Origin of the sequence: Bradyrhizobium huanghuaihaiense (assembly GCF_025200885.1) — a bacterium.
GTDB lineage: Bacteria > Pseudomonadota > Alphaproteobacteria > Rhizobiales > Xanthobacteraceae > Bradyrhizobium > Bradyrhizobium huanghuaihaiense.
Genome location: NZ_CP104172.1, coordinates 6122531 through 6236116, shown reverse-complemented (window position 1 = coordinate 6236116; position 113586 = coordinate 6122531). Strand labels below are relative to the sequence as shown.

Genomic DNA, 113586 nt, shown 5'->3' with positions numbered 1-113586 from the left:
ACCCTGTCCGCGACGCGGCGCGACACGCGCACCTGCTCGCGGCCCTGCGCATCGAGCTCGGCAATTTCCGCGATCGCGGGCGAGAGGCGCAGCAGGCGGATGGCGTTCAGGCGATCGTCTTCGTTGGTCGACAGCTCCGGAGGCAGGCGTGAGAGCCATCTGATCTGGTTTTCGATCTGACCGACGAACTGGCCGATCTGGATGGCCGCGGATGCCGCCTGCTCGCGCTGGATCGCCGCGAGGAGCTGCTTCTGCTCGCGATAGGAGAACCAGACGTCGAAGCCGGTGGTGATGGCGAGCGCGGCAAAGGCGAGGGCGACGATCGAGTAGAGATATTTCCGGAACAGCCGGCCGGGAGGCGTTCGCAAATGTCCCTGGTCGGCCTGCTCGTTCACTCGCGGATCTCGTCGGCGCGCGCGAGCAGCGTGAACGGGATCGTCAGTCCGAGCGATCGTGCGACGGTGCGGTTGATCAAAAGCTCGTATTTGCGCGGCGATTGCACCGGCAGATCGCCGGCCTTGGTGCCGCGCAGGATCAGGTCGACATAGTCGGCCGAGCGAACCTCCAGCGTCGGCCCGTAGCTCATCAGCCCGCCCGCATCCATGAAGTAATGAAACGGATAGATCATCGGGACGCGGTACTTCGCCGTTGCCGCGACGATCGCCTGGCGGTTCACCACCAGGAAGCTGTCGACGAGCGAGATCATCGCAGCCTTGGGCGGCTCGCAAAAGCGGCTGATCGCCCCGTCGATCTCCGCTGCCTTGCCGATGGGGGCGAGGACCACGTCAACCCCTGTTGTCGCGGCCTCCTGCTCGAGGGAGTCGAGAAAGAAGCGTCCGGCGCGAGGCGTGCTCGCCGGATTGAACAGGACGCCGACACGCGCCATGTCCGGCACAGCCTCCTTGATGAGCTGAAACCATTTGCTACCCATCTCGGCGGTGCTGCTGGTGAAGCCCGTGACGTTGCCGCCGGGACGGGCGAGGCTCTCGACGAAGCCGTTGCCGACGGGGTCGTTGGAGGTCGCGAAAACGATCGGGATCGCCTTGGTGGCCGCCAGCACGGCCGCGGTTTCAACCGTCGAGCCGGTCAGGATGACATCCGGCCTGAGATCGATGAGCTCCTGCACGGCGGTCTTCAACCTGTCCGGTCCGCCGAAGCTCGACCGGATCTCGAAACGGAAATTGACCCCTTCGACCCAGCCTCGTTGCCTCAGGCCCGCGATGAGCCCGCCAAGCCGTGTGGTCGCAGCTTCGGTCATGCTCCTCTTGGTCAGCTCGTCGTCGAGCGGCAATGCCGTCAGCGTCGCGACGATCCGCATGCGATCCGGCGTTGCGCCGAGCACAAGCCATCCCGCGGCAGTAGCGCCCGCCAGGCGAAGGAGATCGCGGCGGGCGACCGCCGGCACAACGCGGGCAGGAGCGGGCCGCTCAGTCATGATGTTTCGCAAAAGTTGTCCCTGACCCCGTGCATATCCCGAAAGGCTAGCAACCACAATTGATGAAAAAGTGCTTGTGAATGTTCATTCGCAGCCATGCGCAGCCCGATACCGTATTCCGACGCGCCGAAAGAGTCGCTGTTTCGATTGGCGGCCCGACCACATCCGCGGTTATCCCTCCAATTCGGCGTCCGGCGAGTGCCTCTCTCGGCCGTCATTGCGAGGAGCCCTTGCGACGAAGCTACCGCCTTCGCCAAGGCTTCGGCGGACAAGTCGCTACGCTCGCAATGACCGAGGATGGTGCGGCGTTCTACCGCCGCAGCGTAAATTCGTTCGCGCCGCGCCGGTGCTCCCATTTCGCCTGCTCCAGCTCGGGCTGGTCGCATTCGACCTCCGGATAGCCGATGCAGAGATAGGCGATGAATTTCCAGGTATCTGGCACGTCGAGAATGGCGTGGATGCGATCCGGATTGAGGATCGACACCCAGCCAAGGCCAATGCCTTCCGCGCGCGCGGCGAGCCACATCGCGGTGATCGCGGCGACGACGGAATATTCCGTCGTTTCCGGCATGGTGGCGCGGCCAAGGCCGTGGCCGATGTCGCTGGCCTTGTCCGCGAACACGGCGAGGTGGCCCGGCGCCTGTTCGAGACCCGACAGTTTTAGCGTGGCATAGCGCGCCGCGCGGTCGCCCGAGTAGCAGTTGAGTGCATCCGCGTTGCATGCCTTGAAATCGTCGATCACGTTGCGGCGCCGTGCGGCATCGTCGACGATGACGAAGCGCCAGGGCTGGCTCAGGCCGACCGAGGGCGAAAGGCAAGCGGTCTCGATCAGGCGATCGATGGTGCCCTCGGGCAGCGGATCACCGCGAAAGCGGCGCACGTCGCGCCGCCACACGAACAGCTCGTGCAGGTGCCGGCGGAAGGTGTCGTCGAACTCGACCATGAGATCAGCGTCCCATCTGGAAGGCCGCGGCGACCAGCAGGATCAGGATCTCGCCCGTCTGCTCGAAGGCGCCGAGAACGTCGCCGGTCTGCCCGCCGATCTGGCGGATGGCGAGCCGCGCCAGAAGCAGTCCGGCGAGCGAGAGCAGGATCAGGCCGACCAGCGCCTTGGCCGGCCCCAACGCCAGGGCGAGCACGAGCGTTCCAACCGCGAAGGCGATGGCGACGCTGCGGCCCGGCGGCGCTCCGGCGCTGGCCGACAGTCCGTCAGGCCGCGCCGGCGGGACAAGCGACATGAAGGCCGGTACGCCGGCGCGGGCAGCGGTGTGCGCAGCGCACAGCGCCAGCGCAACCGCCGAGGGACTGGCGATGGCCGCGAGCGCGCTCCAGCGCAGGCCGAACGACAGGATCAGCGCGCAGACGCCGTAAGTCCCGATCCGGCTATCGCGCATGATCTCCAGCTTGCGCTCGCGCGTCCGGCCGCCGCCGAGCCCGTCGGCTGTGTCGGCAAGCCCGTCCTCGTGCAGCGCGCCGGTGATGAGGGCGGTCGTGGCCAGCGCGAGCAGGGCGGCAAGGTTCGGTGTCAGCCCGAACCGAATGGCGATCTTGTAGGCCAACGCTCCGATAAGGCCGACCAGCAGTCCGGCCACGGGCAGCGCCCAGGTCGCGCGCGCAACAGTGCCGTCAGCTGCAGGCTTCGACGGCGCCACGGGAAGGATCGTGACGAACGATGCCGCCATCCTGAGATCGGCGATGATATCCTGCAAAAATTCGGCGCGCTGTGTCATTTCAATTTCATCGGCAAGCCGGCAGCAACGAACTCGACCTCGTCGGCGAATTCGGCGATGATCTGGTTCATGATCCCAGCGGCGTCGCGAAAGCTGCGCGCTAGCGCGTTGTCGGGTACGATGCCGAGGCCGACCTCATTGGTAACGAGCACGACCGGGCTCTTGAGGTTGAGCAGGGTGGCGGCAAGCGCGTTTACCTCGTCCTCCCAATTGAGCTCCGCATGCATCAGATTGGAGAGCCACAGGGTCAGGCAGTCCACCAGCCTTGCGCCGCCGCCATCACTTGCGACCAGCGCGGACGCGAGATTGAGCGTCACCTCGCGCTCGATCCAGTCGGTTCCGCGGCGCGCGCGATGCTTCGCGATGCGCGCCTCCATTTCGGTATCGAGCGCCTCGGCCGTTGCGATGTAGATGGGCTGGCCCGGAAAGCTGCGCGTGCGCATTTCCGCACGCTTGCTCTTGCCCGATCGCGCGCCGCCCGTGATCAAGATGATGGCCATAAAGGTCTCCCGTGGGCCTGACTAACCACCAATCGCGGCCAAAGACAAAGCCGAAATCAGCTGCCGGGGGCTTGCGCTCCGCCTTGGCTTTGCGCAACAGGGGCGGGATAGGAGACGAATGTGGGCTTTGCGGGCGCGATGGTGGTGGCGATGGCAGTGGATGCCCTTTTGGGCTGGCCGTCATGGGTGTTCGCCCGGATCGGTCACCCCGTGACGTGGCTGGGCAAATTGATCGGCGCGATCGATACCGGCTGGAATCGCTCCTCCGATCCGCCGGCACTTCGGCGCGCTGCGGGTATTGCGGGAGCACCTTTGGTGATTGTGCTCTCCGTCGCGCTCGGCTGGATGCTTCAGTCTTTGCTTGCTTCGGGCTGGATCCAGATCGTGCTGGTGGGCGTGCTCGCCTGGCCGCTGATCGCGCTGCGCTCGCTCCATGATCACGTTGCCGCCGTTGCCGTGCCTTTGCAGGCAGGCGACATCGCCGCAGCACGCGAGGCGGTCTCGCGCATCGTCGGCCGCGATCCCGCGGCGCTCGATGAAGCCGGCATCGCGCGCGCAGCGATCGAGAGCCTTGCCGAGAACGCCTCCGATGGCATCGTAGCGCCGGTGTTCTGGGGCGCGCTGTTCGGCCTGCCCGGTATTCTCGGCTACAAGGCCATCAACACGCTGGATTCCATGATCGGCCATCGCAGCGAGCGGCACGAAGCTTTCGGCTGGGCCGCGGCGCGCATCGACGATGTCGCCAATTTCATTCCGGCGCGGCTGACAGGGTTTCTGTTCGTGCTGCTCGCGCCAAGGCGACCCGAGGCGTTGTCGTGCATGACGCGCGATGCGCGTCGCCATCGCTCGCCCAACGCCGGCTGGCCGGAAGCGGCGATGGCGGGCGCGCTTGGCGTGCGGCTCAGCGGCCCCCGCATCTATCATGGCAGCGTCACGAAGGAGCCCTGGCTCAACGACGGCGCGCGCGATCCGCATCCCGCCGACATCGGCGAGGGGCTGAACGTCTACCGCCGCGCCATGCTGCTGCTCGCAGGCCTGCTTGCGATCCTGGCCTTCGCGTGAAAGAACGGAGCATGCGCGAGCACGGTGGAAATCTCGATCTGGCCCAGCAGCGTTTCGGCGGCCGCGCCGAGGACTGGATCGACCTGTCGACGGGGATCAACCGGGTGCCTTATCCGGTGGGCGAGGTGAGCATGCGCGCCTGGAGCGCGCTGCCGTCGCGTGCCGAGATCGATGCGTTGCATCAGGCCGCGCGGCACGCCTACCGCACGAGCGCACCGGTCGTCGCAATGGGCGGCGCGCAAGCCGCCATTCAACTATTGCCGCAAGTCGCGCCGTGTGGCCGCGCCCGCATTCTCGCGCCGACCTACAATGAATACGCCGGAGTCCTCTCGGCTGCGGGCTGGGATGTCCAGGAGGTCAGAGACCTTCAGGCATTGGCAGGCGCGGACCTCGCCATCATCGTCAATCCCAACAATCCGGACGGCCGGTGCTACGCGCCGAATGATTTGCTTGCACTGCTGCCGCGCGTCGGCCGTCTCGTCGTTGACGAGAGTTTTGCCGATGCCGTTCCTAATCTGTCGCTTGCGTCGGTCGCGGATCGGCCGGGACTGCTGATCCTGCGCTCGTTCGGAAAGTTTTATGGCCTTGCTGGTCTGCGGCTTGGGTTCGCGATCGGCAATGGAGCCGACGTCGGCAAGCTCGCGGCGGCCTCGGGCCCATGGCCGATCTCTGGAGCTGCGATTGCGATCGGCTGCCGCGCCTTGCGCGACGATGCCTGGGCTGAGGCCACCTCGGCGCGTCTCGCACGCGACTGCTTACGGCTCGACGCGATGGTGCAGTCGCAAGGCTGGGCGCTGATGGGCGGCACGCCGCTGTTTCGTCTCTACGAGACGCCCGACGCGCTGGCCGCGCAGGAGAAGCTGGCGCGCGGCCAGATCTGGTCGCGGGTGTTCGCGAAAGAGCCGACATGGCTGCGGCTCGGGCTCCCCGGCAGCGAACCCGAATGGTCGCGCCTTGCCGAGGTTCTAGCGCGCTAGCGCCAGCAGGCCTTCGACGTCGAGATGCTTTTCAATGTGGTCGGCGAGGGCCTCGAGTGCGCTCTCGACCCTGATGTGATAGGGCTCGTCGCCCGCGGGAATATCGAGCTTCGCCAGATACGCCTTGCGGAAATCATCCGACGTGAACAGGCCGTGCAGATAGCTGCCCTGCACGCGGCCATCCCTGGAGATCGCGCCTTCCGGCTCGCCGTTCAGTTTCGCGAACGGACGGGCGCGATCGGGCCCGTCGGTGCGACCGATATGGATTTCGTAGGCCTCGATCGGCTGATCGGTCGCGGCGTGTACGGCCGCGACACGCGTCAGCGTCTTCTGCGGGCTCATCACTGTCTCGATGTCCAGAAGTCCAAGCCCCGGTGTGTCGCCTGCTGAACCTTCGATGCCTTCAGGGTCGGCGACGCTGTGCCCGAGCATCTGATAGCCGCCGCAGAGGCCAAGCACATAGCCGCCGCGGCGGTGATGCGCGAGCAGATCGATGTCCCAACCCTGCGCGCGCAGGAAGGCGAGATCGCCGCGGGTGGATTTTGAGCCGGGAATGATCACGAGCCTGACGTCGCCGGGGATCGCTTCGCCCGGACGGACCATGACGAGATCGACGTTCGCCTCGAGCTTGAGCGGATCGAGATCGTCGAAATTGGCAATCCGCGACAGCGCGAGGCACGCGATCTTGCACTGGCCGGGCTTGCGCGCGTCGCTGAGGCCCAGCGCGTCCTCGGCCGGCAACTCGCCGGCGCGCGCGAACCAGGGCAGCACGCCGAGGCCGCGCCACGACGTTTTCTGCTCGATCAGCCTGTAGCCGTCGTCGAACAGCGTGGGATCGCCGCGGAACTTGTTGATGACAAAGCCCTGGATCATCGCGGCATCATCAGGGTCGATCACCGTCTTGATGCCGACGAGCTGGGCGATGACGCCGCCGCGGTCGATGTCGCCGACCAGCACGACCGGAACGTCGGCCTTGCGTGCAAACCCCATATTGGCGATGTCGGCCTTGCGCAGGTTCACCTCGGCCGGACTGCCGGCGCCTTCGACCAGCACCAGATCAGAGCGCGCCTTGAGCCGCTCGAAACTCTCGAGCACCGCGCCCATCAGCGACGGCTTCATCGCCGCATATTCGCGCGCGCGCGCGGTGGCGATGCGCTTTCCCTGCACGACGACCTGCGCGCCGACATCGGTCTCGGGCTTGAGCAGCACCGGGTTCATGTCGGTGTGCGGCTCGACGCCGGCGGCGAGCGCCTGCAGCGCCTGGGCGCGGCCGATCTCGCCGCCATCGACGGTGACGGCCGCGTTGTTCGACATGTTCTGCGGCTTGAACGGGAGCACACGCAGGCCGCGCCGCGTGAAGGCGCGCGCAAGACCGGCGACGATGAGCGACTTGCCCACGTCCGAGCCGGCCCCCTGGATCATCAATGCGCGCGCCATCGAATTCAGAACTCGACGCCGGCCTGCGCCTTGATGCCGGAACGGAACGGATGTTTCACCAGCGTCATCTCGGTGACGAGGTCGGCGATCTCGATCAGCTCGTCCTTGGCGTTGCGTCCGGTGAGCACGACATGCGTCATCTCAGGCTTCTGCGTCGTCAGGAACTCGACCACCTCGGCGATGTCGAGATAGTCGTAGCGCAGCGCGATGTTGATCTCGTCGAGCACGACCATGCGCAAATTCGGATCGAGGATCAGCTCCTTGGCCTTCTCCCAGCCGGCGCGCGCGGCGGCGATGTCGCGGGCGCGGTCCTGCGTCTCCCAGGTGAAACCTTCGCCCATGGCGTGGAACTGGCAGAGCTCGCCGAAATGGCCGGTGAGCAGGCGGCGTTCGCCGGTATCCCAGGCGCCCTTGATGAACTGCACCACCGCGCAAGGGAAGCCATGGGCGACGCAGCGGACGATCATGCCGAAGGCGGAGGAGGATTTGCCCTTGCCCGCGCCGGTATGGACGATGATCAGGCCCTTTTCGCCGCTCTTGGTCGCCATGATCTTGTCGCGGGCGGCCTTCTTCTTCGCCATTTTCTGGGCGTGCCGGGCGTCGGTTTCATCGGCCGTCTGGCTATCCGGTTCAGGCGTCATCTGACGGGGTCCTTCGGCTTGACAAGAGGCGGCCGGGGGCAAATGGTGGCCCGGCGTTGGTTCCTGTCCTATGACAGGCGAAGAGGGAATGCGATAGGGTCCGAATCGGCAAGATTTGGGTCCAAAATGCAGCCGCCCCCGCGACCGTGACCGGAGAGATGCCCGAAGCCACTGATTCCCACCGGAATCGGGAAGGCGGGGATCGAAGGGCAAAACCCTGCTCCGCAAGCCGGGAGACCTGCCAGCGCGGACGAGTTTTGGACCGGCGGACGGGGTGTTCCGCGACGGGGAAGCGGGCCTTCAGGAGAATGGTCCGTGCGCCTCTTCGCTTCCCGCTGTTTATCTGGAAGAGGCGATGACCGTCACACTTCACGTCTGCATCACCTGCCGCGCCGGCCAGACGCTTGGCGAGGGCGAGACGACACCCGGCAAGCGCCTGCATGGCGCGATCCTCGAAGCGGGCGTGCCCGAGGGCGTCAATGTGGTTCCCGTCGAATGCCTGTCGGCCTGCAGCCAGGGCTGCTCGGTCGCGCTCAGCGCTCCCGGCCGCTGGTCCTATGTCTATGGGCGCCTGTCGGATGCGAATGCGCAGGACGTCGTCGCGGGCGCCGCGGCCTATGCGGCCGCGCCCGACGGCCTCGTGCCCTGGCGCAGCCGCCCCGAGATCTTCCGCAAGCAGTCGCTTGCCCGCATTCCCCCCATTGCCGTGTTGCCGGAGGCCGCCGAATGAACTCGCTCGCAAAAGTCCCTGTCACGGTGGTCACGGGCTTCCTCGGCTCCGGCAAGACAACGCTGATCCAGCATCTGCTCAGCAATGCCAACGGCAAGAAGCTCGCGGTGCTCGTCAACGAGTTCGGCAGCGAGGGTGTCGACGGCGAGATCCTGAAATCCTGCGCCGACGCCAATTGCCCCGAGGAGAACATCGTCGAGCTCGCCAATGGCTGCATCTGCTGCACCGTCGCCGACGATTTCATCCCGACCATGGAGCAATTGCTGGCGCGTCCCGTACGGCCCGATCACATCCTGATCGAGACGTCGGGCCTGGCGCTGCCCAAGCCGCTGCTGAAGGCGTTCGACTGGCCTGAAATCCGCTCGCGCATCACGGTCGATGGCGTGATTGCGCTGGCTGATGCCGAAGCCGTTGCCGCCGGCCGCTTCGCGCCCGATCCGGATGCGGTCGAGGCGCAGCGCGCAGCAGACGAGAATCTCGATCACGAGACGCCGCTGTCGGAAGTGTTCGAGGACCAGATCGCCTGCGCCGACATCGTGCTGCTGACCAAGGCCGATCTGGCCGGCAGCGCCGGAATTGAAGCCGCCAAGGCCGCGATCACTGCCGAGATGCCGCGCCGCGTGCCGATGTTGCCCGTCACGGACGGTGCGATCGATGCGCGCGTCATCCTCGGTCTGGGCGCTGCCGCCGAGAACGATCTCGCCGCGCGTCCATCGCATCATGATGGCGAGGAGGAGCACGAGCATGATGATTTCGCATCCGTCGTGATCGATCTTCCTGAGGTTGCCGATATCGAAGCGCTGGTCGCATCGGTGCAGCGCTTGGCGCGCGAGCAGAATGTGCTGCGCGCCAAAGGCTACATCGCCGTCGCCGGCAAGCCGATGCGCCTGCTGCTGCAGGCGGTGGGCGAGCGCGTGCGCCACCAGTTCGACAAGCCCTGGGGCGCGGGTCTCAGGCAGTCCAAGCTCGTCGTGATCGGCGAGCATGGCGACATCGACGAGGCCGCGATCAGGTCAGGACTCGGCATCTGATGCACGTCGTCTTCCGCGAGAGCCGCGGTCTGGAGGAGACCGCGACGCCAAGAGACATCGGCCAGGACCCGGCCGATCTCGTGGTGCTCTCGTACTCGGATTCCGATCTTGCCGCGTTCGCGGCCGGCTGGCGGCGTGGCCGCGACAGCCTGCCGTCGCTGCGGCTCGCCAATCTCGCGGAACTACGACATCCACTCTCGGTCGACACCTATATCGAGCGCACGCTGTCGCAGGCGCGCGGAATCCTGGTGCGCCTGATCGGCGGCGAGTCCTACTGGCAGTACGGGCTCGCAGCGCTGCAGCAACTTGCGAAGGATCGCAACATCGTGCTGGCCGTGCTGCCGGCCGACGGTCGCGACGACACGCGGCTCGATGCGTATTCGACCTTGCCGGTGTCCACGCTGCGCCGGCTCAAGGTGCTCTGCGACACCGGCGGCCCGGTCGCGGCGCAAGCGGCGATCGCGCAGCTCGCGCTCGCGTCGGGGCTTTATGCGGGCCCGGTCGTCGGCGAGATGACGGTGCCCGAGATGGGCTTCTACGATCCTGCGCGCGGTGTCATCCCGGCGCCGGTCGCGGCGGAGGGAAAGCCGCGCGCGCTGGTGACGTTCTATCGCTCCTATCTCACCGCTGCCGATACCGGCCCTGTCGATGCGCTCATCGCGGCGTTGCGCGACAAGGGTATTGACGCGCATGGCGTGTTCGTCACCTCGCTGAAGGCCGCGGGCGTTGCCGATTGGCTGCGCGCGCATCTCGCGCAAAATCCGGCGGCCGCGATCGTCAATGCGACGGCGTTTTCCGCGGTTGGCGACGACGGCACCACGCCATTCGAGGCCGCATCCTGCCCGGTGTTCCAGGTCGCGCTCTCCACGGCGCGGCGCGAGGACTGGGCGGAATCGCTGCGCGGCCTTTCGCCCGGCGATCTCGCGATGCATGTGGTGCTGCCCGAGGTCGATGGCCGCGTTTTCGCGGGCGTGGTGAGCTTCAAGTCGGCTGCGGAGCGCGATCCCGATTTGCAGTTCTCGCATCTGGCGCACAGGCCCGACCAGGAGCGCGCAACGGCCGTCGCCGCGCGTGTCGCGGCCTGGTGGCAGCTGGCGGTGAAACCGGCCGGCCAGAAGCGCGTGGCGATCGTCCTCTCGAACTATCCGGGCCGTCCGCACCAGATCGCACATGCGGTTGGTCTCGATGCACTGGCGTCAGTTGAGGCATTGGTGTCAGATCTCGCGGAGGCCGGATTCAATGTCGCGCCGGTTCATGCACTCGGCGAGACGCTGCTCAAGCAGCAATTGACCTGGAGCGTTGCGGAGTACCGCGCAGCGTTATCGCGCCTGCCGCAATCGCTGCAGGACGATCTCGCGCAAGCCTGGGGCGCGCCGGAGACTGATCCAAGCTGCCGCGAAGGCGCGTTTCATTTCGCGGCCATCACTTGCGGCAACTCGATCATCGCGGTCCAGCCGGAGCGCGGCGATGCGGCAACGCGCGATGCCGACTATCACGATCTCGCCCGCACGCCGCGCCATGCCTATGTCGCGTTCTATCTGTGGCTTCGGCAACAGAGCTGCGATGCCGTCGTGCACATGGGGGCGCATGGTACGCTGGAATGGCTGCCCGGAAAATCCGTCGCGCTGTCATCGGGCTGCTGGCCGGAAGCCTTGATCGGCGATCTCCCCGTCATCTATCCCTTCATCGTCAACGATCCCGGCGAGGCCGCACAGGCCAAGCGGCGCCTGGGGGCCGTCACGATCGGTCACCTGCCGCCGCCGCTCGCAGCATCCGCGGTGCCGGAAGGCCTGCGCCGCCTCGAGCGCCTCCTCGACGAATATTCGACCGCCGATGGTCTCGATCCCGCCCGTCGCCAGCGATTGATCGCGGCAATCCGCGACGAGGCGCGCGCGGCGGGCCTCGAGGACGATCTCGGCCTCGATGCCTCTGCCGCACCGGCCGAAGCGATCCCGCGCATCGACCGCTTCGTCTGCGATCTCAAGGAGAGTCAGTTCGGCGACGGCCTGCACGTGTTCGGCCGCGGCGCCTGTGCTGATGCGGAGCGCGACGCCCTGCGTGCTGCGCTTGCAGGACAACGCGTCGCGCCGGGGCCATCGGGCTCGCCCTATCGCGGCCGGCAGGACGTCTTGCCGACCGGGCGCAATCTCTTCGCCGTCGATCCGCGCGCGGTGCCGACACCGTCGGCGCATGCGCAGGGGATAAAACTCGCCGAAGAGCTGCTGCGGCGTCATCTGCAGGATCACGGCGACTGGCCGAAGGGCCTCGTCGTCGATCTCTGGGGCTCGGCGACCATGCGCACCGCCGGCGAGGAATTTGCCATGGCGCTGCATCTGGCCGGCCTCGCGCCGCGCTGGGATCATGCCTCCGGCCGTGTCACGGGTTATGACATCATCGCGCCGGGCGAGCTCGGCCGCCCCCGGATTGATGTCACGCTGCGCGTGTCAGGTCTGTTCCGTGACGTCTTCTCCGGTCTTGCGCAATTGTTCGAGGCCGCATCCGAGGCGCTCGCGTCGCGCGACGACGAGGGCGAGGAGAATCCGTATCGCCAGCGCACCTCCCGCGTGTTCGCGCCGCGTCCCGGACAATACGGCGTCGGCCTGTCGGCGATCCCGGATGCCTTCACGCTGGAGACGCGCGAAGCGGCCGGCGAGGCCTGGCTGTCGGCGTCATCCTGGGCGTTCTCCGCCGATGGCGAGATCAGGGCCGATCGTGCCGGCATCGAACAGCGGCTCGCCTCTGCCGACGCCTTCGTCCACGTCCAGGACTTGCCTGAAACCGATCTGCTGCTCGCCGCGGATTATGCCGCGCATGAAGCCGGCGTCGCGGCAGCGGCCGCGCATCTCGGCGGAACCACGCCCTCGCTCTATCACCTCGACGCAACGCGCCCCGACCAGCCGCACGCGCGCACGTTGACGGAGGAAATCTCGCGCGTGGTCCGCGCGCGCGCGGCCAATCCGGCCTGGATCGCCGGCATGATGCGCCATGGTTTTCGCGGCGCCGCCGAGATCACCGCGACGCTCGAGCACATGGCGGCCTTCGCCCATCTGGCGGGCGCCGTGCCGCCGCATCTGTTCGATCTGTACTACGACGCGACGCTGGGCAACGAGGACGTCAGCGCCTTCATGGCCCGCGAAAATCCGGCGGCGCTTGCCGCGATGGAGACCTGCTTCACCCGTCTGCATGAAGCCTCGCTCTGGCGGACCCGCCGCAACTCGATCGCGGCCGCGCTGAGGGAGGCCTCATGAGCGCGGTTATGGTCAAGGGCTGGTGCCCCGGTGCGCTGCGACCGATGCAATCAGGCGACGGCCTCGTCGTCCGCGTGCGGCCGTTCGGAGGGCGGCTCGATGCGGCGCAGGTGTCTGGACTTGCGCATCTGGCCGAACGCCATGGCAACGGCCTGATCGACGTCACCAGCCGCGCCAATCTCCAGATCAGGGGCGTCAGCGACAGCAGCCACCGGCTGCTGCTCGACGGGCTCGCGCAGCTGGCGCTGCTCGACCCGGACGCCGACACCGAATCCCGGCGCAACATCCTGGTGACGCCGTTCTGGCGCGCCGGTGACGAGACCCAGGCGCTCGCCGCCGAGCTCGAGGAGGCGCTCGAGAACAGCACACTCGCGCTCCCGAGCAAATTCGGCTTCGCCGTCGATGACGGCAGCTCGCGTATGCTCGCCGGCGATTCCGCTGATGTGCGGATCGAGCGCGATCGCGCCGGTGGACTGCTGGTGCGGGCCGATGGCGCCAAGCTCGGCCGTTCCGTGGCGCGCGGTGAGGCCGTGACCACCGCGCTCGCGCTCGCAAGCTGGTTCGTGACATCAGGCGGTGCCAGGGGCGGGCGAGGGCGCATGGCCGCGCATCTCGCAGCCGGTGCGGAATTGTCTGACGCGTTGCGCGGCGAGGCTGAACCTGCGCCGGTGATGGCCGCGGCGCGTCCCGGCCTCTATCCGCAGGGCGCGCTGGTCGGCATCGCCTTCGGGCAGATGCCGCATGCGACGCTCAACCAGTTCGCCGGTTGCGGACATGCGCTGCGCATGACGCCATGGCGGATGGTCCTGAGCGAAGACAAGCGAACGATGCCGTCCGCGGCCGGACTCATCACTGAGGCCTACGATCCGGCGCTGCGCGTCATTGCCTGCAGCGGTGCGCCGCGCTGTCGCGAGGCCCACGCCGACACCCGCGCGCTGGCAGCCGCGCTCGCGCCCAACATCGGCGCGGCGGCGCGGCTTCACGTCTCCGGCTGTGCCAAGGGCTGCGCGCATTCCGGCGCGGCCGCGATCACGCTGGTCGCGACCGGCGCCGGCTTCGATCTCGTGCGCGGCGGATCGACACGCGATGAACCCATCCTGCGCGGGCTGAGCCGCGACGACATCGTCGGCAATCCCACCATCCTGCTGGGAGGGCATTGATGCCGCACGTTTACGAGACCGATGGCGCGGCGATCTACCGGCAGTCCTTTGCGACCATTCGCGCGGAAGCTGATCTTGCCCGCTTCACAGCCGATGAGGAGCAGGTCGTGGTGCGGATGATCCATGCCGCTGGCATGGTGGGCCTCGAGGCGCACATCCGCTTTACGTCAGGCATGGCGAGTGCTGCGCGCGCAGCGCTGCAGAAGGGCGCCCCGGTCCTGTGCGATGCGCGCATGGTCTCCGAGGGGATCACGCGCGCGAGACTGCCGGCCGACAATGCCGTGATCTGCACCCTCGGTGACGCCGCTGTTCCCGCGTTGGCGCAGTCCATGCGCAACACACGCTCGGCTGCCGCCCTTGAGCTGTGGCGGCCGCACCTCGACGGCGCGATCGTTGCGATCGGCAACGCGCCGACCGCGCTGTTTCATCTCCTCAACATGCTGGAGGACCGCGACTGCCCGCGGCCGGCAGTGATCATCGGCTGTCCGGTCGGCTTCGTCGGCGCGGCCGAATCCAAGGCCGCGCTGATGGCCGATCCACCCGTGCCGGCGCTGACGGTCGAGGGCCGCCTCGGGGGCTCGGCGATCACGGTCGCTGCCGTGAACGCGCTGGCGAGCCGGAGCGAATAGTCATGGGACGCATCATCTGCTGCGGTCTCGGCCCCGGCGATCCCGATCTGATGAGCGTGCGCGCCGATCGCACGGTGCGCGCCGCGCAGCACGTCGCCTATTTCCGCAAGAAGGGTCGGCCCGGCCAGGCGCGCCGCATCGTCGAGGGTATGCTCGCAAGCGACGTCACCGAATATCCCATGGAATATCCTGTGACGACGGAGATCGCGTTCGACAGCCCCGAATACGTGCAACTGCTCGCCGGATTCTACGATGAGTGGGCCGAGCGCCTGGCGCGGCTGGCGCGTGCGGTCGACGTCATCGTGCTCTGTGAGGGCGATCCCTACTTCTACGGCTCCTTCATGCATCTGCACACGCGTCTGCAAGGCCGCGTCGAGATCGAGGTGATCGCAGGCATCCCCGGCATGGTCGGCTGCTGGAATGGCGTGGGACAACCAATCGCGCTCGGCGATGACGTGACGACGGTGCTGATGGGGACGCTTCCCGAAAGCGAGCTCGAACGCCGCATGCGCGATTCCGACGCGCTGGTCGTCATGAAAACCGGCCGCAATCTCGCAAAAGTGCGTCGGGCGCTCGCGTCCGCCGGGCGGCTGGACGATGCCTGGCTAGTCGAGCGCGGCACCATGCCGGGCGAGCGCGTGGTGCGGCTTGCCGAGATCGATGCGGCCGACTGTCCCTATTTTGCGATCGTGCTCGTGCACGGCAAGGGCCGCCATCTGGACGCGGCCGAATGACGGGCACGCTGACAATCGCGGGCCTCGGCCCCGGCAGTGAGGCGCTGGTGACGCCGGAGGTTTCCGCCGCGCTCGCGACCGCGACGGATATTGTGGGCTACAAGCCTTACGTCTCGCGCGTGCCGCCGCGACCGGGTCTCAAGCTGCATCCATCCGACAACCGCGAAGAGCTGCAACGCGCGAGCGAGGCGTTGCGTCTGGCCGCCGAAGGCGGGCAGGTCGTCGTCGTCTCCTCAGGCGATCCCGGCGTCTTCGCCATGGCGTCCGCCGTGTTCGAAGCGCTCGAACAGGCGCCGCAATATCGGGAACTGCCGATCCGCGTGCTGCCGGGCATCACCGCGATGCTGGCGGCGGCCGCGCGGGCCGGCGCGCCGCTCGGACACGACTTCTGCGCGATCAACCTCTCCGATAATCTCAAGCCATGGGCGGTGATCGAGAAGCGTCTGCGGCTCGCGGCGGAGGGCGATTTTGCGATCGCGATGTACAACCCCCGTTCGGCGAGCCGGCCTGAGGGATTTGGCCGCGCGCTGGCGGTGTTGAAAGAGTCCGGCTGCGGCGAGCGCCTCGTGATCTTTGCGCGTGCGATCAGTGCCGCAGACGAGAAGATCGAGACCGTCTCGCTGAACGAGGCTCGGCCCGAGATGGCCGACATGCGGACTCTCGTCATCGTCGGCAATTCGCAGACGCGCCGCGTCGGCCGCTGGGTCTATGCACCGAGGCGGGTAGAATGACCGAGCCACTGCATCACGTCGGCGACGCTCTCGACCCGCGGACGTTCGGGCAGTTTTGGTCGCGAGATCATGACCACGGGAAGGCCGATCACGCGCGCTGCGTCGATCTTGGCGCGCGCGCCGTCGCCGCCGGAATTGCGGGCGACGATCCAGGCGATGCCACGGCTCCGCATCATCTCCAGCTCGCCCTCAAGCGTGAACGGTCCGCGCGACACGATCACGTCGGCTGCGAAGGGCAGGGGCGCATCGGGCGGATCGACGAACCGCAGCGTGTAGGCGTGCTGAGGCTTGCTCGCGAATGGCGCGATGTGCTGGCGGCCAATGGCGAGAAAGACGCGCGCAGGCGTCTCGGGCAGCTCTGCGACGGCCGCGTTGACGTCGTCGACCTCGATCCAGTTGTCGCCTTGCGTCCTGTCCCATGGCAGACGTTCGAGCGCGATCAACGGCGTACCGGCTTCGGCGCACGCCGCAACCGCATTGCGGCTCATCTCGGCAGCGAACGGATGCGTCGCGTCGATCACGTGCGTGATGCCTTCGCGGCGAATGTAGTCGGCAAGCCCGCTCACGCCGCCGAAGCCGCCGATGCGGGTCGGCAGCGGCTGGTCGGCGGGCGCGCGGGTGCGGCCGCCATAGGAATAGACGGCATCGATGCGCGCGCGCGCGATCTCCGCTGCGAGCGAGCTCGCATCGGCCGTTCCGCCCAGAATGAGGGCGCGCGTCATGGCTAATTCCTTGGCTGATCCCTGGCTGACAATCATCGGTATCGGTGAAGATGGCCTTGCCGGGCTGTCGGACGCAAGCCGAAACGCACTTGCGCGGGCCGAAACCGTGTTCGGTGGTGAGCGCCACCTCGCGCTTGCAGATGTGGGGAGCCGCGGCCGTTCGTGGCCGGTGCCGTTCGATGCCGATGTCGTGCTGAGCTGCCGCGGCAGGCCGACGGTGGTGCTCGCCTCCGGCGATCCGTTCTGGCATGGCGCCGGCGCGAGCATCGCCGAGAAGCTGCAGGCTGGCGAATGGATCGCGCATTCCGCGCCGTCGACCTTCTCACTTGCGGCCGCGCGGCTGGGCTGGCGACTCGAATCCGCCGTCTGCCTCGGGCTTCACGCCGCGCCTTTCGAGCGCCTCGTGCCGCATCTGGCGCGAGGGGCGCGCATCATCTGCCTCGTGCGCGATGGGAAGGCGGCGGGTGATCTTGCAAAATGGTTGAGCGAGCGCGGTTGGGGAGTCTCGGCCTTCTGGATGCTCGCTGCGCTGGGCGGGCCGCGCGAGAGCATCAGGGAATATCGCGCCGACGGCTTTGCCGGCGATCTCACAGGAAACCTGGTTGTAGTCGCACTTGAAGCGAAGGGAGCTCAGGGCATCCCCCGCAGCACGGGACTGTCAGACGATCTCTTCATCCATGACGGCCAGATCACCAAGCGACCCGTGCGCGCGCTGGCGCTCTCGACGCTGGCGCCGCGTCCCGGCGAGCGGCTATGGGATATCGGCGCCGGATCGGGCTCGATCTCGGTGGAGTGGGCGCTGTGTGGTGGGACGGCGACTGCGGTGGAAGCGCGCGAGGATCGCGCGGCGAATATCCGCAAGAATGCGGCTGCGTTCGGACTGGCGCATCGCATCACCATTGTTGAGGGGAAAGCGCCCGGAGCTCTCGCTGCGCTGGACGCGCCGGACGCCGTCTTCATCGGCGGCGGTCTCGATAGCGCGATGTTCGACGTCATCTGGTCGCGGCTGGCACCGGGGGCACGCCTGGTTACGCATGCGGTGACGCTGGAGACGGAAGCGCTGCTCGGCGAGCTGCATCAGCGCCATGGCGGCGAGTTGATGCAGGTCGAGATCGCGCATGCTGCGCCGCTCGGCCGCTATCGCTCTTGGGAAGCGGCACGCCCGGTGGTGCAGTGGAGTGCGGTCCGATGAAGGTCGCTGGGCTCGGATTCAGAAAGGATGTCACACTGGCTTCGCTCGGCGAGGCGCTGCTGGCTGCCGGCGGCCCCGAAGGGCTCGCGGCGGTGGCAACTGTCAGCGACAAGGCCGACGCGGAGGCGCTGAAGCAACTCGCACGTGAGTGCGGTGTGCCGATCAGGGCCGTTCCAGCCGAGACACTGGCCGGCATCGACACGCTTACGCAATCGAAGCTCATCGCAGAGAAGTTCGGCACGGGATCGCTTGCCGAAGCTGCGGCGCTCGCGGCGGCGGGCCCTCGCGCGAGATTGATTGCGTCGCGCTCGGTCTCGCAGGACCACACAGCCACTGCCGCAATCGCGGAAGGAGACGGCCCATGACCGTGCATTTCATCGGCGCCGGGCCGGGCGCAGCCGATCTTCTCACCTTGCGCGGCCGCGACCTTATCGCGGCCTGTCCGGTCTGTCTCTATGCCGGCTCGCTGGTGCCCGAAGGCATCCTTGCGCATTGCCCACCCGGCGCGCGCATCGTCAACACCGCGCCGCTGTCGCTCGACGAAATCGTCGCGGAGATCGCTGCCGCGCATGCGGAGGGCAAGGACGTCGCGCGGCTGCATTCCGGCGACCTCTCGATCTGGTCGGCGATGAGCGAGCAGCTCCGCCGCCTGCGCGCACTCGGCATTCCCTATTCGGTGACGCCCGGCGTTCCCTCGTTCTCCGCTGCAGCGGCAGCGCTGGAAACGGAGCTGACGCTGCCCGGCCTCGCCCAGACCGTGGTGCTGACGCGCACGCCGGGCCGCGCCAGCGCGATGCCTGAAGGCGAGAAGCTCGCCGCGTTCGCCGCGACCGGCGCGGTGCTTGCGATCCATCTCTCGATCCATCTGCTCGACCAGGTCGTCACCGAGCTCACGCCGCATTACGGCGCGGATTGCCCGGTTGCGATCGTCTGGCGTGCGAGCTGGCCGGATCAGCGCATCGTGCGCGCAACGTTGGCAACACTCGATTCTGCCGTGGGTGTCGAGATGGAGCGCACCGCGCTGATCCTGGTCGGCAGGACGCTGGGTGCGGCGGATTTCGACGAGAGCCGCCTCTACGCCGCCGATTACGACCGCCGCTATCGCCCCGTGGGCGCCGAACCGCGCTTTCCGGAGGCCTCCTGATGCCGGCAGGGCTCGTCATCTCCGCACCTGCCTCCGGCGTCGGCAAGACCACGCTGACGCTGGCGCTCGCGCGCGCCTGGCGCAATCATGGTCTCAAGGTGCAGTGCTTCAAGAGCGGGCCGGATTATATCGATCCCGCGTTCCACGCGGCCGCCACGGGACGCGCCTCCGTCAATGTCGACAGCTGGGCGATGGACCGCGCGACGATCGCGCATCTCGTCAGCCGCGGCGCGGACGCCGACATTGTCCTCGCCGAAGGCTCGATGGGCCTGTTCGACGGCGTCGCCACGCGCGGCGTGTCCGGCACCGGTGCTTCGGCCGACATCGCGGAGATGCTGGGCTGGCCGGTGGTGCTGGTGATCGATCCCTCGGGGCAGGCGCAGACCGCGGCGGCGATCGCCGCGGGCCTTCGCGACTATCGCCCGGGCGTGCGCCTTGCCGGCGTCGTGCTCAATCGCGTTGCCAGCCCGCGCCACGAAGACCTCGTACGGCGCGCGCTGAACGATGCCGGCATCGCCGTGTTCGGCGCGTTGCCGCGTCACGCCGAGATCAGCCTGCCGAAGCGGCATCTCGGCCTGGTGCAGGCGGAGGAGCAGGCGGAGATCGGCAAGCTGATCGATGAGGCCGCGCGCTTCGTCGCCGAACATGTCGATCTCGATGCGGTGCTGCGCTTCGCTGCCAGCTGGTCGCCGCAACCTGCAACGAATGGGTTGAACGTGACGCCGCCCGGGCAGCGCATTGCGCTGGCACGCGACGCCGCGTTCTCCTTCGTCTATCCGCATATGCTGGAAGCCTGGCGTGCGGCCGGCGCCGAGATCACGACATTCTCGCCGCTTGCCGATGAAGTGCCCGACGCGAACGCCGACGTCTGCTGGCTTCCGGGCGGCTATCCCGAGCTTCATGCCGGAAAGATCGCAGCCAATACACGCTTCCGCAGCGGCTTGCGCGCGTTCGCCGAGACGCGGCCGGTGCACGGCGAGTGCGGAGGCTATATGGTGCTGGGCGCAGGCCTCACCGATGCCGACGGTGTCCGTCATGAGATGGCGGGCCTGCTCGGCCTGGAGACCAGCTTTGCCAAGCGCCGCATGCATCTGGGCTATCGTCTCGCCGCGCTGGCGGCGCCGATGCCGGGGCATCAGGCGGGCGCGCGCCTGCGCGGCCATGAGTTCCACTATTCGACCATCCTTGCCCAGCCCGATACGCCACTGGCGGTCGTGCATGATGCAACGGGCGCGGTCATCGCCGAGACCGGCTCGCAGCGCGGCCGTGCCACCGGCACATTCTTCCATCTGATCGCGGAGGACCGGTGAGCGGTTTTGTTTCCTTCGTCTCCGCCGGTCCCGGCGATCCCGAGCTCCTCACAGTGAAGGGCGCCACGCGGCTGCGCGAGGCCGACGTCGTGCTCTATGACGACCTTGCGTCCGGCGCGATCCTCGATCTCGCCCGGCCCGGGGCCAATCTCGTTGCGGTGGGGAAGCGGGCGGGGCGCCCCTCGACCAAGCAGCACCACGTCAATCGCCTCTTGGTCGACTACGCCGCAACCGGCGCACGCGTGGTGCGGCTGAAGTCCGGCGATGCCGGTATTTTCGGTCGACTCGAGGAGGAGATCGAGACGCTGCGCGAGGCCGGCATCGGCTACGAGATCGTTCCCGGCGTGACCTCGGCCTGCGTCGCCGCAGCGCAGGCAGGAATCCCGCTGACCCGACGCCACACCTCGCGCCGGGTGCAGTTCGTCACCGGGGCCGATGTCACCGGCGAGCTGCCGCCCAACCTGAACTGGGCGGCGCTGGCCGACCCTGAAGCGACCACCGTGGTCTATATGGGCCGGCGGACCTTTCCAGCGCTTGCCGCAAAATTGATCGCGCATGGCCTCGCCCCATCCACCCCGGCGCTGTTCGCCGAATCCCTCGGCCGACCTGACGAACGGCTGGTCCGCACCACGATTGCCGAGCTTGCCGAGCAGCTTGCACGGGGCGGGGCGGCTTCGACGGCCGCCGTGATCCTGTTCGGCGCGCTGGCAGGGGAATATCCGTCATGACCGCCACTGCCGCCGTTCGCCCCTTGACGCCCGCAATGCGAAAGGGGCACACAGGAGAGGCATGGTGCTCGACGCGGCGCAAAGCGCCGGAGCATAATCGGGAATGGGGATGGGCGGACCCAGTTGCGGCGCCCAAAACCCCAGCCGCCCCCGCGACTGTAAGCGGTGAGGGGCTCCGATCAGCCACTGGGCCGCGAGGTCCGGGAAGGCCGGAGAACCCAGTGAACCGCGAGCCAGGAGACCGGCCGTGCATGTTTTGAGGCCAAGGCCGTCGGGTGTGACGGCAGGAAGGAACTGAGCCATGCATATCGAACCCGGCGTCGTGACGGGCGCCAAGCTCGTGTTGAGTTACGCAACCGGCATCGCCGCAGGCGGCGTTGCCTTGAAGCTCGCGGCCGAGACCGTGCGCGAGCAGGGCATCACGTCGTTCGCGGCGCGAACGCTGGCGACCACCGGCCTCGTCTTCACTTTCTTCGAGATCCTGCCGCACTTCCCGGTCGGCGTGTCCGAGGTGCACTTCATTCTCGGCTCGACCCTGTTCCTGCTGTTTGGCGCTGCGCCCGCAGCTTTCGGCCTCGCATTGGGCCTGCTGCTTCAAGGCGTGCTCTTCGAGCCGGCAGACCTGCCGCAATACGGCATGAACGTCACCACGCTGCTGGTGCCGCTGTTCGCGATCCAGGCGATCGCCACGCGGATCATTTCGCGCAACACCGCCTATGTCGACCTCAGGTATCGCCAGGCGCTGGCGCTCTCGACCACCTATCAGGCCGGCGTGATCGCCTGGGTGGCGTTCTGGGCGCTCTACGGCTCCGGCTTCGCCATGAGCAACCTCGCCAACATCGCGACCTTCGCGGCCTCCTACGCGCTCGTCATCGTGATCGAGCCGCTGGCCGATCTCGCTGTGCTGGCGCTGGCGAAGTCGTTGCGCGGTGTCACCGCACCCGGCCTCGTCACTCCGCGCCTGCACAACGCGGCTTAAGAGACAAGGGGCGGCCGTCATGGCCGCCCCGTACGCCCGATGCTCACGCTCTCCCTGATAGGCATCGGTTGCGGCGATCCCGAGCAGCTCACGCGCGCCGCGACCCGCGCCATCAACGCGGCCGATCTCGTCCTGATTCCGCGCAAGGGAAGCGCCAAGTCCGATCTCGCCGATCTCAGGCGCACGATCTGCACGGACGTGCTGACCAACGACAAGACACGCATCGCCGAGTTCGACCTGCCGGTGCGCGACGCCACCGAGGCCGACTACCGCAGGGGTGTGGACGATTGGCACGATGCCGTCGCCGCCGCATGGTCGCAGACCATCGCGAGCCATCTTGGCGACGAAGGCAAGGTCGCGCTGCTGATCTGGGGCGATCCCTCGCTCTACGATTCTTCGCTGCGCATTGCACGGCGGCTCAATCCCTTGCCGATGATAGAAGTCGTGCCCGGCATCACCTCGATCCAGGCGCTGTGCGCGGCGCATGCGCTGCCGCTCAACGACATCGGCGAGCCTTTTCTCGTCACGACTGGCCGTCGCTTGCGCGAGGGCGGCTGGCCGCAGGGCGTCGACACGGTGGTCGTGATGCTCGACGGCGGCACCGCATTCCATTCGCTCGATCCGGCAGGCCTGCATATCTGGTGGGGCGCCTATCTCGGCATGCCCGACCAGATCATCATGTCCGGCGCGCTCACTGAGGTCGGCCCGCGCATCGTCGCCCTGCGGCAGGAGGCACGCGAGCGGCATGGCTGGATCATGGACAGCTACATTCTCAAGCGCAGGCCGTAAGCGAGGCAGCATGCTCCCCGACTGGGTCACCCAGGAATGCCCCGAGATCTCCGCCGCCCATCGCGACGCGGCGATCGCGCGTCAGGCGCAACTGACAAAACCGACCGGCGCACTCGGCCGGCTCGAGCAGCTCGCAATCGAGCTTGCCGGCCTGCAAGCGACGGAGCAACCGCGTGCCGGGCGGGTGCCCATCATCATCTTCGCCGGCGATCACGGCATCGTCGCGCAGGGCGTGTCGGCCTATCCGCAAGGAGTCACCATCGCGATGATGGCGAATTTTGCCTCCGGTGGCGCCGCGATCTCGGTGCTGGCGCGCGAGCTGGGCTCAAACCTGGAAGTCGTCGACGCCGGCACGCTGGCGCAGGAGGCGATGCCTGATATCATCACCGACAAGCCGCGCAATGGCACTCGCGATTTCAGCGTCGAGGCTGCGCTCACGCCCGCGGAATTGGCCTTCGCCTTCGAAGCCGGCCAGCGCGCGGTGGCGCGTGCCGAGGCCAGCCGGCCCGACCTCCTGATCTTCGGCGAGATGGGCATCGGCAACACCACGACCTCCGCGGCGATCGCCGCGAGCCTGCTCGGCATCAGCGCCGAGGAGATCGCGGGCAGCGGCACCGGCGTCGATGCGGCCGGTCGCGCGCACAAGGCGCGCGTGATCGATGCGGCGATCGCGCGTCATGGCGTTGCGGGCGCGCCGCCCGACAAGATCCTGTGTGCCGTCGGCGGTCTCGAGATCGCCGCGATCGCGGGCGCCATCATTGCGGCTGCGCAGCGCCGCATCCCCGTGTTGATCGACGGCTTCATCGTGTCGGTCGCGGCGCTGGCGGCCGTGCGGCTCAACCCGTCGTGCCAGCCCTTCCTGCTGCCCTCGCATCAATCGGCGGAGCAGGGACATCGGCTGGTGCTGCGTGCATTGAACGTGCAGCCGCTAATCAGCCTCGATCTCAGGCTCGGGGAGGGATCGGGCGCCGCCATTGCGCTGCCGCTGGTGCGCTTCGCCTGTGCGCTTCACAACGGCATGGCGACCTTTGCGCAGGCCAATGTGCCTGACAGGCCTAGCTGACCCGCTGATTGACGGAGATCACCCGCCAGCCGGTGGCGAGCCGGTCGATCCGGGTTAGCGACAGCGGATCGATCACGAAGCGCAGTGCCGCTTCCGGTGCGAGATCGAGCGCGATGCACAGCGCGGCGCGGATCGTGCCGGAATGGACGACGAGCGTTGCTGATCCGGCGCCGATCCGCGACAGTCCCAGCCGGACGCGCGCGACCTGATCCTCGAAGCTTTCGCCGCCCGGTGGTCTCAGGTGCGCCGGATCGCTCCAGAATTGCGCGTAGGCCTCGCCGCCGCTCGCTGCGAGCTCGTCATGTCGCCGGCCGGTCCAGTCGCCGAAATCCTGCTCGCCGAACTCGCGCACCGGATCCGGTTCGAGCCCCAGCGCGCGCGCTGTCTCGATCGTGCGTCGCGCAGGGCTCGCATAGCTCGCAGCTTCCCGCGGCAGGCGCGACCGCAGCGCTTCCAGCTGCGCACGGTCGGTCAGGTCCGCGGGTGCATCGGCGGCATGGATCGTCCCTTTGACGCCGTCGACGGGCGCATGTCGGATCAGCCAGAGGAAGGTCGCGCCTTCCATACTTATCTCCACGGAAGTTGGTCGCTGTGGCAATAACGCCGCAACTGGTACATTGACTCTGTCTTGCTGGTAATCCTAGATGCTCGCGACGGTTTCCCCGAGAGGGGATGAAAAGGGAATGCGGTGCGGGGACGTTGTCCCCAATGCCGTGGCTGCCCCCGCAACTGTGAGCGGATAATCCTTCGTCAGAAGCCACTGGGTCCTCGGTCCCGGGAAGGCGACGAAGCGGTCGTGACCCGCGAGCCAGGAGACCTGCCGTCAGCCGTGGTCACACGCGAAGATGTCGGTCGGGGAGTACAGACATTCGGCTTCATCGGAGGGCTGACAAGCCCAGGGTGAGACCTCGTTCGCTGTGACGTGCCACTGACGTCATACCGAGGTCCAAGACCGTGTTTTCCATCCGTATCGTACGACCGCGCAGCGTCCTGCTCGCCTCCGCCGCGTTCACATCCTTAGCCGCTCTCGATCCGCCCGCCGCGCTGGCGCAGCAGGCCCGCGACCCGCTTCCGCCCGTGGAGGTGTCGCCACCGCAATCCCGCAAGCCGGCCAAGCCGGCCGCCCGGGACGCCCAGAGCACGCGCCGCGCGGCAGCGCGCCGGCCGGCGACCGCATCCGCAGTGCCCAAGCCCGCCGTGCCGGCTGTGACGGCGCAGACGCCGCTTAACACCAATGTGGTCGCCGAAAGCGCCTCGCGGCTCGGACTGACCGTGCGCGAGATACCGGCGACCGTCGAAGTGATCTCGGCCGAGACCATGCGCGAGCAGGGCTACCGCACCGTCTCCGAGGTGGCGCAGGGCGCGGTCGGCGTCACCTCCGGCGACGCGCCGGGGGAGCCGGCGGGCTTCTCGATGCGCGGCTTCACCAACAGCCAGATCAACACGCTCTACAACGGCATCAAGATCGGCCCGCAGAACATGACCTCGCGGATCATGGACACGGCCAACCTGGAGGCCGTGGAATTCCTGAAGGGCCCGGCCTCGCTGATCTCGGGCGAGGGCGCCGCCGGCGGCGCGATCAACCTCGTCACCAAGCAGCCGCACACCGGCGCGATCCGCAACGAGGCGGACTTCTCGTACGACTCCCTGAACTCGTTCCGCGCGCATTACGGCTCGGGCGGCAGCACCAACGTTCAGGGCCTCGATTACCGCTTCGACATCAGCCGCTCCTCGCTGAACGGTTTTGTCGACGACACCAACACCAAGACGCTCGATGTCTCGGGCCAGCTGAACTACCGCATCTCCGACAGCCTCAAGGTCTGGGGCGCGGTCGAATATCGCGAGGACCGCGGAAAGGCCTATTGGGGCGCGCCGCTGGTGCCGGTCGCCTTCAGCGGTTCGCATGCGACGGCCGGGATTGTCTCGGGCACCTACTTCAACAGGACCGACCTCGGGGCCGTCACGATCGACGACCGCACCTTCAACACCAATTACAATGTCCTCGACAACCGAAACGTGGCGCAGGAGGTGTGGCTGCGCGGCGGCTTCGAGCTGAAGCTGGCGCCCGACCTGACGCTGAAGAGCCAGGCCTATGGTTACGGTGCTGAGCGCTCGTGGTTCAACAACGAGATCGAGGCGTTCGATTCCACGAACAACCAAGTGTATCGTGAGCGCTTCTATGTCGCGCACAGCCAGCGCCTGGTTGGCAATATCACCGACCTGATCTGGGACGCCAATATCGCGGGCTTCGACAATCGCCTGGTCACGACGCTGTCGTCGAGCTATCTCGATTTCGTCAGACCGGGCGCGGCGAATTTTCCGTCTGATTATGTCCCGCTGGTCGATCCGCCGCGCGGCTATTACGGCTCGCTCGAGATCCAGCGGCAGACCGCACGGATCGACAACGAGGCGCTGTCGTTTGAGGACCGGCTGAAGCTGACGCGGACCTTTGCGCTGGTCGGTGGCCTCCGCGTCGAGCATATCGGGCTCGATCGCAATTGGACCGACAAGACCGGGCTGGAGAAGGCGGGTTTTCCGTACACCACGGACTGGGCGCCGGTGACGGGACGCATCGGCTACACCTGGGAGGCCGTGCCCGGCCTGACCTTCTTCAGCCAGTACGCGACCGGTGCCGACGTGTCCGCCAACAACATCTTCCTGCTGTTGCCGACCCAGCCGCTCGACCTGACGACGTCGCGCACCTACGAGACCGGCGTCAAGCATCTGTTCTGGGACAACCGGGCGGAGTGGTCGTTCTCGGCCTATGACATCCAGCGCAAGAACGTCTATGCGGCGGCCGGCGGGCAGGCGCTCAATATCGCCGGGCGGCAGGAATCGAAGGGCGTCGAGCTCGCCGCCGCGGTGCGGCCGATCGAGCCTTTGCGGCTGTGGGGCAACATCGCCTATGTCGATGCGCGCTATGCCGACTACAATTTCGCCGGCGGCTCGTTCTCGGGCAACACGCCGCCGAACGTGCCGCGCATCGTCGCCAATGTCGGCGCGTCGTACCGGTTCTTCACGCCTTGGCCGGTGGAGCTCGGCATCGTCGGCCGGCACGTCGGCGATCGCTACACCACCGACGCCAACACAGTGACGATGAACGCCTATACTGTCGGCGACGTCTACGCCTTCGTCGACATCCCGAAGACTGTCTTCAATGCCGTCGACCAGGCCCGCCTGACCTTCCGCGTGCGCAACTTCACCGACAAGCGCTACGCGATCTGGGGCGATCCGTTCTATCCCGACCAGATCCTCCTGGGCGCGCCGCGCACCTACGAGATCTCGGCGGCGTTCAAATGGTAGGGCGCTGAACCCATGATGGGCGCGATCGTCCTGCTGCATCGCTGGCTCGGGATCGCGTTCTGCCTGCTGTTCGCGATGTGGTTCGCGAGCGGAATCGTGATGCATTTCGTTCCGTTTCCGTCGCTGGCGGAAGCGGAGCGGGTTGCCGGCCTCGCGCCGGTGGGGCGCGCGCAGGCGACCTTGACGGTTGCCGATGCGGTGACTGCGAGCGGGATCGCCGATGCTGCGCGTGTTCGCTTGATCCAAAGAACCGACGGGCCGGTCTACATCGTGTCGGGGCCCTCGCGCCTGCGCGCGGTTCGTGCTGCTGACGGGCAGGATGCCTCAGTGCGATCGCCCGATGTCGCGCTCGCCATCGCAATGGTTCATGCGCGTCAGCGCGGGCTCGATGCCGCGCATGCGGCGGTCGTGGCATACGCTGACTACGATCAATGGAGCGTACCGAACGGCTTTGATCGTCACCGACCCTTGTTTCGCGTGGCCCTCGGCGACGCGGCCGGAACGGAGGTCTACGTCTCGTCGCGCACCGGCGAGGTCGTGCTGGATACGACGCGACGCGAGCGCGGCTGGAATCTCGCCGGCAGTGTGCTGCACTGGATCTATCCGACGGTCCTCAGGAGCAACTGGGCGCTGTGGGATCGCGTGGTCTGGACGCTGTCGCTGCTGGCGCTGATTGCAGCCCTGCTGGGTGCGGTGCTCGGGATCGTGCGGGTCAAGATGCAGGGACGCCATCTCTCGTCGCCGTATCGCGGCTGGCACGCCCTGCATCATGTCATCGGCCTCGTGGCGACCGTCTTCGTGCTGACCTGGATCTTCAGCGGATGGCTCTCCATGGATCACGGCCGGCTGTTTTCGCGCGGGCAACTGACCTCGGCCGAAACGGGTGTGGTGCACGCCGCGCCGGATTGGGGAACGGCCCCGCCACTCGACAAGAATCCTATCTCGTCCCTGGCTCACGAAGTCGAATGGTTCGCTTTCGACGGCAAGCTCTATCGACGCGAACAGACAGGTCTCGACACGCAGGTTGTGGTGCGGCCGGACGGTGCGGAGTCGCCGGGCCTCAGCGCACAGGAGATCGCGAGCATGATGACGCGGCTTGCGACGGGCTGCGGTGCGCCCTCCATCCTCGCTGATAACGACGATTATCCCGCACAGTCCGCTGTTCCCGGTGCGCCCGTCTACCGCTCTCGCTGCGGTGGCCTCTGGTTCGACATCGACGGCGCCGACGGCCGTGTGCTGCAAAGGCTGGATGCGTCGCGGCGGGCCTATCGCTGGGCCTATGGCGCGCTCCACACGCTCGATTTCCCAATCCTCAACGCGCATCCGCGCTTTCGCGATGTGCTGATCGTCGGCCTTTGCGCGCTCGGGCTGATGTTCTCGATCACCGGAATTGTCATCGGCTGGCGGCGGTTGCGTCGGTCTTTCGCCAGTTAGGGAGCCCGATCAAACAAAAAAGTGCGAAAACAACCCCATGCACAGTAGCCGGGGATAATGGAATCAACGGCTTACGCAGGCATCGCCGCGATTTGACCCGTCGGGCAAAACAGGGATATATTGCTATTATTCCGAAATAGCCGCGTTGCCAAAGCTACGCTTGCAACCGCGCCTCGATCTGTCGCGCGGCGCGCAGCAGGGTCCGATCCTGGCCGCGACGGGCGATGATCTGGAGGCCGAAGGGAAGGCCGTTCGCGTCGGCCCCGCAGGGAAGCGAGATCGCCGGCAGGCGGGCATGATTGACGAACGGCGTGAACACGGCATGCGCGCGCGGGCTCGCCGCGCGGCCGCCGATCGTGCCGGGTCCCGCTTGCGTGAACGGCCAGGCGACACAGGGGACGGTCGGCGTGAGCAGCAGGTCGACCTCGGTGAAGAAGGCCGCGAAGGCATGGGCGATCGCGGCGCTCGCGATCAGCGCGCCTGCAACGTCGGTGCCCGACCACGACAGCCCTCGCTCGATCTGCCTGGCGATGTCAGGGTCGAAGACGGTCGGATCCTTGCGGAAAGCGTCGCCATAGAGCGCGGCAAGGCCGGCATGCTGGAGCGGCATGATGGCTTCTTCCGTTGCACCGGTCGGCCAGACGGGATCGCGTAGCATGATGCTGAGGCCGGCGGCGGAGAGACGCGCGATGACGGAAACGAGCCCGTTGGCGACGACGTCGTCGACCGCGACGTCGAGCCCGAGCCGCGGCGAGAAGGCGATGCGCAAGTCCACGATGTCCTCGGCTTCCTGCGCGATGACGGCTGCATCCGGATCGCGCGGATCGGTGCCGGCCATGATCTCGAAGGCCAGCGCGATGTCGGCGACATCGGCGGCGATCGGTGCGATCACGGAGAGGCCGAAGAACGGTTCGGCGAAGCCGGGCCCATAGGGGATCGCACCATAGGACGGCTTGAAGCCGGCGACGCCGACATGGGCCGGCGGCCTGCGGCTCGAGCCGCCCGCATCGGTGCCGATCGCGAGCGGCACGAGGCCGGCCGCAACCGCGGCGGCCGGGCCGCCGGATGAGCCACCGGGTGTCAGCGCGGGATCGAGTGGATGGCGTGTCGGTCCGAACAACTGAGAGGTGGTGACGCCCTTGCTGGCGAACTCGGACGTCGCGCCGATGCCGACGATAACAGCTCCGGCGTTGCGCAGGCGCTCGACCGCAATCGCGTCGCGCGGCGCGATGAAATCGGCAAACAGGCGCGAGCCCTGCGTCACGCGCCAGCCGCCGACCCAGATGTTGTCCTTGACGATGACGGGGACACCGGCGAGCGGCATGGTCTCGCCGGCGCGCAGGCGAGCATCGACCGCGGCGGCATCGGCGAGCGTGCGGGCGGGATCGGTCGTGACGACCGCGTTCAAGGCCCTGGCTGCCTCGATCCGCGCGAGCGCGGCCTTTGCGGTCTCGACGGCGCTGGTCCGTCCGGCCGCGGCATCGGCCGCGATCTCACGGGCGCTATTTGTCGGCTTTGTCATGGCCTCCCCAGATCAGCGCCACTGTGCCGCAGAGGGCGAGGCACGCCAAGGCGAAGAACGCCGCGCCAAGGCCGGCCACACCGTCCAGGATTGACACCACGGCCGGCGCGGCCAGCAGGCCGGCATAGGATGCGGTGAGCACTGCGCCGGTGGTCTCGCCGATCCGGTCCTGCGGGGCGAGGCGGGCGATCTCGGCGATGAAGACGCCGTTCCAGCCCGATGCCGTCAGGCCAAACAATGCAGCAACGATGAATTGCCCGTTGCGGCCGAGCGATGCGCCGTCGAGGCCCAGCAGCGCGGCGCAGAAGGCCATGCCAAGGCCGATGACGACGAGCACGGCGCGTGAGGCGTCGAGGCGCATGGCGACGTAGCCCCAGCCGAGCCGGCCGACGAGGCCGCCGGCTTGCGCGCAGGCGAGCGCCATGCCGGCCTCGATATGGCCAAGGCCGAGCTCGCGGGTGCCGAGCGTGACGAAGACCGTGTTGAGCGACACCTGCATCGCGCTGAACGGCATCGAGGCCAGCGCCAGCATCGCGATGCGCCGGTCCGCCGTCATCAGCGCCAGCCGCGCGCGGAGATCGAGTTTTGGGGACGGGACGAGCTTGCCGGCGTAGGCCGGCCGCAACCATTCGAACAGCGCAATCGCGAGCAGCGCGCAGAGGCCCACGGCCGCATAGCACCAAGCCGGCCCGAACGCGATGGCGATTGCGGGCAGGGCCAGCGAGCCGCAGACTGCGCCGATCTGGTTGCCGGTCTGGCGCACCGAGAAGACGAAGGCGCGCCGCTCGGCGGTGACGAGCCGCGACAGCAGCGCCGCGCTCGCGGGCGTCTCGGGCCCCATGGCGAGGCCGAGGCAAAGGCCCGCGGCCAGCAGGGCGGCGCTCGACCCGAGCGAGGCCAATGCCATGCCGACGACGATGGCCGCCGCACAGAGACTTGCGATCCGCAGCGAGCCGACCCGCGCGATGAAGCCGCCGCCCCAGAACGAGGCGGGGATGCCGATCGCGAACACCGCGCAGGAGAACATCGAGAGCTGCCAGACCTCGATATGGGCGCAAGGCGCAACCACGCCGGGCGCGAACAAGGCCAGCGCGACGAGGGCCTGAAGCGCGGTCATCGCCCCCAGGGCGGGCAACAACGCGGGTGCTGGCCGAATGGCGGTATTTCCGTCTACCATGGCGCTGCGCTCATGGGAGGAACATTGTGGCAGGCGGCATTTCCATTCACGCGGTCGATGTGGCGAGCGGGCGTCCGGCGCAGGGGCTGCGCGTCGAAATCTGGCGGATCGATCCGGACTCGCTGCGCATCGCCGACGGGCGGCTCGGTGCCAATGGCGTGCTCGATCATTCCGTTGCGCAAGGCGCAGGCGTGACGGCTGGCGAGTACGAGGTGCTGTTTCATCTCGGCGAGTTCTTTGGCGAGCGCGACGGCTTCCTGACCGTGACGCCGTTCCGCTTCCGCATCAAGAACGTTGACGAGCATTTTCATCTGCCGCTGAAATTCACGCGCTGGGGCTATTCGCTGTTTCGCGGGGCCTGATTAGTTGGTCAGCCGCCGCGACAGGCCGGTGACGCGCTCCATCACCGCGACCAGCGCGACGGTCGCGATGATCAGCACGCCCGACAGCGCGGCGATGGTGACATCGAGTTTGCCCTCCAGATCCTGCCACATCCGGATCGGCAGCATGTCGGTCGCGGCATCGCGCAGGAACAGCGACACCGGCACGTTGTCGAAGGACGACATGAAGGCGATGAAGGCGCCGGCGATGATGCCCGGCCGGATCAGCGGCAGCACGATGCGGCGGAACGTGTAGAGGCGGCTCGCGCCCAGAACGGCCGAGCTTTCGAGCAGGGTCGGCTCGAGCTGGGCCAGCGCGGCAACCGTGTTGCGCACGACATAGGGCACGCACACAACCGTGTGGCCGATCACCAGCGTCAACGGCGACACCGGCAGGCCGACCAGCGAGAACAGCATCAGGGCGGCAAGGCCAAAGGCGAGCGCGGGCAGCACCAGCGGCGACATGAAGAGGGAGTCGAGAAGCCGCGCCGACAGGGCCTGCGACCTGGAGATCGCGAGCGCCGCGGCGACGCCGAGGACGACGGACAGGCTAGTTGCCCACAACGCCACGATCAGGCTGTTCTTGGCCGCGAAATGCAGCTGCCAGGCATTCCACAGCTCGGCGTACCAGCGCAGCGAATAGCCGGGCGGCGGGAAGCGCAGCGAGAAGCCGCTGGTGAAGGAGACGATCAGAACCACGAGCGACGGCGCGATGATGATGGCAAGCGCGATCACCGCGATCACGGTCATGACGAGCTCGAAGCTGATCGCCTCAAGAGTGCGCTTGCGGCCGCTCATCATGCGCCTCCATAGCCGCGCGACATGCGGCCGAGCGTGGTGAAGACCGAGACGACTGCGAGCACGGCGAGCAGGAAGATGATCGAGATCGCGGCCGCGAACGGCCAGTTCTGCAGCGTCGAGGCCTGCTGGTAGAGATACATCGGCATGAACAGCATCTGCCCGCCGCCGATCAGCGACTGGGTGATGAAGGCGGTGATCGCGGCGGCGTAGGTCAGCGTGCAGCCGGCGATGACGCCGGGCAGCGACAGCGGCAGCACGATCCGGAAGAAGGTGCGCCAGCTGCCGGCGCCGAGCGAGCAGGAGGCATCGTCGAGATTGGGATCGATGCGGCCGAGCGCGGTGATCAGCGGCAGCGTCATCAGCGGCATCTGCACCTGCGCCAGCGCGATCACCACGCCGAACTGGGTGTAGAGCAGTTTTAGCGGCGTATCGATGATGCCGAGGGATTGCAGCGTGGCGTTGATGATGCCCTGGCGCCCCAGAATGACGATCCAGGCGAAGGTGCGGACCACGACGCTGGTCAGGAGCGGCAGCAGCACGATCAGGATGATGATGGTCTGGAGCTTCGGCCCGACCCGCTGATACAGCCAGGCGATGGGAAAGCCGAGCACGAGGCAGACGGCCGTCACCTCGGCCCCCAGCAGCAGCGTCGAGCCGAGCACGCCGAGGCTGAAGGGATCGGTCAGGAAGTGCAGGTACTGGCCGAGCCCCCAATGGAGCCCGGCCGTGTCGTTGTGCAGCGAGAGCCAGAGCAGTTGCAGCAGCGGCGCGACGAAGAAGAGCAGGAAGAACAGCGCCAGCGGCGCTGCCAGTCCCATTCCGTAGGACGTGACGTCCCGTGATGCCGGTGCTGCGCCCATGGCTTAAGCCTTCAAGGTCTTAGATCTTGATCTCCCGGTTGAAGCGCTCGATCCAGGCCGAGCGCTGCTCGTTGATCTTCTTCCAGTCCTGGAACACGAACTTCTGCTTCAGCTCGGCGGTGTCCTTAGCCAGCACGCGCGCGATCTCGCCGCCCATCGTCACCTTGGAATTGGTCGGCACGATCAGATAGGGCGGGTTCATCAGCGTGGTCTGCACCTCCGGCGTCAGCGCCGCCTCGATCAGCTTGAAGGCGAGTTCGCGGTTCGGCGAGTTCTTGACGATGTGGATCGTGGTCTTGAAGGCGATGGCGCCTTCCTTCGGCGCAACGAACTCGACCGGCACGCCGCGCGCCTTCAGGATCTGGATGGCGTTGAAATTGCCCGGCGAGATGTCGATCTGGCCCTGCTGGAACAGGGTCGCGAGCGCGCCGGGATTGGCGGCGACCGCCGCGAGATTGGGCTTGAGCTCCTCCAGCGCCTTGAAGCCGGGATCGACATTGGCCTCCGAGCCGCCGCGCATCTTGGCGATCTCGACCAGCCAGCCGGTGCCGAGCGTCGAGTTGAGGTTGGTGATGCCGACGCGGCCCTTGAACTCCGGCTTCCAGAGATCGGCCCATGAGGTCGGCGGCGTCTTGACGGCTTCCGGATTGTAGGTGAGGCCGACGACCTGGAAGAACGGGGCGGGGCCCATCGGCTCCTGTGCCTCGGCGATCAGATCTTTGTAGTATGCGCTCTTCTCGACCGGGTAGGGCTCGACCAGATCCTGGCCGATGGCGACGAGGGCTGGACCGGGATCGTGCAGCATGACGTCGATCGGCGGATTGGCCTTGGCGGCGTTGACCTTCGCGATCTGGTCGACCGAGAGCATGGGATCGAGCACCATCGCGGCATCCGCGTTGGCTTTACGGAACGCCGGCACCAGCACGGCCTTGTGCGCTTCCTCCCAGCTTCCGGTGAAGGTCGCAAACACCAGCGGGCGGGCCTGGGCGTAGCTCAGGCCGGGAAACGCCTTCATGGCCCCGAGTGTGAGCGCCGTAGTCAGCAGGCTTCTGCGGTTCATGATCATGTCGAACTCCCCTCTGGACAAAAACTGGATTCAAAGCGTTGCGGGAAAGGCGTTGGCGAGCGATGGGGCGAGCGGCGCGAGGCGCACCGCAGCGCCGTTCTCCAGCGCGCGGGTCTCGCCGATGCGCGCCTGCGAGACCTTGACGCCGGAGCCGTCGGCGGTGGTGACTTCGTGCACGACGGTGGCACCCAGCGGCAGCGACATGCCGACCACGCCGGCAAAGCCGGTCTCGTCGCCGACGAATTGCAGATGCTCGGGGCGGATGCAGACGGTGACGCGGCCGCCTTCGCTGAGCGCGCCACCCGCGGGCCGTGCGATGATCTCGGCGCCGGCATCGAGCCGCACCTTTGCCGCCGTGCGATCCGCCGAGACCACGACACCGGGCATGCGGTTGGTGGAGCCGACGAAGGTGTTGACGAACAGCGTCTGCGGGCGGTCGTAGACGTCGGACGGCGAGCCGAACTGCTCGAGCTTGCCATGGCTCAGCACGGCGACGCGGTCGGCCATCGAGAGGGCTTCTTCCTGGTCGTGGGTCACGATCAGCGTGGTGATGCCGGAGACGCGCTGCAGCCGCTTGACCTCGATCTGCATGTCCAGCCGCAAATTCTTGTCGAGCGCGGCGAAGGGCTCGTCGAGCAGCAGGATCGACGGCTTGATCGCGAGCGCGCGGGCGAGCGCAACACGTTGCTGCTGGCCGCCGGAGAGCTGCCGCGGCAGCCGCTCGGCCATAGCAGGCAGCTGCACCAGCTCCAGCAGGCGCTGCGCTTCGCGCTGGCGCGTGGCCTTGTCGATGCCGCGGGCGGCGAGGCCGTAGGCGACGTTCTCGCTGATGCTGAGATGGGGAAACAGCGCGTAGTTCTGGAACACGATGCCGACCGCGCGCTTGTTCGGCGGCAGCGCATCGACGATGTCGTCGCCGATGATGATCCGCCCCTGCGTCTGCGCGATGAAGCCGGCGATGATGCGCAAGAGCGTGGTCTTGCCGCAGCCGGACGGGCCGAGCAGGGCGATGATCTCGCCGCCCTTGATGTCGAGATTGATGTTCTCGACCGCGAGTGCGCCGCTCGGATAGCGGTGGGTGACCGCGTCGACGACGAGCGATCGGCCGCCTTGCGTTTCAGCCATGGTGTTGCCTCCCGTTGCCCCAGAGGAGAAAGCAAGTCTCGTGCCCTGGTCTGCCGCCGGCTGCTCGATCGGAAATGGATTGAACCTTTCGCATCGCCGGTCGCCTCTTTGATCAGCTGTCGCGATGCTCGAGCCGGGCGGCAAGCGCGTCGGCAAGACCGATGGTCGGTTTCGCAGCGGGCCGACGGAACGTGCCCGCCGTCGCCTTGCGCAGGCGCAGCGCATGAAGGGCTTCGGCCTGCTTCACCGACGCTATGACCTGATCGACCACGGGGACGGGGATCCGGTCCGCGACGCGCTCGGCAAGGCCGGAGAGCGGGGCGCCGGCAAAGATCAGCACATCGGCCTCGTCCTCGACGATGGCGCGCTGGGCGAGCTCGACCAGCACCTCCTCCTTCTCGGTGCCGACCTCCGAGATCGCCTGAAACGGCGTATCGAGCATGCGGATGCCGGCGCAGCGCTCCCACAACCCGTGGGCGCGGACGCATTCCTCGTACCAGGGCCCCAGCGCCTGGGCGAAGGTGACGATGGCAAAGCGGCGTCCGGCCATGCAGGCGGTCAGCATCGCCGCTTCCGCCATGCCGACCACGGGAATGTCGAAGGTCTCGCGCGCGGCGAACAGGCCGGGATCGCCGAACGCCGCGATGATCGCGGCGTCGACCTTGGTGTGCTGCTCGGCCAGCATCTCCAGCGCGATGGCGCCGCCGATCTGCGCCTCGGTGCGCGTCGCGATATAGGGCACGCCGCGGATCGCGGTGCGGGGAATCAGCTCGGTGCCTGATGCGGCCGCGCGCTGCGCGACACCCATCATGAGCTCGGTGACTGCGGCGCTGGTGTTGGGGTTGAGCAGCAGCAGCTTCATGACTATGCCGCCGTCCGCTTGGCTTCTGAGGCGGCGAGAACTTCGAGCAGCGCCGTGCCGGTGCGCGCGACATGGGCGCCGAGCAGGCGGCCGGCGGCTTCGCCGTTGCGCGCTTCAAGCGCGGCCAGGATATCGGCGTGCTCGTCGACCGAATTGCTCCAGCGCCTGTCGGCACCGAGTGCGAGATAGCGCGCGCGTTCGGCGCGGGAGATCAGCGTCTCGTGGGCTTCGCGCAGCGGCGTGTTGCGGGCCATGCGGACGATGGTGTTGTGGATCTCGCCGTTGATGGCGAAATAGTCGTCGAGCTTGCCGTTGCGGTGATGACCTTCCATCCGGGTCTGAAGCGTGCGGAGGCGGGCGAGGTCGCGCTCGGTGGCGCGCTCCGCGGCGAGCTCGGCGGCCAGCCGCTCGATGCCGGCGAGGGCCTCGAACAATTCCGAGATGCCCTCGACCGCGATATCGGCAATGCGCGGGCTGCGGTTGGGACGAAGCTCGATCAACCCTTCCGCGGCGAGCACCTTCATCGCCTCGCGCAAGGGGGTGCGCGACACGCCGAGTTCCTTCGACAGTTTTGTCTCCTGGGTCTGCGAGCCCGGCGGCAGCTCGCCGCGAATGATCATCGTCCGCATCCGCGCGGCGGCGCGCTCATGCAGGCCCATCCGCTTGAGTTTGGGCGACTTTCGTCCCGGGTTCGGTTCGGATTTCTGCGGCACGCGAGATTTCCTGCTTGCAACTCATCCTAGCCATTCCGAGCCGAAGGCGATGCCCAAATAGGCGACGTATGTGGCTTAAAACAAATGCATATCGAACAAATTGCATGCAGTATGCAAATTGCGGGTTGCGCGCAGCGCCGGGGATGCCGATGATCGTTTCGAGGGAGCGTTGATGCGCTCCGCGCCAACGGAGCGATCGTGATCGATGTAGTTTTGCGCAAGCGTCTCGGCATGATCACGCCGTCCTCCAACTCGGTGCTGGAGCCCGTCACCAGCGCCATGCTGGCGGGCGTCTCCGGCGTCACCGCACATTTCGCGCGCTTCCGCGTCACCGAGATCGCGCTCGACGCCGCTGCACTGAGCCAGTTCGACGCCTCGGTGATGCTGCCGGCCGCGGACCTGCTGGCCGATGCCAAGGCCGACGCGATCGCCTGGAACGGCACCTCCGCAAGCTGGCTCGGCATCGGCCGCGACCGAAGTCTTTGCGAGGCGATCACGGCACGCACGGGTGTGCCTGCGACGACGTCGACGCTCGCCTGCATCGATGCCGCACGGGCGCTCGGCGCCAAGCGCGTCGGCCTGGTCTCGCCCTACACCGACGACGTGCAGCGGCGGATCGGTGATGTCTGGGCCGAGGAGGGGATCGCCCCGCACGCAGAGCGGCACCTCGGTTTGCGCGACAACTTTTCCTTTGGCGAGGTGGCGCCGGCGACGATCGCGGACATGATCCGTGCCGTGGCGGCGGAAGGCGCGGACGTCATCGTCATCCTCTGCACCAATCTCGATGGTGCGGCGCTTGCGGCCACGCTGGAGCGGGAGCTGGATATCGCCGTGCTCGACTCGGTCGCGGTGACGCTGTGGCGATCCCTCGACCTCGCCGGCGGCGACATCACGGCCCTTGCGCCATGGGGCCGGATCTTCCAGACATCGGCTGTCATCAAGTGACGGAGACAACAGTGACCCAGCTCGATCTCGCCATTCGCGGCGGCACCATCGTGACGGCCAGCGACGAGTTTCGCGCCGATATCGGCATTCAGGGCGGCCGCATCGTCAGCATCGCCGAGCGTATCGAGGGCGCGGCGCGGGAGATCGATGCGACGGGGCTTCTGGCGCTGCCGGGCGGCATCGACAGCCACGTCCATATCTCGCAAGCCTCGGGCCCCGACGTGGTGATGGCCGACGATTTTGCCTCGGCGACGCGGTCGGCGGCGGCCGGCGGCAACACCATGGTGCTGCCCTTCGCGCTGCAGGAGAAGGGCACATCCCTGCGCACCTGTGTCGAGAACTACCGCAAGCTCGCCGAGGGCGAATGCTATATCGACACGGCGTTCCACCTCATCATCTCCGATCCGACCGCGGTCGTGCTCGGGCAGGAGCTGCCGGCCCTCGTCAAGGACGGCTACACCTCCTTCAAGGTGTTCATGACCTATGACGACCTCGTGCTCAGCGACAAGCAGCTGCTCGAGGTGTTCGAGGTCGCGCGCCGCGAGGAGGCGCTGGTCATGGTCCATTGCGAGGGCTACGACGCCATCCGCTTCCTCACCAGCAAGCTGGAGCGCGAAGGCCACATCGCGCCCTATTATCACGGCACCTCGCGGCCCCAGGCCGTCGAGCGCGAGGCGACGCATCGCGCCATCAGCCATGCCGAGGTGATCGGCGTTCCCATCATGATCGTGCACGTCTCGGGCCGCGAGGCGATGGAGCAGGTGCGCTGGGCCCAGCAGCGCGGATTGCCGGTGCACGCCGAGACCTGTCCGCAATACATCACGCTGACGGCCGACGACATGAAGGGCCTCAACATGGACATCACGGGCGCGAAGTATGTCTGCTCGCCGCCGCCGCGTGATGCCGAGAGCCAGCAGGCGATCTGGGAGGGCATCACGACAGGCGTGTTCCAGACCTTCTCGTCCGACCACTGCCCGTTCCGCTACGACGATCCCAAGGGCAAGCTGACCCCGAACGCCCGCACCTCGTTCCGCTGGGTGCCGAACGGCATTCCCGGTGTCGAGACCCGGCTGCCGATCCTGTTCTCCGAGGGCGTCTCGAAGGGACGCATTACGTTGCAGAAGTTCGTCGAGCTGACCGCGACCAACCACGCCCGCATCTACGGCCTCTATCCGCGCAAGGGCTCGATCGGTGTCGGCTTCGATGCCGATGTCGTGCTGTGGGACCCCAAGCTGAGGAAGAAGATCCAGCAGGCCGACCTGCACCACGGCGCGGACTACACGCCATGGGAAGGTTTTGATGTCACCGGCTGGCCCGTCACCACAATTGCCCGTGGCCGCGTCGTGTACGAGCAGGGCAGGATCGTCGGCGACAAGGGCGCCGGCGAGGTGCTGAGCCGCGGCAAGTCGAGCCTGGTGTGATCGCTCACATCGGCTCGATGTGACTGATCACATCGGCTCGATGCCGATCTTCTTGATGATCCCGGCCCATTTCGTGGTTTCCGTGGTCATGTAATCGGTCAGGCCTTTGGGGTCCATCACCAGCGGCTCGGCGCCCTGTTCGACGAAGAGGGCACGCACCTTCGGATCGTTCACGGCCTCGATCATCGCCTTGTAGAGCTTGTCGATCACGGCCTTGTCGGTATTCGCCGGCGCAAGCAGCGCAAGCCAGGCCGCGCTCTCGTAGTTTTTCAGGCCGGCCTCGGCCGCGGTCGGCACATCCGGCAGCGCCGTCATGCGCTTGTCGCTGGCCACCGCGAGCGGGCGCGCATCGCCACTCTTGATCAGGCCGAGGACGTTCGGCAACAGCTGGAAGCCGAGGGGCACTTGCCCTGCAATGAAGTCCGGCGTGTAGGCGGCGATGTTGCGGTAAGGAACGTGCGTGAGCTCGGTGCCCGTGAGCTGCTCGAAATAGGCCGCCGACAAATGCTGCGACGAGCCGACGCCGACCGTGCCGTAGTTCAGCTCGCGCGGATGCCCCTTGGCGTAGTCGATCAGCTCGGCCAGCGATTTCGGCGGCAGCTTGGAATTGATCACGATGACATTGGGCATCGTGGCGAACAGGCCGATCGGGGTGAGATCCTTCAGCGGATCGTAGGGAAGCTCCTTGTAGAGCGACTTGTTCGCGGCCAGCGGGCCGGACGTGCTCATCAGCAAGGTGTAGCCGTCAGGGGCCGCATGCGCCGCGGCCGCGGTGCCGATATTGCCGCCGGCGCCGGGACGATTGTCGACCACGAAGGCCTGTCCCAGTGACGTGGACATGCGGTTGAGCAGGATGCGCGTGATGACGTCGCTGGCGCTGCCGCCGGCAAAGGGCACGAGCACCTGGATTGGCCGGGCCGGATAGTCCTGCGCTTGTACAGGACGCAGCCCCGTGGCGGCGAGCAGGGCACCACCGCCGAGTGCGAGCAACGACCTCCTATCGGGATGAAAACCGTCAGCATGCCCAGCTGTGTTATCCGTGTTCTTGCTGCGACCGAACCGTGCCATCTCGGACTGGATCTCCCGACGGTCTCGTTGTGCGAGCCCTGGGATCGTCCGGGACGGGAGTCGGGATGAAGCCAGGTCGCGATTTTCTGCGCCTGGACCGTAGCGAGCAGGCTGCCGCGGTCGTCATGCCTGCTCGTCTCAAAACTTACCAACGCGTCTCATTCTGCGGTGGGCGCGACATCTTGTCCGAGCGAGATGAGGCTCAATCCAGTCCGGTCTTGCCGGGCGACCAATAGGCTTTGGCCTTGATCCGCGACGATGCGACGCCCGCGGCTTTCAGCGCACGGCTGATGCGCTGGATCGAGGATGCCTTGCCGGTCAGGATGAACTGCGCTCCGTTTGCAGCAAGACGCAGCATTTCCGCTTCAACGGTCGCGAGGTGATCCTCGCCGGTGCTGCGCGCGATCAATCTCGCCTGGCCGAGGCTGATGGCCTCCAGCACTTGCTGCGACGTTGCGACATCCGTGGCTTCGAACATGTGGAGTGCGCCACCTGCCTGCAAATTGTCGCGCAAGGCCGCCGCCAGGCCAAACGACGTCTCGTCGCCGAACAGCACAACAGGTGCCTCGAGGCCGGCGAGATCGAGCGAGCGGCGCGGCCCGAAGAACTGGCAGATATCGCCTTCGCGCAAGCCGCTCGCCCATCGGGCGCCGGGGCCGTCGCCATGCGTAAAGGCAAGGAGTCGTGTCCTGCCGCGCACGTCCCACGACATCGGCGTGTAGGTGCGCGCGCTCAGGCCCGCGCCGATCGCGACCTGGATTTTTTGCCCCGCGGTCCAGGCGACGTCCTTGAGGGCCTCGCCTTCGAGCTCGATCAGCCGAAAGTGCGGCGACAGCGTCTCGACGGCCACGACGCGTGCAGGGCGCATCAGCCATCGCAGCAACATGCGCGTGACGCGACCTTGCGGGACCTGCGATGGCTCGGAGAGTTGCGGCGTCTGGCTGGGCTCGATCAAGGTCTGGCTCCCGGACTATCTGGTCTTGACGGTGAGTTCGTTGCCGCGGCCGGGATCGAGTGGCAGCGACAGAGAGAGATAGCCGTTCCGGGGATCGCGGACGTAGTCGACGTAGCCCGAGGCTTCCTCGAGCGCATTCTCGCCGACGATGAGCGCGCTGGGCTTTAAATGGGGCTCCAGCAGCCTGAGAATGGGAAGATACAGGGTGAAGGCGCCGTCGAGCATCACCATGTCGATCTCGCCGAGGCCAGAGCTGAGCGTCTCGCGGGCATCACCGAGCCGGAACTCGACGAAGTCGGCAAGCCCCGCAGCCGCGACGTTTGCGCGAGCGCGCTCGATCTTGCCGGGTTCGAGATCGGTCCCAATCAGGCGGCCGCCGCCCATGTCGCGCAACGCTGCCGCCATGTAGATCGCGGAAATCCCCATCGAGGAGCCGAATTCGACGATGCGCTCGGCCTTGAAGGCGCGGACGCACATGTAGAGGAAGCGTCCGAACCGCGGCGAGACGCTGAGAAAATTGTTCGCAAACCGCTGGTAGACTTCAGTGAGATCGCGGCTCTCGGCCGCGATGGCCTGGCTGATCATCTCTTCGCGGCTCGTGCCTTCGTTCATGAAGGCCTGCATCAGCGGCGCGTCGGCGATCTCCGCTTCCTGATGAAGACGGTGAAGGACGTCTGCGACGAGACCACTGCTGATCGAATCCATGTATCCAGCTCCCTTGCAATGCGCCCACCGGCGCTTCGGAGCCTGGATACGAAATCGCAGCTGCGACCGCATTCCGCGAACGGGACAATCGATTGCGATTTCCGGTCAGTGCGCGCGGCGCTCGGCCAGATATCGCGCCGGCGGCTTGCCCAGCGCTTTGCGGAACATGGTGACGAAGGCGCTCGCGCCCTCATAGCCGAGATCGAGCGCGACTGTTTGCACCGAGGCGCCCTGGTCGAGGCGCTGAAGTGCGATGAGGATGTGGAGCTGCTGGCGCCAGCGGCCAAAGCTCATGCCGGTCTCACGTTGCAGGATGCGGGTGAGGGTGCGTGGGGCGACGGCGATGCGCCGGCCCCAATCGTCGATCGTCGCGCGGTCGGAGGGATCTTCCATCATCGCGCTGGCGATCCGGCGCAGCCTGGCGTCTACAGGCATCGGGAAGCGCAGCTCTTCGACCGGCGCCGCCGAGAGCTGGTCGAGCAGCACCGTGGCGATGCGGCCGTCGGCGCCGTCGACGTCGTACATGACGGGCATGTGGGCCGCGTGCTCCAGCAGATTTGCCAGCAAGGGCGAGATTGACAGCGCGCAGCATTGCCGCGGCAATGTCGGGGCCGCATCCGGCTCGACGAACAGGCAATACATCTCGACATCGCCGATCACGGTGACGCTGTGCGGGACATGGCCGGGAATCCACACCGCGCAGCGCGGCGGCACGATCCAGACGCCGTGCCCGGCCTCGAGCCTGACGATGCCCCGCAAGGTCAGGACAAGCTCGTCCTTGCGATGCTCGTGCATGGCCAGCTCCATGCCCTTGGTGGCCATGCGGCCGCCGAAGGCGGTGATGGCGCGCGGCACGGTCTCGGGGTCGAAGCCCTCGAGATCATCGGGGACAATATGGTCGTCGTTGAGCTGGAAGAAGGGCATGGCGGGAGGATGGCGGATCCAGACGCGATGGGTGGTATCGACAATATCGGCTTGCGATTGCGAGATTCAACGCAGACGGCGGCAATCTCGATTGGTTCTAACTGGCTCGCTTCCGCGGCTTTCGGCCCTCCTTGCGGGAAGCCGAGCTTTTGCCGCCGGAGGAGGGCTCCACAAACTCGCGCGCCACGGCCGCGGCCTGCGCAAGATCGTGGCTGATGACATCGAGCACGGCCTTGGCCGCCGCCGACACCGCGCGCCGCGGGTGATGCACCCAGGCGATCGAGCGTACGATCCTCTGCGCATCGAAGCGATGCGCCCGGATGGCGCCGCTCGCCAGCGATTGCCGGAGCGCGATGGTCGGCAGCACCGTCGCGAAATCGGTCGTCGCAATGACGTCGCAGAGCGCCGGCAGCGTATCGAGCTCGAGCCGAGGGCGCAGGTCGATGCCAATTGCGGCGGCGTGCTCGTCGAGGATCAGGCGCAGGCCATGGCGCTTGGACGGCAGCACGAGGTCGAAACTCGCGATGTGGTCGAAACGCAGTCTTGCAGGCGGCTTGATCGGGCCGTCCTTGCGGCAGGCAAACACCATCTCCTCGTCCATGACGTGATGCGCGGCGAGCGGCGTCTTGCGGCGCGGCACGTTGATCAGCGCGAAATCGAGCTGGCCGGTGTTGACCCAGTCGACCAGCGTCTCGGTGTAGCCCTCGCAGACCGACAGCGTGATCTCCGGATAGCGGCTGGCGACGGTCGCCGACGACCTCGCCATCGTGCTTTGCGCCACAGAGGTGATGAGGCCGACCGAGACGCGACCCGAGATGCGCCCGCCGAGCTGCGCCATCTCCTGCCGCGCATATTCGGCGTCGCGCACGATCGGCGCCGTCAGCCGCACCAGCGCTTCGCCGGCACTGGTCAGATTCATGCCCTGGACACTGCGGTCGAACAGTTTCTGGCCGAGCTCGGCCTCGAGCTTGGCGATCTGCATGCTCAGCGCCGGCTGCACGATGTTGAGCTGGCGTGCCGCCCGGGTGACGTTCCTCTCCTCGGCCAGGCACAGGAAATATTGCATTTGCCTGAGTTCCACGGTGCCTCTCCTCCGTAAGCAGTCTCGCTCCCGTTCATCATCTCAAATGATCGATTGTATAATCAATCATTATTTGTGGTGATGGATGCGGTTGCCTAGTCTTGGCGCGGATGAACGTGGACCTCAGAGGGCGCACGATCCACGGGAGCGAAGCCAAAGATATGCAGGACGCCAGCCCCAAGCGGATGATCGTCGGCATTTCCGGCGCCTCGGGCGTCACCTATGGCGTGCGCCTGCTGCAGCTCCTGCGCAATGCCGGCGTCGAGACGCATCTGGTGATGTCGAAGACCGCCGAGCAGACCTTCGCCTACGAGACGGACCTGAAGATTGCGGAGGTGAGGGCGCTCGCCAATGTCAACCACGCGATCGACGACATGGCCTCCGCAATCTCCAGCGGCTCGTTCCGCACCGCCGGGATGATCGTGGCGCCGTGCTCGATGCGCTCGATGTCCGAGATCGCGTCGGGCGTGACCACGACATTGCTGACCCGAGCTGCCGACGTCGTGCTCAAGGAGCGCCGGCGCCTGGTGCTGATGGTGCGCGAGACGCCGCTGCATACCGGGCACCTCCGAACGATGACGGCACTCTCGGAGATGGGCGCGATCATCGCGCCGCCCGTGCCGGCCTTCTACGCCAAGCCCGAAAGCCTCGAAGACATGATCGAGCACACCGTCGGCCGCGTACTCGACCTCTACGACATCGATATCGGCGTCGTGCGCCGCTGGGGTGAGGACGAGGCGCTCAAGCGCCGCTCGCCGTCGCTGCGCAAGATCGCGCCCTGACTAGAAGACCTTAAGGAAAGACCCGTATGCAAATGGAGAATGTTGCGAGGAACGCGCCCGCCGATCTGCGCGCCTGGCTCGCTTATCTCGCCGAGCGCGGCAAGCTCGCGATCGCGCGCGAGGGCGTTGCGCTGGCGGACGAACTCGCCGCCATCGCAAAACGGCTGGAGCGCGACAGCGCCGTGCTGTTTCCACGCCCCGACGGGCACGCGATCCCGGTCGTCGCGAACCTCTTTACCGGCCGCGACTGGGTTGCCGAGTCCATCGGCGTCACCGAGGACGAGTTGCTGCCGCGGTTCCTTGCTGCCGCGAGCCATCCGCTGCCGACGCAGGAGGTCGCGAGCGGGCCGGTGCAGGAGGTCGTCCATGACGACGTCGACCTGCTGCGCCAGCTTCCGGTGCCCAAGCACAATGAGCGCGACAGCGGCCCCTACATCACGGCGGGCCTGCTGATTGCCCGCAACCCGAAGACCGGCGTTCAGAACGTCTCGATCCACCGCTGCCAGATCTCCGCCAAGAACCGCATCGGCGTGCTGCTGCTGCCGCGGCATACCTTCTCCTACTATCGTCTCGCCGAGGAGCTGGGGCAGGCGCTGGAGATTGCGATCGTCATCGGCGCGCATCCCGCCTTGATGCTTGCCTCGCAGGCGATCGCAGCGCTCGACGAGGACGAGATGGCGATTGCCGGTGCGCTGCTCGGTGCGCCCGTTGACGTCGTGAAGTGCCGCACCAATTCGGTCCGCGTGCCCGCGCATGCGGAGATCGTGATCGAGGGGCGCATCCTGCAGGGCGTGCGCGAACCGGAAGGCCCGTTCGGCGAATTCCCCCAATATTATGGTCCGCGCGCCAATCGCGAGGTGATCGAGGTCGATGCGATCACGCATCGCAAGGCGCCGATCTTCCACACCATCGTCGGCGGCGGCTTCGAGCACCTGATCCTCGGCGGCGTGCCGCGCGAGGCGACGCTGCTGCAGCATCTGCGCCGCAGCTTTCCCGGCGTGCTCGACGTTCGCCTCACGCGCGGCGGCACCTGCCGCTATCATCTCGCGATCAAGATCGACAAGACCAATGACGGCGAGCCCAAGAACATCATGATGTGCGCGTTCGGCGCGCATTACGACATCAAGCAGGTGGTCGTGGTGGACAAGGACGTCGATATTTCCTCGTCCGAGGAGATCGAATGGGCGGTGGCGACGCGCTTCCAGGCCGACCGCGATCTCATGGTCGTGTCAGGCGCGCTCGGCTCGAAGCTCGATCCGACCACCGACAATGGCATCAGCGCGAAGATGGGCTTGGACGCGACCGCGCCGGTCAGCGCGCCCGAGCTCGCCTACAAGCGCATTCGCGTCAAGGGCGAGGAGGAGGTCGACCTCGCCACGGCCTTGCAGGCCGATCCCAGTGCCGCGGTCGCGCGCCTTCTCGGGGAGGCGCTGACATGACCGGCTTGCGTCGGTTTGCGCGGTTGGAATATGAAGCGGGTGCTGCTTATAGTGCCGCGCCAACAAGCCAATCATTTTGCAGCGCAACGCTGGGAGGAAGGAACTGATGTCGACGGCCCTGCGCATCGCTCATGGCGCTTTCGGCAGGGTCGCACTGCTCGACATGGACCGTTCGCTGGTCCGTCACGCCCATCATCACTGCCACGTCCTGCTCAAGGTCGAGGGCGCCGACACGCAATTTTTGGTCGGCGACCAGGTCACGCCGCTCACGGACACCGCCGCCGTGCTCGTCGACGGCTGGAAGCCGCACGCCTATGTGCACGACGTCAACCGGCCGCGCACGCTGATCATGGCACTCTATATCGAGCCGGAATGGCTGAAGGAGTTCCGCCCCGGTTGGGCCGCGAGCGGCGCGCCCGGCTTTTTCGAGCGGCCCTCGGGCGAGGTCTCGCCGCGCATCCGCCAGCTCACGCTGCATCTGGCGGCTGAAATGATGGCGAATCCGGATGCGGTGCGGACCCACGAGCAGACGCTGTCCGACCTGATGATCGCGGTGATCGAGCGCTTCACGCCGTGGCGCAGCTTCCCGACCTCGATCCGCGGCATGAGCGCAGTGAGCTGCGACTGGCGCATTCGCCGCGCCATGGATGCGATGCGCGCGCAGGATTCCTATGGGAGCGTCGATCAGTTCGTGAAGGGCGCAGGGCTGTCGCGCGCGCAGTTCTTCCGTCTGTTCGAGACCTCGCTCGGCGTCTCCCCAAAAATCTATCTCAACGTCGTCCGCATGGAGCGGGCCCTCGACGCTGTGATGCGCGAGGACACGCCGCTCGGCGAGCTCAGCGAGCGCTTTGGTTTTCCGGAGCCGGCGCATTTCACGCGCTTCTTCCGCGATCACGCGGGCGTCAGCCCGCGCGAGTTTCGCAACGTCTCGCGTCTTGCGGGTTGATATTGCGCCGCACGCGCTCGAATGAGACGATTTGGTAAGTCGTGAGAGCGGGCGGTATGGGCCCTGCACCCCTGTCCTGACAAGTGTCACCGTCGCGTCAAAGAACGCGTCGGGAGGTATGCCGGGACATGTTGCAGGCGGTCAAATCCGCAAATCCGGGACATGGCGATGTGCCGTGGGTCGGGCGCTCGATCGAGCGCGTCGAGGACGCCGCGCTGCTCTCCGGTCGCGGCCGCTTCATCGACGATCTCGGCGTTGCGCCCGGCACGCTGCACGCGACCATCCTGCGCTCGCCGCGCGCGCATGCCGATATTCTTTCCATCGATGCTGAAGCTGCAAAGCGTCTTCCGGGCGTTGCCGCGGTTCTGACCGGCGCCGACGTCAGGGCCGTCACGACAAGCCTCGTCGTCGGCGTGAAGGCGCCGGTGGAATGCTGGCCGATCGCGATGGGCCGCGTGCGCTATGTCGGCGAGCCCGTCGCCGTGATCGTCGCGACGGATCGTGCGCGCGCCGAGGATGCGGCGGAGCTGATCAACGTCGAATACCGTCCGCGCGGCGCGGTGGTCGATCCGCTTGGTGCGATCGCAGCTGGCGCGCCCGTGCTGCACGACGGCTTCCCCGGCAATCTCGCCAGCGACCGCTCGTTCCGCTACGGCGATCCCGAGAAGGCGTTCGCGGACGCGCCGCATCGCTTCTCCATCGACATCCGCTATCCCCGCAATTCCTGCACGCCGATCGAGACCTATGGCGTCGTCGCCTCGCATGACGCAGGCGAGGATGCCTACGAGGTGCTCGCCAACTTCCAGGGCCCGTTCAGCATCCACACGGTGATCGCGCGGGCGCTGAAGGTGCCGGGCAATCGCTTACGGCTGCGCACGCCGTCGGATTCCGGCGGCAGCTTCGGCGTCAAGCAGGGCGTGTTTCCCTATATCGTGCTGATCGCCGCCGCGGCGCGCGTCACGGGCCGGCCGGTGAAATGGATCGAGGACCGGCTCGAGCATCTCACCGCCTCGGTGTCCGCGACCAATCGCGCGACGACGCTGGCGGCGGCGGTTGCGGCCGACGGAAAGATCCTCGCGCTGGACTGGGATCAGGTCGAGGATTGCGGCGCTCATTTGCGCGCGCCCGAGCCGGCGACGCTCTACCGCATGCACGGCAATCTGACCGGTGCCTACGACATCAGCCACGTCAAGGTCCGCAACCGCGTCGTCGTCACCAACAAGACGCCGACCGGCCTCAACCGCGGCTTTGGCGGGCCGCAGGTCTATTTCGCGCTGGAACGGCTGGTACAGCGCATCGCGATCGGCCTCGGCCTCGATCCGCTCGACGTCATCAGGCGCAATCTGATCGGCGCGGATGCGTTTCCCTACCGCACCGCGACCGGTGCTCTCCTCGACTCCGGCAACTATCAGGAAGCCGTCGCGCGCGCGGTCGAGCAGGGCAGGCTTGCGGAGCTGAAAGCAAAGCGGGACGCGGCGCGGGCCGAGGGGCGTCTCTACGGCATCGGCTTCACCGCCGCGGTCGAGCCCAGCGTCTCCAACATGGGTTACATCACGACCGTGCTGACGGCGGCCGAGCGCCGCAAGGCAGGTCCCAAGAACGGTGCGCAGGCGACCGCGACCGTCGGGCTCGATCCCGTCGGCAGTGTTACCGTGCACGTGGCGTCCGTGCCGCAGGGGCAGGGCCATCGCACCGTGCTGTCGCAGGTCGTCGCCGACGTTTTTGGCCTGGAGCCCAGGGATATCCGCGTCAACACCGAGATCGACACCGCGAAGGACGCGTGGTCGATCGCCTCGGGCAATTACGCCAGCCGTTTTGCCGCGGCGGTGGCGGGCACGGCGAAGATCGCAGCCGAGCGCGTCGCCGGCAAGCTCGCGCGCATCGCCGCTAGCCAGTTGAACGTCGAGGCCGCCGACATCGTGTTTGCAAAGGGCTTCGTCGCCTCGAAGCACAATCCGGAGAACCGGATCGCGTTCTCGCGCGTCGCTGCGCTCAGCCATTGGTCGCCGGGCTCGCTGCCTGACGATGCCGGCCAGACCATCCGTGAGACCGCGTTCTGGACGCCGCCGGAGCTGACGCCGCCCGACGACGACGACCGCATCAACTCCTCGCTCTGCCACGGCTTCATCTTCGACTTCTGCGGCGTCGAGGTCGATCGCACCACGCTGGAGACGCGGATCGATCGCTACGTCACGATGCATGATTGCGGCACCATTTTGCATCCGGGCATGGTCAACGGTCAGATCCGCGGCGGCTTTGCCCAGGCGCTCGGTGCGGCGCTCCTCGAGGAATATGGCTATGCCGAGGACGGCAGTTTTCTGACGGGTACGCTCGCCGACTATCTGCTGCCGACCACGACCGAGGTGCCTGAGCCCGAGATCTTCCACATGGAGACGCCGTCGCCGTTCACGCCGCTCGGCGCCAAGGGTGTCGGCGAAGGCAATTGCATGTCGACGCCGGTGTGCCTTGCCAATGCGGTCGCGGATGCGCTGGGCGTTGCCGACATCACTCTGCCGCTGGTGCCGGCGAGGCTGGCTGAGCTCGTGCGCGGCGCCGAGCCGCCGCCTCCCGCAGGCGCGGCTGTTGCGCCCGTGCGCGAAGGCGATCGGCGGCTGCGCGGCGAAGGACAGGCCACGGTGAAGGGCGCGCCCCAGCAGGTCTGGGCGATGCTGCTCGATCCCGCGACGTTGCAGTCGGTCATTCCCGGTTGCCAGCGCGTCGACAAGGTCACCGACACGCTTTTCCGCGCCGACGTCACGCTCGGCATCGGCCCCGTCACCGGCCGCTATCGCGCCGACGTCGAGCTGTTCGATCTCGATCCGCCGCGCGCGGTCGCCTTGCGCGGCGGCGCCACTGGCGCACTCGGTTTCGGCAGCGCGGAGGGACGCATCACGCTCGCGTCCGACGGTAACGGCGGAACGAAACTGGCGTACAGCTACGACGCCGCCATCGGCGGCAAGGTCGCGAGCATCGGCGGCCGCCTGCTCGATGGCGCGACGCGCGTGATCATCGGGCAGTTCTTCACGGCGCTCGCGCGCAAGGCCGGTGGTGGTGGCGCGGAAGGCGGAGGTTTCTCGCTGTTCGCGTTGCTGGCGAAGATGGCCAGCCTGTTCGGGGGACGCCGATGAAGCCGCCCGCATTCGACTATCTCCGGGCCGGGAACGTGGGCGACGTGCTCGAAGGGCTCGCGCAGCAGGGCGGCGATGCCCGTGTGCTCGCCGGCGGGCAGTCGCTGATGGCGATGCTCAACATGCGCCTCGCCAAGCCGAAGCTGCTGATTGACATCATGCGGATTAAAGAACTCCGCCAGATCGAGCGGAAGAACGATGCCGTCGTCATCGGCGCCGGCGTGCGCCAGGCGGATCTGTTGGCCTGGCCCGATCTTGCCGAGGCGCTGCCGCTGGTGGCCCTGGCGCTGCCCTGGGTCGGGCACGTGCAGACCCGCAGCCGCGGCACCATCTGCGGCTCGCTCGCGCATGCCGATCCCAGTGCCGAGATGCCCCTGGCGCTGGTTGCGCTCGGCGGCGAGGTGTTGTTGCGTAACGCCAGGCGTCGGCGGCGCGTTGCTGCCAAGGACTTCTTCGCCGGCATGATGCTGACCGCGCGCGCCGACGACGAGCTGATCGAAGGCATCTCGCTGCCCGTCATCAAGGGATCGCGCGTCGCCTTCCGCGAGGTGGCGCGCCGGCACGGCGATTTTGCCATCGTTGCCTGCGCGGCGATGAAAACGCCGAACGGCGTGCGTCTCGCCGTCGGCGGTGTCGCCGACGTTCCGACAGCGCGCGACTGGCCGCGGCTGGAGGGCAGCGCCCTCGATGATGCCCTCAATGCTTTTGCCTACGATCTCGGTGCGCGCGACGACGTCCACGCCACGGCGCGCTATCGCCGCGACCTCGTGCGCATGATCGGCCGCGATCTGATCCGCGAGGTGCTGCAATGACCCGTCTCAAGGCCGATCGGCGGCATGCGGTCCGGTTCTCGCTCAACGGCAAGCCGGTCGAGGCTGAGGCCGAGCCGCGCATGCTGCTGTCGGATTTCCTGCGCCACCAGCTGGGTGCCACCGGCACCCATGTCGGCTGCGAGCACGGCGTCTGCGGCGCCTGCACCGTTGTCGTCGACGGCATGCTGACCCGGTCCTGCCTGACGCTTGCTGCGCAGGTCGATGGCTGTGAGCTCAAAACGGTCGAAGGCATTGCGCCCTCGGCCGACCGGCTTGGCGTGCTGCAGCAGGCGTTTCGCCGAAACCACGCGCTCCAGTGCGGCTTCTGTACCGCTGGCATCTTGATGTCGCTGGACCACTATCTCGGCAAGAACCCAAATCCGACCGAAGCGGAGATCCGCGATCTCCTCAGCGGGCATATCTGCCGCTGCACCGGTTACACCCCGATCATCCAGGCGGCGTTAGATGCCGCCGCCGAGCTCACTTCCAAAAAAGAGACGTCTGATGCTTGATCTCGCCAGCAGCTTCGTTGCCAGCGCCGCGCGCGATCCCAACGTTATCGCATTGATCGACGGCGATCTCCGCCTGACCTACCGGCAGTGGTACGACAAGATCTCCGCGCTGGTGGCCTCCTTCGACCGCCTAGGCCTCAAGCCCGGCGATCACGTCGTCACGCTGCTGCAAAATCGCTGGGAGGCGGCGACGCTGCACTGGGCCTGCCAGTTCGCAGGCCTCGTGATCACGCCGATCAACTGGCGCGCCAAGGCCGACGAGCTCGATTACTGCATCGAGAACGCCGAGGCCTGCGCGGTGTTCTATCAGGACATCTCTGCCGAGGCGGTGCAGGGGGCGGCGCTGGCAGGCAAGCTGCTGCGCGTGTCCGTCGATCCGGGAGCGGGTGAGGCGACGAGCTTCGCCGATCTGATCAAAAACGCTGCGCCGGACGCCGAGCCGCGCGTCGGCGCCGATGCCTGGTCGATCATGCTCTATACGTCAGGCACGACCTCGCGCCCGAAGGGCGTGCCGCGCCGGCATCGCGCCGAACGCGCCGCCGCGATTGCCCATGTCGCGCAAAACCTCTATGGCCGCGGCGAGCGCACGCTCGGCGTCATGCCGCTCTACCACACCATGGGCGTCCGCTCGCTGCTGGCGATGTCGCTGATCGGCGGCACGTTCATCTGCCTGCCGCGCTATGACAGCCGCCATGCGCTGGCGCTGATCGAGCGGGAAGCGATCACCAATCTCTATCTGGTGCCGACGCTCTATCACGACCTCGTCCATCACGAGGCCTTTGCCGGGACCAATGTCTCCAGCGTCCGCAAGCTCGGCTTTGCCGGCGCGTCGATGACCGACGGCCTGCTCAAGAAGCTGAACGTGGCGTTCAAGCCAAATCTGTTCGTCAACCATTACGGCAGCTCGGAGATCTACACCTTTACGATCGATCAGAACGCGGCGGCAAAGCCGGGCTCGGCCGGCAAGGCGGGGCTGAACCAGCACGTCAAGGTCGTTCGCATCGGCGCGCGGTCGGTCGCGGAGCTTGCCACCGTCGGTGAAGAAGGCGAGATCATCGCGACGCTTGCCGGCGACGAAGCCTTTGAGGGCTACTGGCGGCGCCCTGAGGCCGATGCAAAATCGCTGCGCGAGGGCTGGTACTTCACCGGCGACACCGGCTACGTCGATCCCGACGGCGACCTGTTCGTCACCGGCCGCGTCGACGACATGATCATCACCGGCGGCGAGAACGTCTCGCCGGTCGAGATCGAGAGCTGCCTGTCGCTGCACCCCGCCGTCGACGAGGTCGCGGTGGTCGGCGTCGCTGATGAGAAATGGGGCAAGGTCGTCGCCGCCTTCGTCAAGCGCAACCGCGCGGTCTCGGAAGTCGAGCTGGAGCAGTTCTGCCGCACCTCTGGACTTGCCAATTTCAAGCGGCCGCGCCGCTACGTCTTCGTCGACGCGATCCCGAAATCGCCGGTCGGCAAGCTGCTGCGGCGATTGCTCGTCGCCGGAGAATACGAGGCCGAGCGCCTGCCGCCGTCGGACGCGGCCTGATCATCACCCCATCAACAGAAGGAAGCCAACATGCCGTCACCCTATACATTCGCCGATCCGCGGCTCGCAAAACTCGACGGGTTCAAGGTCGAGATCGACGAGGCGCATGAGCGCGCCGACATCATCCTGGGGAGGCCGCCCTATAACGTCGTGGCGATGCCGCAGCGCGACCAGCTCCGGTTGACCTTCGAGACGCTGGACGAAGACCCGCGCGTCCGCGTCATCGTGGTGCGCGGCGAGGGCGAGCATTTCTCCAGCGGAGGCAATATCGGCGGCTTCATGGAGGCAAGCCCGGAGCATGTCTCCAAGCTCGCCTGGAACATCGCCGCGCCCGCGCGCTGCGCCAAGCCCGTCATCGTCGCCAATCGCGGCTATTGCTTCGGCGTCGGCTTCGAGCTGTCGCTCGCCTGCGACTTCCGCATCGCCTCCGAGACCACGCAATACGCGCTGCCGGAGCAGAAGCTCGGTCAGATCCCGGGCTCGGGCGGCTCGGCGCGCCTGCAGAAGATGGTCGGCATCACCCGCACCAAGGACATCGTGATGCGGTCCAAGCGCATTTCGGCCAAGCAGGCCTATGAGTGGGGCATCGCCACCGAATGTGTGCCGGATGCCGAGCTTGAGAAGGCGACCGACAGGCTGGTCGACGAGCTCCGCACCTTCTCGCCGCTGGCGCAGCGCACCGCCAAGAAGCTGCTCAACGACACCGAGGACTCGACGCTCGCCATCGCCATCGAGCTTGAAGGCCATTGCTACAGCCGCCTGCGCCAGTCCGAAGACTTCAAGGAGGGCGTCGAGGCCTTCAACGCCAAGCGTCCGCCGAAATTCGTCGGCCGCTGACGCGCGACGTAAACGAACTGCCGCGGTCCGCAATGGCGCGGACCGCGGCGCCATTCAAACGGGGGAGGTAAAACAAAATGGCTGAGATGGATATGCCGGTCGCGGGTGCAGAGGCATCGGCGGACAACAAGCAGATGGTCAATGCGATCATCGCGTCGGTGCTCGGGTGGGCACTCGATCTGTTCGATTTGTTCATTCTGCTCTACGTGGCGCCGGTCGTCGGCGCGCTGTTCTTTCCGTCGAGCAACGCGGCGCTGTCGCTGGCGGCGGTCTACGGCTCGTTCGCCGTGACGCTGCTGATGCGGCCGCTGGGATCGGCGGTGTTCGGACATTATGCCGACGTGCACGGCCGCAAGCAGGCCATGCTGATCGCCATTGTGGGCGTCGGCCTCAGCACGGCGGCGTTTGGCCTCTTGCCGACCATCGCGCAGGTCGGCGTGATCGCGCCGATCATCTTCTTGATCCTGCGCCTGGTGCAGGGCGTGTTCGTCGGCGGTGTCGTGGCCTCGACCCACACCATCGGCACCGAATCCGTGCCGCCGCAATGGCGCGGCGCGATGTCGGGCCTGGTCGGCGGCGGCGGCGCCGGCATCGGTGCGCTGCTGGCGTCCTTCATCTTCCTGGTCACATCCTCGGTATTCCCCGGCGATGCCTTTGCTGTCTGGGGCTGGCGCTTCATGTTCTTCTCGGGACTGCTGAGCTCGCTGCTTGGCTGGTTCATCTTCCGCAACCTCGAGGAATCGCCCTATTTCAAGGAGCTCAAGCGCCAGCAGGGCAACAAGCAGGCGAAGGTCTCGAAGGCGCCGGTCAAGGACGTGTTCTCCGGCGAGTATCGCGGCGTTCTGCTGGTCAATCTGCTCATCACCTTCGGTGGCGGCGCCGGCTATTACCTCACCTCCGGCTATCTGCCGAGCTTCCTGAAGGTCATCAACGCGGTCCCGAACCAGACCTCGTCGCTGATCCTGATGGGCGCGAGCGTCTCGGCGTTCTTCTCGGCCGTGCTGATCGGCGCGCTGAGCGACTGGATCGGCCGCAAGAAGACCTTCCTGCTGATCGGCGTGCTGGCGGCGGTGCTGCTGCCGCTGTGCTATCTCAATCTCGCGGCGACCAAAGACACGACGCAGATCACGCTTCTTGCACTCGCCATCGCCTTCATCGGCAATGCCGGCTATGCGCCGGTGCTGATCTTCCTCAACGAGCGTTTCCCGACCGCGCTGCGCGCCAGCGGCACCGGCCTGTCCTGGAACATCGGCTTTGCGCTGGGCGGCATGATGCCGACCTTCGTCTCGCTGGTGAGCGCCAGCCCGGCGCAGATCCCGATGTCGCTGGCTTATTTCGCGGTCGGCGTGTTCGTGATCTATCTGATCGGGGCGGTCGTGATCCCCGAGACCAAGGGCAACTTCCGCTGAGCCTCGCGCCGGCGCGGCCGCCTTGCCGTCGCGCCGGCGCGCTCGATGCATCCCGTGGGCACCGGATGGGCGACCCCGTCGACCGGAAGATCAGCGATGCCTTGCGGCGGCATCATTGATCCCTTTTCGCCGTGCCCCTTTCGGTGTAGCTCTGCGCCCGCTTGAAACGGGGGGGCGCTGGGCCCGCCGATGACCGAAATCATGGAGGCACCAAGGATGTATCCGAAAGTACAAATGTTCATCGCCGGCGAGTGGACCGACGGCACGTCCGGCAAGTCGGAGGACATCCTCAATCCCGCGACCGGCCAGCCGATCGGCAAGACCCCGCACGCCTCGAAGGCCGATCTCGACCGCGCGCTGGAAGCCGCTAAGGCCGGTTTCGAAGTCTGGCGCAAGACCTCGCCGTTCGACCGCTACAAGCTGATGCGCAAGGCCGCGGACATCATCCGCTCCCGCGCCGCCGAGATCGCGCCCGTCATGACCATGGAGCAGGGCAAGCCGGTGGTGGAAGCGCAGGGCGAGACCATGCTCGCCGGCGACCTCATCGACTGGTTCTCCGAGGAAGCCCGCCGTGCCTATGGCCGCATCGTGCCGCCGCGGATGGGCAACGTCTCCCAGCTCGTGACCAAGGAGCCGGTCGGCCCGGTCGCCGCGTTCACGCCCTGGAATTTCCCGATCAACCAGGCGGTGCGCAAGATTTCGGCCGCGCTCGCCGCCGGCTGCTCGATCATCGTCAAGGGGCCGGAAGAGACCCCCGCGAGCTGCATGGAGCTGGTGCGCGCCTATGCCGATGCCGGCATTCCTCCCGGCGTCGTCCAGCTGGTGTTCGGCGTGCCGTCGGAAGTGTCGGAATATCTCATTCCGCATCCGATCATCCGCAAGATCAGCTTTACGGGCTCGACCGCGGTCGGCAAGCATCTGGCCGCGCTCGCCGGCCTGCACATGAAGCGCGTCACCATGGAGCTCGGCGGTCATGCGCCGGCGATCGTGTTCGCGGATGCGGACCTCGACAATGCCGCGAAAATCCTGTCGGCCAACAAGTTCCGCAATGCCGGTCAGGTCTGCGTCTCGCCGACGCGCTTTCTGGTGCATGAGAGCGTCTATCAGCCGTTCGTCGACAAGTTCGTCGCAGCCGCCAAGAGCCTCAAGGTCGGCAACGGCCTCGACAAGGACACCCGCATGGGTCCGCTGGCCAACCCACGCCGCGTCGACGCCATGGAAGGTCTTGTCTCCGACGCGGTCCAGCGCGGCGCCAAGGTCCAGGCCGGCGGCAAGCGCATCGGCAATGAGGGCTTCTTCTTCGAGCCGACCGTGATCACCGACGTGCCGCGCGAGGCCCGCATCATGAACGAGGAGCCGTTCGGGCCGCTGGCGCCGATCACATCGTTCCGCAGCTATGACGAGGTGGTGGCCGAGGCCAACCGTCTGCCGTATGGCCTTGCGGCGTATGCCTACACCACCTCGACCAAGACGATGCAGGCGATCGGCGCTGACGTCGAGAGTGGCATGGTCTCGATCAACCACCACGGCCTCGCGCTGCCGGAAGTGCCGTTCGGCGGCATCAAGGATTCCGGCTACGGCTCGGAAGGCGGCCTCGAGGCGATCGAGGGGTACCTCAATACGAAGTTCGTGACCCAGGCGAGCGCGTAAGGAAACTTACGGCTCTCGTGCCCCGGACGCAGCGCAGCGCTTCTTCAGCGGTGCGCTGCAGAGCCGGGGCCCATCTTGTCGCGCGTCGTGCCCCATCTCTGGGTCCCGGCTCTGCGCAGCAACGCTTGTGCGTTGCAGCGCGTCCGGGACACGAGATCGGAGGCCGCGATCAATTCGTCGGCCCATCCCCGCGAATGGCAAACGTCGTTGCCTTCAGCTTGGTCATGCCGAACTTGTCGAACAGCTTGTCATAGGTGCCGTCAGTGCGGATCGCGGTGAGGGCATCGGCGACGGCCTGGGCGAGCAGCTTGTCACGGAAGGCAAAAGTGATGTCCGTGCCGGCGATGTCGCGGACCCAGATCTTTGCGATGCCCTTCTGCTCGAGCGAGTTGGCGGTCTCGTTGATGTTGAGCGCCGCCTCGAGCTGCCCGGCGCGCAGCGCCGCCGAGGTAGCGGTGACGGTGGTGAAGGTGCGCAGCTCGATCGGCTTCAGGCCCTTGGCCTCCATCGCCGTGCTGAACTCGCGCGCCTTGCGCTCGGTGTAGGTCGCCGATTCCACGCCCACCACGCGGCCGGCGAGATCCTCGAATTTCTCCAGCTTCAGGCTGGAGGAGGGATCGGTGTAGATGCTGATCGCCTGCTGGGCGTAAGGCACGAGGTAGAGCATCTTGGAACGCTCCTCGGTCCAGAACAGGCCGGTGTTGATGGCGTCGAACCGTCCCGAGCGCAGCGCCGGGATCATCGGCGGGAAGTCCATGCGCAGGAACACCGCCTCGACGCAGATGCGCTTGGCGATCTCGCGGGCGAGCTCGACATTGAGGCCCTGCAGCTCGCCCTTGTCGTCGACGAATTGCTGCGGCGGCAGCGTCGGGTTGATCGACATCTGCCATTTCGGCGCCTCGATCAGGCTCGACGCCGGCACCTTCGGCGTGCAGGTCTGGGCACCCGCGGCCTGCGTCAGGCCGACCAGCAGGGCGAGGGCGGAGAAGGTTTTTGGAAATCGCATCTGAATACTCCGATCAAATCGTGGGTGGCAGAGGAGCCGTTCTCCGGTCCGCGTCTTCTTCATTGTCTCGTCACGTGGCCGCCGCAGCGTCGGCTTGCCGGGTCAGGATCAGCGAGATGTGGCGGGCCGCGGTCACGACCTCGTCGCGCTGGTTGAGCAGGTCGAGCGTCTCGACGACAATGCCGCGCTCGGGGTTTTTGGTCGGCCGCTTCTCGACGAAGCGGAAGCGCACGCGCAAGGTATCGCCGGCGACGATGGGGCCCTTGAACTTGACCTCGTCCCAGCCGAGCGAGGCGACCGAGGTCTCCTCGTACAGCTTCAGCTCCGACTTCAGCCCTTCCATCAGCGACAGGCCGTACAGCCCGTGGCCGATCACCGCGGGGAAGCCGCGCGAGCGGGCGTAGATGCCGTCGACATGGAGCGGATGGTGATCGCGCGTGACGTCGGCGAAGGCCGCAATATCGGCTTCCGTCACGATGTGCGCGGCTGTCTCGAACTCGGCACCGAGCGCGATATCTTCGTAACGGAGATTGATCGGGGCGCTGGTGTCCATGCTGATCCCTCAGGCGACCTTGCGCGGCCGCGCCGGCATAGCCTTAAAACTCTGCGCGATTCCCATGGGGCCGGAGCGGAAGATGCGCGGATCCATGTCCTTCAATTGCGGGCTGATACGTGGGCGAAAGCCCATATGGGCGAGGATGTCCTCCTCCAGCCGCACGCCCGGCGCGATCTCGGTCAGCGTCACGCTGCCGTTCTCCAGCTCGAACACGGCGCGCTCGGTGACGTAGCTGACGTGCTGGCCACGCTGCGCGGCGAGCGAGGCGCTGAAGCTGATCTGGCCGACCTCAGGCACGAATTTGCGGAAGGCACCGTCGCGCCGGATCGCGAGGCGGCCGTTCTCGACACCGATGTCGAACTTGCCGCCGGTCATGGTGCCGCTGAAGATCAGCCGCTTGGCGTTCTGGGTGATGTCGATGAAGCCGCCGGAGCCGTCGCGGCGCTCGCCGAAGCGGGTGACGTTGACGTTGCCCGTTGCGTCCACCTCCGCGAAGGAGAGGAAGGCGCAGGAGAGGCCGCCGCCGTCGTAGAAATCGAACTGATAGGCCTGGTCGAGAATGACGCGCGGATTGATCGCGGTGCCGAACTCGCGGGCATGGCCGGGCACGCCGCCGACGACGCCGGACTCCACCGTCAGCGTGATCAGGTCGGAAATGCCTTCCTCGGCCGCGACATTGGGGATCATCGCGGAGATGCCGACGCCGAGATTGACGACGTCGCGTGGGCGCAGTTCGAACGCGGCGCGGCGGGCGATCACCCGGCGTTCCGTGAGCGGGTCGGGTGTGATCATTGCGACGGGGACGCGCGTCTCGCCGCAGCGCGCCGGATCGTAGGCGGTGCCGTAGGTCTGCATCTGCTCGGGCTCGAGCACGACGTGGTCGATCAGGAAGCCCGGGATTTTCACCATCTGCGGATGGATCGAGCCGCGCTTCACGATGCGCTTGACCTGGCAGATCACGGTGCCGCCGGCATTGTGCACGGCCTGTGCGATCGAGAGATCCTCGCGCGTCGTGCCCTCATGCTCCATGCTGATATAGCCGTCCTCGTCCGCGGAGGTGCCGCGGATGATGGCGACGTCGGGCGGGGCGGGCACGCGGTAGAGCAGCCAGGACTGGCCGTGCAGCTCGAGCAAATCGACCAGCGGCGCGGTGGTGCGCTTGTTCATGCGCCCGCCGTCCTGGCGCGGGTCCATGTAGGTGTTGAGGCCGACATGGGTGAGCACGCCGGGATGCTTCGCCGCCATGGCGCGGCAGAGCTGGCTCATCACGCCTTGCGGGAAATTGTAGGCGTCGATCAGCTCATCCCGGACGAGGCGCATGAACGGCACTTGCAAACCGAAATTGCCGCCGATCACGCGCGCGATCAAGCCCTCATGGGCGAGATGGCAGAGGCCCTTCTCGGTCACGGCGCCGACGCCGGTGATGTTGATCAGCGTCAGTTTGTGCGGACCCTGGCCGCCGAGGAACCGCTGCTCCAGCGCATCCAGAATGGCTTCGGCGGCGCCCGTGCCGCCATTGCCGCCGACGATCAGCGTGTCGGTGTCGCGGATCAGGCCCGCTGCCTCTTTCGCCGTGATGATGCTCAGCATGCCCTCACGCGGCCTCCTTCTCGACCTGGCGCGCGATGATCAGCCGCTGGATCTGGTTGGTGCCCTCGTAGATCTGGGCGAGGCGGACGTCGCGGAAGATGCGCTCGATACGGTACTCGCGCGAATAGCCGTTGCCGCCGTGGATCTGCAGCGCGTTGGAGACATGCTTCATCGCCATGTCGGTGGTGAACAGCTTTGCCTGCGCCGCCTCCTTGGCGATCGGCTCGCCGGCATCGTGCAGGCGCGCGGCGTGGTGGATCAAGAGGCGCGCAGCCGCAATGTCGGTCGACATGTCCGCGAGCATGAATTGCACCGCCTGGAAGCCGATGATGGCCTGGCCGAACTGCTTGCGGTCCTTGGCATAGGCGGTCGCGTCCTCGAACGCGGCCTGCGCCATGCCGAGCGCCATCGAGGCCATCATCAGCCGGCTGAAGTTGAAATTGCTCATCGCCATCTTGAAGGCCTGGTTCTCTGGCCCCATCACGCTGTCCAAGGGCAGGCGCACGTCGGAGAAGGTGATCTGGCAGTCGTCGAGGCCGTGCATGCCGAGCAGCTCCTCGTTCTTGCCGCGGGCGATGCCGGGCAGGGCGCCGTCCACGAGAAGACAGGAGATGGAGCGGTGGCCCGCTTCGCTGCCGGTGCGCGCGAATACCATGATGCGGTCAGCGACGCCGCCGAGCGTCACCCAGGCCTTGGTGCCGTTCAGCCGCCAGCCATTGCCCTCGCGCACCGCGTTGGTACGGATGCCCGCGACATCGGAGCCGTGATCGGGCTCGGAGACGGCGGTGGCGGGAATGATGTCGCCGCTCAGGATTTTTGGGATCAGCGCCTTGTGCGCGTCGGTGCCGTGATGGTCGAAGAACAGCACCGCTTCGACCGGGATCGCAAAGGCGTTGGCGACCGCGCCGGAGCAGCGTGCCAGCTCCTCCATCGCGATGCAGGCTGCGACCGCATCGAGACCGGCGCCGCCGGCGCCTTCGCGCAGGCAGATGCCGAACAGGCCGAGATCGGCCATGCCTTTGTAGAGGGTGCGGTCAAAACGGTCCTCGCGGTCGATCGTGGCGGCGCGCGGCAGGATCTCTGCCTCCGCGAAGCGGCGGGCGGTGGCGCGGAGAGCCTTTTGATCCTGGGTGTAAAAGCGGTCCATGGCGTGCTCCCGTCAATCGCTGGCGAGCTTGGAATCGTGGGACACTTCGCTGCGGTCGCGGTCGATGAAATAGACCGCGACATCGTCGCCCGGCACGCCATAGGCGCTGCATACGGCGCGGGTCAGTGCGATGGCGGCGGCGCGCCGCTCGGCCTCGCTGCGGCGGAAGGCGTGGACCTTGAGCAGGATGCGCTGACCGGTAGGCGGAGCGCCGAACGTGCCCGCGTGGGCGTAGTCATCGGTCGCAATGTTCAGGAAATAGAGCGTGACCGTATCCGCGGTGACGCCGAACGCCGACATCAGGCCGTCGGTCACCGAGCGCGCCAGCGCGGCCTTGCGCTGGGATGGGACTTGCGGGGCGAGCACTTCGACATAGGGCATCGATCAGACCTTCGCGGATTTGGCCGCAGATGATTTGGATGAAGACGATTTGGACTTCGCAGGTTTCGCAGGGGCGGGGGCGGCGATCTGGCGGCAGGAGTCGCGCTGGATCAGCTTGGCGCCGACGCGATATTCGCGGACGCCGTCATTGCCATTACTCTTTGCATCCATGCGATGCAGCAGCCGGTCGACGGCGAGATTGGCAAGATCACGCGCGCCGTTGTCGACGATGCTGATGGCCGGACGATGCCATTCGAACCACGGCATGTCCTCGTAGCAGAGCAGCGAGAGATCATCGGGAATGGCGATGTTCCGCTCCGCCGTGACGCGCAGCACGCCGAGCGTTGCCTCGTGATTGGCGACGAAGATCGCGCTCGGCGGGCGAGGGAGGTCGAGCAGCTTGCGGGCGCAGGTCGCGCCGGTCTCCGGCTCGAAATGGCCGGCATGGATCAATGTGTCGTCCCTGGCGATGCCGGCCTCGCGCAGCGCGCGGGCGTAGCCGGACAACCGTTCGCGGCCGGACGTGGTGTCCTGGCGGCCGACGATCAGCCCGATGCGCTTGTGCCCGAGCTCGATCAGATGGCGCGTGCCCAGATAAGCGCCTTGTGGATCGTCGGCGAGCACGGTCTCGAGATCGGTCGCGTCATCGCGCCGCACCAGGCAGACGATAGGCACGTCCTTGGAGAGCGTCTTGAGCTGCGGGCCGTTCTTGCCGGTCGGCACCACGATCAAGCCGTCGATGCGGTGGTCGACCAGCGTGGTGAGGGTGTCGCTCTCCTGCTGCTGATCGTCGCCGCCGATGCACAGAAGCATCTGATAACCCAGCGCCTTCAGGCGCGCCTGCACCACTTCGGCCATCACCTGGAACGAGGCGTTGGTGAGATTGTGGACGAGCAGGGCCACGAGCCGCGACTGCCCGGTCTTCAATCCGCGTGCGATCGGGTTCGGCCGATAGCCGAGCTCGCGCGCGATGCGCGCCAGGCGCTGCTGCGTGCGCTCGCTGGTCAGGCCGGTTCCCGTCAGCGCTCGGGAAGCAGTGCTGACTGAAACGCGGGCCGCCTGTGCCACATCTTTGAGCGTGACGCTCATCAAACCTGCCGATAGACTGCAAACGATTGCAGAAACGCTATGAGCTTATTCCACGCGGATCAAGCTCAAAAAATGGATGGTGTTGCCCAATGCAGAGCCATTTATGCAAACGATTGCATAAGGCGTGCGGATATTCCGCAGGCGGCATCCATCGCCTGAATCCACCCGAGCACCCGGCAGTACCCTGATGAAGACGTTCCGCGGCACCTACACCGTCATGATCACCCCGTTCACGGCTGGGGGCGAGGTCGATGTCGCGGCCTTGCGCGCCTTCGTCGACTGGCAGATCGCAGAGGGCATTCACGGATTGATCCCGCTCGGCTCGACCGGCGAGTTCCTGTCCATGGACGATGACGAGAAGGCGCTGGTTGCCGAGGTCGTCATTCGCCAGGCCGCGGGCCGCGTCCCCGTGTTGATCGGTACCGGCGCGGAGGATACGCGCGAAGTGGTACGCCTCAGCCGTCGTGCCGAAAAACTGGGCGCTGACGGCGTGATGATCATCCCGCCGTTCTATTCGACGCCGACCGACGACGAGCTCGTGCATCATTACAAGACGGTTGCCGACGCGATCGCGCTGCCGATCATGGTCTACAACAATCCGGCGACCGCCAATGTCGATCTCAAGCCACAGCTGGTGGCGCGCATCGCCGAGATCGACAACTGTCTCTATATCAAGGAGTCGACGCTGGAGGTGACGCGTGTGCGCGACATCATCCGCCTCTGCGGCGACAGGATGACCGTATTCGGCGGCATCCTCGGCTTCGAATCCTTCGTCGAGGGCGCGCAGGGCTGGGTGGCTGTGGCCTCCAACGTGGTCCCGGCGGAGATGGCCCGCATCTTCAGCCTCGTCGGCGACCACGGCGCGATCAAGGAAGCGCGCGAGCTCTATCTCAAATACCTGCCGGTGATCGAATTCGTCGGCGGCCAGGCCTATGTCGCCGGCAGCAAGGCGCTGCTCAGCCACATGGGTTTTGCGGCCGGCCATCCGCGCCCGCCACGCCTGCCGCTTCCGGCAGCGCAGGATGCGGCCGCGCGTGCGCTGGTCAAGACGTTCGGTCTCGCCTGGCGCGGCGCGCCGGTTGCAGCTGCCTAGATTGAGGTGAACGGATGAACCTGCTCGACGGCGTCAAGATCCTCAGCTTCAATCACTATCTCGCGGGGCCCCTGGCGGCGCAGACGCTCGCCGATCTCGGCGCCGACGTCATCGCCGTCGAGCCGATCGAGGGCGCGTTTCAGCGCAACTGGGCGGTCGCCAATCATTTCGTCGCGGGCGACAGCGTCAATCATCTGGCGACCGGGCGTAACAAGCGCAGCATCGCGGTCGATCTCAAGCATCCCGACGGCATCGCCGCGGTGAAGAAGCTGGTCGCGACCTCAGATGTCGTGATGGAGAATTTCCGGCCGGGCACCATGGCCAAGCTCGGCCTCGGCTACGACACGCTCAAAGCGATCAACGCCGGCCTGATCTATGCGGTGGCAACGGGCTTCGGATCGGACGGGCCGTACAAGGATCGTCCCGGCCAGGATCTCCTGCTCCAGGCGATGTCGGGTCTTGCGATGCGGACGGGGCGTGCCGATGGCGAGCCGACGGCGGTCGGTGCTGTCATCGTCGACCAGCATGCGGCCTCGCTCTATGCCATGAGCATCCTTGCGGCGCTGTTTGCGAGGACCAAAACCGGGAAGGGCAAGCTCGTCGAGGTCAACCTCTATCAGGCCGCGCTCGATCTCCAGGTCGAGCCGCTCACCGCTTGGCTCAACGGCGCGCCGTCGCCGACGTCGCGCGGCCCGGCCGGCATCGCGGCCTGGTTCAGCCCCGGTCCCTATGGCATTCACGCCACGGCAGATGGTCACATGGCGATCTCCATGGCCACGCCCAAGGCGCTCGGCGTCGTGCTCGACAGCGAGGAGCTAAGGCAATTCGGCGACACCGACAGTTTCTCGAAGCGCGAGGAGATCACGCGGATCGTTGCTATCAGGCTGAAGCAGAAGCCGACCGCGGAATGGCTGCCTGCGCTGGAGGCCGCGCGGGTCTGGCACGCGCCGGTGCAGGATTATCGCGATCTCGAGTCCGATCCTCAGCTTAGGCATCTCGGCGTGTTCAAGAGCGCCGAGAGTGCAGGGGGCGCGCCGATCCGCATGGTCGCTCATCCCGCGCGCTATGACGGCCGGACGCCGGAGGTGCGACTGGTGCCGCAGCGGCTCGGTGCGCAGACGCGCGAGGTGCTCGGCGAGATCGGCTACGGCGCCGCCGAGATCGACGCCATGGTCGCCGGCAAGGCTGTCGGAGTGGCGCGATGATCGATTTTTCGCTCCCCGAGGAGACGCGCCTCCTGGTCGACACCGTCCGCCGCTTCGTCGAGACGGAGGTGCAGCCGCTCGAAGACGTCGTGGAGCAGACGGCCAAGGTGCCGGCCGACGCGCTGGCGGTCACCAAGGCCAAGGCGCAGAAGCTCGGGCTCTACGCCATGAACATGCCGGCTGATGTCGGCGGCGGCGGGCTAACTTGCGTCGAGCATTGCCTGGTCGAAGAAGAATTCGGCAAGACCTCCGATGCGCTGATCCGCCGCGTGTTCGGCCAGGTCTATCCGATGCTGATGGCCTGCAAGGGCGATCAGGTCGAGCGCTACCTGCTGCCGACGGTGGAGGGTGACAAGATCTGCGCCATGGCGATCACCGAGCCGGGCGCCGGCTCCGACGCGGCGTCGATCAGCACGACCGCCCATCTCGATGGCGACCAGTGGGTGCTCAATGGCACCAAGCATTTCATCAGCGACGGCGACATCGCCGACTACGTGATCCTGATGGCGCTGACCGACAAGGACAAGCGTGCCCGCGGCGGCATCACCCTGTTCCTGGTCGATCGCGGCACACCCGGCTTCAAGGTCGCGCGCACCCAGCCGATGATGGGTCATCGCGGCTACGGCCATGCCGAGCTGAGCTTTGAGGACTGCCGCATTCCAAAGGCGGCCGTGCTCGGCGAGGTCGGCGGCGGCTTCAAGCTGATCATGCAGAGCGTGCTGCAGATCCGGCTCGCCCATATCGGCGCCCGCGCCGTCGGCATGGCGCAGCGCGCGCTGGAGATGATGCGCAAGCACGCCGGCGAACGGCGCCAGTTCGGCCAACTGATCGGCGACTTCCAGATGGTGCAGAAGCTGATCGCCGATTCCGCCACCGAGATTTTCGGCGTCAAGATGATGGTGATGAACGCCGCGTGGGACATCGATCAGGGCAAGGATGCGCGCGACAAGGTCTCGATGATCAAGGTCGCTGCGTCCGAGATGCAGGGCCGCGTCGTCGACCGCGCCATCCAGGTGTTCGGCGGCATGGGGTTCAGCAAGGACCTGCCGCTGGAGCGGATGTATCGCGATGCGCGTGTCACGCGCATCTATGACGGCACCTCCGAAATCCACCGCATGCTGGTTGCGCGCAGCACCATCAAGAACGGCCTGCAGCTCTAGGAAGAGATCATGTCTCACGCACCTCTCAAGCCCGGCGCTGCCTTCGCCTTCCGCAAGACCATGACGGTCGCCGAGCAGGCGATGTTCACCGGCATCAGCGGCAATCTCGGCGGTCTCTATGTCGATGCCGTCCGTGCGAAGAAAGCGGGCGCCTCCAACATGGTGGCCTTCGAGCTCGCGGTCGGCGGTCTCGCCACGACGTGCCTGAGCCAGCTCGGTGGTCCGACGCGACGGATCGGCAGTATCGCGCTGACGTTCGCGGCGCCCGTGATTGTCGGCGACTCGGTCGAAGCCAGGGCCGAGATCGTCTCGGTTGCGGGCGATGACGCAGTCTGCCGCATCACCTGCACGCTGTCGCCCTCAGGCGCGACCGTGGTCGACGGCACCGCGACCCTGGTTCCCTTCGCGAAGGGCTGAGCCATGTACGAGCCAAAGTCCTTCGACGATCTCAAGGTCAATGACAGGGTCAGCCTGAGCAAGACCATCACCGAAGCCGATGGCGCGCTCTATATCGCCGCGACCGGCGATTTCGGCCCTGTTCATGTCGACGAGGTCTATGCCGGCGCGACGCGCTTCGGCCGCAGGCTGGCGCCGGGGATCATGGTTGCGGGCCTCTGCACCAGCATCCTCACCTCAGAGCTGGTCGGCACCATCGGCGTGTCGGTGGAGGACCGCTTCTGGTTCACCGGTCCCGTTTTCTACGGCGACACGCTCACCTTCGACGTCTGGATCGCCGAGCAGCACGACGAAACCCGTACCATCATCTGGGAGGCCAGCGCGCGCAACGAGGGCGGCCTCGAAGTGCTGAAGGCACGTGCGAGCCTGAAATTCCCGCGGCGCAAACCGTCATGAGCAAGCCGATGAAGAAACCCGATTTGCGCGGCGTCACGGTCGCGACCGTGCTGCCCTTCAGGGACGACAGCGCGATCGACTGGGACGACTACGCCCGCGTCCTCGACTATTGCGCGTGCCCGGATGGCATCGCGGCGGTGTTCGTCAATGGACATGCCGGCGAGGGCGGGTCGCTCTCGGACGACGAACGTCAGGCCGTGATCGAGCGGACACGCCGGCAGATCGGCAGCAAGCCGCTATTGGCCGGCATCATTGCCCACTCCACCGCGGAAGCGATCCATCAGGCGCAACTCGCGGAGGCGGCCGGCGCCGATTGCGCGGTGCTGTTCCCGCCCGCGCCGCTCGGCGGCGGCGCCTCGGCGACCTCGCGCGCGCCGCTGGCCTTCGTGCAGGCGGTCAGCTCCGCGATCGGAATTCCCGTGTCGATCTTCCAGTATCCGCTGACGTCCGGCTTCGGCTATTCGCCGGAGACGCTGGCGAAGATCGCTGCGCTCGACGGCGTCATCGCCATCAAGGAAGGCAGCGACACCATGCTGGCCTATGACGAGAACCGGCGGGCGGTGAAGCAGGCCGATCCATCCGTCGCGATCCTGCCGTCGAACTTCAACTGGTTCCTGCCGCAGCTCGCCGTCGGCGGCGACGGCATTCTCTCCGGCCTCGTCAGCCTCGCGCCGCATCTGTTCGCAGAGCTGTGGCAGGCCTCGCTCGCCGACGATCTCAACGCGATGCGCGCCGTCAACGAGCGGCTCTATCCGATCGTGCGATCGATCTACGGACCTGCGCCGATCATGGACATGCACACGCGTATGAAGGTCGGGCTGAAGGCGCTCGGCCTGATCCGCAACGCCGATCCGCGGCCGCCGCTGCTGCCGGTTCTGCCTGCGCTGTGCGATGCCATTGCAACGACGGTCGGCGCGGCGCGCGCGGCCGGCGACATCCGCAACGTAGTATGAGGGGCGGGCCGATGGCGGACGAAGCCTTCATCCATATCGTGCGGGTCGACATCGATCCCGAGCACGAGGCTGCGTTCAACGCCTGGTACGAGCAAAAGCATTTTCCTGATCTGCTCGCTTGTCCCGGCTGGCTCTCGGCCAAGCGCTTCGTCTCGATCGGCGACGGGCCGAAATACGCCGCGATGTACGAAGTCGCGGGCCGCTGGGCATTCGAGACGCCGGAGTTTTTGAAGGTGAAGGGATTCGGCCCGTTCGAAGCCCTGGTGAAGAATTTCATGCGCATCCAGCTCAGGCCGATGTCGGGACCGGCTTGAGCAGATCAAGGAATATGCTGCCTGCCGTGTCGAAAGATCCGACAGGCCGCATCCAAGAAACGTTGGGGGGAATCCCGGGCGAGGAACTGCATCGGTCATTGGCGTCTTACTGGAGGTATTCATGGTCTCGACACTGCTTCGCTTGGGTGCGGCCGCCGCACTCGTTCTCGCATCTGCGTCCGCGCATGCCGCCTGTACGCCCGCAATCACCGACGACAATCTGATTGCGCCCGGCAAGTTGCAGCTCTCCATCAACCCGACCAATCCGCCGCAGCAATTCGTCGACAAGGACGGTCAGCTGCAGGGCCTCAATGTCGAGCTCGCCGCCGAGCTCGGCAAGCGGTTGTGTCTTCCGGTCGAACTCGTCCGGATGGATTTTCCGGCGATGATCCCCGCGCTCAACGCGGCTCGCATCGACGGCATCGACACCGGCATGTTCTGGACCGAGGAGCGGTCCAAGCTGATGTACATGGTGCCTTACGCGATCCAGGCGATTTCGGTCGTGGTCGCGCCCGACAGCGGCACAAAAATTGCTACCGAAAACGATCTGATCGGAAAATCATCTGCCGTCGAGGTCAGCAGCTACCAGATGAACTGGCTCAAGAAGCTCAGCGATGCCAGCGTTGCGAAAGGTGGAGCCGCCGTCGAAATGCGGACATTCCCCACCGCGACCAATGTCGTCAGCGCGCTACTTGCGGGACAGGTCGACAACGCGCTGCTCGTTGACAGTGTGGCACGCGATCTCACCAGCCGCGGCCGCGTCAAGGAAGTGCTGAGTGGTCTCGGCACCGCGCGCACCACGCTCGGCTTCCGCAACAAGTCGGTGGTCGATGCCGTCGTCAAGGCGCTCAACGCGATGCGCGCCGATGGCAGCTACCAGGCGCTGTTCGACAAGTTCGGCCTGACCAGCATGCCGGCCGACCAGCCGCTTGCGATCGCCGGCCCCGGTCCAGCCTGATACCTACGGAGACGAGCCGATGAGCCATTTCAGTCCGACGGCCGCCGTCAGCTACTTCTTCAACTACTTCCTGATGAAGGGAGTGCTCGTCACCATCGGCTTGACGGTGGCGGCGGTTGTCGGCGGATTGATCCTCGGCATGGGCATCGCATTGCTGCGCATGTCGTCCAATCCGGTGCTCGCGGGCGCCGCGCGCTTCTACATCTGGTTCTTCCGCGGCACGCCGCTGCTGATCCAGCTCGTCGTGATCTACAGCGGCTTGCCGCAGCTGGGCATCAAGTTCAGCGTGATCACCTGCGCGCTCGTTGGCCTCATCCTCAACGAAGCCGCCTATCTCGCCGAGATCGTGCGCAGCGGCTTCATGGCGGTGTCGACGGGGCAGCGCGAGGCCGCTTGGGCGCTCAGCCTGTCGCCCTGGGTGACGTTCCGCCGCGTGACCCTGCCGCAGGCGTTCAGGCTGATGATCCCGCCGCTCGGCAACTCCATCAACTCGCTGTTGAAGGCGACCTCGCTCGCTTCCGTGATCTCGGTCGAGGAGCTCATGCGCCGCAGCGACATGCTGATGCAGGAGCATTTCCAGATCCTCGAAGTCTATGCGGCTGCAACGGCGTATTACCTGATCCTCACATCGGTCTGGGATGCGGTGCAACGCCGGCTGGAGAAACATTTCGGACGGTCGAGCGCTGCGAAGACCAGGCGGGTCGCAGCGAGCGCACCGGTCGCACCGGCGAGCGTGGAGGCTCGGGCATGAGCGAGATGTCGATGAGTATAGAAGCCGCGACGATGCAGCCGCAGTTGCGCGATGTTCCCGCGGTTCGCATGGAGGCGGTCTACAAGCACTATGGCGACTTCACCGCGTTGAACCAGGTCGACCTCAAGGTCGCCAGGGGCGAGAAGATCGTGGTCTGCGGCCCCTCCGGCTCGGGCAAATCGACGCTCATCCGCTGCATCAACCACATCGAGAAGCACGATGAAGGTCTGATCTACGTCAACGGCGTCGAGCTCGACCATCAGCGCAAGAACATCGACGCGGTCAGGCGCGACACCGGCATGGTGTTCCAGAGCTTTAATCTGTTTCCGCACATGACGGTGCTGGAGAACTGTACCCTGGCGCCGATGACCGCGAACGGCATGAGCGAGGCGGAGGCCAAGGACCTTGCCATGCATTTCCTGACAAAAGTCCGGATTCCGGACCAGGCCGAAAAATTCCCCGGGCAACTCTCCGGCGGCCAGCAGCAGCGCGTCGCCATCGCGCGGGCGCTGTGCATGCGGCCCAAGATCATGCTGTTCGACGAGCCGACCTCGGCGCTCGACCCGGAAATGGTCAAGGAGGTGCTGGAGACCATGAAGAAGCTGGCGGAAGAGGGCATGACCATGCTGTGCGTGACGCACGAGATGGGCTTTGCCCGCGAGGTCGCCGACCGCATCGTGTTCATGAATGAGGGCAAGGTGGTCGAGCAGGCCGCGCCGGAGGAATTCTTCAAGCATCCGAAGTCCGAGCGGGCGCGGACGTTCCTCGACCAGATCATTCACTAGCCGATGTCGGCGGCGATGCGGACATTCAGCGACCGCCTGCGCGGCATTCACGCCGCCACCATCGTGCCGATGACGGCCGATTTCGAGATCGACGAGGCGCAGCTCGCAAGCCATCTCACCTCGGTTTCGTCCGCACCCGGCATCAATGGGCTCCTCGTCAACGGTCACGCCGGCGAGAATTTTGTGCTGTCCCTTGCCGAGAAGCAGCGCGTGGTGGAGCTGGCACGTCGGCACGCGCCGAAGGACTGCCTGATCGTCTCCGGCGTCAATCATGAATCGAGCCTGGAGGCCGCGCGCGAGGCGACCGCGCTGGAACAGACCGGCGCGGACGGGCTGCTCGTGTTTCCGCCCAACAGCTGGGCGCTCGGCCACGCCGATGACTGCGTGATCGAGCATCACCGCCGCATCCGCGACGCGACGGCCGTGCCACTGATGCTCTATGCCGCGCCCGTCGGCGCGGGAGCCATGGCTTATGCGCCACCGCTGCTGACGCGGCTCATTGCCGATCCTCGCTTCGTTGCGATCAAGGAAGGTAGCTGGGAGGTTGCGACGTACGAGCAGAACCTGCGGCTGATCCGCAAGCTGCGGCCGGAGTTCGCCGTGCTCGGCTCCGGCGACGAGCATCTGCTGACGAGCTATCTCGTCGGCTCGGCCGGCAGCCAGGTCAGCCTCGCCTGCGTCGTTCCGGAGCTCGTGGTCAGCCTCTGGACTGCCGCCGAAGCTGGTGATTGGGAGCGGGCGCGCGCCGCGCATGAGAAGCTCTATCCGCTGGCAGTCGCGATCTATCGCGATGCGCCGGGAGGGCGCGCGACCGTGCGGCTCAAGGCCTGCCTGAAACTGCTCGGGCGCCTCTCATGCGACGCGGCGCGGCCGCCGCAGCCGCCAGCGACACGCGATGAGTTGCAGGCGCTCGAGCAGGCACTGCGCATCGCCGGACAGCGTTAACGTCGCCGGCTCCCGCCGAGGCTGGACCCGAATCCGTATCTGGCCCATCCTGAGGGAACGCCGGCGGCGATCGCCGGCCGTTGCAACAGCCGCCTCCACGTGATGGACAGGGATCGTCACCCGAGCAAGCGCGTCTCCCTTGCGGGAATGCATATCGACCGGACGTCGGCCGTACCGCTGCATTTGCAGATCGCGGCTCACATCCGGGATTGCATTCTGCGCGGCGTCTTTTCGGCGGGAACGCAATTCCTGGGCTCGCGCGAGATCGCGCGGGAATTGGGCTGCTCGCGCACGGTGGTGCTGACGGCGTGGGATCTGCTTTACGCGGAGGGCTATCTGGAATCGACGCCACGCGGCAGGGTCATGGTGGCGTCCGTCGCAACGTCGCATGCCGATGCGCCGTCGGTTGCGCCGCCCGGGGCTGCGCCTGCCCACACGTCGAAGCGCTGGCAATCACTGCTTGGCCTGGATTACGAGACCAATTGGCCGTCCGTGTTCGCACCCGGCGCGCCCGACATCTCGACGTTTCCCTTCAAGGAATGGTCGCGCCTGCTGCGCCAGACCTGGCAGAATCCGAGGGAGCAGGAGTGCCTCGATCTTCCGCCCGAAGGCCATCCGCGGCTGCGGAGCGAGATCGCGAACTTCCTCGGCTCGGTGCGCGGGCTCGTCTGCTCGCCGGAAGAAGTCGTGATCACGTCGGGCACGTCGGGCGCGCTGGATTTTTGCAGCCGGATGATCCTCGATCCCGGCGATGAAGTCTGGGTCGAGGAGCCCGGCTTCGTCGAGGCCCGCTGGGCGCTGACGGCGGCCGGGGCCAAGCTCGTTCCCATTCCCGTCGATGACAAGGGCCTCGTCGTCTCGGAAGGAATCCGGCGCGCGCCGGGCGCGCGACTGATCGTGGTCACGCCGTCGCATCAATATCCGCTCGGCGTCAGCATGGGCCTGGAGCGGCGCCTCGAGCTGCTCGACTGGGCCAACAGGAACGACGTCTGGGTGATCGAGGACGACTACAATTCGGAGTTCAGGCACCAGGACAGCATGATCGCCTCCTTGCGTTCGCTCGATCGCGAGGGACGGGTGATCTATTTCGGCACCTTCTCGAAGATCATGATGCCGAACCTGCGGCTCGGCTACATCGTCGCCAACAGGCATTTCATCGCAGGATTTTCGAAAGGGCGTGCGCGGATCGACGTGCACACCTCCGGCATCGGACAGCTCGCGCTCGCCGAGTTCATGCGGGAGGGGCATTTGCTGCGGCATCTGCGTGGGATGCGGCGGGTCTATGCGAGCAGGCGAAAGGCGCTGATCGAGGCGATTGCAGCGCGGATGCCGGATGACCTCGTCGTCTCCGCGGCGGTGACGGGATTGCATCTGGTGGCGGAGTTCACCGACGCGATGCGGGCGCGGATGAGCGACCGCGAGGCGGCCGCAAGCCTGAAGCAGGCCGGCATCCACGTGCAGCCTTTGTCGCAGAACTTTCTGGAGCAACCGACGCGACAGGGCCTGGTGTTCGGCTATGGGCGGCTGCGCGTCGAGGATGCCTCGCCGCTGCTTGCGAGAATCGCGGCTTGCATCGGCAGCGGCTCCCGCAATGCACCATCCGAGGCGGCGATATCCTCTCGTACTGTTCGTACAATAAAGAGAGGCTGAGCCGACCGCCATGCATAGCTCATAGGCAACCGGACATCCGGCGGTGCCGATCGGTCGCCTGCAAATTAGACAGGCGATTTGGCTTGGGCGGATTGCAGTGCAACGAACATCGCGATTTGCGCGGAGAAATCCGTGGTGCGCTGCACTTTTTCCGCGAGGGATGGTCCGCGCTCGCGTGCCGTCAGCGCGGGCAGCGCTGCACCAAAACGTGCAGCAGGTGGCGCGGCGCGCGGCCCACGTCGCGCACTGGTCTAGCGGTTTGCGGCAACTCTGGCCCTAGCCTGCACCCATCGCTCTGTCGCACGCTCGCTCATGGTGGCATGACAGGGGATGCATGATGAGCGCTCTCGGTTTGGCATTGGACGTTGGGATGAACGGGAAGGACCTGGCGTCCGGTCCGGGCGTCATCCGTAGCTGACTGTGCAGATGAGCTCCTCCGACAATCACTGGGAGGTCGGCACCGATATCGGTGGCACCTTCACCGACATCATCGCGATCCGGCGCGACTCTGCCGAGGCGCGGATCGCGAAGGTACCCTCGCGCCCCGACGCTCCGGTCCAGGCGATGCTGGAGGCGATCGAGGCGGTGGGCCTGCGCAAGAGCGAGGTCAAGCGCTTCGTCCACGGCACCACGCGCGTCACCAACGCCATCGTCGAGGGCCGGTTGCCGAAGGTGGCGCTGGTGGCGACCGAGGGCTTTGCCGATGTGCTGGAGATCGCGCGCTATCGCCGCCGCGATCTCTATCGGCTCGATATTCCCCCGAAATCACCGCCTTTGGTGCCGCCTGAACGATGCTTTGGGCTCGCCGAGCGCCTCGATCACGAGGGCCGTGTGCTGAAGGCGCTGGATGAAGCGGAGATCGAGCGTCTGGTGGCGTGGCTGAAACAGACCGGCGTGCAGAGCGTCGCCGTCGCCTTGCTTCACGCCTACGCCAATCCCATTCACGAAAAGATGCTTGGCGAGCGGCTGAGGGATGTCGTGGCCCATGTGTCGCTCTCGCACGAGGTCAACCCCGAGGCGCGCGAATACGAGCGGACCTCGGCGACCGTGTTCAACGCGGCCGCGATGCCGATCGCGGTGGAATATCTCAGCGAGCTGGAGCAGCGGCTGCCGATCGGCCCCGGTCTGCAGGTGTTTCACTCCGCCGGCGCCATGATCCCGATTTCCGCGGTGAAGCGGCGGCCGCTGGTGATGGCGATGTCGGGGCCGGCCGCCGGCGTCTCGGCGTCCGTCAGCATCGCGCGCCAGCTCGGCACCTCGCGCATGCTGACCTTCGACATGGGCGGCACCACGACCGACGTGTGCCTGATCGTCGACGGCCAGGCCGAGATGACCGATGGCCGCATGCTCGGCGACAAGCCGCTGCGCCAGCCGATGCTCGCGGTTCATTCCATCGGCGCGGGCGGCGGATCGATCGTGCGCAACGGTCCGGGTGGCCTCACGGTCGGGCCGGAGAGCGCTGGCTCCGAACCGGGCCCGGCCTGCTACAGCCGCGGCGGCCTTGAGCCGACCATCACCGATGCCAATGCCGTGCTCGGCTATCTCAATCCCGAGACCAAGCTCGGTGACCGCATCGGGATCGATATCGAAGGCGCCAAGCGCGTCATCGAGCCGATCGCGCGCGCCCTCGGACTCAGCCTGACGGAAACAGCGCTCGGCATCATCAAGGTCGCCAACGCCACCATGGCCCGTGCGCTCCGCCGCGTCACGGTCGAACGTGGCATCGACGGACGCGACTGCACGCTGCTCGCCTTCGGTGGTGGCGGCCCGATGCATGCCGCGGGCCTTGCCGATCTCTACGGGATTGCACAGGTGGTTGTCCCGAGCGCGTCGAGTGCGTTCTCCGCGCTGGGCTGTCTCACCGCCGATTTAAGCTTCCTCCAGCAGCAGACGCTGCGCGCCGCCCTCGACGGCATCGATCTCGCGCGCGTGTCGGAGCGGATCGATACGCTGATTGTCGATGCTTCGGCGCCGCTGATCGCCAATGGCGTTGCGAAGGCGGAGATCCAGGTCGAGCTGGTGGCCTTGATGCGCTACGCCGCGCAGAACGACGCCATCCCGGTGCCGTTCACGCTGCCGCTCGACGTCGCCAAGCTGAAGACGGATTTTCTGACGCGGCATCAGGAGCTGTTCGGCTATGCGACCGGCGAGCCCTGCGTCATCGAATCCGTACGGGTGCAGGCCCGCCGCCCCTCGACGACCGTCGTCAGTCGGCCGGCGACAACGGCGAGGGCGGTGTCGTCAGGTAAGCGGACCTGCTCGTTCGATGGCTTCCACGACATCGCAACTGCAATCGTCGACCGCGCTGCGCTGACCGACATCGTCAGCGGCCCGGCCATCATCGAAGATGCGTGGTCCACGGTGGTCGTGCCCCCGGGCTGGCAGGCGAAGCCTGACGTCGCGGGCAATCTCTTCCTGACGCGGAGGGCGGCATGAAGCTCGATCCGTTCGTCGTCGAGGTCATCCGGCACGGGCTGTCCGCCGCGGCCGAGGAGATGAGCCTGGTGATGACGCGCTCGGCGCGCTCGCCGCTGCTGCGCGAGGCCGGTGACCTCTCGTCCGCGATCACGGACGGCCACGGCGGCCTGGTCGGGCAGGGCCGCGACATTCCGATCCATCTCGGCGCGATGGCCTACACCATCCCCGAATTGCTGAAGGTGATGCCGCGCGACGGCCTGAACGACGGCGATGTCGTGATCTACAATGTCGGCGCGCTCGGCGGCAACCATCTGAACGACGTCAAGGTCGTGCGTCCCGTCTTCGTCGAGGGCGAGATCGTCGCCTTCGCGGTCAGCCTCGCGCACTGGCCCGACATCGGCGGCACCTGGCCGGGCAGCTATTTCGCCAAGGCCATCGACACCTTCCAGGAGGCGATGCGGATTCCGCCGGTGCTGATTGCGACGGCGGCCGGCGTCAACACGCCGATCGTACAGCTGCTCAAGGCCAATGTCCGCGACCCTGAGTCCTGCGAGGGCGATCTTTCGGCGCAGATCGCTGCGACCAAGGCCGGCGAGAAGCGCATCGTCGAGCTCTGCCGCGAGCACGGCAAGGCCGTCTTCATGGCGACGCAGTCGCGCCTGCACGATCTCTCCGAAATCGAGATGCGGGAAGCGCTCCGCGCGCTGCCTGATGGTGTCTACGAGGGTGAGGACTATCTCGACGACGGCAGCGCGAACAACGCGCCCGCGCGCATCCACGTCAAGATCACCATCCGCGGCGACGAGGCGACCTTCGATCTCTCCGGAAGCTGCGACCGCGTCTCGAATTTCTGCAACACGACGCCGTTCATGGCGCGCTCGGCTGTGGCCTATGCCGCGCGCATCATGAGCGGGCGCGACATGAACCAGAACGCGGGCGCGCTGCGGCCTCTGACCATCATCACGCGCCCGGGCTCGATCCTGGAGCCCGGCTGGACCGCATCCGTTGCCGCCGGCAACCACGAGACGTCGATGCGCATTGTGGACGCGATTTTTCGCGCGATGCAGGACACCATTCCCGAGCGGCTGTCCGCGGGCGGCGCGACCACTGCCGGGGTTCTGTTCTTTGCTGAGCCGCGGCCGAACGGTTCCTGGAAGATGCTCTACGAGGTTCATGGCGGCGGCGAAGGTGCGCGTCACGATCGCGCCGGCACCTCCGCGACACGCGTGCATCTCTCCAACACCTCGAACACGCCGGTCGAGGTGATCGAGGCCAACTATGCGATCCGGCTCGAGCAGCAGGCCATTCGGCGGCAATCCGGTGGCGCCGGGGCGCATCGCGGCGGTGACGGCTCCGTCCGCACCTATCGCATCCTCGCGCCCTCGATGCACCTGACCACCTGCATCGAACGCATGGTGATGGCGCCCTGGGGCATGCAGGGCGGCTATCCCGGCAAGGCCTGCCGCATCTCGCTGGTCAGGCAGGGCACGAACGTCGCCATCGACGGCAAGTCGAACCTGGTGTTGCAGCAAGACGATCTCGTCACGATCGAGATGTGCGGCGGCGGCGGCTACGGCGCCGCGGCTGCCAGTTGAGGGGACCTGCGATGAGCAGATTGTTGCGAACCGGACTGAATGCGGGCGAGGCCGCGCCGATGGCCGTGGTCGGCGGCGAGGGCGTCTACTTCCACCTGTCCGATGGCCGCAAGCTGATCGACGGCAGCAACACCGGCGGCGGCCTCGGGCATCGTCACCCTGCGATGGTGGAGGCGATCCGCCGTGCGGCCGATACGCCTGTCGTCAACGAGGGCTGGACCTGGGTCGGCCGCGAGCAGGCCGCCGACGACCTGATGGCCACGGCGTTCAAAGGCGAAGAGGATTGGGTCGGCGCGGTGCGCTTCTGCATCAGCGGCAGCGAGGCCAACGACATGGCGCTGTCGCTCTGCCAGGCGCTGACGCAGCGTTCCGCGCTGGCGACGCGCGAGCGCGCCTATCACGGCATCACCGGGCTGTCGCGCAGCATGACGGTGCAGCCGCAATGGCACGGCGGTCTCGCGGTCCACTCCGGCGGCTCGAAGCTGCCGGCGCCGATGGCGCCGGTGCGGATCCTGCCGGCGCCGGATGGCGCGATCTATGGCGGACCGGTCACCAATACGCCGCCCAGCGAATATCTTGCGGACGCCACGCGCCTGCTCTCGGACACGGCGGCGACCATCATCGACTACACGCAAGGCGGCATCTATTACGACGGCGCCTATCAGGACGAGGTCGCACGCTGCGCGCGGCAGGCCGGCTCGTACTGGATCGCCGACGAGGTCGTCACCGGCGCAGGCCGTGCGGGCCGGTGGTTCGCCTTCCAGGGCGCGCAGAGCCGGCCCGACATCGTGACTCTCGGCAAGTCGCTCGGCGGTGGCGCGGCGGCGGTGGCAGCGGTCGTGGTGTCCAGAGAGATCGTCGAGCGGCTCAGGGGCACGAGCTGGCAGAACTACGGCACGCTGCGCGGTCATCCCATCAGCATGGCCGCCGTCAGCGCCTATCTGAAGGTCGTCACTGACGAGAAGATTCTGGAGCACGTGCAGAATCTGGAGAAGCTGTTCACCCGCCGTCTGCTTGCGATCGCGCAGAAGCATCCGAGCGTGCAGCGCGTGGCGGGGCAGGGGCTGCACTGGACGGTGGAACTGCACGGTCCGGATTGGCGCACCTGGCATGCCGACACGACCGAGGTGCCGATCGCCTCGCGCGTCGCGGAGCGCGCGCTGGAGGCCGGCGCGGTGATCGGGACCAGCGGCGAGCAGACTTCGCTGTTCCTGGCGCCGCCGCTCGTGATCTCCGAGCGCGAGGCTGCGCTCCTTCTCGACGCACTCGACCACGGCCTCGATATTGCCGACAAGGAGCACGGGTGACCGCGGGCCACGCAGCACGTCGTGGCTCGCCGGCCTGGCCGGCGGATGAGCCCTGGCATCTCGCGATGCCGGAGGGAACGTTGTACGACGCGCTGGTGCGGGCCGCGAATGATCGGCCGCCGCATCCGGCCACGGTGTTTTACGGCGCGAGCCTGGGCTACGCCGAGCTGCGCGGACGGGTCGATGCGATGGCCGGCTTCCTGCAGGGCGTCTGCGGCATCAAGCGCGGCGACCGCGTGATGATCGCGCTGCAGAACTCGCCGCAATATGTCATCGCCTACTACGCGGTGATGCGGGCGGACGCCGTGATCGTGCCCGTCAATCCCATGAACAAGACCGCCGAGATCGCGTATCTCGCCGCCGACAGCGGCGCCAGGGTTGCGATCATCGGCAGCGAGCTCAGCGATGTGTTTGCGCCGCTGGTGGGCGAGGCCATCGCTCACGCGATCGTCGCGCAATATCGCGACGAGGTGCCTGGCGCGACGCCTTACACGCTGCCATCCTGCGTGACCGAAGCGCCGTCGGAGGTGCCATCGTCGCCGGGCTGGCATTCCTGGTCGCCGGCAATCGCGCAAGGCTTGCAGCCGGGTGCGATGGAGGCCGGGCCGGACGATCTCATGATCCTGCCCTATACGTCCGGGACCACGGGGAAGCCCAAGGCCTGCATGCACACCCATCGCAGCGCGCTGTTCACCTCCGTGTTGCAGGCGCGCTGGTACGGGCTCGACGGCAGCGACGTGATGACCGGCTTCATGCCGCTGTTCCATGTCGCGGGCATGCAGGGCTCGATGAATGCCGCCATCGTCAGCGGCGCAACGCTGCTGCTGATGGCGCGCTGGGACAAGGACCTGCTGCCCGATCTGTTCGAGACCTATGGCGTGACGTTCTGGAACGCGGCGCCGACCATGATCGTGGATGTGCTCGCCAGCGCCCGGTTCCGCGATCGGTGCCTTGCAAAACTCAAGGTGCTGACCGGCGGCGGTGCGGCGATGCCGACCGCAATTGCTGAGCGGCTCAAGGGGCGCTTCGGCCTCGATTTCGTCGAGGGCTACGGCATGACCGAGACGATGTCGCCGACACATCTCAATCCGATGGCTGCGCCGAAGCGGCAGTGCCTCGGCATCGCCGTGCAGGAGACCGATGCGCGGGTGGTCGATCCCGAGAGCCTGATCGAGCTTGACGACAATGTCGTCGGCGAGATCGTCGTGCATGGGCCGCAGGTGCTGCAGGGCTACTGGAACAGACCGCAGGCGGATGCCGAAGCCTTCATCGAACGCGACGGCAAGCGGTTCCTGCGCACGGGCGATCTCGGTTATCGCGATGCCGAAGGCTATTTCTTTGCCGTCGACCGTCTGAAGCGGATGATCAATGTCAGCGGCTTCAAGGTGTGGCCGGCCGAGGTCGAGGCGGCGATGTACCAGAACCGGGCGATCCGAGAATGCTGCATCATTTCAGCGCCGGATGATTACCGCGGCGAGACCGTCAAGGCGCTTGTCGTGCTCGATGACGCCGCGCGCGCGACGATTTCGGCGGACGACATCGTCGGTTGGGCGCGCGGCGCGATGGCGAGCTACAAGGCGCCGCGCGCCGTGGTCTTCGTCGACGCCTTGCCGCGTACCGCGAGCAACAAGATCAACTGGCGGCTCTTGCAGGACGCCGAATGGGGGCGGACGGCATGAAAACTGCTAGGCTGGAAAAACGGCGCGAGGCTGCGATATGCTGCGTGCGCCGACACGCCCCTGAAGCTGCGATCGCCAGCCTCGCCAAGAAATTTGCCAAGAAACTCAAGAAATCAGGAACTCGCTGATGCGCATCGTCAATGTCGCCGCCGCCCAGATGGGCCCGATCCAGAAAGCCGACAGCCGCGAGGCCGTGGTCAAGCGCATGATCGCGCTGATGGACGAGGCCAAGAGCAAGGGCGCCGATCTGATCGTCTATCCCGAGCTGGCGCTGACGACGTTCTTCCCGCGCTGGTACGTCGAGGACCGCGCCGAGTTCGACATCTGGTTCGAGCGCGAGATGCCGAACGCGGCGACCAGGCCGCTGTTCGAGCGCGCGGCGCAGCACGGGATGGCGATGAATTTCGGCTATGCGGAGTTGACGCCTGACGGCCACCACTTCAACACCGCGATCCTGACCGACAAGTCCGGCAAGATCGTCGGCAAATACCGCAAGGTGCATCTGCCCGGCCATGTGGACTACGACACCAAGCGCTCGCACCAGCATCTCGAGAAGCGCTACTTCGAGCCGGGCGATCTCGGCTTCAACGTCTGGCGCGAGCTCGGCGGCATCATCGGCATGGCGATCTGCAACGATCGCCGCTGGCCCGAGACCTATCGCGTCATGGGCCTGCAGGGCGTCGAGATGGTTCTGATCGGCTATAACACGCCGTCCGTGAATGCCGAGAAGAGCGAGGAGGGCGTCGAGAAGCGCCTGTTCCATAACCGCCTCTCGGTGCAGGCCGGCGCCTATCAGAACGCGACCTGGGTGGTCGCGGTCGCCAAGGCCGGCAATGAGGACGGCCACCCGCTGTTCGGCGGCAGCCTGATCGTCGATCCCAATGGCGAGATCGTCGCGGAAGCCAAGACTGATGACGACGAGGTTCTGGTTCACGCCTGCGACCTCGATGCCACGACCTTCGGCAAGACCACGATTTTCGATTTCGCCCGGCATCGTCGCATCGAGCATTACGGCCTGATCACCAGCCAGACCGGCGCGGTGCCGCCGCCGGAGAAGTGACGCCGATGGGGGACAAAGGCATATCACTGCGTGAACTCGATCCGCGCGATCGCTACAAGCTGCTCTGCGGCGTGGTGGTGCCGCGGCCGATCGCGCTGGTGACGACGCTGGACGAGAACGGCGCGGTGAATGCCGCGCCGTTCAGCTTCTTCAACGTGTTCTCCGAAAACCCCGCGCTGATCGTGCTCGGGCTTCAGCACAAGCCGGATCACTCGCCGAAGGACACCACCCGCAACATCCACCGCGACGGCGAGTTCGTGGTGCACATGGTGGACGAGGCGCTGTCGGTGGCGATGAACGACTGCGCTGTCGATTTCCCCTCCGGGGACAGCGAGGTCGCCGCGACGGGCCTGGCGACGCTTCCCTCGGTCGACGTGAAAGTGCCGCGCCTCGCCGCTGCGCCCTTCGCACTGGAATGCCGGCGCCATGTCGTGCTGAACTTCTCGCCGGACCGCGAGCTCCTGGTCGGCGAAGTGCTCAGGGTGCATGCCCGCGAGGGCCTCGTCGACGCCGCCAACATGTACGTCGATCTCGACGCTTACAAGCCGATCGGCCGCATGTTCGGCAATCTCTACACCACGCAGCGGGATACGTTCGCTTTGACGCGCGAGAGCCATGCGCAATGGCTCGCGCGTCAGGAAACCAAAGAGCTGAAGGACGCCTAGTGAGCCGAGAACTGCACCGTACCCAGCGCCATGGTGACGGCCGCCTGTGTCGGGTCGATCACGGGAATGCACAGCGCGTCCTCCAGCGGGCGGCGGTGGCGCGCCATGCCGGCGCAGCCCATCACGATGGCGCGGGCGCCGTCCTCGTCGCGCAGCGCGCGGCCGATCTCGATCATTTTGGCGAGCGTGCCTTCGCCCGAGGCGGTTTCGGCGACGCTCATGTTCAGCGGCCGCTCGCCGGCGAGGCGATCGGTCAATCCCATCTGCCTGAGATAGCGCATGTGACGCGGGATCGAGCGTTGGGCAATCGCGATCACGCCGAAGGTCTCCGCACGGGACAGCGCCGTCAGCACGCCGCACTCGGCAATGCCGAACACCGGCCGGTCGGTGCCTTCACGGCAGACCTGCAGCCCGGGATCGCTGTAGCAGGCGATCACGAAGGCGGCCGAGCTGCTGTCGCTTTCGACGAGCTTTCGCAGCGGCATCGCAACGCTGTCGACGTCGGCCTGGCTTTCGATGCCGAACGGACCCTCGGCCAGCGTCCGGCAGACCACTTCCGGCCCGCCCTCGAAATCGAGCGGCTTCAGCGCGTCCTCCAGCCCTTGCGTGACCTTGCTGTTGGAGTTCGGGTTGATGACGAGAATGCGCGGCCGGGACATCATGCTCTTCCTGCGAAATTACGAGTACGTGCCTTGAGCCTATCACGGAGTGCCTCATGACTGAACCCGCTTACGACCTGATCATCCGCGGTGGCCGCGTCGCCACCACCACCGACGTCTTCGAGGCCGACGTCGCCATAACAGGCGAGACCATCGCGGCCATCGGCCGCGGGCTTCCCGTGGCGAAGCGCGAGATCGATGCGCGCGGCAAGCTGGTGCTGCCCGGCGGCGTCGACAGCCACGCCCATATCGAGCAGCTGTCGGCTGCCGGCATCATGAACGCCGATACTTTCGAGAGCGCGACGGTCTCCGCCGCGTTCGGCGGCACCACCACGGTGATCCCGTTCGCCGCCCAGCATGTCGGCATGAAGCTGCCGCAGGTGGTGGAAGACTACCACGCGCTCGCCAAGAAGGGCGCGGTGATCGACTACGCCTTTCACATGATCATTGCTGACGCGACCAAGGAGACGGTCGAGGAGCACATCCCGGCGCTGGTGAAGCAGGGCCATGCGTCGATCAAGATCTTCATGACCTATGACCGCCTCAAGGTCGACGACGAGCCGCTGCTCGACATCCTGCTTGCCGCGCGCCAGTCCGGCGCGATGCTGTGCGCCCATGCCGAGAACCACGGCATCATCGCCTGGATGGTGAAGCGGCTGCTCGCGCGCGGCTACACGATGCCGAAATACCATGCCGTCAGCCACGCCCGTGTCTCGGAGGCGGAGGCCTTCACCCGGTTGATCGGCATGGCGGCGCTGATCGACCAGCCGATCATGATCTTCCATGTCTCGACCGCCGAAGGCGCCAAGGTGATCCGCGACTCGCGCGGGCAGGGGCTCAAGGTCTTCGCCGAGACCTGTCCGCAATATCTGTTCCTCACGGCCAGCGATCTCGACAAGCCTGGCGCCGAAGGCGCCAAGTGGATGTGCAGCCCGCCGCCGCGCACGCATGCCGACCAGGAGGCGCTGTGGCAGGCGCTGTCGCTCGGCGATCTCCAGACCATCTCGTCGGATCACGCCCCGTATCGCTATGACGAGACCGGCAAGCTGCGCGCCGGCCCGAACCCGAACTTCAAGCAGGTCGCCAACGGCCTGCCGGGGCTGGAGCTGCGGCTGCCGCTGCTGTTCGACGCGATGGTGTCGAAGGGGCGGCTTGGCCTCGAAAAATTCGTCGAGCTCACCGCGACGGCGCCCGCAAAGATCTACAATCTGCATCCGCGCAAGGGCTCGATCGCGGTCGGGGCCGATGCCGACATCGCGATCTGGGATCCCAACCGCGAGACCGTGATCGCCGACGAGATGATGCACGATCTCGCCGGCTACACGCCGTTCGCGGGCCGCAAGCTCAAGGGCTGGCCGGTGTCGGTGCTCTCGCGCGGCCGCGTGGTTATCGAAGGCAACAAGTGTCTCGCCAGCGCCGGCAGCGGAAAATTCCTGGCGCGCAGCGGCGGCGAGGCGGCAAGGCCCACCGGCCGGCTCGTGGCCGACATGGATCCGGAGCGGAATTTCGGGGCAAAACTGCTGTGATGGTGGATCGCGCGCGATGAGGATCGTCGTCTTCGGCGGCACCGGCTTTGTCGGCCTCAATCTCGCCGAGGTGCTGCTCGCGCGCGGGCACGAGGTGACGCTGCATGATCGTGCGCCGCTGCCTCCGGCTGCGCAGCGATCCCTGGCCGGCTATCGCGAGCGGCTCAAGGTCGTTCAGGGCGACATCACCGACGCAGACACCATCGACGCCCTTATCGCGAAAGGCTGCGATGCGATCGTGCTCGGCGCCGCGGTCACGGCCGGCGATGAGCTCGAGCGGGCATCGCCCGCGCGCGTTCTCGAGATCAACGTGATGGCGCAGATCCCGATCCTGCAAGCCGCGATCCGCCATGGTGTTCGCCGCGTCGTCAATCTCTCCTCGGCATCGGCTTACGGCGCATCGGGCGCGCGGTTCGAGGTCCTGGACGAGGACACGCCCTGCGATCCCGTCTCGTTCTACGCCATCAGCAAGTTCGCCTCGGAACGGTCGTTGGCACGGCACGCCGAACTTTTTGGCGGTGATTTCCTGAGCGTGCGCTTAAGTGCCGTGTTCGGTCCGTGGGAGCGGCCCGGCTCGGTGCGCGACACGCCGAGCCTCCAGTTCCAGATCCTTGCAGCGTTTGCCCGCGGCGAGCCGGCCGTTCTCCCTGCGCCGGGCATCAAGGACTGGACCTACGCGCCCGACGCTGCCGAAGCGGTGGCGGTGTTGATCGAGGCCGAGCGGCCGCGCCATCGGCTCTACAACATCTCCAGCGGTGTGGCCTGGTCGGCGCTGCAATGGGGCGAGGCGTTTGCGGCCCTGCATCCCGGGCTGGAGTGCCGGCTCGCGTCTCCCGGAGAGAAGACTGTCATCAAGCTCCACGGCGGGGACCGTGCGCCGATGTCGGTCGCGCGGATGGCCGACGAGTTCGGCTGGCGCGCCCGGTTCGGCTGTGCGGAGTCGGCCGCGGCGATGAGCGCCTGGTGGATGCAGCACAAGGAAGGGGTCTGACATGCGGCTGCAGGGGCGCACGGCCATCATCACCGGAGCCGGCTCGGGCATCGGCCGGGCCAGTGCAAAGCTGTTCGCGGAGCAGGGCGCGCGCCTCGCTCTGGTCGATCGCGATGCCGCGGGGCTTCAGGACACGCTGAGCCTCGTGAGCGAGGCAACGACGCATGTCGGCGACGTCGGTGATGTCGCCTTCGCCGAGACCGTCGTCGGCGAGGTCATCGCACAATACGGCCGACTTGATATCCTCATGACCGCGGCCGGCTTCTCCTGCGGCGGCACGGTGCTGACCACGAGCGTGGAGGACTGGGACGCGGTGTTTCGCGCCAATGTCGGCGGCACCTGGCTGTGGGCACGGGCCGCCGTGCCGCACATGCAGCGGCAGAATAGCGGCTCGATCATTACGCTGGCATCGCAGCTCGCGATGGCCGGCGGCAAGGGCAACAGCGCCTATATCGCGGCCAAGGGCGCGATCGTCAGCCTGACGCGGACGATGGCGGTGGATTTCGCCACCGACGGCATTCGCGTCAACGCGATTGCGCCGGGCGCGATCGACACGCCGATGCTTCGCCGCAGCTTTGCCCGTCACGCCAATCCGGACGAGGTGCGCGAAGCCTCCCGCAACCGCCACGCCATGAAGCGGTTCGGCGCGGCGGAAGAGATCGCGCAGACCGCGCTGCATCTGGCCAGCGATGCGTCGTCATTCACGACCGGCACCGTGATGGTGGTCGACGGAGGCTGGCTCGCGGCATGAGTGACGCGCTGACAGACCTCGAAGCGGACGTCCGCGCCGATCTTGCGATGATCGCGCATCCCGGCGCCGCGTGGCTCGAAGCGAAAACGGGCCCCGACGGCAAGCCCGCGCTGGACGTGCTCATCATCGGCGCGGGCCAGTCCGGCATCGCCATCGGCTTCGGCCTGATGCGCTCCCGCGTCGGCAACATCCTGCTGCTCGACAAGGCCGAGGAGGGGAAGGAGGGCCCGTGGCTCACCTATGCCCGCATGCCGACGCTGCGCAGCCCGAAGGACTACACCGGTCCGGACCTCGATATCCCCAGCCTGACCTACCAGTCCTGGCACGAAGCCCGCTTCGGCAAGGACAGCTGGCAACAGCTCGGCCTGATCGAGCGCGAGCATTGGGCCGAGTACCTGCTCTGGCTGCGGCGCACAGTTGGATTGCCGGTGCGCAATGGCTGCGAGCTTGTTGAGATCACGCCGGCGGCCGATGGCCTGCTCGCCGCGCGCGTGAAACGTGCGGGCGCGTTCGAGATGCTCCATGCGCGGAAAATCGTGCTGGCGACGGGGCAGGAGGGCATGGGCGACTGGATGATCCCGGAGCAGCTGGCGCATCTGCCGGCGAGCTTGATCGCGACCGTCGCCGACGACATCGATTTCGAAAGCCTTCGCGGCAAGCGCGTGGCCGTGATCGGCGCCGGCGCATCTGCCTTCGACAATGCGGCGACCGCGCTGGAGGCGGGGGCCGCCGAGGTGCACCTGCTGTGCCGCCGCGCGCAGATCCAGGTGATCCAGCCGTACCGCTGGCTGACGTTTCGCGGCTTCCTGCGTCATCTCAGCGACCTCGATGATGCCTGGCGCTGGCGCTTCATGCGAAAAATCCTCGAGATGCGGGAGGGATTTCCGCAACCGACCTACGATCGCTGCGCGCGTCACGCCAATTTCACATTGCACGAGGGCGCGCCGGTCGAGGCGACGCGCGAGACCGGCACCGGCATCGAATTGCAGACGCCGCGCGGAACCATCACCGCCGATTTCGTCATCTGCGGCATCGGCATCGACATGAACTTTTCCGGCCGCGGCGAGCTCGCCAGATTTGCCGGCAATATCGCGACCTGGGCCGATCGCTACCATCCGCCCGAGAGCGAGCGCAACGAACGACTCGGCCGCTTTCCTTATCTTGCCGACGACTATGCCTTCACCGAGCGCGTGCCGGGCAAGACGCCCTGGATCTCCGACATCCATCTCTTCGCCATCGCCTCCACCATGAGCTTTGGTCCGTCGGGATCATCGATCAATGCGATGACGACCGCTGTTCCGAAGCTGGTCCACGGCCTCACGCGCGGCCTGTTCCGCGCTGATATCGCGCGTCACTGGGCTTCGCTCAGCGCTTATGACGTGCCGCAGGCCGTGGTCACGCGGCCGGCGCGAAAGACGGAGGAATCGTTGTGATCATCCATGCGCCGCCGCGACGATGCGTCCCCAAAAACGCCTCATGAGACTGGCGCGCAACTTGCTTCTTTCTTAACCTGCCTTGCTGGCGTTCTTGTTCGAAATTCAGGGAAAAACCAATGCGTTTTGTGTCTTTCAGGCCGGCGACCTCAGTCCTCGCGACCGCTGCGCTGTTGCTCATCGCCACCGCGCCGTCGCAAGCGCAAACCAGGGCAGAGACTTTGCGCTATGTGACGGGCGCATCCGTCAACACGCTCGATCCCAACATCCCCGGCTCGACCCGCGAGTCCTTCGCGCTGAGCATGAGCACCTATGACCGGCTGGTGGCGTTCGGCCGCAAGCAGCTCAACGGCAAATGGGTGTTCGATCTCGACACGATCACGGGCGAGCTCGCGGAATCCTACGAGGTCAGCCCCGACGGCTTGAAGCTCACCTTCCGCCTGCGCAAGGACGCCAAATTCCAGGACGGCTCGCCCGTCACCGCCGAAGACGTCAAATGGTCGCTCGATCGCTGCGTCACCGCGCCGATCCTCGGCAAGGCGCAGCTGCTCACCGGCTCGCTGACGTCGGCCGACCAGTTCAAGGTGATCGATCCCCTCACGATCGAAGTGACACTGCCAAAGCCTGACAAGCTTGCGCTGCCCAATCTTGCCACCGTCTACCCGATGATCATCAACTCGAAAGTGGCAAAAGTGCACGCAACTGCGGATGATCCCTGGGCGACCGCGTGGCTGAAGGAGCACACCGCCGGCAGCGGCGCCTACGTGGTGGAGACCTTCAAGCCCGGCGAGCAGGTCATCCTCAAGCGCGACGAGAGCTGGAACCGCGGCTCGGCCAACAAGCCGGCCTTCTTCAAGCGCGTGATCGTGCAATCGGTGCCGGAGCCCGCGACCCGCGCCAACCTCGTCGAGCGCGGCGATGCCGATCTCGTGCTCGATCTCCAGGCCAGCGACGTGCAGTCGCTGGAGGGCAAGGGCAAGCTCAAGGTGATCTCGACGCCGCAATACAATGCGATCACCTTCGTCTCGATGAACAACCAGATCCCGCCCTTCGACAACGTCAATGTCCGCCGCGCCATCGCTTACGCGCTGCCCTATGACGACATGTTCAAGGCCGCTCTGTTCGGCCGCGGCTCGCCGCTGTTCGGCGCAACCTGGGCGGACGGCAAGCCGGCGAACGGCATCTACCCGTTCCAGCAGCCGGTGAAGCTCGACCTCGACAAGGCCAGGGAATATCTGAAGGCCGCCGGCCTGCCTGAGGGCTTCTCGACCACCTTCAGCTTCAATGTCGGCCAGGCCTCGACCGCCGAGCCGATGGCGGCGCTGGTGAAGGAATCGCTCGGCAAGATCGGGATCAAGGTCGACATCCAGAAGCTGCCGGACGCGCAGATGTCGACGCAGATCAACGAGAAGAAGCTGCCCTTCTACACCGAAGGCATCGTCGCCTGGCTGCCGTCGACCGATTATTTCTACCGCAACTTCTACACCGGCAATCAGCGCTGGAACTACTCTTCGATCAACAACCCGGACCTCGCCGCGATCGCGCAGGAAGCCCGCTTCGAGCCTGATAAAGCCAAGTATGAGGAAGCGGGCCGCAAGCTCAACGCGATGCACTTTGATCTGATGCCGCAGGTCATGCTGTGGCAGCCGAACCAGGACGCCGTCATGGCGCCATCGGTCGAAGGCTATACCTACGAGTTCCATCGCCAGGTCGACTATCGCGACGTCAGCCGCAAGTGATATCGGGAAACGAGGGAGGCTCTGGAAGGTGACGACCGGTCTTGGCGCAACGATGGTGCGGGCGGGCAGGCGACTGCTGTCGTCGCTGCCGGCGCTGTTTGGCGTGCTGGTGTTCACCTTTCTGCTGATGCGCGTTCTGCCCGGCGACCCCGCGGTGTTCTTCGCCTCGGGGCCCAATGCGGGCAAGGAGGAGATCGAGCTGATCCGCAAGCAGATGGGGCTCGACAAATCGGTGCCGGAGCAGCTCGTGTTCTATCTCTCCGACATCGGCCACGGCAATCTCGGCCGCTCCATGATGACCGGGCAGCCGGTGCTGAAGGATCTGCGCGAGCGGCTGCCGGCCTCGCTCGAGCTCACCTTCACCGCGCTGCTGGTCGCGCTGATCGCGGCGGTGCCGCTCGGCGTCATCGCGGCGCTGCGGCCAGGGTCGGTCGTCGATCACGGCGTGCGGCTGTTCTGCGCGCTCGGCGTCTGCGTGCCGACCTTCGTCTCCGGCCTGCTCTTGATCTACGTCTTCTACTATCTGCTCGGGCTTGCGCCTGATCCCACCGGGCGGATCGACGTCTTCACCTCGCTGCCGCCGCAGCGCACCGGCTTTCTCTCCATCGATTTCCTGCTTGCCGGCGACTTCGAGGGATGGTGGGCGGCCTGCAAGCAGTTGATCCTGCCGGCGGTGAGCATGGCCCTGTTCGTGATCGCGCCGCTGGCGCGGATCACGCGCGCCTCGATGCTGGTGTCGCTGGGCAGCGATTTCGTGCGCACGGCGCGTTCGGTCGGCTTGTCCTGGCGCAAGGTCGTCGTCACCTATGCGCTACGAAATGCGATTCTGCCCGTCATCACCATCGCCGGGATCGTGTTCTCGACCATGCTGGGCGCCAATGTGCTGGTGGAGAAGGTGTTCTCCTGGCCGGGCGTTGCCTCCTACGCGCTCGATGCGCTGCTGTCGTCCGACTACGCGCCTGTGCAGGGCTTCGTGCTGCTGATGGCGAGCCTATTCGTGCTGGTCAATCTCGTGGTCGATATCTGCTATGGCATCGCCGATCCCAGGGTGTCGATCGAATGACCAGCGCAACCCTTCGCCATTCGGTCTGGATCCTGCGCGGCAATCCGCTTACGGCGGTGGCCGCGGCCGGGGTGACGCTGTTCGTCCTCGTCGCGATCTTCGGTCCCTGGATCGTGCCCTACGATCCCGTGGTCTCCAATGTCTCGGAGGCCCTGCAGCCGCCGAGCGCGGCCCATCTCGCCGGCACCGATCAGCTCGGGCGCGACGTGTTCAGCCGTCTCATCATTGCTGCGCGCCTCGATCTCGCGATTGCGGTGTCTGCGGTCGGCATCTCCTTCGTGATCGGCGCCGTGGTCGGCTCCTTTTGCGGCTATGCCGGCGGCCGGCTCGACCGCGCGGTCGGGCGCTTCGTCGACGTGATGATGGCCTTTCCGCTGTTCGTGCTGGCGATGGCGATGGTCGCGGCGCTCGGCAACCGGATCGAGAACATCGTGATCGCGACCGCGATCATCAATCTGCCCTTCTACATCCGCTTCGCGCGGGCCGAAGTGAACGTCCGGCGCAATGTCGGCTGGGTGGAGGCCGCGCGCGCCTGCGGCGAGAGCCATTTCTCGGTGGTGCTGCGTTTCCTGCTGCCGAACATCCTGCCGGCGATGGCGGTGCAGATCTCGCTCAACCTTGGCTGGGCCATATTGAATGCCGCCGGCCTGTCCTTCATCGGCCTCGGCGTCAAGCCGCCGACGCCGGAATGGGGCATCATGGTCGCGGAGGGCGCGCGCTTCATCTCGACCGGGCGGTGGTGGCTGGTGGCCTTTCCGGGCCTGGCCCTGATGATGGCCGTGCTGTGCTTCAATCTCCTCGGGGACGGGATGCGGGATATTCTCGATCCGCGCATGCGCACATGAGCGAAGAGCTGCTCAGGATCGAGGACCTGCACGTCTCGTTCTCGACGCGGCGTGGCATGGTCGAGGCCGTGCGCGGCGTTTCGCTGACGGTCGGGGCCGGCGAGATGCTCGGCCTCGTCGGCGAGAGCGGCTCGGGCAAGTCGGTGACCGGCTTTGCGACGACGCGGCTGCTCGATGCCGCCGGCCGCGTCACCGGCGGCAAGATCCTGTTTCGAGGGCAGGACGTGACGAAGCTCCGGGGCGACGATCTCCGTCATCTCCAGGGCGCCGCGATGTCGATGATCTTCCAGAATCCGCGCGCGGCGCTGAACCCCATTCGCGCGATCGGTCTGCAGATCGCGGATGCGATCCTCACCCACAAGCGGATCTCCAAGGACGCCGCGCGCGCCGAGGCGCTGGACCTGCTGCGCGCGGTGCAGATCCGCGACCCCGAGGCGCGGATGAATGCCTATCCGCACGAGCTCTCCGGCGGCATGTGCCAGCGCGTCATGATCGCGATCGCGATCTCCTGCAATCCCGCGCTCCTGATTGCGGATGAGCCGACCACCGGCCTCGACGTCACCACCCAGAAGGTGGTGATGGATCTGCTTGCGGACATCGCCGCCGCGCGCGGCATGGCGACGATCCTGATCACGCACGATCTCGGGCTCGCGGCACGCTATTGCCGCCGCATCGCCGTGATGGAGCGCGGCCGCATCGTCGAGGAGGCGAGCCCCAGGACGCTCTTCAGCACACCGCAGCACGCCTATACGAGGCGCCTCGTTGCGGCATCGCCGACTGCCACCTCCCGGATCGAGGATCTCGTGACGGAGGAGGAGCGGGAGCGTTACGCGACTGTCGTCAGCAAGCCCAGGCAGGAGCCCGCACACGGGACGCCGCCGCTGCTGGAAGTGCGCAAGCTCGCAAAACGTTTCGACCAGGGCTCTGCTGCGGTTGCCGACTTCTCGATGACGATGGCCGGCGGCGAGAGTGTCGGGCTCGTCGGCGAGTCCGGCTCCGGCAAGAGCACGACGTCGCGCATGATCTGCCGGCTGATCGACCCAAGCGAAGGCGACATCGTGTTCGACGGGCAGTCGATCGGTCATGTCGCCTCGCGCGATTTCCATCGCTCGCGCTTTCGTAAAGACATCCAGATGGTCTTTCAGGACCCGAACGAGAGCCTCAACCCGCGCTACACGGCCTTCGACTGTATCGCTCATCCCCTGATGCGACTCGACGGCATGCGCGTTGGCGATGCGCTGCGCAAGCGGGTCGAAGAATGCGCCGAACGGGTCGGGCTGCCGCTGGATCTGCTGCCGCGTTTCCCGCACCAGCTCTCCGGCGGCCAGAAGGCGCGCGTCGGCATTGCCCGCGCCATCGCCTGCCGGCCGCGGCTGCTCGTGCTGGACGAGCCGACCGCTGCGCTCGACGTCTCGGTGCAGGCGGTCGTGCTGCAGCTGCTCGATCGCCTTCGGCGCGAAAATGACATCGCGCTGCTGTTCGTCAGCCACGATCTCAACGTGGTGCGCATGCTGTGCGAGCGCACCATCGTGCTGCGCAACGGCGGCATCGTGGAGCAGGGGGAGAGCCGGGCGCTGTTCGATAATCCGAAGACCGACTACACCCGCAAGTTGGTCGAGGCGATCCCGCATATCGAGACCGGCGCGGCGCTGGCGGCTGCTCTTTAAGCCCCTGCAAGTCAACGTGGGCCAGCCAAAAAGTCGATGAGATCCCGCTGGCGGGGGCCCATTTACTGGCATACCATTTGCTTGCAAATGGGCTCGGTTTCACTTGCCCTTGGCCAATGAACAGCTGGCATCGCGGCATTACTGGGAGGACTTCATGGATCGCAGGACGGTATTGAAGGGACTGGCTGGCGCGGGCGGACTGGCATTGACGGGTGGCCTTTCGGCCCCGGCGATTGCCCAGGGCGCGGCGGCCCGCACCCTGCGATTCGTGCCGCAGGCCAATCTCGCCAATTTCGACCCGATCTGGGGCACGCAGTATGTGGTGCGCAACGCGGCCGCGATGGTCTGGGACACGCTCTACGGCATCGACTCCTCGTTCCAGCCGCAGCGGCAGATGGTCGAATCCGAGGAAGTGACGGACGACGGCACGACCTGGACGTTCAAGCTGCGCCCGGGCCTCAAATTCCACGACGGCGCGCCGGTGCTGAGCAAGGACGTCGTCGCAAGCCTCACCCGCTGGTCGGCGCGCGATCCGATGGGCCTGATGATCAAGGCGCTCCAGCAGGAGTTGACGGCCGTCGACGACCGCACCTTCAAATGGGTGCTGAAGCAGCCTTTCCCGAAAATGCTCTACGCGCTGGGCAAGAACAATTCGCCATGCGCCTTCATCATGCCCGAGCGCATCGCGCAGACCGATCCGTTCAAGCAGATTTCCGAATATGTCGGCTCCGGTCCGTTGAAGTTCGCCAAGAGCGAGTGGGTCCCCGGCGCCAAGGCCGTGTTCGAGAAATTCGCGGACTATTCACCGCGGCAGGAGAAGCCGTCATGGCTCGCCGGCGGCAAGCAGGTGATGGTCGATCGCGTCGAGTGGGTGATCATGCCGGATCCGGCCACCGCCGCGGCCGCGCTGCAGAACGGCGAGATCGACTGGTGGGAGAATCCGATCGCGGATCTCGTTCCGGTCCTGAAGAAGAACAAGAACATCAGCGTCGATATCGGCGATCCCCTCGGCAATGTCGGCTCGTTCCGCATGAACTTCCTCTATCCGCCGTTCAACGACGTCAAGGCGCGGCGCGCGGTGCTGATGGCTCTCAGCCAGGAAGACTACATGCGCGCGATCGTCGGCGACGACAATTCGCTGTGGAAGCCGCTGCCCGGCTACTTCACGCCGGATACGCCGCTCTACACCGAGGTGGGTGGCGAGATTCTGAAGGGCAAGCGCGATCTGGACGCCGCCAAGAAGTTGCTCGCCGAGAGCGGCTATTCCGGCCAGCCGGTGACGTGTCTCGTCGCGCAGGACCAGCCGATCACCAAGGCGATGGGCGACGTGACCGCCGACCTCCTCAAGAAGCTCGGCATGAATGTCGACTTTGTCGCGACCGATTGGGGCACGGTCGGCTCCCGCCGCGCGCAGAAGACACCGCCCGGACAGGGCGGCTGGAACATGTTCCATACCTGGCACGCGGGCGCGGATTGCGTCAATCCGGCTCCCTACACCGCCATCCGCGCCAATGGCGACAAGGCCTGGTTCGGCTGGCCGACCAGCGCAGGCACCGAAAAGGAGGTCGCGTCGTGGTTCGAGGCCAAGAACCTCGACGAGGAGAAGGCCGCCATCGGCCGTCTCAACAAGGCGGCGATCGATGACGTCGTCTACGCTCCGACCGGCTTCTTCCTGAGCTACACCGCGTGGCGCAAGAACGTCTCCGGCGTGACCAAGGGACCGTTGCCCTTGTTCTGGGGCGTGTCGAAGTCTGCATGATCGTGCGTTGAGGCCAGATGCTCTCTTACATCCTCCGTCGCATCGTCGCGACCTTGCCGGTCATGGCAATCGTCGCGCTGTTCGTGTTCAGCCTGCTTTACATCGCGCCCGGAGATCCGGCCGTGGTGATCGCGGGCGATCAGGCAAGCCCGGAGGATGTGGAGCGCATCCGCCAGAGCCTCGGGCTGGACCGGCCCTTCCTGGTCCAGTTCGGAAGCTGGGTCTGGCGCATCCTGCACGGCGATCTCGGCACCTCGATCTTCACCAACCTGCCGGTCTCGGCGATGATCGGGCAGCGTCTCGGACCGACGCTGTCGCTGATGATCGTCACGCTGCTGCTCACGATCGTGGTGGCGGTGCCGCTCGGCGTGGTGGCGGCCTGGAAGGCCGGCAGCCTGATCGACCGCGTCATCATGGGCTTTGCCGTGTTCGGCTTCTCACTGCCCGTCTTCGTGGTCGGCTACATGCTCGCCTACGTCTTCGCGCTCGAGCTCGAATGGCTCCCGGTGCAGGGCTATACGCCGCTCACACAAGGCTTCTGGCCGTGGCTGGAGAACCTGATCCTGCCGGCGATCGCGCTCGGCTGCGTCTACATCGCGCTGGTCGCGCGTATCACCCGCGCCGCCATGCTCGAAGTGTTGCAGCAGGACTATATCCGCACCGCCAAGGCCAAGGGCCTGGGGCAGGGCGGCATCCTGTTCATTCATGCGCTGAAGAACGCTGCGGTGCCGATCGTGACCGTGATCGGCATCGGCATTGCGCTGCTGATCGGCGGCGCGGTCGTCACCGAAAGCGTGTTCGCGATTCCCGGCCTCGGCCGGCTCACGATCGACGCGATCCTGCGCCGCGACTATCCGGTCATCCAGGGCATCGTGCTGCTGTTCAGCTTCGTCTACGTCCTCGTCAATCTGATGATCGACGTCACCTATACGCTCGTTGACCCGAGGATCCGCTATTGACCGACATCACCGTCAACCCGCAATCGCTTCCGGCCGGCCTCGTCCTTGCGCCGCAACTGCCGGAGATCCTCCGGCCGGTCAAGATCCGGCGCGGCTTCATCGGAATGCTGCGCGGCCATCCGACGGTCGCGATCGGCGGCGCGCTGCTGCTGACCCTCGTGCTGATCGCGATCTTCGCGCCCTACCTCGGCACGGTCGATCCGACCGCGCTGGCGCCCGCCAAGCGGACGCGGGCGCCGTCGGCCGATTTCTGGTTCGGCACCGACGTGCTCGGCCGCGACATCTATTCGCGCGTGCTCTTTGGCGCGAGGGTCTCGCTCACGGTCGGCCTGTCGGTCGCGATCTTCGCATCCGCAGCGGGACTTGCGATCGGCATGATCTCGGGTTTCATCCGCTGGGCCGACGGCATCCTGATGCGCTTCATGGATGGCCTGATGTCGATCCCGCCGATCCTGCTCGCCATCGCGCTGATGGCTCTTACGCGCGGCAGCGTCGGCAACGTCATCCTGGCGATCACCATCGCCGAGATCCCGCGCGTCTCGCGCCTCGTGCGCAGCGTCGTGCTGTCGCTGCGCGAGCAGCCCTATGTCGACGCGGCGGTGGCCTGCGGCACGCGCACGCCGATGATCATCCTGCGCCACATCCTGCCCAACACGGTTGCGCCGATGCTGGTGCAGGCGACCTATATCTGCGCCAGCGCCATGATCACCGAGGCGATCCTGTCCTTCATCGGCGCCGGCACGCCGCCCACCATTCCGTCCTGGGGTAACATCATGGCCGAAGGCCGCGCGCTGTGGCAGGTCAAGCCCTACATCGTGTTCTTCCCGGCGGCGTTCCTGTCCGTCACCGTGCTCGCCGTGAACCTGCTCGGCGACGGCCTTCGCGATGCGCTCGATCCGCGCATGGCCAAGAGCCTGTGATAGTGCGGGGCTGATCACGATGGCGCTGCTCGAAGTCGAGAACCTCCAGACCCATTTCCGCACCCCCGGCGGCATCAACCGCGCGGTGGACGGCGTGTCCTTCCACGTCAACGAGGGCGAGACGCTCGCCATCGTCGGCGAGTCCGGCTGCGGCAAGTCGGTGACATCGATGTCGCTGATGCGGCTGGTCCCGGAGCCGCCGGGCCGGATCGCAGGCAGCATCCGCTTTGCCGGCAAGGATCTCCTGAAGCTGTCGGACCGCGAGATGCGTGCCATCCGTGGCAACGACATCTCGATGATCTTCCAGGAGCCGATGACCAGCCTCAATCCGGTGCTGACTGTCGGCCGTCAGATCCGCGAGACCCTGATGATCCACCAGGGCCTCGACAAGCAGGCTGCCGAGGCGCACGCGATCGAGATGCTGACGCTGGTCGGCATTCCCGAGCCGAAGCGGCGCGTGCGCGAATATCCGCACCAGCTCTCCGGTGGCATGCGCCAGCGCGTGATGATCGCGGTGGCGCTCGCCTGCAATCCAAAACTCCTGATCGCGGACGAGCCGACCACGGCGCTCGACGTGACCATCCAGGCGCAGATCCTCAAGCTGATGCTGGATCTCAAGCGCCGGGTGGGCGCCGCCATCATCCTGATCACCCACGATCTCGGCGTCGTCGCCGAGATCGCCGAGCGCGTCATGGTGATGTATGCCGGCCGCAAGGTCGAGGAGGCGCCGGTCGCCGAGCTGTTCCGTTCGCCGCGCCATCCCTATACGCAAGGTCTTCTGGGCGCGGTGCCCAAGCTCGGCTCCTCGCTCGCCGGCACTGCGACGCGGCTCGCCGAGATTCCGGGGCAGGTGCCGGATCTGCGCAAGCCGATCACCGGCTGCGTCTTTGCCGGGCGCTGCGCGCTCGCGACCGATCTCTGCCGCCAATATGCGCCGGGGCTGGAAGAGAAGGGTCCGCGCCACATCGCGGCCTGTCACTACGCTGCCAAGGGAGCGATCGCGGCATGAGTCCTCCGCTGCTCCAGGTCAACGACCTCAAGAAGCATTTTCCGATCAACAAGGGCCTCTTCGGACGGCAAGCCGAATTCGTCTATGCCGTCGACGGCGTGTCGTTCGAGATCGCGCGCGGCGAGACCTTGTCGCTGGTCGGCGAGTCCGGCTGCGGCAAGTCGACGGTCGGCCGCGCCATCCTGCGCCTGTTCGACATCACCTCGGGCCAGGTCATTCTCGACGGCCAGCGCATCGACGACGCGCATCCGAGCACGATGCGCCAGATGCGCCGGCGCGTGCAGGTCGTGTTCCAGGATCCGTTCTCGAGCCTCAACCCGCGCATGCGCGTGCGCGACATCCTCGCCGAGCCGATCCGCAATTTCGGCCTCGCCAAGTCGAAGGAAGATCTCGAGGTTCGCGTCACGGAGCTGATGGACACCGTGCGTCTGCCGCGCGAGGCCTTGAACCGCCGGCCGCACGAATTCTCAGGCGGCCAGCGCCAGCGCATCGGCATCGCGCGGGCGCTCGCGGCCGAGCCCGAACTGATCGTGTGCGACGAGGCGGTCTCGGCGCTCGACGTCTCGGTCAAGGCCCAGGTCGTCAATCTGCTGCAGGACCTTCAGCAGAAGTTCGGCTTGGCGCTGCTGTTCATCAGCCATGACCTCGCCATCGTCGAGCACATGACCCACCGCGTGGCGGTGATGTATCTCGGCAAGATCGTCGAGGTGGCGCCGCGCCGCGAGATCTTTGCCGCGCCGAGGCATCCCTACACCAAGGCGCTGCTCTCGGCGGTGCCGCTGCCCGAGCCCGGTGCCCAGCGCAATCCGATCATCCTCGGCGGCGACGTGCCGAGCCCGATCAATCCGCCGAAGGGATGCCGCTTCCACACTCGCTGCCCGTTCGTGTTCGACCGCTGCCGCACCGAGGAGCCGACGCTCCGCGCTGTCGGCGACGAGCAGTGGGTGGCGTGCCACCTCGATGCATTGCCGGTGAGTTGAGGCCCGGCGTCAGCCGATCGCGGTCAAGGCACGGCGGATGGCGGCAAAAATGTCGCCGATCTGTTCCTCGGTGATGATCAGCGGCGGCGAGATCAGCAGCGTGTCGCCGCTGCCGCGGATCAGGATGCCGTCCTCGTAGCAGCGATTGGCGCATTCGCTGCCGCGCGCGCCCGGCGCGCCCTCGCGCGGCTTCAGGTCGATCGCGGCCAGGAGCCCGATGTTGCGGATGTCGACGACATGGGGGAGCTCGCGCAAGCCATGCGCGTGGTTTTCCCAGACCGGGGCGAGGCGGCGCGCCCGCTCGAACAGGCCGAGATCCTGATACACGTCGAGCGCGGCGAGACCCGCCGCGCAGGCCAGCGGATGCGCCGAATAGGTGTAGCCGTGGAACAGCTCGATCGCGTTGTCCGGCCCCTGCATCAGCGCGTCATAAACCTTGCCGCTGACGATGACGCCGCCCATCGGCACGGCCGCATTGGTCATGCCCTTGGCACAGGTGATGAGATCGGGTGTCACGCCGAAGGCGTTGGCGCCGAACGCCGCGCCGAGGCGACCGAAGCCGGTGATGACCTCATCGAAGATCAGGAGGATGCCGTGCTGGTCGCAGATCTGGCGCAGCCGTTCGAGATAGCCGACCGGCGGCGGCAGCACGCCTCCGGAACCGGTGACGGGCTCGACGATGACGGCGGCGATGGTCGAGGGATCGTGCAGCTGCAGCAGCTTTGACAGCTCGTCGGCGAGATGCGCGCCCCATTGCGGCTGTCCGCGCGAGAACGCTGCATGCTCGGGATCATGCGTGTGCGGCAGATGGTCGACTTCCGGCAGCAGCGGACCAAAGTCCCTGCGGTGGCGGACGATGCCGCTGACCGACAGGCCGCCCCAGCCCATGCCGTGATAGGCCTTGGCGCGTGAGATGAAGCGGATGCGGCTGGCGTCACCGCGGGCGCGGTGATAGCCGCGCGCGATCTTCAGCGCGGTGTCGACCGATTCCGAGCCGGAATTGGTGAAGAAGACATGGTCGAGCCCGTCAGGCGCGATCTCGGTGATGCGGCGGGCGAGCTCGAAGGCGGCCGGATGGCTCATCTGGAACGAGGAGACGAAGTCGAGCTTCGCCGCCTGCGCCTGGATCGCCTCGACGATGCGCCTTTGCGCATGTCCCGCGTTCACGCACCACAACCCCGCCATGCCGTCGAGAATGCGCCTGTCGTCATCGGTGATGTAGTGCATGCCCTCGGCGCCGACGAAGATGCGCGGTTTCGACTTGAACTGCCGGTTCGGCGTCATCGGCAGCCAGAACGGCTCCATGGCCTCGCGGGTGAGGGGGCTGTTGGAGGAAGCGAAGGCATTCATGGTCATGACAACTCTTGCAAAGGTCAGGAGGCTTTGGATGGCGCGTTGGAATTGGCCGGGCCGCGCTTGAGCTTTGCTGCGCCTTCGAGATGCCGGCGCAGTAGCGCAGCCGCGGCCTCGTTCTGGCCGGCTTCGAGCTGGTCGAGGATGGCGAGATGCTCGCGGCAGTTCACGATCACGCGCTCGTGGCCGAAGGTCCAGTCGTAGTTGCCGAAGCGCCGCAGCCGGTTCTGCTGTTGAACCGCGACCAGCAGATAACGGTTGCCCGATGCGGCGGCGAGGCCCTCGTGGAAGGCGGCGTTCATCTCGTAGAGCGCGATGCTGGCGGTGTCGCTCCACGGCATCGCCAGCATCTCCTGATGACGGCGGCGCATCTCGGCGGCCCAGGCCGGATCGAGCTTGAAGCCCGGTTCGAGCAGGCCGGCCGGCTCGATCAGCAGGCGATAGCGGTAGCTCTCGTCGCGCGCCTGGGTATCGGCGAGCGTCGGCTGGAAGCGCCAGCCATGACCCGGCTTGCGCTGGACCGCGGCGACCTCGGCAAGCTTGCTGAGCACACGCTGCACGATCGGCCGTGTTGCATCATAGCGCTGCATCAGGTCGCGCTCGGAAACGTCCTCCGCGAGCCGGCCGGCGCGGCGGTCGCGCGCGATCGCGAGGAACAGCCGGTCGGTCTCGTCAGGGCTGGGCTTGGGCGCTGCCTTCTGCGTGGCGGGGGCGGCCTCAGCGACGAAATAGCCGCGGCTGGCGCCGGCATGCACGAGCTTGCGCCGCGCCAAGAGTTTCAGCGCAGCGCGCACCGGCGTGCGCGAGACCTGGAGGCGCTCGGCGAGCGCGACTTCGGCAAGGCGCGTGCCGGGCGCGAGCCCTTCGCTCCGGATCAGGTCCATGATCCCGGCCGACAGTTCCCGCTGCAGCCGGCTTGGCGATGCTTTTTCCACGGCAGATTTCGCGGTCGAAGATTTTTGTTTCATGTCATCACAAAATACATTAGGCTTCATGAGAAAGCAAAAGGAACTTTAAGAAGGAATTTGGCGTCCCATGGTCGAGCCCTTTCCCCTGATCGAAATCTCCGGCCCGCCGCGCGAGCGTGGCCGTCAGTACGGGCAGAAGGCGGCGGGCCGCATCAAGAAGGGGACGACGCACTACTTCGCGCAGCTGAAGGAGCTCTCGCTCGATGCGAAGGGCGTGTCCGAACTGGTGCGGGACTATCTGCCTGTTATCGAGGGCTTCGATCCGACCTATATCGAAGAGATGCGCGGCATTGCGGAGGGCGCGGACGTCCCGTTCGAGGATGTCGTGCTGCTCAACGCCCGCACAGAGATCCTCAAGCTTGCCAATCCAAAGATCCGCGCGCGCCTGAAGACGCCCGACGAGCCTGACGGCTGCACCGGCGTCGTCGTGATGCCGCAGGCGGCCGCGAGCGGCCGCCTGATCCACGCCCAGAACTGGGACTGGAAGCGCGAATGCGCCGAGACGGCAGTGGTGCTGAAGGTCCGGCGCGATGACGGTCCTGATCTCATGACCTTCACCGAGGCCGGCGCCCTCGGTCGCTGTGGCTTCAACGCGGTCGGCATCGCGATCACCGCGAACTATCTCCAAAGTGACCGTGACTATCGCCAGGTCGGCGTGCCCTTGGCGCTGATCCGCCGCAAGGTGCTGGAACAGGAGCATCTCGCGCTGGCGATGCGTGCCGTCTATTGCACCAGGAAGTCCGCGGCCAACAACATGATCGTCAGCCATCGCGAGGGCGTGGCGATCGATTTCGAATGTGCGCCGGATGAGACCTTTCAGGTGCATCCGCAGAACGGCCTGCTGGTGCACGCAAATCACTTCGTGAGCCCGGTTGCGCTCGGCAAGCTCAAGGACGCCGGCATCCAGGATACGCCCGATAGTCTCTATCGCGACATTCGCGTCCGCGATCTGCTCCAGCCGCACATCGGCAGCATCACCTTCGACACCGTCAAGAACGCCCTGTTCGACGAGTTCGCCTATCCCTGGTCGGTGTGCCGCCCGCCGCGCCGCAATCTCAGCAACAACCTCAGCGCCACCGTGGCGATGATCCTGATGGAGCCGGCGAGCGGATTGATGCAGGCGGCGCCGTTGCCGGCGCTCAATCGTGAGTTCACCACTTACCAGCTCGAGATCGAAGAAATCGGGCGGGCCGCGTACGAGCGGTCTGCCGCCGCGGGGGCCGCGTGATGCGGCGGCGTCGGCCATCGCCGGCATGGGCGGTCGGTTTGGCCGCGCTCGCCCTGTGGGCCATGCTGGGGAGGGCCGGCGCCGAAACATTGCTGCGGACGCGGCTCAATGCCGACATCCGTTCCACCGATCCCGGCACCAATCGCGACGCCAACACCGACGGCGTGATCGCGCATGTGGTGGAGGGCCTTGTCGCCTTCCGTGACGACACCTCGATCGGCCCGATGCTGGCCGACAGCTGGACCGTTTCGAACGAAGGCAAGACCTATACGTTCCGCCTGCGCCAGGGCGTCAAGTTCCACAACGGCGCGACCATGACCGCGGACGACGTGGTCTGGTCGCTGAAACGATGGCTCGACCCGGCAACGCAATGGCGTTGCCTGTCCGAGTTCAGCGCCACCGGCATCGCGCGGATCGAGAAGATCGAGGCGCCCGATCCGCAGACTGTTGCCATCACGCTCGATCAGCCGACGGCTCTGTTTCTGCCGACCCTGGCGCGTCCCGATTGCGGCCAGACCGCCATCATTCACCGCGACTCCGTCGGTCCTGACGGCAAATGGACCGCCCCTGTTGGCACCGGCCCGTTCAAGCTCGCCGAGTGGAAGCGGGGACAATATGTCGATGTCGTGCGGTTCGACGGCTACGTCTCGCGCAGCGAGCCGCGCACCGGTTACACCGGCGCCAAGGACGTCAAGGTCGATCGCGTTCGTTTCAACGTGATCCCGGACAGTTCTGCGGCGAAGGCGGGACTGCTCAGCGGCTCGCTCGACGTCATCATGAGCCTGTCGATCCCCGATCTCGAGGAGCTCAAATCGCGTTCCGAGGTGCAGCTCAGCATTACGCCCGCGCTCGGCCTCACCGGCATCCTGTTCCAGACCAAAGACCCGCTGCTGAAGGACGTACGCATCCGCCGCGCCATTGCGCTGTCGATCGACACCGCGCAGATCGTCGATGCCGTGATGATGGGTACCGCGCGCCCCAATAATTCCGCGCTGCCGCTCGGCGGCCCCTTCTACAGCGAGGCGCAGTCGCACGGCTACACGCAGAACATCGCGGAGGCCAAGAAGCTGCTGCTGGAAGCCGGCTATCGCGGCCAGCCGATCAAGATGATCACCAACAAGCGCTACAGCTACGTGTTCGATTCCTCCGTGCTGGTGCAGGCGATGGCGCAAACCGTCGGCATCAACGTCGAGCTCGAGGTCATGGACTGGGCGGCGCAGCTCGACCGCTACAACCGCGGCGACTACCAGGCGATGGCCTTTACCTATTCGGCGCGGCTCGATCCCTCCTTGAGCTTCGAGATGCTGACCGGTCCGAAGGCGACGCAACCGCGCAAGGTCTGGGATAATCCGGAGGCGCAGGAGATGCTGCGCCAGTCCATGATGATCGACGACGCCGCCAAACGGCAGGCGCAGTTCGACGAGATGCACAAGCGCTTCATCGCCGACGTGCCGATGATCGTGCTGTTCAACGGTGCCGAGCTGACGGCGCTGCGCAAGGGCATCAAGGGCTATGCCGGCTGGCTCTATCCGCAGCCGCGGTTCTGGGGCGTCATGGTCGAGTAGGGCGGCGCCATGTTGGGTTACCTCGCAAGACGGCTGGCCATGACAATCCCGACGCTGCTGCTGGTCGCGGTCGGGGTCTTTGCGCTGGTCCGGCTCATTCCCGGCGATCCCGTTCAGGTGATGCTCGGCGATGCTGCCGATCCCGCGCAGGCGGCGCAGCTCCGCGCCCAGCTCGGGCTCGACCAGCCGATCCCGGTCCAGTTCATGCACTGGATCGCCAAGCTTGCGACCGGGGATTTCGGGCACTCCATCACCAACAATCTCGAAGTGCTGCCGCTGATCCTCGATCGCTTCCAGGTCAGCGCCGTCATCGTGCTGGTGGCGGTTGCGGCGGCCGCATGCATCGCGGTTCCCGCCGGCCTCGTCGCGGCCTGGAAGCAGAACAGCCTGCTCGATCTCTCCGTCGTCGGCGGCGCCACGCTGCTGCTGTCGATCCCGAGCTTCTGGCTCGGTCTTCTGCTGCTATTGCTGTTCGGCCTCAAGCTGAAATGGCTGCCGGTGATCGGCTATGTGCCCTTCGCGGAGAATTTCTGGCAGGCGGCGACCTTCATTGTGCTGCCGATCGCGACGCTGACCATGGTCGAGATCGGCCTGCTCACGCGCATGGCGCGCGCCGCCTCGATCGAGATACTCAGGCTCGAATATGTCACCCACGCACGCGCCAAGGGCGTGCCGGAATGGCGCGTGCTTGCGCGGCACGTGCTGCCGAACGCGTTTGCGCCGACCTGGACGCTGATCGGCCTCGTGCTCGGCCATCTCCTCGGCGGCATTGCCGTGATCGAGACCGTGTTCACGCTGCCCGGTCTCGGCCGGCTCCTGGTCGATTCCATCTTCGCGCGCGACTATCCCGTGGTGCAGGGCTGCCTGCTGTTCACGGCGGTGATCTACGTCGTGGTCAATCTGATCGTTGACCTCTGCTATCCCTTGTTCGATCCCAGGGTGACGGTGGCATGAGGATGCGCGCCAACACCGCGATCGGCGGTACCTTGATCGCGCTCCTGCTCGGTGCGGCGGGCACCGGTGCGTTCTGGACGCCGTTCGACCCGCTGCGCATCAATCTGCGCGCGCGCCTGCAGGCGCCGTCGTGGCTGCATTGGTTCGGGACGGACGAGTTCGGCCGCGACGTGCTCAGCCGCATCATGGTCGGGGCCGGCGCGAGCGTCGTGATTGCCCTGATCACGGTGCTGCTTGCGGTGACCGCCGGCATGGTGATCGGCTGCGCGGCCGGCTACATCCGCGGCTGGGTCGATCGCATCATCATGGCGGTCAACGACGCGCTTCTGGCGTTCCCCGGCATCCTGCTGGCGCTGGCGGTGATGATCGTGGTCGGCGCCAACAAGGTCGGGCTGATCCTGGCGCTTGGCCTTGCCTACATCCCGTCGGTGGTCCGCGTGGTGCGCGGCACCGTGCTGTCGATCCGCGAGAAGGAATATGTCGAGGCTTCGCGCGTCATCGGCAACTCGGAAGCCTATTCGATGTTCCGCCACGTGATGCCGAACGCGATTGCGCCGGTTGCGGTGCTCGCCACCAGCATGTTCGGCTGGGTGCTGCTCGCCGAGAGCGCGCTGAGCTTCCTCGGCCTCGGCGTGCCGCCGCCGGCGCCGACCTGGGGCAACATGCTGGCGGCAAGCCGTCCGTTCATGGAGACCGCGGCCTGGCTCTCGATCGCCCCGGGCCTCTGCATCGCGCTGACGCTGCTCGGCATCAACCTGCTCGGCGATTCCCTGCGTGATCGCCTCGACCCCAGGATGGCGCACGGATGACGCTGCTGTCGGTCGAGAATCTGCGCATTGAGGTCGCCGCCAGCAAGGCGGCGATCGTCGAGGATTTGTCCTTTGCCGTCGAGCGCGGCGAGTTCCTCGCGGTCGTCGGCGAATCCGGCAGCGGCAAGACGGCGGCGGCACGCGCCGTGCTCGGCCTGTTGCCGCCGGGGCTGCGTAAGGCCGGCGGCCGCATCGTGCTTGACGGCGTCGATCTCGCCAACGTCTCGGGGCGCCAGATGCGGACGCTGCGCGGGCCCGTTGTCGGCATGGTGTTCCAGGAGCCGATGGTGTCGCTCAATCCCGCCATCAGCGTCGGTGCGCAGATGGCGGAAGGCCTCGGCCTGCACGAGCGGCTCGGCAAGCGCGAGATCAAACGCCGCTGCCTCGACATGCTGGCGCGCGTGCAGATCCGCGATCCCGAGCGGACGTTTGACGCCTATCCGCACGAATTCTCCGGCGGCATGCGCCAGCGCATCATGCTGGCCTCGGTGATGCTTCTGAAGCCAAAGCTGCTGATCGCAGACGAGCCGACCACGGCGCTGGATACGCTGACGCAGCGCGAGGTGCTCGACCTCATGGTCGGGCTGGCCCGCGACCACGGCACCTCGGTGATGCTGATCACCCACAATCTCGGCCTCGTCTCGCGCTATGCGCAGCGCGCGCTGGTGCTGCGCCAGGGCAGGATGGTCGAAACCGGCACGACGCGGCAGATCCTGTTCTCGCCGCGCGAGGCCTATACCAAACGTCTGGTCGAGGCCCTGCCGCGTCGCGGCGCCACGACGAAGGCGCGACAGGGTGGCGAACCGCTCGTCAGCGTGCGCGGGCTCACGGTCGGCTTCGCCGGGCGACAGCGGCTATTCCGCCGCGATGGTGGCGTCTCCGCCGTCAACGGCGTCGATCTCGACATCGCCGCGGGCGAGACCGTTGCCGTGGTCGGCGGCAGCGGCTCCGGCAAGACCACGCTCGGCCGTGCCATGCTGCGGCTGATTCCGACAACAGACGGCGAGATCAGGTTCCGGGGCAGGGACGTCACGGCCACCGTCGATCGCGACTTCCGTCTCGCCTCGCAGCTCGTGTTCCAGGATCCCTATTCCTCGCTCGATCCGCGCATGCGCGTCGGCGAGATCGTCGCCGAGCCGCTGCGTCACGTGCCGCAATTGACGCCGTCCGAGCGCGACAGGCGCGTCGAGGCGATGCTCGACGAGGTCGGGCTTGCCGGCCTCGGCAAGCGCTGGCCGCATGAATTGTCCGGCGGGCAGCGGCAGCGCATCGCGATTGCGCGTGCCATTGTGCGCGAGCCGGCCTTCGTCGTTGCGGACGAGCCGGTCTCGGCGCTCGACATGACCATCCAGGCGCAGGTGCTAAAACTGTTCGAGCGGCTGCAGGCGCAATACGGTTTTGCCTGCCTGTTCATCAGCCACGATCTTGCGGCGGTCGAGCAGGTCGCCGACCGCGTGGTGGTGATGCAGGGTGGCAAGATCGTCGAGCAGGGCTCGCGCGACGACATCTTCGATCGCCCCCAGCATGACTACACCAAGGCGCTGCTCGCGGCCGCGCCGGTCCTGGACTTCGCCAGCGAAGCGGCGGCGCGTGCCTCGGGTTAATCAGGATCTTGCGTATGAAGCGTTTTGTCGTTGCGTTGTGTTTGATGCTTGCGTCGCTGTCTGTGGCTCGCGCCGAGAGCGTTCTGCGCAGCATGGTCACGACCGACATCCGCGGCCTGATGCCGGGCAACAGCCCCGATGATAACACCGGCCTGGTGCTGCAGCAGATCTACGAGGGGCTCGTCGCCTGGCGCAGCGACGGCACCGTCGCCCCGATGCTGGCCAAAGCGGTCGAGACGTCGGAGGATGGCCGCACCTACGCCTTTACGCTGCGCGAAGGCGTCACCTTTCACAACGGCGCGCCGCTGACGTCGCGCGAGGTAGCGTGGACCTGGGAGCGCTTCCTCGATCCGAAATCGGCCTGGCCATGCCGGACCAGTTTCGACGGCACGCGCAGGATCAACATCGTCGAGATCACGGCGCCGTCGCCGGAGCAGGTCGTCTTCCGCCTGGCGGAGCCGAGCGGCGCCTTCCTCAGCACGATGGCGCGGGCCGATTGCGACGGCACCGGCATCGCGCATCCGGACTCGGTCGGCGCCGATGGTGCCTGGCAGAAGGCGATCGGCACCGGCCCGTTCAAGCTCACTGAGTGGCGCCGCGGCCAGTTCGTCGAGCTCACCCGCAACGAGGCCTATGCGGCGCGCAGCGAGCCGGCCGATGGGCTCGCCGGGGCCAAGCTGCCCAAGGTCGATCGGATCAAGCTGTCCATCGTGCCTGATCCGGCGGCGGCGAAGGCCGCGATCCGGTCGGGCAATCTCGACCTCTGGCCGTCGGCCGATCCCAAGTTCGCGGGCGAGCTGAAGTCGGCAGGCCTGCTGATCGCCTCGGCCCCGGTCGCCTCGCTGAATGCGATCGTGATGCAGACGGGCGATCCGCTGCTGAAGGACAAACGCATCCGCGAAGCGATCGCGGCCTCGCTCGACTATCCCGGCATGAGCGATAATCTCACCGACGGCTATGCCAAGCCGAGCACCTCGCTCGTGCCGCTGTCGAGCCGTTGCTACGGCGCGGTGGAGCAGGCCGGCCAAAACCTCGACATCGCGCGCGCGAAGAAGCTGCTGAGCGAGGCGGGCTACAAGGGCGAGCCGATCAGGATCACCACCAATTCACGGTTTCCGGTGATGAACGACGTCGCCGTGCTGGCGCAGGCGATGGCGCAGCAGGCGGGCCTCAACCTCACGGTCGAGGTCGTCGAGTTCGCGGCCCAGCTCAGCCGCTACAACAAGGGCGACTATCAGCTCATGGTGTGGAACTACACGCCCTATCTCGATCCGGCCTTCGGCCTCGACCGCTTCATCGGCGACAAGGCCGCGCAGCCGGATCGCGTCTGGGGCAATCGCGATGCGATCGAGCTGCTCGGCAAGCTGATGGAAACGTCCGAACCCGCGGCGCGCCAGCCGCTGTTCGATGCGCTCCACAAACTGTTCGTCGACGATGCGCCGATGATCGTGTGGAGCTCCGGCGTCAACGTGTCCGCGGTCTCGCCCAAGGTGCGCGGTTACGCGCCGTGGGCCGGCCGCAAACCCCGCTTCTGGAATGTCGAGGTTGTCAGATGATCTCCCTTGCCCAGCGCAGGCAACATGCCTGGCCGGACGGCGCGCGCTGCGTCGTCGGCCTTACGCTCGATTTCGACGGCACCTCGCTCGAACGCGGCCGCGGCCAGCTGCCGCTCGGGGCCCGCTCGCACGGTCGCTATTCCGCCAAATGCGGCATCCCGCGCTTCGTCGACATGTTCACGCGGCACAACGTGCCCTGGACCTTCTACGTCTCCGGCTATGACGCCGAGGAGAGCCCGGATCTCGTCCGCGACATCTCGCGCTCGGGCATCGAGATCGGCTCGCACGGCTATTTTCACGAAGGCGTCGATCCCGGCGATGCCGAGCCGGAGTTGCTGGAACGGACGCACCGGCTGCTCACAGAGATCGCCGGCATCGCGCCGCGGGGATGGCGCTCGCCATCCGGGCACAAGACCGCGCGCACGCTGCGCAAGCTCCGCGAGCTCGGCTATGTCTACGATTCCAGCGACAAGGATTTCGACCTGCCGTATCTCGCCCGCTACGACGGCGAGGAGCGCAGCGACTATGTCTGCCTGCCCAACAACACCTCGAGCCTCGACGATTTCCCGTTCTACCGCGTCAGCTACACCCCGCCGTCGGAAGTGCTGACGCATTGGGAGCAGGAGTTCGATGCCATCTATGCCGAGGGCGGCTACTACAACCTGACCTTCCACCCGCGCGTCGGCTATGGCTCCGGCTCGCCCGCGCGCGTCGCCGCAGTCGAAGGGCTGATCAAATATGCCAAGCGCCACGACGGCGTGCGCTTCGTCGGCATGCTCGAGCTCGCCGAATGGTGCCTGAAGCGTCCGATCGATTGGCGGCGGGACTGGAGCGGACAATGACGAAGACGATCATTCCAATTGTCGTCACCGTCAACCTCCAGGGCAAGACGGTGGAGCTGACGCAAGCTCACGAGGACGCGCTGTTCGGCCGCGCTTCGTACGGAAAATACGCCTATGCGGTCGGCTGCGAACGGCTGTTCGGGCTGCTCGATCGCCACAGCATCAAATCCACCGTGTTCGTGCCCGGCGCGGAGGCGGAGGCCAATCCCGCCTACATCGCCGCGCTCGCCGGCCGCGGTCATGAGATCGCCGCGCACGGCTGGGCGATGGAAGAGATGGACGCGGCCGGCATCGACGAGCGGGCGCTGCTGGATCGCACGCATGCCACGCTGTCGCGGATCGTAGGCCGCGCGCCGCGCGGTTTCCGGGCGCCGCATGGGCGCCTCACGGAGCGGACGCTCGGGCATCTCGCCGATCTCGGCTATCGCTATGATTCGAGCTTCCAGGATGACGACCATCCGTACCGGTTAGATGCCGATGGCGGCCGCGGCATGATCGAGGTGCCGCATGCGGAGATCCTGATCGACGCGACGCTCTACGGCCAGCGCCAGACCCATGATCGCGTCATGAAGATGTGGCGCGAGGAGATCGAGGCGATGTATCGCGAGCGCTGCCTGATCACGCTGACGCTGCATCCGCGCAGCGACTATGGCAGCGCGCGGGCGAGCCGCGTCGCCGCGCTCGACGGCCTGCTGGGCTGGCTGCGCGGTCTCGAGGGTGTCGCGTTCCTGACCTGCGAAGAGGTCGCCGATCGGTCGGGATCCTGATCCTAGACGTGTCGCGGCATGCGGGATTTCGCCAGCACGCAGTGGATGCCCTTGTTGCCGTCGACCAGCTGCGTGACGCGGAGGTCGGCGGCGATCGAGCAGAGCGTGTAGGCATCCTGCGCGCCGAGGCCGCTCTTCTCCCGGATCAGCGCGATCATGTCGCGCAGCGCCGCCTTGGCCGCGTCGTCGAGATCCTCGTCGAACCCCATGGTGATCCAGTCGGACGCCGTCTCGGCGCGGGGCGAGGTGAGACGGAGATCGCGGCGGACATGGAATTCGAAGGTGCCGGTGAGCGCGGCTTCGATCGCGGTCAGGCAGACTTCGCCGTCGCCCTGCAGCGCGTGGCCGTCACCGGCCGAGAACAGCGCGCCCGGCACGAACACCGGAAAATAAAGCGTGCTGCCGGCCCCGAGCTCCTTGTTGTCCATGTTGCCGCCGAACGCGCGCGGCTCTTTCGAGGACAGCCGGCCCCAGGCCGGCGGCGGCGCCACGCCGAAATTGCCGAAGAAGGGACTGAGCGGCAGCTCCTGGCCCCAGGGAAGTCTTGCGACGTTGCGCGTGCGGTCCAGCGGAATGTGAATGCGGCGGAACTCCGGAAAATCCTCCGGCAGCGTGCCGAGCGTCGGCACCTGCAGATTCCAGCCCCAGTTGCAGCGCAGTTCGATGACGAGGATGCGCACTTCCAGCACGTCGCCGGGCTCCGCGCCCTCGATATGGATTGGCCCCGTGAGAAGGTGCGGGCCCGGACCGCGGAAGGCGCTTGCCAGCACCTCCGCATGTCCGGGCACGACCTCATAGCCGAGCGAGGGATCGGGCAGATCGTCCGGCTCGCCCGACAGCGTCTCGATGGTGACCCGGTCTCCGGATGCGACCCGGAGCACCGGCTTCAATCGTCCGTCCCAGAGTCCCCACTGGACGTTTCCTGGCGTGGAACGCAGGACGTGGTCCATGCCGCTACCTGCCTGCGCTGCTCGCAACGATCGAGGAGGGCGAGGTCGCGAACTTGCCGAGCCCGAGATAGACGAGGCCTGCCACGCCAATTCCGAACAGCCAGCTCAGATCGGCGCCGCCCAGGAAGTTGATCGAGATCGGCCCCTGCAGCGCGCCGACGAGACCGTCCTCCACCAGCCAGCCGGCGACGAGGCCGGCGAAGAACGCGATCATGCCGGCCCAGTTGATGTCGCCATAGGCGCTGGTCTCGGGCGAGCGATAGAGCTCGGCGACGTCGATCTCGCCCTTGCGCTTGATGAAGTAGTCGGCGAGCACGACGCCGGCCCACGGGCTCATCCACAACAGCAGGCCGATCATCCAGTTATCGAACGCCTTCGCGAAGGACGGCGCGAAGATGAAGTAGAGCGTGACCAGATAGCCGGCGACGCCGACGATGACGGTGAGCCAGAACCGCGAGAATTTCAGCCCCGCGCTCAGCGCCGCCAATGTCGCCGAATAGACGTTGAGGATGTTGGTGGCGATCGGACCGTGCAGCACCATCAAGAGGACGAGGATGCTGACCGGGCCGCCGAACACCGCGCTGACCATCTTGGCGGGATCAGTGTCGAGCGTCGTCGAGGCGATGGTGGCGCCGAGGATGCCGAGCCAGACCGTCGGCACGAACATGCCGATATAGCTGTACCAGAACACGGACTTCGACGGCACGCTTCGCGGCACGAAGCGCGAATAGTCGGAGGCCCACGTGACCCAGGAAATGCCCCAGCCGACGCCGATCGCGGTCATCAGCAAGGTCAGCATCGCCATATGCGCGCCCGGCGGCAGCGAGGTCGTGAGGCTCCAGTTCACGACGCCGGGCCGCGTCCAGGCCAGGACGCTCATCAGCACCATGATGGCGATGGTCGGCGGCACCGTGTATTTCTCGAAGGTGCGGATCGCGTAGAAGCCGTAGATGCCGATCAGCACCTGCACCGCCATCACCAGCGTGATGACGACGATCTCGATCAGCCAGGTGTCGGGCACGCCGAACTGGCCGAGAATGCCCATCGAGACCTTCACCGGGAAATAGGTGTTCACGCCGATCCAGCCCAGCGTCATCAGGAACATCAGGATGCTGGGCAGATAGGCACCGCGGACGCCGAAGGCGGAGCGGCTCAGCACCATCTGGTTGACGCCGGTCTTGTGCCCCATCACCGTGAAGGTCGCGAAGATCGCGCAGCCCACGATGTTGCCGAGCACGATGACCGCGATCGTCTCCATCAGCCCGAGTTTGAGAATGATGCCGAGCGCGCCGAGCGCCCAGTTGACCGGCGCGATGTTGGCGCCGGCCCAGATCCACATCTGCTGCGGGCCGGTGGAGTCCCGGTCCGCATCGGGAATTGGCTCGATGCTGTGAATATCAGCGCGAAGTTCGGAATCCGTCATGACATCCCCCAATACGAAGCACGCTTCGCATCATCGCAGCATAAATCGTGCCATTGGTTGCGACGCGGCCGGGCAGGGCGTGCGCCGATGGCGGATGCAGCGTGGCTCGCGCCGGATTGCTATTGCGTTTTCAAGCGCGGCCGATGCTCATGTGCCGGCTCGCCACTACGTGTCCGACTCGCCGGCGAGCGGCGGAGAGAGTTGCACGGCCGGGCAGCCATACGATGATAAATTGAGCAGCCCAACCCAAAAGCGCAGCAACTGCGCTTAGTCGAATAGGGCAGCGGAACTGTCGCGACTTGGGTTGCCGGCCACGATGCGCTGCATCATCGCGATGAAGAGCGCCTGTTCCCGCTCGCTGAGATCGCCGAGCGTCGCACGATGCGCCCGCCGCGCCGCGCCCTCGATCCTGACCAGCAGCGCCGCGCCGGCCGGCGTCAATCGGCACAATCGCGCGCGCCGATCGTCCTTGTTCACGGCGCGCTCGACCAGGTTCCGGGCGGCCAGCCGCTTCAGCGCGCCGGTCGTCGTGGTGCGATCGAGGGCGATATCGGCCGCCAAAGTGGTCTGATCGGCGGTTTCGCGCACCGCCAGCGCCGAGAGCAGGCTGTATTGCAGCGGCGTGACTTCGAATTCGCCGCAGGCGTCCTGAAACAGCGCGACGTGAATCTGGTGCAGACGCCGGATCAGATAGCCGGGGCGTTGCGACAATGGCCAGGGGCGGTGCTTGCCCCCGCTGCG

Annotated in this window: 105 protein-coding genes and 3 riboswitches (2 of these 108 only partly in view); of the genes, 71 read left to right on the top strand and 34 right to left on the bottom strand. The window is 66.5% G+C overall.

The annotated features are described in order from the left end of the window. The 5 genes from N2603_RS29560 to cobU form a co-directional block, all read right to left on the bottom strand. Window positions 1-395: the 5' end (the start) of a hybrid sensor histidine kinase/response regulator gene (locus N2603_RS29560; RefSeq protein WP_260384905.1), read on the bottom strand. The gene continues 2281 nt to the left of window position 1, outside the view; only the first 395 of its 2676 coding nucleotides appear in the window; its start codon is at window positions 393-395; its stop codon lies off the left edge, out of view. Then, window positions 392-1435 (bottom strand): ABC transporter substrate-binding protein, encoded by a 1044-nt coding sequence (locus N2603_RS29555; RefSeq protein WP_260384904.1) that lies wholly within the window; start codon window positions 1433-1435, stop codon window positions 392-394. Before N2603_RS29555 ends, N2603_RS29560 begins: the two co-directional genes overlap by 4 nt. 310 nt (window positions 1436-1745) lie before the next feature. Then, window positions 1746-2378, bottom strand: coding sequence for a 5,6-dimethylbenzimidazole synthase (gene bluB, locus N2603_RS29550; RefSeq protein ID WP_260384903.1), 633 nt, complete (start codon window positions 2376-2378; stop codon window positions 1746-1748). A 4-nt stretch (window positions 2379-2382) separates the two neighbouring features. Next, entirely contained in the window at window positions 2383-3165 is a 783-nt protein-coding gene (gene cobS, locus N2603_RS29545) for an adenosylcobinamide-GDP ribazoletransferase (RefSeq protein ID WP_260384902.1), read from the bottom strand. Next, the gene (gene cobU / locus N2603_RS29540) at window positions 3162-3665 is read right to left on the bottom strand and encodes a bifunctional adenosylcobinamide kinase/adenosylcobinamide-phosphate guanylyltransferase (RefSeq protein WP_260384901.1); all 504 of its coding nucleotides are present in this window, start codon (window positions 3663-3665) and stop codon (window positions 3162-3164) included. Before cobU ends, cobS begins: the two co-directional genes overlap by 4 nt. Before the next feature lie 120 nt (window positions 3666-3785). Between cobU and cbiB the strand changes: the two genes are divergently transcribed. Next, window positions 3786-4727: an adenosylcobinamide-phosphate synthase CbiB gene (gene cbiB, locus N2603_RS29535; RefSeq protein ID WP_260384900.1), complete on the top strand. Its 942-nt coding sequence runs from the start codon at window positions 3786-3788 to the stop codon at window positions 4725-4727. Window positions 4728-4738: 11 nt separating this feature from the next. Beyond that, the gene (gene cobD, locus N2603_RS29530; RefSeq protein WP_260384899.1) at window positions 4739-5704 is read left to right on the top strand and encodes a threonine-phosphate decarboxylase CobD; all 966 of its coding nucleotides are present in this window, start codon (window positions 4739-4741) and stop codon (window positions 5702-5704) included. Here cobD and N2603_RS29525 read toward each other — a convergent pair. Continuing rightward, window positions 5693-7141, bottom strand: a complete 1449-nt coding sequence (locus N2603_RS29525) for a cobyric acid synthase (RefSeq protein WP_260384898.1) — start codon at window positions 7139-7141, stop codon at window positions 5693-5695. The genes cobD and N2603_RS29525 overlap by 12 nt on opposite strands. A 5-nt stretch (window positions 7142-7146) precedes the next feature. Further along, complete coding sequence (gene cobO / locus N2603_RS29520; RefSeq protein WP_260384897.1) at window positions 7147-7782, bottom strand: cob(I)yrinic acid a,c-diamide adenosyltransferase; 636 nt, start codon at window positions 7780-7782, stop codon at window positions 7147-7149. Between the two features lie 40 nt (window positions 7783-7822). Continuing rightward, window positions 7823-8042: riboswitch (cobalamin riboswitch) on the top strand. A gap of 95 nt (window positions 8043-8137) precedes the next feature. Between cobO and N2603_RS29515 the strand changes: the two genes are divergently transcribed. Genes N2603_RS29515 through cobJ form a run of 7 tightly spaced genes read left to right on the top strand, consistent with a single transcriptional unit; the run spans window position 8138 to window position 16045 of the window. Continuing rightward, complete coding sequence (locus N2603_RS29515; RefSeq protein WP_027558954.1) at window positions 8138-8512, top strand: DUF1636 family protein; 375 nt, start codon at window positions 8138-8140, stop codon at window positions 8510-8512. Further along, a complete protein-coding gene (gene cobW, locus N2603_RS29510; RefSeq protein WP_260384896.1) occupies window positions 8509-9543 on the top strand; it encodes a cobalamin biosynthesis protein CobW in 1035 nt (344 codons plus the stop codon). The genes N2603_RS29515 and cobW overlap by 4 nt, the downstream gene beginning before the upstream one ends. After that, window positions 9543-12791 carry a cobaltochelatase subunit CobN gene (gene cobN, locus N2603_RS29505; protein WP_260384895.1) on the top strand — a complete coding sequence of 1083 codons (3249 nt, stop codon included), beginning with the start codon at window positions 9543-9545 and terminating at the stop codon, window positions 12789-12791. The genes cobW and cobN overlap by 1 nt, the downstream gene beginning before the upstream one ends. Next, window positions 12788-13951 (top strand): precorrin-3B synthase, encoded by a 1164-nt coding sequence (cobG, locus tag N2603_RS29500; protein ID WP_260384894.1) that lies wholly within the window; start codon window positions 12788-12790, stop codon window positions 13949-13951. The genes cobN and cobG overlap by 4 nt, the downstream gene beginning before the upstream one ends. Further along, on the top strand, window positions 13951-14580 hold the full coding sequence (locus N2603_RS29495) for a precorrin-8X methylmutase (protein WP_260384893.1): 630 nt from the start codon (window positions 13951-13953) through the stop codon (window positions 14578-14580). Before cobG ends, N2603_RS29495 begins: the two co-directional genes overlap by 1 nt. 2 nt (window positions 14581-14582) lie before the next feature. Next, window positions 14583-15314, top strand: coding sequence for a precorrin-2 C(20)-methyltransferase (locus tag N2603_RS29490; RefSeq protein ID WP_260384892.1), 732 nt, complete (start codon window positions 14583-14585; stop codon window positions 15312-15314). Continuing rightward, window positions 15311-16045, top strand: coding sequence for a precorrin-3B C(17)-methyltransferase (cobJ, locus tag N2603_RS29485; protein WP_260384891.1), 735 nt, complete (start codon window positions 15311-15313; stop codon window positions 16043-16045). Before N2603_RS29490 ends, cobJ begins: the two co-directional genes overlap by 4 nt. On the opposite strand, the gene N2603_RS29480 is transcribed toward cobJ, so the two are convergent. After that, window positions 16021-16767, bottom strand: coding sequence for a cobalt-precorrin-6A reductase (locus tag N2603_RS29480; RefSeq protein ID WP_260384890.1), 747 nt, complete (start codon window positions 16765-16767; stop codon window positions 16021-16023). The genes cobJ and N2603_RS29480 overlap by 25 nt on opposite strands. Window positions 16768-16777: 10 nt before the next feature. Here N2603_RS29480 and cbiT point away from each other — a divergent pair, with 10 nt between their 5' ends. From cbiT to cobT, 8 genes are all read left to right on the top strand, one after another. After that, a complete protein-coding gene (gene cbiT, locus N2603_RS29475; RefSeq protein ID WP_260424291.1) occupies window positions 16778-17959 on the top strand; it encodes a precorrin-6Y C5,15-methyltransferase (decarboxylating) subunit CbiT in 1182 nt (393 codons plus the stop codon). Further along, window positions 17956-18324, top strand: a complete 369-nt coding sequence (locus tag N2603_RS29470) for a cobalamin biosynthesis protein (RefSeq protein ID WP_260384889.1) — start codon at window positions 17956-17958, stop codon at window positions 18322-18324. Before cbiT ends, N2603_RS29470 begins: the two co-directional genes overlap by 4 nt. After that, complete coding sequence (cobM, locus tag N2603_RS29465) at window positions 18321-19103, top strand: precorrin-4 C(11)-methyltransferase (protein WP_260384888.1); 783 nt, start codon at window positions 18321-18323, stop codon at window positions 19101-19103. Before N2603_RS29470 ends, cobM begins: the two co-directional genes overlap by 4 nt. After that, window positions 19103-20413: a cobyrinic acid a,c-diamide synthase CobB gene (locus N2603_RS29460; protein WP_260384887.1), complete on the top strand. Its 1311-nt coding sequence runs from the start codon at window positions 19103-19105 to the stop codon at window positions 20411-20413. Before cobM ends, N2603_RS29460 begins: the two co-directional genes overlap by 1 nt. Further along, window positions 20410-21141 carry a uroporphyrinogen-III C-methyltransferase gene (gene cobA, locus N2603_RS29455; RefSeq protein ID WP_260384886.1) on the top strand — a complete coding sequence of 244 codons (732 nt, stop codon included), beginning with the start codon at window positions 20410-20412 and terminating at the stop codon, window positions 21139-21141. Before N2603_RS29460 ends, cobA begins: the two co-directional genes overlap by 4 nt. Window positions 21142-21186: 45 nt before the next feature. Continuing rightward, window positions 21187-21405, top strand: a riboswitch (cobalamin riboswitch). 37 nt (window positions 21406-21442) lie between these two features. Then, the gene (locus N2603_RS29450; protein ID WP_260384885.1) at window positions 21443-22120 is read left to right on the top strand and encodes an energy-coupling factor ABC transporter permease; all 678 of its coding nucleotides are present in this window, start codon (window positions 21443-21445) and stop codon (window positions 22118-22120) included. 39 nt (window positions 22121-22159) lie between these two features. Then, entirely contained in the window at window positions 22160-22909 is a 750-nt protein-coding gene (gene cobF, locus N2603_RS29445) for a precorrin-6A synthase (deacetylating) (RefSeq protein ID WP_260384884.1), read from the top strand. Window positions 22910-22919: 10 nt separating this feature from the next. Beyond that, a complete protein-coding gene (cobT, locus tag N2603_RS29440) occupies window positions 22920-23972 on the top strand; it encodes a nicotinate-nucleotide--dimethylbenzimidazole phosphoribosyltransferase (protein WP_260384883.1) in 1053 nt (350 codons plus the stop codon). On the opposite strand, the gene N2603_RS29435 is transcribed toward cobT, so the two are convergent. After that, window positions 23965-24537, bottom strand: a complete 573-nt coding sequence (locus tag N2603_RS29435) for a histidine phosphatase family protein (protein ID WP_260384882.1) — start codon at window positions 24535-24537, stop codon at window positions 23965-23967. The genes cobT and N2603_RS29435 overlap by 8 nt on opposite strands. 72 nt (window positions 24538-24609) lie before the next feature. Further along, a riboswitch (cobalamin riboswitch) is annotated at window positions 24610-24811 on the top strand. 115 nt (window positions 24812-24926) lie between these two features. On the opposite strand from N2603_RS29435, the gene N2603_RS29430 reads away from it, so the two are divergent. Continuing rightward, window positions 24927-27275, top strand: a complete 2349-nt coding sequence (locus tag N2603_RS29430; protein WP_260384881.1) for a TonB-dependent receptor — start codon at window positions 24927-24929, stop codon at window positions 27273-27275. Window positions 27276-27287: 12 nt separating this feature from the next. Next, window positions 27288-28709, top strand: a complete 1422-nt coding sequence (locus N2603_RS29425; RefSeq protein WP_260384880.1) for a PepSY domain-containing protein — start codon at window positions 27288-27290, stop codon at window positions 28707-28709. A gap of 154 nt (window positions 28710-28863) precedes the next feature. Here N2603_RS29425 and N2603_RS29420 read toward each other — a convergent pair whose 3' ends face one another. Further along, entirely contained in the window at window positions 28864-30231 is a 1368-nt protein-coding gene (locus N2603_RS29420; protein ID WP_260384879.1) for an amidase, read from the bottom strand. Continuing rightward, window positions 30212-31408, bottom strand: a complete 1197-nt coding sequence (locus N2603_RS29415) for an MFS transporter (RefSeq protein ID WP_260384878.1) — start codon at window positions 31406-31408, stop codon at window positions 30212-30214. Before N2603_RS29415 ends, N2603_RS29420 begins: the two co-directional genes overlap by 20 nt. Before the next feature lie 26 nt (window positions 31409-31434). Between N2603_RS29415 and N2603_RS29410 the strand changes: the two genes are divergently transcribed. Then, the gene (locus N2603_RS29410; protein ID WP_026312749.1) at window positions 31435-31770 is read left to right on the top strand and encodes a hydroxyisourate hydrolase; all 336 of its coding nucleotides are present in this window, start codon (window positions 31435-31437) and stop codon (window positions 31768-31770) included. Here N2603_RS29410 and N2603_RS29405 read toward each other — a convergent pair whose 3' ends face one another. The 6 genes from N2603_RS29405 to N2603_RS29380 form a co-directional block, all read right to left on the bottom strand. Beyond that, window positions 31771-32586, bottom strand: coding sequence for an ABC transporter permease (locus tag N2603_RS29405; protein ID WP_260384877.1), 816 nt, complete (start codon window positions 32584-32586; stop codon window positions 31771-31773). Further along, window positions 32586-33449 carry an ABC transporter permease gene (locus tag N2603_RS29400; RefSeq protein WP_260384876.1) on the bottom strand — a complete coding sequence of 288 codons (864 nt, stop codon included), beginning with the start codon at window positions 33447-33449 and terminating at the stop codon, window positions 32586-32588. The genes N2603_RS29405 and N2603_RS29400 overlap by 1 nt, the downstream gene beginning before the upstream one ends. Window positions 33450-33468: 19 nt before the next feature. Continuing rightward, on the bottom strand, window positions 33469-34515 hold the full coding sequence (locus tag N2603_RS29395) for an ABC transporter substrate-binding protein (RefSeq protein WP_018647610.1): 1047 nt from the start codon (window positions 34513-34515) through the stop codon (window positions 33469-33471). Window positions 34516-34545: 30 nt separating this feature from the next. Beyond that, on the bottom strand, window positions 34546-35640 hold the full coding sequence (locus N2603_RS29390; protein ID WP_260384875.1) for an ABC transporter ATP-binding protein: 1095 nt from the start codon (window positions 35638-35640) through the stop codon (window positions 34546-34548). Between the two features lie 112 nt (window positions 35641-35752). Beyond that, complete coding sequence (locus N2603_RS29385; protein WP_260384874.1) at window positions 35753-36502, bottom strand: aspartate/glutamate racemase family protein; 750 nt, start codon at window positions 36500-36502, stop codon at window positions 35753-35755. Window positions 36503-36504: 2 nt separating this feature from the next. Next, complete coding sequence (locus N2603_RS29380) at window positions 36505-37215, bottom strand: GntR family transcriptional regulator (RefSeq protein WP_260384873.1); 711 nt, start codon at window positions 37213-37215, stop codon at window positions 36505-36507. A 231-nt stretch (window positions 37216-37446) separates the two neighbouring features. On the opposite strand from N2603_RS29380, the gene N2603_RS29375 reads away from it, so the two are divergent. Then, entirely contained in the window at window positions 37447-38160 is a 714-nt protein-coding gene (locus tag N2603_RS29375; RefSeq protein WP_260424290.1) for a maleate cis-trans isomerase family protein, read from the top strand. Continuing rightward, on the top strand, window positions 38121-39581 hold the full coding sequence (hydA, locus tag N2603_RS29370) for a dihydropyrimidinase (protein WP_260384872.1): 1461 nt from the start codon (window positions 38121-38123) through the stop codon (window positions 39579-39581). The genes N2603_RS29375 and hydA (N2603_RS29370) overlap by 40 nt, the downstream gene beginning before the upstream one ends. Before the next feature lie 27 nt (window positions 39582-39608). Here hydA (N2603_RS29370) and N2603_RS29365 read toward each other — a convergent pair whose 3' ends face one another. The 5 genes from N2603_RS29365 to N2603_RS29345 all read right to left on the bottom strand — a co-directional run bounded on the left by N2603_RS29365 (window position 39609) and on the right by N2603_RS29345 (window position 44299). Further along, window positions 39609-40649: a Bug family tripartite tricarboxylate transporter substrate binding protein gene (locus tag N2603_RS29365; RefSeq protein WP_311740674.1), complete on the bottom strand. Its 1041-nt coding sequence runs from the start codon at window positions 40647-40649 to the stop codon at window positions 39609-39611. A 202-nt stretch (window positions 40650-40851) separates the two neighbouring features. Then, complete coding sequence (locus tag N2603_RS29360) at window positions 40852-41604, bottom strand: siderophore-interacting protein (RefSeq protein WP_260384870.1); 753 nt, start codon at window positions 41602-41604, stop codon at window positions 40852-40854. Between the two features lie 15 nt (window positions 41605-41619). Further along, window positions 41620-42309 carry an O-methyltransferase gene (locus N2603_RS29355; protein ID WP_260384869.1) on the bottom strand — a complete coding sequence of 230 codons (690 nt, stop codon included), beginning with the start codon at window positions 42307-42309 and terminating at the stop codon, window positions 41620-41622. 105 nt (window positions 42310-42414) lie between these two features. Then, window positions 42415-43233: an AraC family transcriptional regulator gene (locus N2603_RS29350; RefSeq protein ID WP_260384868.1), complete on the bottom strand. Its 819-nt coding sequence runs from the start codon at window positions 43231-43233 to the stop codon at window positions 42415-42417. 97 nt (window positions 43234-43330) lie between these two features. Continuing rightward, the gene (locus tag N2603_RS29345) at window positions 43331-44299 is read right to left on the bottom strand and encodes a LysR family transcriptional regulator (protein WP_260424289.1); all 969 of its coding nucleotides are present in this window, start codon (window positions 44297-44299) and stop codon (window positions 43331-43333) included. A gap of 176 nt (window positions 44300-44475) precedes the next feature. On the opposite strand from N2603_RS29345, the gene N2603_RS29340 reads away from it, so the two are divergent. The 10 genes from N2603_RS29340 to N2603_RS29295 all read left to right on the top strand — a co-directional run bounded on the left by N2603_RS29340 (window position 44476) and on the right by N2603_RS29295 (window position 57366). Next, window positions 44476-45096, top strand: a complete 621-nt coding sequence (locus tag N2603_RS29340) for a UbiX family flavin prenyltransferase (protein ID WP_260384867.1) — start codon at window positions 44476-44478, stop codon at window positions 45094-45096. 26 nt (window positions 45097-45122) lie between these two features. Then, complete coding sequence (locus N2603_RS29335; protein WP_260384866.1) at window positions 45123-46535, top strand: UbiD family decarboxylase; 1413 nt, start codon at window positions 45123-45125, stop codon at window positions 46533-46535. Between the two features lie 106 nt (window positions 46536-46641). Then, window positions 46642-47481, top strand: coding sequence for a helix-turn-helix transcriptional regulator (locus tag N2603_RS29330; protein WP_018647598.1), 840 nt, complete (start codon window positions 46642-46644; stop codon window positions 47479-47481). Window positions 47482-47609: 128 nt separating this feature from the next. Continuing rightward, a complete protein-coding gene (locus N2603_RS29325) occupies window positions 47610-50609 on the top strand; it encodes a xanthine dehydrogenase family protein molybdopterin-binding subunit (RefSeq protein ID WP_260384865.1) in 3000 nt (999 codons plus the stop codon). Beyond that, window positions 50606-51421, top strand: coding sequence for an FAD binding domain-containing protein (locus N2603_RS29320; RefSeq protein WP_260384864.1), 816 nt, complete (start codon window positions 50606-50608; stop codon window positions 51419-51421). Before N2603_RS29325 ends, N2603_RS29320 begins: the two co-directional genes overlap by 4 nt. Further along, a complete protein-coding gene (locus tag N2603_RS29315) occupies window positions 51418-51933 on the top strand; it encodes a (2Fe-2S)-binding protein (RefSeq protein ID WP_018647596.1) in 516 nt (171 codons plus the stop codon). Before N2603_RS29320 ends, N2603_RS29315 begins: the two co-directional genes overlap by 4 nt. Next, window positions 51926-53470, top strand: coding sequence for an AMP-binding protein (locus tag N2603_RS29310; protein ID WP_260384863.1), 1545 nt, complete (start codon window positions 51926-51928; stop codon window positions 53468-53470). Before N2603_RS29315 ends, N2603_RS29310 begins: the two co-directional genes overlap by 8 nt. A gap of 30 nt (window positions 53471-53500) precedes the next feature. Continuing rightward, on the top strand, window positions 53501-54307 hold the full coding sequence (locus tag N2603_RS29305) for an enoyl-CoA hydratase/isomerase family protein (RefSeq protein WP_080135763.1): 807 nt from the start codon (window positions 53501-53503) through the stop codon (window positions 54305-54307). A gap of 77 nt (window positions 54308-54384) precedes the next feature. Next, window positions 54385-55716 (top strand): MFS transporter, encoded by a 1332-nt coding sequence (locus tag N2603_RS29300; protein WP_260384862.1) that lies wholly within the window; start codon window positions 54385-54387, stop codon window positions 55714-55716. Window positions 55717-55917: 201 nt separating this feature from the next. After that, the gene (locus tag N2603_RS29295; RefSeq protein ID WP_260424288.1) at window positions 55918-57366 is read left to right on the top strand and encodes an NAD-dependent succinate-semialdehyde dehydrogenase; all 1449 of its coding nucleotides are present in this window, start codon (window positions 55918-55920) and stop codon (window positions 57364-57366) included. Window positions 57367-57535: 169 nt separating this feature from the next. Here the strand turns inward: N2603_RS29295 and N2603_RS29290 are convergent, their stop codons facing one another. The 6 genes from N2603_RS29290 to N2603_RS29265 all read right to left on the bottom strand — a co-directional run bounded on the left by N2603_RS29290 (window position 57536) and on the right by N2603_RS29265 (window position 63135). Continuing rightward, window positions 57536-58372: an ABC transporter substrate-binding protein gene (locus N2603_RS29290; RefSeq protein ID WP_018647590.1), complete on the bottom strand. Its 837-nt coding sequence runs from the start codon at window positions 58370-58372 to the stop codon at window positions 57536-57538. Window positions 58373-58442: 70 nt separating this feature from the next. Then, on the bottom strand, window positions 58443-58925 hold the full coding sequence (locus N2603_RS29285; protein ID WP_018647589.1) for a MaoC family dehydratase: 483 nt from the start codon (window positions 58923-58925) through the stop codon (window positions 58443-58445). Between the two features lie 9 nt (window positions 58926-58934). Further along, window positions 58935-60518: an acyl CoA:acetate/3-ketoacid CoA transferase gene (locus tag N2603_RS29280; RefSeq protein WP_260384861.1), complete on the bottom strand. Its 1584-nt coding sequence runs from the start codon at window positions 60516-60518 to the stop codon at window positions 58935-58937. A gap of 4 nt (window positions 60519-60522) precedes the next feature. Then, the gene (locus N2603_RS29275; RefSeq protein WP_260384860.1) at window positions 60523-61665 is read right to left on the bottom strand and encodes an acyl-CoA dehydrogenase family protein; all 1143 of its coding nucleotides are present in this window, start codon (window positions 61663-61665) and stop codon (window positions 60523-60525) included. Window positions 61666-61677: 12 nt separating this feature from the next. Next, window positions 61678-62046, bottom strand: coding sequence for a tautomerase family protein (locus tag N2603_RS29270; protein ID WP_260384859.1), 369 nt, complete (start codon window positions 62044-62046; stop codon window positions 61678-61680). 3 nt (window positions 62047-62049) lie between these two features. Further along, on the bottom strand, window positions 62050-63135 hold the full coding sequence (locus N2603_RS29265) for a LacI family DNA-binding transcriptional regulator (RefSeq protein ID WP_260384858.1): 1086 nt from the start codon (window positions 63133-63135) through the stop codon (window positions 62050-62052). A gap of 184 nt (window positions 63136-63319) precedes the next feature. Between N2603_RS29265 and dapA the strand changes: the two genes are divergently transcribed. From dapA to N2603_RS29175, 18 genes are all read left to right on the top strand, one after another. Next, on the top strand, window positions 63320-64228 hold the full coding sequence (gene dapA / locus N2603_RS29260) for a 4-hydroxy-tetrahydrodipicolinate synthase (RefSeq protein ID WP_260424287.1): 909 nt from the start codon (window positions 63320-63322) through the stop codon (window positions 64226-64228). A gap of 14 nt (window positions 64229-64242) precedes the next feature. Continuing rightward, window positions 64243-65433, top strand: coding sequence for a CaiB/BaiF CoA transferase family protein (locus N2603_RS29255; RefSeq protein WP_260384857.1), 1191 nt, complete (start codon window positions 64243-64245; stop codon window positions 65431-65433). Then, window positions 65430-66593: an acyl-CoA dehydrogenase family protein gene (locus tag N2603_RS29250; protein ID WP_260384856.1), complete on the top strand. Its 1164-nt coding sequence runs from the start codon at window positions 65430-65432 to the stop codon at window positions 66591-66593. The genes N2603_RS29255 and N2603_RS29250 overlap by 4 nt, the downstream gene beginning before the upstream one ends. A 9-nt stretch (window positions 66594-66602) precedes the next feature. Beyond that, window positions 66603-67010: a MaoC/PaaZ C-terminal domain-containing protein gene (locus N2603_RS29245; RefSeq protein WP_260384855.1), complete on the top strand. Its 408-nt coding sequence runs from the start codon at window positions 66603-66605 to the stop codon at window positions 67008-67010. A gap of 3 nt (window positions 67011-67013) precedes the next feature. Continuing rightward, window positions 67014-67445: a MaoC family dehydratase gene (locus tag N2603_RS29240; RefSeq protein ID WP_011086090.1), complete on the top strand. Its 432-nt coding sequence runs from the start codon at window positions 67014-67016 to the stop codon at window positions 67443-67445. A gap of 8 nt (window positions 67446-67453) precedes the next feature. Continuing rightward, window positions 67454-68398, top strand: coding sequence for a dihydrodipicolinate synthase family protein (locus N2603_RS29235; RefSeq protein ID WP_260384854.1), 945 nt, complete (start codon window positions 67454-67456; stop codon window positions 68396-68398). Between the two features lie 11 nt (window positions 68399-68409). Then, complete coding sequence (locus N2603_RS29230; protein WP_260384853.1) at window positions 68410-68712, top strand: DUF4286 family protein; 303 nt, start codon at window positions 68410-68412, stop codon at window positions 68710-68712. A gap of 121 nt (window positions 68713-68833) precedes the next feature. Beyond that, on the top strand, window positions 68834-69670 hold the full coding sequence (locus tag N2603_RS29225; RefSeq protein WP_260384852.1) for an ABC transporter substrate-binding protein: 837 nt from the start codon (window positions 68834-68836) through the stop codon (window positions 69668-69670). A 19-nt stretch (window positions 69671-69689) separates the two neighbouring features. After that, window positions 69690-70421 carry an amino acid ABC transporter permease gene (locus N2603_RS29220; protein ID WP_260384851.1) on the top strand — a complete coding sequence of 244 codons (732 nt, stop codon included), beginning with the start codon at window positions 69690-69692 and terminating at the stop codon, window positions 70419-70421. Next, on the top strand, window positions 70418-71206 hold the full coding sequence (locus N2603_RS29215; protein WP_311740668.1) for an amino acid ABC transporter ATP-binding protein: 789 nt from the start codon (window positions 70418-70420) through the stop codon (window positions 71204-71206). Before N2603_RS29220 ends, N2603_RS29215 begins: the two co-directional genes overlap by 4 nt. A gap of 15 nt (window positions 71207-71221) precedes the next feature. Then, window positions 71222-72151 (top strand): dihydrodipicolinate synthase family protein, encoded by a 930-nt coding sequence (locus tag N2603_RS29210; protein WP_260384850.1) that lies wholly within the window; start codon window positions 71222-71224, stop codon window positions 72149-72151. 102 nt (window positions 72152-72253) lie between these two features. After that, window positions 72254-73801, top strand: a complete 1548-nt coding sequence (gene pdxR, locus N2603_RS29205; protein WP_260424285.1) for a MocR-like pyridoxine biosynthesis transcription factor PdxR — start codon at window positions 72254-72256, stop codon at window positions 73799-73801. A gap of 426 nt (window positions 73802-74227) precedes the next feature. Next, window positions 74228-76237, top strand: coding sequence for a hydantoinase/oxoprolinase family protein (locus N2603_RS29200; protein ID WP_260384849.1), 2010 nt, complete (start codon window positions 74228-74230; stop codon window positions 76235-76237). Then, on the top strand, window positions 76234-77814 hold the full coding sequence (locus tag N2603_RS29195; RefSeq protein WP_260384848.1) for a hydantoinase B/oxoprolinase family protein: 1581 nt from the start codon (window positions 76234-76236) through the stop codon (window positions 77812-77814). The genes N2603_RS29200 and N2603_RS29195 overlap by 4 nt, the downstream gene beginning before the upstream one ends. An 11-nt stretch (window positions 77815-77825) precedes the next feature. Next, window positions 77826-79121: an aminotransferase class III-fold pyridoxal phosphate-dependent enzyme gene (locus tag N2603_RS29190; RefSeq protein WP_260384847.1), complete on the top strand. Its 1296-nt coding sequence runs from the start codon at window positions 77826-77828 to the stop codon at window positions 79119-79121. Then, entirely contained in the window at window positions 79118-80800 is a 1683-nt protein-coding gene (locus N2603_RS29185) for a long-chain-fatty-acid--CoA ligase (RefSeq protein ID WP_260384846.1), read from the top strand. Before N2603_RS29190 ends, N2603_RS29185 begins: the two co-directional genes overlap by 4 nt. Window positions 80801-80927: 127 nt before the next feature. Continuing rightward, window positions 80928-81860, top strand: a complete 933-nt coding sequence (locus N2603_RS29180; protein WP_260384845.1) for an N-carbamoyl-D-amino-acid hydrolase — start codon at window positions 80928-80930, stop codon at window positions 81858-81860. A gap of 5 nt (window positions 81861-81865) precedes the next feature. Further along, complete coding sequence (locus N2603_RS29175; protein WP_260384844.1) at window positions 81866-82525, top strand: flavin reductase family protein; 660 nt, start codon at window positions 81866-81868, stop codon at window positions 82523-82525. On the opposite strand, the gene N2603_RS29170 is transcribed toward N2603_RS29175, so the two are convergent. Then, complete coding sequence (locus N2603_RS29170) at window positions 82522-83184, bottom strand: aspartate/glutamate racemase family protein (protein ID WP_260384843.1); 663 nt, start codon at window positions 83182-83184, stop codon at window positions 82522-82524. The genes N2603_RS29175 and N2603_RS29170 overlap by 4 nt on opposite strands. Window positions 83185-83240: 56 nt before the next feature. Here N2603_RS29170 and hydA (N2603_RS29165) point away from each other — a divergent pair, with 56 nt between their 5' ends. The 13 genes from hydA (N2603_RS29165) (at window position 83241) to N2603_RS29105 (ending at window position 98826) form a co-directional block, all read left to right on the top strand. Next, a complete protein-coding gene (gene hydA, locus N2603_RS29165; RefSeq protein WP_260384842.1) occupies window positions 83241-84710 on the top strand; it encodes a dihydropyrimidinase in 1470 nt (489 codons plus the stop codon). A gap of 16 nt (window positions 84711-84726) precedes the next feature. Continuing rightward, window positions 84727-85701, top strand: a complete 975-nt coding sequence (locus N2603_RS29160; protein WP_260384841.1) for an NAD-dependent epimerase/dehydratase family protein — start codon at window positions 84727-84729, stop codon at window positions 85699-85701. 1 nt (window position 85702) lies between these two features. Further along, window positions 85703-86452: an SDR family oxidoreductase gene (locus N2603_RS29155; RefSeq protein WP_260384840.1), complete on the top strand. Its 750-nt coding sequence runs from the start codon at window positions 85703-85705 to the stop codon at window positions 86450-86452. After that, complete coding sequence (locus N2603_RS29150) at window positions 86449-87885, top strand: NAD(P)-binding domain-containing protein (RefSeq protein ID WP_260384839.1); 1437 nt, start codon at window positions 86449-86451, stop codon at window positions 87883-87885. Before N2603_RS29155 ends, N2603_RS29150 begins: the two co-directional genes overlap by 4 nt. Window positions 87886-88004: 119 nt before the next feature. Beyond that, a complete protein-coding gene (locus N2603_RS29145; protein WP_260384838.1) occupies window positions 88005-89624 on the top strand; it encodes an ABC transporter substrate-binding protein in 1620 nt (539 codons plus the stop codon). A 28-nt stretch (window positions 89625-89652) separates the two neighbouring features. Further along, window positions 89653-90687, top strand: coding sequence for an ABC transporter permease (locus tag N2603_RS29140; protein WP_260384837.1), 1035 nt, complete (start codon window positions 89653-89655; stop codon window positions 90685-90687). Then, complete coding sequence (locus tag N2603_RS29135; RefSeq protein WP_260384836.1) at window positions 90684-91532, top strand: ABC transporter permease; 849 nt, start codon at window positions 90684-90686, stop codon at window positions 91530-91532. Before N2603_RS29140 ends, N2603_RS29135 begins: the two co-directional genes overlap by 4 nt. Next, window positions 91529-93199: a nickel ABC transporter ATP-binding protein NikE gene (nikE, locus tag N2603_RS29130; RefSeq protein ID WP_260384835.1), complete on the top strand. Its 1671-nt coding sequence runs from the start codon at window positions 91529-91531 to the stop codon at window positions 93197-93199. Before N2603_RS29135 ends, nikE begins: the two co-directional genes overlap by 4 nt. A 154-nt stretch (window positions 93200-93353) precedes the next feature. Further along, entirely contained in the window at window positions 93354-94958 is a 1605-nt protein-coding gene (locus tag N2603_RS29125; protein WP_026312733.1) for an ABC transporter substrate-binding protein, read from the top strand. 17 nt (window positions 94959-94975) lie between these two features. After that, window positions 94976-95917, top strand: a complete 942-nt coding sequence (locus tag N2603_RS29120; protein WP_260384834.1) for an ABC transporter permease — start codon at window positions 94976-94978, stop codon at window positions 95915-95917. After that, window positions 95914-96837 carry an ABC transporter permease gene (locus N2603_RS29115; protein ID WP_018647556.1) on the top strand — a complete coding sequence of 308 codons (924 nt, stop codon included), beginning with the start codon at window positions 95914-95916 and terminating at the stop codon, window positions 96835-96837. Before N2603_RS29120 ends, N2603_RS29115 begins: the two co-directional genes overlap by 4 nt. Window positions 96838-96856: 19 nt before the next feature. After that, window positions 96857-97846, top strand: coding sequence for an ABC transporter ATP-binding protein (locus N2603_RS29110; protein WP_026312732.1), 990 nt, complete (start codon window positions 96857-96859; stop codon window positions 97844-97846). After that, window positions 97843-98826: an ABC transporter ATP-binding protein gene (locus N2603_RS29105; protein ID WP_260384833.1), complete on the top strand. Its 984-nt coding sequence runs from the start codon at window positions 97843-97845 to the stop codon at window positions 98824-98826. Before N2603_RS29110 ends, N2603_RS29105 begins: the two co-directional genes overlap by 4 nt. A 9-nt stretch (window positions 98827-98835) precedes the next feature. Here the strand turns inward: N2603_RS29105 and aptA are convergent, their stop codons facing one another. Continuing rightward, a complete protein-coding gene (gene aptA / locus N2603_RS29100; RefSeq protein WP_311740664.1) occupies window positions 98836-100182 on the bottom strand; it encodes an omega-aminotransferase AptA in 1347 nt (448 codons plus the stop codon). A gap of 17 nt (window positions 100183-100199) precedes the next feature. Then, window positions 100200-101114, bottom strand: a complete 915-nt coding sequence (locus N2603_RS29095; RefSeq protein WP_311740663.1) for a GntR family transcriptional regulator — start codon at window positions 101112-101114, stop codon at window positions 100200-100202. Between the two features lie 100 nt (window positions 101115-101214). Here N2603_RS29095 and N2603_RS29090 point away from each other — a divergent pair, with 100 nt between their 5' ends. From N2603_RS29090 to N2603_RS29055, 8 genes are read left to right on the top strand one after another with little or no spacing between them, the layout of a single operon-like run. Further along, window positions 101215-102375, top strand: coding sequence for a C45 family autoproteolytic acyltransferase/hydrolase (locus N2603_RS29090; RefSeq protein ID WP_260384831.1), 1161 nt, complete (start codon window positions 101215-101217; stop codon window positions 102373-102375). After that, window positions 102375-103940: an ABC transporter substrate-binding protein gene (locus tag N2603_RS29085; RefSeq protein WP_425248933.1), complete on the top strand. Its 1566-nt coding sequence runs from the start codon at window positions 102375-102377 to the stop codon at window positions 103938-103940. The genes N2603_RS29090 and N2603_RS29085 overlap by 1 nt, the downstream gene beginning before the upstream one ends. A gap of 9 nt (window positions 103941-103949) precedes the next feature. Then, window positions 103950-104894, top strand: coding sequence for an ABC transporter permease (locus N2603_RS29080; protein ID WP_260384829.1), 945 nt, complete (start codon window positions 103950-103952; stop codon window positions 104892-104894). Continuing rightward, window positions 104891-105703, top strand: coding sequence for an ABC transporter permease (locus N2603_RS29075; RefSeq protein ID WP_260384828.1), 813 nt, complete (start codon window positions 104891-104893; stop codon window positions 105701-105703). Before N2603_RS29080 ends, N2603_RS29075 begins: the two co-directional genes overlap by 4 nt. Next, window positions 105700-107307: an ABC transporter ATP-binding protein gene (locus N2603_RS29070; RefSeq protein ID WP_260384827.1), complete on the top strand. Its 1608-nt coding sequence runs from the start codon at window positions 105700-105702 to the stop codon at window positions 107305-107307. Before N2603_RS29075 ends, N2603_RS29070 begins: the two co-directional genes overlap by 4 nt. Window positions 107308-107321: 14 nt before the next feature. After that, window positions 107322-108863, top strand: a complete 1542-nt coding sequence (locus N2603_RS29065; protein ID WP_260384826.1) for an ABC transporter substrate-binding protein — start codon at window positions 107322-107324, stop codon at window positions 108861-108863. After that, window positions 108860-109705 (top strand): polysaccharide deacetylase family protein, encoded by an 846-nt coding sequence (locus tag N2603_RS29060; RefSeq protein WP_260384825.1) that lies wholly within the window; start codon window positions 108860-108862, stop codon window positions 109703-109705. The genes N2603_RS29065 and N2603_RS29060 overlap by 4 nt, the downstream gene beginning before the upstream one ends. Continuing rightward, the gene (locus N2603_RS29055; RefSeq protein WP_260384824.1) at window positions 109702-110472 is read left to right on the top strand and encodes a polysaccharide deacetylase family protein; all 771 of its coding nucleotides are present in this window, start codon (window positions 109702-109704) and stop codon (window positions 110470-110472) included. Before N2603_RS29060 ends, N2603_RS29055 begins: the two co-directional genes overlap by 4 nt. A gap of 2 nt (window positions 110473-110474) precedes the next feature. Here N2603_RS29055 and N2603_RS29050 read toward each other — a convergent pair whose 3' ends face one another. From N2603_RS29050 to N2603_RS29040, 3 genes are all read right to left on the bottom strand, one after another. Then, on the bottom strand, window positions 110475-111422 hold the full coding sequence (locus N2603_RS29050) for an acetamidase/formamidase family protein (protein ID WP_260384823.1): 948 nt from the start codon (window positions 111420-111422) through the stop codon (window positions 110475-110477). A 4-nt stretch (window positions 111423-111426) separates the two neighbouring features. Continuing rightward, window positions 111427-112845, bottom strand: a complete 1419-nt coding sequence (locus N2603_RS29045; RefSeq protein WP_260384822.1) for a cytosine permease — start codon at window positions 112843-112845, stop codon at window positions 111427-111429. A 267-nt stretch (window positions 112846-113112) separates the two neighbouring features. Beyond that, a protein-coding gene (locus N2603_RS29040) for a MarR family winged helix-turn-helix transcriptional regulator (RefSeq protein ID WP_260384821.1) crosses the window boundary here: on the bottom strand, window positions 113113-113586 show its 3' portion. The gene runs 21 nt beyond the window's last position; 474 of the gene's 495 nt are visible here — the last part of the coding sequence; its start codon lies off the right edge, out of view — the gene reads right to left on this strand; the stop codon is at window positions 113113-113115.

What these genes read in the sequence shown, in the direction of transcription:
- N2603_RS29555 (WP_260384904.1), bottom strand. Translation starts at nt 1,435, where the DNA reads ATGACTGAGCGGCCCGCTCCTGCCCGCGTTGTGCCGGCGGTCGCCCGC.
- bluB (WP_260384903.1), bottom strand. Translation starts at nt 2,378, where the DNA reads ATGGTCGAGTTCGACGACACCTTCCGCCGGCACCTGCACGAGCTGTTC.
- cobS (WP_260384902.1), bottom strand. Translation starts at nt 3,165, where the DNA reads ATGACACAGCGCGCCGAATTTTTGCAGGATATCATCGCCGATCTCAGG.
- cobU (WP_260384901.1), bottom strand. Translation starts at nt 3,665, where the DNA reads ATGGCCATCATCTTGATCACGGGCGGCGCGCGATCGGGCAAGAGCAAG.
- cobD (WP_260384899.1), top strand. Translation starts at nt 4,739, where the DNA reads ATGCGCGAGCACGGTGGAAATCTCGATCTGGCCCAGCAGCGTTTCGGC.
- N2603_RS29525 (WP_260384898.1), bottom strand. Translation starts at nt 7,141, where the DNA reads ATGGCGCGCGCATTGATGATCCAGGGGGCCGGCTCGGACGTGGGCAAG.
- cobO (WP_260384897.1), bottom strand. Translation starts at nt 7,782, where the DNA reads ATGACGCCTGAACCGGATAGCCAGACGGCCGATGAAACCGACGCCCGG.
- N2603_RS29515 (WP_027558954.1), top strand. Translation starts at nt 8,138, where the DNA reads ATGACCGTCACACTTCACGTCTGCATCACCTGCCGCGCCGGCCAGACG.
- cobW (WP_260384896.1), top strand. Translation starts at nt 8,509, where the DNA reads ATGAACTCGCTCGCAAAAGTCCCTGTCACGGTGGTCACGGGCTTCCTC.
- cobN (WP_260384895.1), top strand. Translation starts at nt 9,543, where the DNA reads ATGCACGTCGTCTTCCGCGAGAGCCGCGGTCTGGAGGAGACCGCGACG.
- cobG (WP_260384894.1), top strand. Translation starts at nt 12,788, where the DNA reads ATGAGCGCGGTTATGGTCAAGGGCTGGTGCCCCGGTGCGCTGCGACCG.
- N2603_RS29495 (WP_260384893.1), top strand. Translation starts at nt 13,951, where the DNA reads ATGCCGCACGTTTACGAGACCGATGGCGCGGCGATCTACCGGCAGTCC.
- N2603_RS29490 (WP_260384892.1), top strand. Translation starts at nt 14,583, where the DNA reads ATGGGACGCATCATCTGCTGCGGTCTCGGCCCCGGCGATCCCGATCTG.
- cobJ (WP_260384891.1), top strand. Translation starts at nt 15,311, where the DNA reads ATGACGGGCACGCTGACAATCGCGGGCCTCGGCCCCGGCAGTGAGGCG.
- N2603_RS29480 (WP_260384890.1), bottom strand. Translation starts at nt 16,767, where the DNA reads ATGACGCGCGCCCTCATTCTGGGCGGAACGGCCGATGCGAGCTCGCTC.
- N2603_RS29470 (WP_260384889.1), top strand. Translation starts at nt 17,956, where the DNA reads ATGAAGGTCGCTGGGCTCGGATTCAGAAAGGATGTCACACTGGCTTCG.
- cobM (WP_260384888.1), top strand. Translation starts at nt 18,321, where the DNA reads ATGACCGTGCATTTCATCGGCGCCGGGCCGGGCGCAGCCGATCTTCTC.
- N2603_RS29460 (WP_260384887.1), top strand. Translation starts at nt 19,103, where the DNA reads ATGCCGGCAGGGCTCGTCATCTCCGCACCTGCCTCCGGCGTCGGCAAG.
- N2603_RS29450 (WP_260384885.1), top strand. Translation starts at nt 21,443, where the DNA reads ATGCATATCGAACCCGGCGTCGTGACGGGCGCCAAGCTCGTGTTGAGT.
- cobF (WP_260384884.1), top strand. Translation starts at nt 22,160, where the DNA reads ATGCTCACGCTCTCCCTGATAGGCATCGGTTGCGGCGATCCCGAGCAG.
- cobT (WP_260384883.1), top strand. Translation starts at nt 22,920, where the DNA reads ATGCTCCCCGACTGGGTCACCCAGGAATGCCCCGAGATCTCCGCCGCC.
- N2603_RS29435 (WP_260384882.1), bottom strand. Translation starts at nt 24,537, where the DNA reads ATGGAAGGCGCGACCTTCCTCTGGCTGATCCGACATGCGCCCGTCGAC.
- N2603_RS29425 (WP_260384880.1), top strand. Translation starts at nt 27,288, where the DNA reads ATGATGGGCGCGATCGTCCTGCTGCATCGCTGGCTCGGGATCGCGTTC.
- N2603_RS29420 (WP_260384879.1), bottom strand. Translation starts at nt 30,231, where the DNA reads ATGACAAAGCCGACAAATAGCGCCCGTGAGATCGCGGCCGATGCCGCG.
- N2603_RS29415 (WP_260384878.1), bottom strand. Translation starts at nt 31,408, where the DNA reads ATGGTAGACGGAAATACCGCCATTCGGCCAGCACCCGCGTTGTTGCCC.
- N2603_RS29405 (WP_260384877.1), bottom strand. Translation starts at nt 32,586, where the DNA reads ATGAGCGGCCGCAAGCGCACTCTTGAGGCGATCAGCTTCGAGCTCGTC.
- N2603_RS29400 (WP_260384876.1), bottom strand. Translation starts at nt 33,449, where the DNA reads ATGGGCGCAGCACCGGCATCACGGGACGTCACGTCCTACGGAATGGGA.
- N2603_RS29395 (WP_018647610.1), bottom strand. Translation starts at nt 34,515, where the DNA reads ATGATCATGAACCGCAGAAGCCTGCTGACTACGGCGCTCACACTCGGG.
- N2603_RS29390 (WP_260384875.1), bottom strand. Translation starts at nt 35,640, where the DNA reads ATGGCTGAAACGCAAGGCGGCCGATCGCTCGTCGTCGACGCGGTCACC.
- N2603_RS29385 (WP_260384874.1), bottom strand. Translation starts at nt 36,502, where the DNA reads ATGAAGCTGCTGCTGCTCAACCCCAACACCAGCGCCGCAGTCACCGAG.
- N2603_RS29375 (WP_260424290.1), top strand. Translation starts at nt 37,447, where the DNA reads ATGATCACGCCGTCCTCCAACTCGGTGCTGGAGCCCGTCACCAGCGCC.
- hydA (WP_260384872.1), top strand. Translation starts at nt 38,121, where the DNA reads ATGGGGCCGGATCTTCCAGACATCGGCTGTCATCAAGTGACGGAGACA.
- N2603_RS29365 (WP_311740674.1), bottom strand. Translation starts at nt 40,649, where the DNA reads ATGGCACGGTTCGGTCGCAGCAAGAACACGGATAACACAGCTGGGCAT.
- N2603_RS29355 (WP_260384869.1), bottom strand. Translation starts at nt 42,309, where the DNA reads ATGGATTCGATCAGCAGTGGTCTCGTCGCAGACGTCCTTCACCGTCTT.
- N2603_RS29350 (WP_260384868.1), bottom strand. Translation starts at nt 43,233, where the DNA reads ATGCCCTTCTTCCAGCTCAACGACGACCATATTGTCCCCGATGATCTC.
- N2603_RS29345 (WP_260424289.1), bottom strand. Translation starts at nt 44,299, where the DNA reads ATGCAATATTTCCTGTGCCTGGCCGAGGAGAGGAACGTCACCCGGGCG.
- N2603_RS29340 (WP_260384867.1), top strand. Translation starts at nt 44,476, where the DNA reads ATGCAGGACGCCAGCCCCAAGCGGATGATCGTCGGCATTTCCGGCGCC.
- N2603_RS29335 (WP_260384866.1), top strand. Translation starts at nt 45,123, where the DNA reads ATGCAAATGGAGAATGTTGCGAGGAACGCGCCCGCCGATCTGCGCGCC.
- N2603_RS29330 (WP_018647598.1), top strand. Translation starts at nt 46,642, where the DNA reads ATGTCGACGGCCCTGCGCATCGCTCATGGCGCTTTCGGCAGGGTCGCA.
- N2603_RS29325 (WP_260384865.1), top strand. Translation starts at nt 47,610, where the DNA reads ATGTTGCAGGCGGTCAAATCCGCAAATCCGGGACATGGCGATGTGCCG.
- N2603_RS29320 (WP_260384864.1), top strand. Translation starts at nt 50,606, where the DNA reads ATGAAGCCGCCCGCATTCGACTATCTCCGGGCCGGGAACGTGGGCGAC.
- N2603_RS29315 (WP_018647596.1), top strand. Translation starts at nt 51,418, where the DNA reads ATGACCCGTCTCAAGGCCGATCGGCGGCATGCGGTCCGGTTCTCGCTC.
- N2603_RS29310 (WP_260384863.1), top strand. Translation starts at nt 51,926, where the DNA reads ATGCTTGATCTCGCCAGCAGCTTCGTTGCCAGCGCCGCGCGCGATCCC.
- N2603_RS29305 (WP_080135763.1), top strand. Translation starts at nt 53,501, where the DNA reads ATGCCGTCACCCTATACATTCGCCGATCCGCGGCTCGCAAAACTCGAC.
- N2603_RS29300 (WP_260384862.1), top strand. Translation starts at nt 54,385, where the DNA reads ATGGCTGAGATGGATATGCCGGTCGCGGGTGCAGAGGCATCGGCGGAC.
- N2603_RS29295 (WP_260424288.1), top strand. Translation starts at nt 55,918, where the DNA reads ATGGAGGCACCAAGGATGTATCCGAAAGTACAAATGTTCATCGCCGGC.
- N2603_RS29290 (WP_018647590.1), bottom strand. Translation starts at nt 58,372, where the DNA reads ATGCGATTTCCAAAAACCTTCTCCGCCCTCGCCCTGCTGGTCGGCCTG.
- N2603_RS29285 (WP_018647589.1), bottom strand. Translation starts at nt 58,925, where the DNA reads ATGGACACCAGCGCCCCGATCAATCTCCGTTACGAAGATATCGCGCTC.
- N2603_RS29280 (WP_260384861.1), bottom strand. Translation starts at nt 60,518, where the DNA reads ATGCTGAGCATCATCACGGCGAAAGAGGCAGCGGGCCTGATCCGCGAC.
- N2603_RS29275 (WP_260384860.1), bottom strand. Translation starts at nt 61,665, where the DNA reads ATGGACCGCTTTTACACCCAGGATCAAAAGGCTCTCCGCGCCACCGCC.
- N2603_RS29270 (WP_260384859.1), bottom strand. Translation starts at nt 62,046, where the DNA reads ATGCCCTATGTCGAAGTGCTCGCCCCGCAAGTCCCATCCCAGCGCAAG.
- N2603_RS29265 (WP_260384858.1), bottom strand. Translation starts at nt 63,135, where the DNA reads ATGAGCGTCACGCTCAAAGATGTGGCACAGGCGGCCCGCGTTTCAGTC.
- N2603_RS29255 (WP_260384857.1), top strand. Translation starts at nt 64,243, where the DNA reads ATGAACCTGCTCGACGGCGTCAAGATCCTCAGCTTCAATCACTATCTC.
- N2603_RS29250 (WP_260384856.1), top strand. Translation starts at nt 65,430, where the DNA reads ATGATCGATTTTTCGCTCCCCGAGGAGACGCGCCTCCTGGTCGACACC.
- N2603_RS29245 (WP_260384855.1), top strand. Translation starts at nt 66,603, where the DNA reads ATGTCTCACGCACCTCTCAAGCCCGGCGCTGCCTTCGCCTTCCGCAAG.
- N2603_RS29240 (WP_011086090.1), top strand. Translation starts at nt 67,014, where the DNA reads ATGTACGAGCCAAAGTCCTTCGACGATCTCAAGGTCAATGACAGGGTC.
- N2603_RS29235 (WP_260384854.1), top strand. Translation starts at nt 67,454, where the DNA reads ATGAAGAAACCCGATTTGCGCGGCGTCACGGTCGCGACCGTGCTGCCC.
- N2603_RS29230 (WP_260384853.1), top strand. Translation starts at nt 68,410, where the DNA reads ATGGCGGACGAAGCCTTCATCCATATCGTGCGGGTCGACATCGATCCC.
- N2603_RS29225 (WP_260384852.1), top strand. Translation starts at nt 68,834, where the DNA reads ATGGTCTCGACACTGCTTCGCTTGGGTGCGGCCGCCGCACTCGTTCTC.
- N2603_RS29220 (WP_260384851.1), top strand. Translation starts at nt 69,690, where the DNA reads ATGAGCCATTTCAGTCCGACGGCCGCCGTCAGCTACTTCTTCAACTAC.
- N2603_RS29215 (WP_311740668.1), top strand. Translation starts at nt 70,418, where the DNA reads ATGAGCGAGATGTCGATGAGTATAGAAGCCGCGACGATGCAGCCGCAG.
- N2603_RS29210 (WP_260384850.1), top strand. Translation starts at nt 71,222, where the DNA reads ATGCGGACATTCAGCGACCGCCTGCGCGGCATTCACGCCGCCACCATC.
- pdxR (WP_260424285.1), top strand. Translation starts at nt 72,254, where the DNA reads ATGGACAGGGATCGTCACCCGAGCAAGCGCGTCTCCCTTGCGGGAATG.
- N2603_RS29200 (WP_260384849.1), top strand. Translation starts at nt 74,228, where the DNA reads ATGAGCTCCTCCGACAATCACTGGGAGGTCGGCACCGATATCGGTGGC.
- N2603_RS29195 (WP_260384848.1), top strand. Translation starts at nt 76,234, where the DNA reads ATGAAGCTCGATCCGTTCGTCGTCGAGGTCATCCGGCACGGGCTGTCC.
- N2603_RS29190 (WP_260384847.1), top strand. Translation starts at nt 77,826, where the DNA reads ATGAGCAGATTGTTGCGAACCGGACTGAATGCGGGCGAGGCCGCGCCG.
- N2603_RS29180 (WP_260384845.1), top strand. Translation starts at nt 80,928, where the DNA reads ATGCGCATCGTCAATGTCGCCGCCGCCCAGATGGGCCCGATCCAGAAA.
- N2603_RS29175 (WP_260384844.1), top strand. Translation starts at nt 81,866, where the DNA reads ATGGGGGACAAAGGCATATCACTGCGTGAACTCGATCCGCGCGATCGC.
- N2603_RS29170 (WP_260384843.1), bottom strand. Translation starts at nt 83,184, where the DNA reads ATGTCCCGGCCGCGCATTCTCGTCATCAACCCGAACTCCAACAGCAAG.
- hydA (WP_260384842.1), top strand. Translation starts at nt 83,241, where the DNA reads ATGACTGAACCCGCTTACGACCTGATCATCCGCGGTGGCCGCGTCGCC.
- N2603_RS29160 (WP_260384841.1), top strand. Translation starts at nt 84,727, where the DNA reads ATGAGGATCGTCGTCTTCGGCGGCACCGGCTTTGTCGGCCTCAATCTC.
- N2603_RS29155 (WP_260384840.1), top strand. Translation starts at nt 85,703, where the DNA reads ATGCGGCTGCAGGGGCGCACGGCCATCATCACCGGAGCCGGCTCGGGC.
- N2603_RS29150 (WP_260384839.1), top strand. Translation starts at nt 86,449, where the DNA reads ATGAGTGACGCGCTGACAGACCTCGAAGCGGACGTCCGCGCCGATCTT.
- N2603_RS29145 (WP_260384838.1), top strand. Translation starts at nt 88,005, where the DNA reads ATGCGTTTTGTGTCTTTCAGGCCGGCGACCTCAGTCCTCGCGACCGCT.
- N2603_RS29135 (WP_260384836.1), top strand. Translation starts at nt 90,684, where the DNA reads ATGACCAGCGCAACCCTTCGCCATTCGGTCTGGATCCTGCGCGGCAAT.
- nikE (WP_260384835.1), top strand. Translation starts at nt 91,529, where the DNA reads ATGAGCGAAGAGCTGCTCAGGATCGAGGACCTGCACGTCTCGTTCTCG.
- N2603_RS29125 (WP_026312733.1), top strand. Translation starts at nt 93,354, where the DNA reads ATGGATCGCAGGACGGTATTGAAGGGACTGGCTGGCGCGGGCGGACTG.
- N2603_RS29120 (WP_260384834.1), top strand. Translation starts at nt 94,976, where the DNA reads ATGCTCTCTTACATCCTCCGTCGCATCGTCGCGACCTTGCCGGTCATG.
- N2603_RS29110 (WP_026312732.1), top strand. Translation starts at nt 96,857, where the DNA reads ATGGCGCTGCTCGAAGTCGAGAACCTCCAGACCCATTTCCGCACCCCC.
- N2603_RS29105 (WP_260384833.1), top strand. Translation starts at nt 97,843, where the DNA reads ATGAGTCCTCCGCTGCTCCAGGTCAACGACCTCAAGAAGCATTTTCCG.
- aptA (WP_311740664.1), bottom strand. Translation starts at nt 100,182, where the DNA reads ATGACCATGAATGCCTTCGCTTCCTCCAACAGCCCCCTCACCCGCGAG.
- N2603_RS29090 (WP_260384831.1), top strand. Translation starts at nt 101,215, where the DNA reads ATGGTCGAGCCCTTTCCCCTGATCGAAATCTCCGGCCCGCCGCGCGAG.
- N2603_RS29085 (WP_425248933.1), top strand. Translation starts at nt 102,375, where the DNA reads ATGCGGCGGCGTCGGCCATCGCCGGCATGGGCGGTCGGTTTGGCCGCG.
- N2603_RS29080 (WP_260384829.1), top strand. Translation starts at nt 103,950, where the DNA reads ATGTTGGGTTACCTCGCAAGACGGCTGGCCATGACAATCCCGACGCTG.
- N2603_RS29075 (WP_260384828.1), top strand. Translation starts at nt 104,891, where the DNA reads ATGAGGATGCGCGCCAACACCGCGATCGGCGGTACCTTGATCGCGCTC.
- N2603_RS29070 (WP_260384827.1), top strand. Translation starts at nt 105,700, where the DNA reads ATGACGCTGCTGTCGGTCGAGAATCTGCGCATTGAGGTCGCCGCCAGC.
- N2603_RS29065 (WP_260384826.1), top strand. Translation starts at nt 107,322, where the DNA reads ATGAAGCGTTTTGTCGTTGCGTTGTGTTTGATGCTTGCGTCGCTGTCT.
- N2603_RS29060 (WP_260384825.1), top strand. Translation starts at nt 108,860, where the DNA reads ATGATCTCCCTTGCCCAGCGCAGGCAACATGCCTGGCCGGACGGCGCG.
- N2603_RS29055 (WP_260384824.1), top strand. Translation starts at nt 109,702, where the DNA reads ATGACGAAGACGATCATTCCAATTGTCGTCACCGTCAACCTCCAGGGC.
- N2603_RS29050 (WP_260384823.1), bottom strand. Translation starts at nt 111,422, where the DNA reads ATGGACCACGTCCTGCGTTCCACGCCAGGAAACGTCCAGTGGGGACTC.
- N2603_RS29045 (WP_260384822.1), bottom strand. Translation starts at nt 112,845, where the DNA reads ATGACGGATTCCGAACTTCGCGCTGATATTCACAGCATCGAGCCAATT.